Annotated in this window: 89 protein-coding genes and 1 CRISPR repeat array; of the genes, 12 read left to right on the top strand and 77 right to left on the bottom strand. The window is 40.6% G+C overall.

Features of this window, described 5'->3' with window-relative positions:
* The first annotated feature begins 124 nt into the window (after positions 1 to 124).
* The gene (locus tag HMPREF2758_RS05400) at positions 125 to 1081 is read left to right on the top strand and encodes a DUF697 domain-containing protein (RefSeq protein ID WP_070609524.1); all 957 of its coding nucleotides are present in this window, start codon (positions 125 to 127) and stop codon (positions 1079 to 1081) included.
* Positions 1082 to 1172: 91 nt separating this feature from the next.
* Complete coding sequence (sdaAA, locus tag HMPREF2758_RS05395) at positions 1173 to 2789, top strand: L-serine ammonia-lyase, iron-sulfur-dependent, subunit alpha (protein ID WP_070609523.1); 1617 nt, start codon at positions 1173 to 1175, stop codon at positions 2787 to 2789.
* A 159-nt stretch (positions 2790 to 2948) separates the two neighbouring features.
* Here sdaAA and HMPREF2758_RS05390 read toward each other — a convergent pair whose 3' ends face one another.
* From HMPREF2758_RS05390 to HMPREF2758_RS05335, 12 genes are all read right to left on the bottom strand, one after another.
* Positions 2949 to 3443, bottom strand: a complete 495-nt coding sequence (locus HMPREF2758_RS05390) for a GNAT family N-acetyltransferase (RefSeq protein WP_070609522.1) — start codon at positions 3441 to 3443, stop codon at positions 2949 to 2951.
* Entirely contained in the window at positions 3440 to 3970 is a 531-nt protein-coding gene (locus HMPREF2758_RS05385) for a hypothetical protein (protein ID WP_070609521.1), read from the bottom strand. The genes HMPREF2758_RS05390 and HMPREF2758_RS05385 overlap by 4 nt, the downstream gene beginning before the upstream one ends.
* Positions 3967 to 4800: an NAD(P)H-hydrate dehydratase gene (locus HMPREF2758_RS05380; RefSeq protein ID WP_070609520.1), complete on the bottom strand. Its 834-nt coding sequence runs from the start codon at positions 4798 to 4800 to the stop codon at positions 3967 to 3969. The genes HMPREF2758_RS05385 and HMPREF2758_RS05380 overlap by 4 nt, the downstream gene beginning before the upstream one ends.
* A 141-nt stretch (positions 4801 to 4941) precedes the next feature.
* A complete protein-coding gene (locus HMPREF2758_RS05375; RefSeq protein WP_070609519.1) occupies positions 4942 to 5793 on the bottom strand; it encodes a DegV family protein in 852 nt (283 codons plus the stop codon).
* Complete coding sequence (locus HMPREF2758_RS05370) at positions 5786 to 6316, bottom strand: DUF1836 domain-containing protein (protein WP_070609518.1); 531 nt, start codon at positions 6314 to 6316, stop codon at positions 5786 to 5788. The genes HMPREF2758_RS05375 and HMPREF2758_RS05370 overlap by 8 nt, the downstream gene beginning before the upstream one ends.
* Positions 6317 to 6424: 108 nt before the next feature.
* Positions 6425 to 7342 (bottom strand): AEC family transporter, encoded by a 918-nt coding sequence (locus HMPREF2758_RS05365; protein ID WP_070609517.1) that lies wholly within the window; start codon positions 7340 to 7342, stop codon positions 6425 to 6427.
* 11 nt (positions 7343 to 7353) lie between these two features.
* Positions 7354 to 9531 (bottom strand): CocE/NonD family hydrolase, encoded by a 2178-nt coding sequence (locus HMPREF2758_RS05360; RefSeq protein WP_070609516.1) that lies wholly within the window; start codon positions 9529 to 9531, stop codon positions 7354 to 7356.
* 945 nt (positions 9532 to 10476) lie between these two features.
* Positions 10477 to 18045 carry an InlB B-repeat-containing protein gene (locus tag HMPREF2758_RS05355; protein WP_148128884.1) on the bottom strand — a complete coding sequence of 2523 codons (7569 nt, stop codon included), beginning with the start codon at positions 18043 to 18045 and terminating at the stop codon, positions 10477 to 10479.
* Positions 18046 to 18466: 421 nt separating this feature from the next.
* Entirely contained in the window at positions 18467 to 19177 is a 711-nt protein-coding gene (locus HMPREF2758_RS05350; RefSeq protein ID WP_070609515.1) for a B3/B4 domain-containing protein, read from the bottom strand.
* Between the two features lie 54 nt (positions 19178 to 19231).
* On the bottom strand, positions 19232 to 20059 hold the full coding sequence (locus HMPREF2758_RS05345; protein ID WP_070609514.1) for an exodeoxyribonuclease III: 828 nt from the start codon (positions 20057 to 20059) through the stop codon (positions 19232 to 19234).
* Positions 20060 to 20089: 30 nt separating this feature from the next.
* Positions 20090 to 21457 carry an MATE family efflux transporter gene (locus HMPREF2758_RS05340; protein WP_070609513.1) on the bottom strand — a complete coding sequence of 456 codons (1368 nt, stop codon included), beginning with the start codon at positions 21455 to 21457 and terminating at the stop codon, positions 20090 to 20092.
* Positions 21458 to 21580: 123 nt separating this feature from the next.
* Entirely contained in the window at positions 21581 to 23044 is a 1464-nt protein-coding gene (locus tag HMPREF2758_RS05335; protein ID WP_070609512.1) for an NCS2 family permease, read from the bottom strand.
* Positions 23045 to 23575: 531 nt separating this feature from the next.
* On the opposite strand from HMPREF2758_RS05335, the gene HMPREF2758_RS05330 reads away from it, so the two are divergent.
* The gene (locus HMPREF2758_RS05330) at positions 23576 to 23770 is read left to right on the top strand and encodes a helix-turn-helix domain-containing protein (protein ID WP_070609511.1); all 195 of its coding nucleotides are present in this window, start codon (positions 23576 to 23578) and stop codon (positions 23768 to 23770) included.
* Between the two features lie 219 nt (positions 23771 to 23989).
* Here HMPREF2758_RS05330 and gloB read toward each other — a convergent pair whose 3' ends face one another.
* The 3 genes from gloB to HMPREF2758_RS05315 are packed head-to-tail and all read right to left on the bottom strand — an operon-like array spanning position 23990 to position 28314.
* Positions 23990 to 24694 carry a hydroxyacylglutathione hydrolase gene (gene gloB / locus HMPREF2758_RS05325; protein ID WP_070609510.1) on the bottom strand — a complete coding sequence of 235 codons (705 nt, stop codon included), beginning with the start codon at positions 24692 to 24694 and terminating at the stop codon, positions 23990 to 23992.
* A 3-nt stretch (positions 24695 to 24697) separates the two neighbouring features.
* Complete coding sequence (locus tag HMPREF2758_RS05320; RefSeq protein ID WP_070609509.1) at positions 24698 to 27781, bottom strand: DEAD/DEAH box helicase; 3084 nt, start codon at positions 27779 to 27781, stop codon at positions 24698 to 24700.
* A complete protein-coding gene (locus HMPREF2758_RS05315; RefSeq protein WP_070609508.1) occupies positions 27778 to 28314 on the bottom strand; it encodes a methylated-DNA--[protein]-cysteine S-methyltransferase in 537 nt (178 codons plus the stop codon). Before HMPREF2758_RS05315 ends, HMPREF2758_RS05320 begins: the two co-directional genes overlap by 4 nt.
* Positions 28315 to 28527: 213 nt before the next feature.
* On the opposite strand from HMPREF2758_RS05315, the gene brnQ reads away from it, so the two are divergent.
* Positions 28528 to 29835, top strand: coding sequence for a branched-chain amino acid transport system II carrier protein (gene brnQ / locus HMPREF2758_RS05310; RefSeq protein WP_070609507.1), 1308 nt, complete (start codon positions 28528 to 28530; stop codon positions 29833 to 29835).
* Between the two features lie 141 nt (positions 29836 to 29976).
* Here the strand turns inward: brnQ and HMPREF2758_RS05305 are convergent, their stop codons facing one another.
* From HMPREF2758_RS05305 to pdxS, 15 genes are all read right to left on the bottom strand, one after another.
* Positions 29977 to 30240, bottom strand: coding sequence for a hypothetical protein (locus HMPREF2758_RS05305; protein ID WP_070609506.1), 264 nt, complete (start codon positions 30238 to 30240; stop codon positions 29977 to 29979).
* Between the two features lie 149 nt (positions 30241 to 30389).
* Positions 30390 to 30608 carry a hypothetical protein gene (locus HMPREF2758_RS05300; RefSeq protein ID WP_070609505.1) on the bottom strand — a complete coding sequence of 73 codons (219 nt, stop codon included), beginning with the start codon at positions 30606 to 30608 and terminating at the stop codon, positions 30390 to 30392.
* A complete protein-coding gene (locus HMPREF2758_RS05295; protein ID WP_246823260.1) occupies positions 30592 to 31536 on the bottom strand; it encodes a phage minor capsid protein in 945 nt (314 codons plus the stop codon). The genes HMPREF2758_RS05300 and HMPREF2758_RS05295 overlap by 17 nt, the downstream gene beginning before the upstream one ends.
* A 33-nt stretch (positions 31537 to 31569) precedes the next feature.
* A CRISPR array of direct repeats spans positions 31570 to 32573; the repeat unit is 28 nt; unit sequence GGATCACCCCCGCTTGCGCGGGAAGAAC.
* A gap of 20 nt (positions 32574 to 32593) precedes the next feature.
* A complete protein-coding gene (cas2e, locus tag HMPREF2758_RS05290; RefSeq protein ID WP_070609503.1) occupies positions 32594 to 33499 on the bottom strand; it encodes a type I-E CRISPR-associated endoribonuclease Cas2e in 906 nt (301 codons plus the stop codon).
* Positions 33490 to 34443 (bottom strand): type I-E CRISPR-associated endonuclease Cas1e, encoded by a 954-nt coding sequence (gene cas1e / locus HMPREF2758_RS05285; protein ID WP_070609502.1) that lies wholly within the window; start codon positions 34441 to 34443, stop codon positions 33490 to 33492. Before cas1e ends, cas2e begins: the two co-directional genes overlap by 10 nt.
* Before the next feature lie 15 nt (positions 34444 to 34458).
* Positions 34459 to 35097, bottom strand: coding sequence for a type I-E CRISPR-associated protein Cas6/Cse3/CasE (gene cas6e / locus HMPREF2758_RS05280; RefSeq protein WP_070609501.1), 639 nt, complete (start codon positions 35095 to 35097; stop codon positions 34459 to 34461).
* The gene (cas5e, locus tag HMPREF2758_RS05275) at positions 35084 to 35800 is read right to left on the bottom strand and encodes a type I-E CRISPR-associated protein Cas5/CasD (protein ID WP_070609500.1); all 717 of its coding nucleotides are present in this window, start codon (positions 35798 to 35800) and stop codon (positions 35084 to 35086) included. Before cas5e ends, cas6e begins: the two co-directional genes overlap by 14 nt.
* Positions 35801 to 35802: 2 nt before the next feature.
* Positions 35803 to 36885, bottom strand: coding sequence for a type I-E CRISPR-associated protein Cas7/Cse4/CasC (cas7e, locus tag HMPREF2758_RS05270; RefSeq protein ID WP_210384434.1), 1083 nt, complete (start codon positions 36883 to 36885; stop codon positions 35803 to 35805).
* A complete protein-coding gene (gene casB, locus HMPREF2758_RS05265) occupies positions 36872 to 37474 on the bottom strand; it encodes a type I-E CRISPR-associated protein Cse2/CasB (RefSeq protein ID WP_070609499.1) in 603 nt (200 codons plus the stop codon). The genes cas7e and casB overlap by 14 nt, the downstream gene beginning before the upstream one ends.
* Positions 37471 to 39174 carry a type I-E CRISPR-associated protein Cse1/CasA gene (locus HMPREF2758_RS05260; RefSeq protein WP_070609498.1) on the bottom strand — a complete coding sequence of 568 codons (1704 nt, stop codon included), beginning with the start codon at positions 39172 to 39174 and terminating at the stop codon, positions 37471 to 37473. Before HMPREF2758_RS05260 ends, casB begins: the two co-directional genes overlap by 4 nt.
* A complete protein-coding gene (locus HMPREF2758_RS05255) occupies positions 39167 to 41953 on the bottom strand; it encodes a CRISPR-associated helicase/endonuclease Cas3 (RefSeq protein WP_070609497.1) in 2787 nt (928 codons plus the stop codon). Before HMPREF2758_RS05255 ends, HMPREF2758_RS05260 begins: the two co-directional genes overlap by 8 nt.
* 133 nt (positions 41954 to 42086) lie before the next feature.
* Positions 42087 to 42287, bottom strand: coding sequence for a helix-turn-helix transcriptional regulator (locus HMPREF2758_RS05250; RefSeq protein WP_070609496.1), 201 nt, complete (start codon positions 42285 to 42287; stop codon positions 42087 to 42089).
* Between the two features lie 238 nt (positions 42288 to 42525).
* Positions 42526 to 43170 (bottom strand): HAD family hydrolase, encoded by a 645-nt coding sequence (locus HMPREF2758_RS05245; protein WP_070609495.1) that lies wholly within the window; start codon positions 43168 to 43170, stop codon positions 42526 to 42528.
* 132 nt (positions 43171 to 43302) lie between these two features.
* On the bottom strand, positions 43303 to 43896 hold the full coding sequence (gene pdxT / locus HMPREF2758_RS05240) for a pyridoxal 5'-phosphate synthase glutaminase subunit PdxT (protein WP_070609494.1): 594 nt from the start codon (positions 43894 to 43896) through the stop codon (positions 43303 to 43305).
* A gap of 1 nt (position 43897) precedes the next feature.
* Positions 43898 to 44773 (bottom strand): pyridoxal 5'-phosphate synthase lyase subunit PdxS, encoded by an 876-nt coding sequence (gene pdxS / locus HMPREF2758_RS05235; protein WP_006908901.1) that lies wholly within the window; start codon positions 44771 to 44773, stop codon positions 43898 to 43900.
* Positions 44774 to 44886: 113 nt separating this feature from the next.
* Between pdxS and HMPREF2758_RS05230 the strand changes: the two genes are divergently transcribed.
* Positions 44887 to 46293 (top strand): MocR-like pyridoxine biosynthesis transcription factor PdxR, encoded by a 1407-nt coding sequence (locus HMPREF2758_RS05230; protein ID WP_070609493.1) that lies wholly within the window; start codon positions 44887 to 44889, stop codon positions 46291 to 46293.
* An 86-nt stretch (positions 46294 to 46379) separates the two neighbouring features.
* Here HMPREF2758_RS05230 and HMPREF2758_RS05225 read toward each other — a convergent pair whose 3' ends face one another.
* The 7 genes from HMPREF2758_RS05225 to HMPREF2758_RS05195 all read right to left on the bottom strand — a co-directional run bounded on the left by HMPREF2758_RS05225 (position 46380) and on the right by HMPREF2758_RS05195 (position 52004).
* A complete protein-coding gene (locus tag HMPREF2758_RS05225; protein WP_070609492.1) occupies positions 46380 to 46982 on the bottom strand; it encodes a nucleotidyltransferase domain-containing protein in 603 nt (200 codons plus the stop codon).
* 36 nt (positions 46983 to 47018) lie between these two features.
* Positions 47019 to 47906, bottom strand: coding sequence for a hypothetical protein (locus tag HMPREF2758_RS05220; protein ID WP_070609491.1), 888 nt, complete (start codon positions 47904 to 47906; stop codon positions 47019 to 47021).
* Positions 47907 to 47973: 67 nt separating this feature from the next.
* Positions 47974 to 49185 (bottom strand): amidohydrolase, encoded by a 1212-nt coding sequence (locus HMPREF2758_RS05215; protein ID WP_070609490.1) that lies wholly within the window; start codon positions 49183 to 49185, stop codon positions 47974 to 47976.
* 164 nt (positions 49186 to 49349) lie between these two features.
* Positions 49350 to 49817, bottom strand: coding sequence for a GNAT family N-acetyltransferase (locus HMPREF2758_RS05210; protein ID WP_070609489.1), 468 nt, complete (start codon positions 49815 to 49817; stop codon positions 49350 to 49352).
* 80 nt (positions 49818 to 49897) lie between these two features.
* Positions 49898 to 50623, bottom strand: coding sequence for a MerR family transcriptional regulator (locus tag HMPREF2758_RS05205; RefSeq protein ID WP_070609488.1), 726 nt, complete (start codon positions 50621 to 50623; stop codon positions 49898 to 49900).
* 132 nt (positions 50624 to 50755) lie between these two features.
* Positions 50756 to 51199 (bottom strand): organic hydroperoxide resistance protein, encoded by a 444-nt coding sequence (locus tag HMPREF2758_RS05200; protein ID WP_070609487.1) that lies wholly within the window; start codon positions 51197 to 51199, stop codon positions 50756 to 50758.
* Between the two features lie 133 nt (positions 51200 to 51332).
* On the bottom strand, positions 51333 to 52004 hold the full coding sequence (locus tag HMPREF2758_RS05195; protein WP_070609486.1) for an alpha/beta fold hydrolase: 672 nt from the start codon (positions 52002 to 52004) through the stop codon (positions 51333 to 51335).
* Between the two features lie 273 nt (positions 52005 to 52277).
* Between HMPREF2758_RS05195 and HMPREF2758_RS05190 the strand changes: the two genes are divergently transcribed.
* Positions 52278 to 52829: an isochorismatase family protein gene (locus HMPREF2758_RS05190; RefSeq protein ID WP_070609485.1), complete on the top strand. Its 552-nt coding sequence runs from the start codon at positions 52278 to 52280 to the stop codon at positions 52827 to 52829.
* 144 nt (positions 52830 to 52973) lie between these two features.
* Here HMPREF2758_RS05190 and HMPREF2758_RS05185 read toward each other — a convergent pair whose 3' ends face one another.
* From HMPREF2758_RS05185 to HMPREF2758_RS05095, 19 genes are all read right to left on the bottom strand, one after another.
* Complete coding sequence (locus tag HMPREF2758_RS05185; RefSeq protein ID WP_070609484.1) at positions 52974 to 53420, bottom strand: GNAT family N-acetyltransferase; 447 nt, start codon at positions 53418 to 53420, stop codon at positions 52974 to 52976.
* A 212-nt stretch (positions 53421 to 53632) separates the two neighbouring features.
* The gene (locus HMPREF2758_RS05180) at positions 53633 to 57175 is read right to left on the bottom strand and encodes a phosphoribosylformylglycinamidine synthase subunit PurQ (RefSeq protein ID WP_070609483.1); all 3543 of its coding nucleotides are present in this window, start codon (positions 57173 to 57175) and stop codon (positions 53633 to 53635) included.
* A 13-nt stretch (positions 57176 to 57188) separates the two neighbouring features.
* The gene (locus HMPREF2758_RS05175; RefSeq protein WP_070609482.1) at positions 57189 to 57875 is read right to left on the bottom strand and encodes a phosphoribosylaminoimidazolesuccinocarboxamide synthase; all 687 of its coding nucleotides are present in this window, start codon (positions 57873 to 57875) and stop codon (positions 57189 to 57191) included.
* A 12-nt stretch (positions 57876 to 57887) separates the two neighbouring features.
* Entirely contained in the window at positions 57888 to 59051 is a 1164-nt protein-coding gene (gene purK, locus HMPREF2758_RS05170) for a 5-(carboxyamino)imidazole ribonucleotide synthase (RefSeq protein WP_246823259.1), read from the bottom strand.
* Complete coding sequence (gene purE / locus HMPREF2758_RS05165) at positions 59035 to 59529, bottom strand: 5-(carboxyamino)imidazole ribonucleotide mutase (RefSeq protein ID WP_070609480.1); 495 nt, start codon at positions 59527 to 59529, stop codon at positions 59035 to 59037. The genes purK and purE overlap by 17 nt, the downstream gene beginning before the upstream one ends.
* Before the next feature lie 3 nt (positions 59530 to 59532).
* Positions 59533 to 60792: a phosphoribosylamine--glycine ligase gene (gene purD / locus HMPREF2758_RS05160; RefSeq protein ID WP_070609479.1), complete on the bottom strand. Its 1260-nt coding sequence runs from the start codon at positions 60790 to 60792 to the stop codon at positions 59533 to 59535.
* An 18-nt stretch (positions 60793 to 60810) separates the two neighbouring features.
* Positions 60811 to 62400, bottom strand: a complete 1590-nt coding sequence (gene purH, locus HMPREF2758_RS05155; RefSeq protein ID WP_006908885.1) for a bifunctional phosphoribosylaminoimidazolecarboxamide formyltransferase/IMP cyclohydrolase — start codon at positions 62398 to 62400, stop codon at positions 60811 to 60813.
* A gap of 15 nt (positions 62401 to 62415) precedes the next feature.
* A complete protein-coding gene (purN, locus tag HMPREF2758_RS05150) occupies positions 62416 to 63003 on the bottom strand; it encodes a phosphoribosylglycinamide formyltransferase (RefSeq protein ID WP_070609478.1) in 588 nt (195 codons plus the stop codon).
* Positions 62996 to 64033 carry a phosphoribosylformylglycinamidine cyclo-ligase gene (gene purM / locus HMPREF2758_RS05145; RefSeq protein ID WP_070609477.1) on the bottom strand — a complete coding sequence of 346 codons (1038 nt, stop codon included), beginning with the start codon at positions 64031 to 64033 and terminating at the stop codon, positions 62996 to 62998. Before purM ends, purN begins: the two co-directional genes overlap by 8 nt.
* Positions 64020 to 65534, bottom strand: coding sequence for an amidophosphoribosyltransferase (gene purF / locus HMPREF2758_RS05140; protein WP_070609476.1), 1515 nt, complete (start codon positions 65532 to 65534; stop codon positions 64020 to 64022). The genes purM and purF overlap by 14 nt, the downstream gene beginning before the upstream one ends.
* Positions 65535 to 65966: 432 nt before the next feature.
* Positions 65967 to 66317: a hypothetical protein gene (locus tag HMPREF2758_RS05135; RefSeq protein WP_070609475.1), complete on the bottom strand. Its 351-nt coding sequence runs from the start codon at positions 66315 to 66317 to the stop codon at positions 65967 to 65969.
* A gap of 235 nt (positions 66318 to 66552) precedes the next feature.
* Entirely contained in the window at positions 66553 to 67788 is a 1236-nt protein-coding gene (gene codA / locus HMPREF2758_RS05130; protein ID WP_070609474.1) for a cytosine deaminase, read from the bottom strand.
* Between the two features lie 6 nt (positions 67789 to 67794).
* Positions 67795 to 69072, bottom strand: coding sequence for a cytosine permease (gene codB, locus HMPREF2758_RS05125; RefSeq protein WP_070609473.1), 1278 nt, complete (start codon positions 69070 to 69072; stop codon positions 67795 to 67797).
* Between the two features lie 296 nt (positions 69073 to 69368).
* Positions 69369 to 69719, bottom strand: a complete 351-nt coding sequence (locus tag HMPREF2758_RS05120) for a DUF2200 domain-containing protein (protein ID WP_070609472.1) — start codon at positions 69717 to 69719, stop codon at positions 69369 to 69371.
* Between the two features lie 115 nt (positions 69720 to 69834).
* The gene (locus HMPREF2758_RS05115; protein WP_006908877.1) at positions 69835 to 70872 is read right to left on the bottom strand and encodes a dienelactone hydrolase family protein; all 1038 of its coding nucleotides are present in this window, start codon (positions 70870 to 70872) and stop codon (positions 69835 to 69837) included.
* A 281-nt stretch (positions 70873 to 71153) separates the two neighbouring features.
* Positions 71154 to 71801: a DUF2812 domain-containing protein gene (locus tag HMPREF2758_RS05110; protein ID WP_070609471.1), complete on the bottom strand. Its 648-nt coding sequence runs from the start codon at positions 71799 to 71801 to the stop codon at positions 71154 to 71156.
* 2 nt (positions 71802 to 71803) lie between these two features.
* Entirely contained in the window at positions 71804 to 72139 is a 336-nt protein-coding gene (locus HMPREF2758_RS05105; RefSeq protein ID WP_006908875.1) for a PadR family transcriptional regulator, read from the bottom strand.
* A 254-nt stretch (positions 72140 to 72393) separates the two neighbouring features.
* Positions 72394 to 73695 (bottom strand): sensor histidine kinase, encoded by a 1302-nt coding sequence (locus HMPREF2758_RS05100; RefSeq protein ID WP_006908874.1) that lies wholly within the window; start codon positions 73693 to 73695, stop codon positions 72394 to 72396.
* Positions 73695 to 74393, bottom strand: coding sequence for a response regulator transcription factor (locus tag HMPREF2758_RS05095; RefSeq protein WP_006908873.1), 699 nt, complete (start codon positions 74391 to 74393; stop codon positions 73695 to 73697). Before HMPREF2758_RS05095 ends, HMPREF2758_RS05100 begins: the two co-directional genes overlap by 1 nt.
* A gap of 128 nt (positions 74394 to 74521) precedes the next feature.
* On the opposite strand from HMPREF2758_RS05095, the gene HMPREF2758_RS05090 reads away from it, so the two are divergent.
* From HMPREF2758_RS05090 to HMPREF2758_RS05080, 3 genes are read left to right on the top strand one after another with little or no spacing between them, the layout of a single operon-like run.
* Positions 74522 to 75415, top strand: coding sequence for an ATP-binding cassette domain-containing protein (locus tag HMPREF2758_RS05090; protein WP_006908872.1), 894 nt, complete (start codon positions 74522 to 74524; stop codon positions 75413 to 75415).
* Position 75416: 1 nt separating this feature from the next.
* Positions 75417 to 76169, top strand: coding sequence for an ABC transporter permease (locus HMPREF2758_RS05085; RefSeq protein WP_006908871.1), 753 nt, complete (start codon positions 75417 to 75419; stop codon positions 76167 to 76169).
* An 8-nt stretch (positions 76170 to 76177) separates the two neighbouring features.
* Positions 76178 to 76882 (top strand): ABC transporter permease, encoded by a 705-nt coding sequence (locus HMPREF2758_RS05080; protein ID WP_006908870.1) that lies wholly within the window; start codon positions 76178 to 76180, stop codon positions 76880 to 76882.
* 173 nt (positions 76883 to 77055) lie between these two features.
* Here the strand turns inward: HMPREF2758_RS05080 and HMPREF2758_RS05075 are convergent, their stop codons facing one another.
* The 6 genes from HMPREF2758_RS05075 to HMPREF2758_RS05050 all read right to left on the bottom strand — a co-directional run bounded on the left by HMPREF2758_RS05075 (position 77056) and on the right by HMPREF2758_RS05050 (position 83228).
* Complete coding sequence (locus HMPREF2758_RS05075) at positions 77056 to 77517, bottom strand: hypothetical protein (RefSeq protein ID WP_006908869.1); 462 nt, start codon at positions 77515 to 77517, stop codon at positions 77056 to 77058.
* A gap of 183 nt (positions 77518 to 77700) precedes the next feature.
* On the bottom strand, positions 77701 to 78471 hold the full coding sequence (locus tag HMPREF2758_RS05070) for a nucleotidyltransferase domain-containing protein (RefSeq protein ID WP_006908868.1): 771 nt from the start codon (positions 78469 to 78471) through the stop codon (positions 77701 to 77703).
* A 107-nt stretch (positions 78472 to 78578) separates the two neighbouring features.
* Entirely contained in the window at positions 78579 to 79916 is a 1338-nt protein-coding gene (locus tag HMPREF2758_RS05065; RefSeq protein WP_006908867.1) for a sodium-dependent transporter, read from the bottom strand.
* A 255-nt stretch (positions 79917 to 80171) separates the two neighbouring features.
* A complete protein-coding gene (locus HMPREF2758_RS05060) occupies positions 80172 to 81581 on the bottom strand; it encodes an aldehyde dehydrogenase family protein (protein WP_070609531.1) in 1410 nt (469 codons plus the stop codon).
* A gap of 345 nt (positions 81582 to 81926) precedes the next feature.
* Positions 81927 to 82676, bottom strand: coding sequence for a nucleoside phosphorylase (locus tag HMPREF2758_RS05055; protein ID WP_070609470.1), 750 nt, complete (start codon positions 82674 to 82676; stop codon positions 81927 to 81929).
* Positions 82677 to 82700: 24 nt separating this feature from the next.
* Positions 82701 to 83228, bottom strand: a complete 528-nt coding sequence (locus HMPREF2758_RS05050; RefSeq protein WP_070609469.1) for a GNAT family N-acetyltransferase — start codon at positions 83226 to 83228, stop codon at positions 82701 to 82703.
* Between the two features lie 342 nt (positions 83229 to 83570).
* On the opposite strand from HMPREF2758_RS05050, the gene HMPREF2758_RS05045 reads away from it, so the two are divergent.
* Positions 83571 to 83837 (top strand): type II toxin-antitoxin system Phd/YefM family antitoxin, encoded by a 267-nt coding sequence (locus HMPREF2758_RS05045; protein WP_070609468.1) that lies wholly within the window; start codon positions 83571 to 83573, stop codon positions 83835 to 83837.
* On the top strand, positions 83830 to 84144 hold the full coding sequence (locus HMPREF2758_RS05040) for a type II toxin-antitoxin system RelE/ParE family toxin (protein ID WP_006908862.1): 315 nt from the start codon (positions 83830 to 83832) through the stop codon (positions 84142 to 84144). Before HMPREF2758_RS05045 ends, HMPREF2758_RS05040 begins: the two co-directional genes overlap by 8 nt.
* A gap of 151 nt (positions 84145 to 84295) precedes the next feature.
* Here the strand turns inward: HMPREF2758_RS05040 and HMPREF2758_RS05035 are convergent, their stop codons facing one another.
* The 11 genes from HMPREF2758_RS05035 to xerA form a co-directional block, all read right to left on the bottom strand.
* Positions 84296 to 84502 carry a helix-turn-helix transcriptional regulator gene (locus tag HMPREF2758_RS05035; protein ID WP_006908861.1) on the bottom strand — a complete coding sequence of 69 codons (207 nt, stop codon included), beginning with the start codon at positions 84500 to 84502 and terminating at the stop codon, positions 84296 to 84298.
* Between the two features lie 9 nt (positions 84503 to 84511).
* Entirely contained in the window at positions 84512 to 84829 is a 318-nt protein-coding gene (locus HMPREF2758_RS05030) for a DUF6442 family protein (RefSeq protein WP_006908860.1), read from the bottom strand.
* A 330-nt stretch (positions 84830 to 85159) separates the two neighbouring features.
* Complete coding sequence (locus tag HMPREF2758_RS05025; RefSeq protein WP_070609467.1) at positions 85160 to 87160, bottom strand: ABC transporter permease; 2001 nt, start codon at positions 87158 to 87160, stop codon at positions 85160 to 85162.
* The gene (locus tag HMPREF2758_RS05020) at positions 87160 to 87912 is read right to left on the bottom strand and encodes an ABC transporter ATP-binding protein (RefSeq protein WP_070609466.1); all 753 of its coding nucleotides are present in this window, start codon (positions 87910 to 87912) and stop codon (positions 87160 to 87162) included. The genes HMPREF2758_RS05025 and HMPREF2758_RS05020 overlap by 1 nt, the downstream gene beginning before the upstream one ends.
* 86 nt (positions 87913 to 87998) lie before the next feature.
* Positions 87999 to 88901, bottom strand: a complete 903-nt coding sequence (locus HMPREF2758_RS05015; protein ID WP_070609465.1) for a sensor histidine kinase — start codon at positions 88899 to 88901, stop codon at positions 87999 to 88001.
* Complete coding sequence (locus HMPREF2758_RS05010; RefSeq protein ID WP_070609464.1) at positions 88885 to 89583, bottom strand: response regulator transcription factor; 699 nt, start codon at positions 89581 to 89583, stop codon at positions 88885 to 88887. Before HMPREF2758_RS05010 ends, HMPREF2758_RS05015 begins: the two co-directional genes overlap by 17 nt.
* Before the next feature lie 196 nt (positions 89584 to 89779).
* Positions 89780 to 90388, bottom strand: coding sequence for a hypothetical protein (locus HMPREF2758_RS05005; RefSeq protein WP_070609463.1), 609 nt, complete (start codon positions 90386 to 90388; stop codon positions 89780 to 89782).
* Positions 90389 to 90430: 42 nt separating this feature from the next.
* Entirely contained in the window at positions 90431 to 90901 is a 471-nt protein-coding gene (locus HMPREF2758_RS05000; protein WP_070609462.1) for a GNAT family N-acetyltransferase, read from the bottom strand.
* A gap of 193 nt (positions 90902 to 91094) precedes the next feature.
* Positions 91095 to 94232, bottom strand: coding sequence for a type I restriction endonuclease subunit R (locus HMPREF2758_RS04995; protein ID WP_070609461.1), 3138 nt, complete (start codon positions 94230 to 94232; stop codon positions 91095 to 91097).
* Positions 94233 to 94303: 71 nt separating this feature from the next.
* The gene (locus tag HMPREF2758_RS04990) at positions 94304 to 95470 is read right to left on the bottom strand and encodes a restriction endonuclease subunit S (RefSeq protein ID WP_070609460.1); all 1167 of its coding nucleotides are present in this window, start codon (positions 95468 to 95470) and stop codon (positions 94304 to 94306) included.
* Positions 95471 to 95481: 11 nt separating this feature from the next.
* The gene (gene xerA / locus HMPREF2758_RS04985; protein ID WP_070609459.1) at positions 95482 to 96465 is read right to left on the bottom strand and encodes a site-specific tyrosine recombinase/integron integrase; all 984 of its coding nucleotides are present in this window, start codon (positions 96463 to 96465) and stop codon (positions 95482 to 95484) included.
* 117 nt (positions 96466 to 96582) lie between these two features.
* On the opposite strand from xerA, the gene HMPREF2758_RS04980 reads away from it, so the two are divergent.
* Positions 96583 to 97164: a restriction endonuclease subunit S gene (locus tag HMPREF2758_RS04980; protein WP_070609458.1), complete on the top strand. Its 582-nt coding sequence runs from the start codon at positions 96583 to 96585 to the stop codon at positions 97162 to 97164.
* Here HMPREF2758_RS04980 and HMPREF2758_RS04975 read toward each other — a convergent pair.
* From HMPREF2758_RS04975 to HMPREF2758_RS04965, 4 genes are all read right to left on the bottom strand, one after another.
* Complete coding sequence (locus tag HMPREF2758_RS04975; RefSeq protein WP_070609457.1) at positions 97161 to 97697, bottom strand: restriction endonuclease subunit S; 537 nt, start codon at positions 97695 to 97697, stop codon at positions 97161 to 97163. The two genes, HMPREF2758_RS04980 and HMPREF2758_RS04975, sit on opposite strands and share 4 nt — an antisense overlap.
* Positions 97687 to 99195 (bottom strand): type I restriction-modification system subunit M, encoded by a 1509-nt coding sequence (locus tag HMPREF2758_RS04970; RefSeq protein ID WP_070609456.1) that lies wholly within the window; start codon positions 99193 to 99195, stop codon positions 97687 to 97689. Before HMPREF2758_RS04970 ends, HMPREF2758_RS04975 begins: the two co-directional genes overlap by 11 nt.
* Positions 99196 to 99268: 73 nt before the next feature.
* Complete coding sequence (locus HMPREF2758_RS08925) at positions 99269 to 99409, bottom strand: hypothetical protein (RefSeq protein ID WP_168163134.1); 141 nt, start codon at positions 99407 to 99409, stop codon at positions 99269 to 99271.
* Between the two features lie 1026 nt (positions 99410 to 100435).
* Complete coding sequence (locus tag HMPREF2758_RS04965; RefSeq protein WP_070609455.1) at positions 100436 to 101197, bottom strand: GNAT family N-acetyltransferase; 762 nt, start codon at positions 101195 to 101197, stop codon at positions 100436 to 100438.
* Positions 101198 to 101706: the final 509 nt, after the last annotated feature.

Here is a 101706-nt window from a genome sequence, read left to right as displayed (position 1 = left end):
CGGTTTTTTGGTGGACTTATGTCACAGCCTCTCCTAAATTAGTAAAATCCGACTTTAGTCGCTTTCGATTTCTTAAATTTTTTGGTAAATTACCATAAATTCAATAAAAAGGAGTAACTAGACTTTGAAAATACCCCTCTTAAAAATTATAACCGGCCTCATTAGTCTGATGGCCCTGATCTTTGTCTTTAATCAGTTTTCCTTGTTATATCGTAACCTATACTTGATTCATCCCTTATTAGCATTGCTTGTTTTAATTGCTTGTCTCTTGGTCTTTATTGTTTTCATATTATGGATGGTCAAAGAAATTATGGCCCTGCCTAAGGCTTTGATCTTAGACCCCCAGGCTAGCTTGGAAGAAAGAGAGGCCTTTATTCAATCCTCCATCAAAAAACTGCAACAAAACCCCCGACTCCAACAAATGAATTTTAGCTGGCAGGATTTGACGCTCGATAACCAGATTGAAAAGATCGACCAAGCCAATCAAGTCCTTAAGAATGCCAGTATGGAAGACATTAAAAAGCAAGCTCAAACCGTTTTTTTAACCACTGCTATCTCGCAAAATGGCACTCTAGATGCGTTCACAGTCCTATATGTTCTTATTCAATTAGTATGGCGACTGATCAAGACCTATGACACTCGACCCAGCCTTAAAAAAATCATCCATATCTATAAGAATGTCTTTTTGACGGTCTTAATGACCCGAAGTTTAGAAGATTTAGATTTGATTGAAGCTCAATTGGAACCCCTCATTGCCTCGCTCTTTGGTAGCAGTCTGATCTCCATGATCCCTGGCTCCGTCTCCATGACCAACCTGGTGGTCAACTCCCTATTCCAAGGTGCTATCAATGCTCTTTTGACTTTGAGGGTAGGTATTATTACGATCGACCACCTGTCAAGCCTTAACGCCCTTAATCCTCAGCAGGAAAAACGGTCTGCCAGCTTAGAAGCTAGCAAACTCTTGGGCGTAATTATCAAGGACGGCAGCCTACAAATTATCCAAATTCTTGGTCGGTCGATCAAGCAAGCCGGTCGAAAATTAAACCCACTTGCTGACTTAAAAGGGAAACGATTTTTTTAAGGATCTTTTCTTGATTTTATGTGGGTAAAGCATTAAAGTTAAAGCCGTGTAATCAATAATTTTAAGAGGAAAAACGAAAGGAAGTGGGAAAATGTCTTTTACAAGTATCAAAGGGCTTATAGATCTCGCCAATGAAGAGAATAAAACAATATCAGAGGTGATGATTGATAATGAAATCGAACTTCAAGGGATCACCCGCGAAGAGATGATGGACCAAATGCGTGACCAATTCCATGTAATGGTGGATGCCGTTCGTAAGGGAACCGAACAATTGACCATGTCAAAAACTGGAATCGCTGGAGGCGATGGTTACCGGGTCTTTCAATATAGTCAACAAAAAGATTCCCTGATCGATCCTTTCACGCTTCGAGTCGTTGCCAATGCGATGGCAGTGAATGAAGTGAATGCCTCAATGGGGCGTATTGTAGCTACCCCTACTGCTGGTTCTGCCGGCATCTTACCTGCCGTTCTCGTCCATATGTATGATACCGGTAACTACGAAGTCGACCAGCTTGTTCAAGTTATGTTTACCGCTTCTGCATTGGGCTTAGTCATTGCCAACCGGGCATCAATCTCGGGCGCTCAAGGCGGTTGCCAGGCAGAAATCGGGTCTGCGACAGCCATGGCAGCTGGTTCTTTAGTTGAACTAAAAGGCGGACGTCCTGAACAAGTCGGCCATGCCGTTGGACTTGCTTTAAAGAACTCCCTAGGGTTGGTATGTGACCCGGTAGCAGGTCTGGTTGAAATCCCATGCATCACTCGGAATGGTCTTCATGCACTCACAGCAATGGCGGCTGCAGATATGGCAATGGCCGGTGTGGTCTCCATTATTCCAACCGACGAAGTCATTGATGCTATGGACTCCATTGGCAATGAACTACCCGAATCCTTAAGAGAAACAGGTATCGGAGGGGTTGCTGGAACACCGACCGGACGACGGATTAAAGACCAAGTCTTTGGTAATAGTGATGAGTTAGTTAAGGATGTCGAAGTCGAATTATCCGGTACCGGTGAGAAAGTGGTTGACGATGGTGTCACCGCCAAGTATCAATCTGGTTTCGAAATTATCGGCCCAGTGATGATCGGTCCTTCTTCTTCCCATACTGCCGGTGCTGTTCGTATCGGTAATGTGGCTCGTCAACTTTTAGGCGAGGAACCAGAAGAAGTCGTCTTCACCTTGATGGACTCCTTTGCCAAAACCTATCGTGGTCATGGAACCGACTTGGCTTTGATTGCTGGTGTTCTAGGCTTTAAGACCAGTGATAAAGAAATTGCCCGTGCACGTGAAATTGCTGAAGAACGTCATCTTAAAGTAAACTTCTTGGAGCGGAATCTGGGTAATTATCATCCCAATACCGCCCGGGTTCACTTATTCGGTGCCAACCGCCATGTGACCATCATTGGTTCGTCCATTGGTGGTGGAAAAATTGAAATCCAAAAATTAGATGAATACAATATCCACTTCTCTGGCGAACGCCCTACCATTATCGTACGTCATACGGACCAAAAAGGAACCATCGGTAGCATCGCTAACTTCTTAGTTGAGCATGACATTAATATTTCCTACATGGCCCATGAACGAGTGAAAATTCATGGCCCAGCCATCTCAATCTTTGAGACAGACCAAGCCCTATCTGATGAAGATATTCAAGTGCTTAAGAATAAATTCACTTTCATTGATGAATTATTAAGTGTCTATGTAAAATAAACCCAATAAAATAAAGCTCTTCCACTAACTACGGTGGAAGAGCTTCTTTTTATGGATTGATATTCCAAAACACAGGTCTAGGATTTACTGTCGCCAATTACCATGATCCTCTTCTTGAGTCTCTAGGGTTCAGCCAACGACTCAAAATCACAGTCCTAATTAGTCAAATTCAATATACATATCGTACCAGTCAAGACCACCTAATTTAGACCCAGATAATTGGCCTAGACTAAAACCTAAGCGTTCATAGTAAGGCACCAAATGTTCTAGGCAAGTCAATGATAGCCCCCGTTGTTGGCGATCCTTAACAACTTGAATCATGGCCTTCATCAATTGCTTACCGTAGCCCTTACTTTGATAATCTGGCAAGATAGCTAAGGTTAACAGCTTCTCCCATTCGCCCTCTGGATCAAACTGGTCAGACCCTTCAAACATATAATCTTCAACCCACTTACCAGCATTCGCAAAACCTTCAATAAAGCCAACCACTTGTCCTTGGTTTTCCATCACCAAGTAATGATCTGGTTGGTTTTTTAACTTATCCTCATAAGATTCAGGCTTTGTTGCTACGCCTTCTGGAAAATTACAAGATTCAATTTCAATAATTGCTGCTAAATCATCATAAGTAGCAGGACGTATTTGTGTTTTCATCATATTTTACCTTCTCTTTCTAATAATTGGGTATAGTAAGTAATCATTCGATCTTTTTCTTTAATGAGTTGTGTCAAACAAGCGTTTGCGGCTTCAGAAGTATCCATATCATCCACCATTTGACTTTGATAGTCCAAGTTTTCCTGAATCAAAGGGTGGTCCGCAGTTTGTCCGATTTCAGCCAAAATTTGACGGATTTGATATTTAATCCGTTGAAGACGTTGACCCTCAAAATCCTTGATCGCCGGTAGTAAGCTAAGTACTTGCGACATCGCTAGATAGCGTTGCATCTTCCCTTGATGAATCAGACAATACTCCTTATTAAAGGGAGTAATTCCAGCACAGACCCCATGAATCTGATAGACGCCATCATAGAGCAAATACTTGCCCTTCTCATAAGCCGGCAAAAATAGACGTTTCAGTCGAAAAGTCGGATCTTCATCAACGATTTCAGCTAACCACAGCTTATCATCTTCTTGTTCAGTCAAAGTCAAATAATGACTGGGTCCGAGTTCTTGGCAATCGGTCACGAGGCAGCCTCCTTCTTAGAAAATAGACGTTTCATCGCATGGGGAACTTGGTCAATCAAGCGAGAAGGCAAAACAATATACTGGTCTTGATAGAGACTATTAGCCACTGCGGTATGAAGATAACAAGAAAGCACAACCGCTTCAAAAGGATCTGAAACTTGACCCAAAAAACCAAGCATCATCCCAGCTAAGCAATCCCCCATACCTCCAATAGCCATTCCAGGATTCCCTGCAATATTTTGATAGGCCTTTCCTTGACGGTCGATCATGACCGTGGGTGCCCCCTTAAGTACTAAATGAATCCCAAATTCCTTAGCCCAAGTTCTTGGGTCTTGAATGTCAAAGGCTCGCTTCAAACGTTGCCATTCACCGAAATGGGGCGTTAAGATTAATTGTGCTTTAGTCGTTACCTGTGGATTTTGGCACCAGAGATTCAGACCATCCGCATCCAAAATAAGTACCTGATCCGCTCTTGCCTGCTCCATCAAATGGATAAATAATGACCGACTCTCGGTATCTTGTCCCATGCCTGGACCAATCAACCAATGTTGCGTCTTTTGTAATAAGTCTTCATGGGTGTTAACAGCTTTCCAACTATCAATCATGGCTTCCGGAAGGGCTTGATGGATGATGGACACATTCGCTGGATGAGTCAACAAACTGGTTAAACCCGATCCTACATAGACACAAGCACGGCTAGCAATCAGTGCCGCCCCAGCCATTGCTTGATTACCTGCAATCAACAAATTATGGCCAAATTGATTCTTGTAGGCTGTTTTGGGCCGTTCTTTTAACAAGGTCGAAACCCATTCTTCAGTCACTTCTTCCATCTGAATCCACCTCCATTACTCGATCCTATAAGATCAAGCTACCACACTTACATCGAAAAATCCATGACTTATAAGCGTTTTTAAACAAAAACGCAGCAAAAAAGACCGCACCCTCAAGGTACCGTCTTCTTAACATCATCATTAATCTAAAGGAAGTATCGCCACTCCCACCGCTTCAGGACCCGAATGAACCCCCAATACTGGTGTCAATTCGGTCTCCAGGTAAAGTTCCGCCTGGCCTATCTCTTTCTGTAAAGCAGTCTTCAATTGAGCCACTTCCCTTGGGTTGTTAGCTCCAAATATTGTTAAATAATAATTTTCATGATTGGCCGCCACATTTTGAATCTGTTGGACCAAAGCCTTAAAGGACTTGTTACGTCCACGCGTACGACTAATCATGGAGACTTCTCCCTCCTTAACAGTTAGCAAGGGATGAATATTCAAGAAGCTACCAATCATTCCGACATACTTATTGAACCGCCCCCCTTTAATTAAATACTTCAAGGTTCGAAAGACCGCATAAATCTTCAATTGCTGGCTAGCTTGATCTAAGGCTTGCATAATTTCAAGAACAGACTTACCTTGATCACGCAACTTAGCTGCATAGAGCGTCAATAATCCAGCCCCCGAGGCAATCGATTGCGTATCGAATAGAGTCAGCTTCAACTTATCAAAGTCCCCTTGCACCACACCATATAACTGGCTCATGCCGGTTAGCTTGGCTGAAGAGGTTAAAGCAATTGCCTGCTCATAACCCGCCTCCTCCAACTGCTTCAAGCGATCGATCACCCACTGCAAGGACGGCGTCCCTGTCGATAAACGGTCGCACTGGCCAATGCGTTGATAGAAAGTTCTAGAATCTAAATCCACTTGATCTAAATAATGTTGATCGTCTAATTGAACCTGATAAGGGATCACTTCAATGTCATATTTTTTCCCCAGTTCAAAGGTAAAGTCCTGTGAAGTATCCGCAATAATCGCAATTTTAGTCATGATTTTCTCCTAACTCTTGATAGCCCCCACTGTTAATAATCAGCGTGGCTAGTAATTTGAAAGCATAGGCTCGCGAGACTAGCTCCACCCCTTCAGTATTCTTTGAAAAAGCCATAGCCTCGATCGAAAGGCCAGCTGGATTACCAACCTGCTTAAAACAATCTTGAATGGCACTATTCAAGGATCTGGCAAAGACATTATAAGCGGATTGGATCGCCATCTTATTCAGCTGCAAGTCCATTCCTTGCTTGACTTGATCCATCCGAAGGACCTGCTTATAAATACTTAAGATAAGCAATACCGCCAGTTGGTCTCGTCGGTATTTGCGGCCCCTTAGTTTAGGAATCAAGTGCCATTTGGAATAATTCTGAATCATGGTCGAAGTTATAATCGGTTCCTCAATCCGTATCGGTTCTAGTACCGACTGAATATAGGCCACCACCTCTTGATTAAAGAGCCCTTGGTCCGGAATGGCTTCCCATAAAGGACAAGAAAAATGACGGATCTTTCCTACTTTGTCCATCCAAGCCACCTCCTTTATCTAGTTATAATAACTATATAATACCTAAAAATCGCGCCCTGTCAAGTACAAAAAGAGCTTGTGGTGATGAACCACAAGCTCTTTGCTAATCTATATAAAGGCCAATACCAAAGGAACTGTAAAAATCGACAAGACGATCGATAAAAAAGTTAGCTTGGCGGCAAAGGCTACATCCAACTGATACTGAGCCGCTAGCACTGTCGTAGGGGTACCAATCGGCATTCCAGTCAAGATGGTCACCACACCGGTCAACTGAGGATCAAGCCCCAAGCCTTTCATTGTGAACATCACAATAAAAGGAATCGCAATCAATCGAATGAAGCAATAATATAGGACTGGCTTTTCAAAAAGCGTGGCTAAATTCACTTGCGAGATAATGCAACCGATCATAATCATTGCTAGTGGTGCTACTAAGCCAGAAATGCCGCCCAGAGCACGGTCCACAAAGCTAGGTAGACTAAGTTCTAATAGACCCCTTAATAGGCCTAGAAAAACAGCGACTATCGACGGATTGGTCAACAACCGCCATAAAGTCTTCTTATCAAAGTGAGAGACTGGCTTTCCTTCTAAGATGGCTAAGCCCACTGTCCACATAAAGAGTCGGTGCGGAGCTAGATAGACCGAGGCCATCACAGCACCTGCTGACCCATATATGGCCTCCGCAATCGGTAGACCCGCAAAGCCCGCATTATTCACTAAGGTGCCATAGCCCATCACTCGCCCTTTTTGCGCAGGAAAGGACCGATACAAACGATAAGCCAACACACTCGTTATCGTATAAATGACACAAGCAGCCAGCATGGCCTGAAAGCTCAAGGCTAGCAACTTAGCATTCACTGACTTAAAGGAATTAAAAACCATCAAAGGCAAAAAGACATAGATCAGTAATTTCATTAAACTTTTTTGTCCCTGGTCTGAGATCAGCTGTTTTTTCCCTACCCAAAAACCTAACAAAATATAGACTAACAAGGTCAACTGTAAATCCAACAATTTCAAAAAAGCTTGCATATCTAACTCCTCTACTCAAATTCGTTAATTAGATCAAGCTGCAAATTCAAGGAAGGTAAATAGATCTCGTACGTCTGACTTTGTTTTGGATGTAAGGTATAAAGATAATCATTGCCAAAAATCACCAAGCCCAGGCGATGTCCCTTCGCTAGCGTATAGTCCATACCAATCATATCAATTTGATAGTGGGCATAACCTTGGTCATTAGCAGTATCTTCAGGCGTCTCAAGATTCATCCAACCACGGGTAATCACATGGACATCCTGAGCTTGAGGCTCTAAGCTAAAGCTGGTTTGAGGTAAGCGACTGGTTAGACCAATCGCTAATTGCTTATCAGTGACCGAATAGACCCGTTCATCAACTATCTGGCTCTTACCTAAATCTACTAGCATACAAGACAGAGCCCCTTTGGGCCGGTCCGACTTGGCTTTTACGGTCAAGACCATGTCCCCATGCAGATGAAGCGGTGATTCAAGTACCGGACTGTCAAAACGCAGCGCCAATGGAGAATCTGTTTGAAGGAGTTGTTCCTGCCAATCCTTGGCCGAAGAAAAGTCTAAGGCCGTCTTAAAAGTATGTTGCTCCTTGCCAGTCACATCTGAAGCTTCCCCTTTAACCAAAACTCCCTCTTGTAGACAATAGCTCTCTGTCTGACGTTGGTCATAATCGACCAACTGCCAATCATTCGGATCTAAATTCGATTGCACATAGCCTTGACCATTCTTAAGGGGTACTTGTCCCAATCCTAATAAATAGTGATCTAACCAGGCATCCATCAGTGGCAAAAATGGAAAATTCGTCATGGAATGAATACAGATATGCTTACCACGATGAATCAGAAAATTGCGGCAAGACTTACTTTGGCTGGAAGCATTCAATAATTTGAATAGATGCGAAATCTTAACATTCCAGTCATTGGTTCCATGAATAATTAACATAGGGATCCGGATCTGATCTGCTTGATTCAGGTAATTCCGTTCATCCCAAAAAGCATTATAATGTCCTGACTCACGGTCCATATCGTGTCGCATTTGATCAAATAATTCCATAAAACGTTCTCGGCGGTCTGAACTCGAATTAGTGGGGTTCATCAAGAAGGACTCACAATACCAGGATAGACTATCGATATCCTCGCCAGGATAACCTTGAGGTGCTACCACTAAATTATTATAACGGTAATAATCATACCAAGAAGAGATCCCCGCTTCCGGTAAAATCGTCTTCAAGCACTTGGATCTGCTATAGGTAGCTGTTCCAATGGCTAACGTTCCTAAATAAGACTTACCAGTCATAGCAACCGATCCATTAAACCAATCTGCCACCACAGGCTGGGTCGCTTGTAAATCATAGTAGGCAGCTGCTTGACCATCCAACCATCTTAGTGTGGCATCCACCGCATCCAATTCCTCTACAGATCCAGTTAGGTTAAATCCCTGGGAATAATAAGCCCCGCGTCCTGCATAATGAATCACCGCATAACCTTTAGCCAGGTAGCGTTTCATGGCTGGATTCATCTGACTCATGGCAGGCTCTTGAACTTCTTGTAGGGGACTGGATTCCGTTATAGGTTTATCAGATCTTGGTCCAACCTTTTTGGACCAATCTTTAAGTACCATGTCTTTAACAGGTGCTTGATCTTCTTCCTCAATGCCATGTAAGTTATCAGCCTTAAATGCCTCTTCGTTCGTTCCCATTAAATACGGATTCGCAATATAAAGAGCCGGTGCTTGTTTGCCCCCCACTTGATATTCTCTTGGCCGTTCGACATAGATCTCCACCAAATCAGCTTGATCCAAGCCCGTCGTTGAATAGCCCGTCTCTACAAAGATCCGTTCCTTAATCATCTGTTGTTCATCATAAGCCATCAGAGTCTGCCCTTGAAAGACCAAGGGACCTTGTGGGCAATACTTAGCCTGAAAATGCCGCAAATAGCCCTTAGCTAATAACCCTTCTAAGACCGTACGCTGATCTGGCAAGTCAAGCGCCAATAGATCCTCTAATAAAGCGATAGAATCGCGATGAACCTCTAAGGTTAAGGCATCAATGTAATGTAGCAGGTCCTGCCCTTTAGGGTCTAATTCTTGGACAAGTCGATTAAAATATCGCTGCAAGTCTTCCTTCGACACACTATCCTTGGCTAATAGTTCATCCATTATTTCTTGTAAGTGTTGTTGATTAATAATTAACATAGGTCGCATCCTTTTCTATCTAATTTCCTTCGATCAATACTCCTATTATAGAGGATAGCCTTCTAATGAAACAAGGCTTGTTAATCATCGGCATATAAAAAAGCCCTCAACTTGACCAAAGTTGAGGGCTAGGCACCGTCATTCACAATAATTTAATATGGTAGGAAAAATTAAATTTATAGGAGATTGTGAATGAGGAATCACTAAATTTGTGTCCACTTTCTTGGCCTCTATGACCCAATCAGAAAGTGAACAAGCTGCTGAGACGTCTTTGTCTCAAGTGTGAAAGCGAGTTAGTAGCCAAAATTTCGAAATGTGCTTCTAACTCACGATTGCATTATAACATAAAATCTTAGGATTCACCGTCCTATTTATTGAATGATATTTCGAAAAGTGGACACCGATTATTTTACTACCTTGAAATTAATCAAATTCAAAAAAATGCTTCCATTGATTACCAATAATAGCTTCATAATAATCATTGAACTTAGCTTATTTCCATCTCATTACCCAAAGAATCTATTATCCAAGTTAACAACATAAAAAACCTTAGATATTGGGGGTATCCAAGGTTTTAGGATCATTCACTTAATTTAAAAAAATGGTAGGATTTAAATTTATAGGAGTAGTGAATGATATGTTTGTTTCGAATCGTCGTTTTTTCTTATATAAAATGACGCTGCTTCTCTTGAGTTGTAGTGCTAATCTTTCCTCAACTCGTATCTTATTTTATCATGGTCAGTCTTACTTTACCGACCTATTTATTAACGCTTCATTTAAATTTTTGGACATTTTCCTTTATCTCAGTTACCAACTTAACAAGCTAAAAAAGGACCAAGCAATGTGCTTGGTCCCTTCTATAGAGCCATCCTCTTTATTTGATACAACTGTATGTGTATCTTTACTAAGTTTATAAGTTCCTAAACGATCGTTTCTTGTAACCCATTAATCCCGTTCTTTTTTTCGAACATTGATCAAACCGATACCCGCTAAAATTGACGAAGCCGCAAGGCTAAGCAACAAGGTTGAATCTTCTTCACCCGTTTGAGGCAATACTGAACCTTGATCCACTTGAGAACCATTATTAGGCAATGGTTGTGGCCTTGACTCTGGTGTCTTTTCTGGTTCTGGCATTGGTTGGTCTGGCTCTGGATTAGGAGTTGGTTTTTCCGGCTCTGGATTAGGTTTTGGTTGTTCTGGTTCTGGCTCAGGAGTTGGTTGATCCGGCTCTGGATTAGGACACGGTTGGTCCGGCTCTGGTTCTGGAGTCGGTTGGTCTGGCTCTGGATTAGGAGTCGGTTTTTCCGGTTCTGGATTAGGTTTTGGTTTTTCCGGTTCTGGTTCCGGAGTCGGTTGGTCTGGCTCTGGTGTTATTCCCGTTCCAATCTCAACGATTTGATCAATAGCAGGGTAATCATCGGCAGAATAATTTAGCTTTTCAGATTTAATCACTTTTCCTTTTTGATCTTTAGTCACCACAAAGAATTCGCGATGTAGCCCATTTTTACCTACTTGAATAATCCTTCTTGTTCCTGCCGGTAGGTCTGGATTTTCTCGGATAATCTCTTTGAATGGAATTTCATTGTCTTCATGAATCAATTCTTGAACATACTCAATCGGTGGTTCTCCCATAGTTGCCCACTGAGCATAAAGAATCATATCAGCTTGTTTAGACTCAAACAGCTCTTGATTTCCTTCCATCTCAAGCAAGTCATCGTCCTGATATAATTTTGTAGGATTCTTTTGTTCTAAGCTCCATCCTAAGAATTGATAGCCTTTGCGATCTAAAGGACCTTGAACTTTCGCTTCATCGTGATAAGCATATTTATTTTCATCAGTTGGTGCTGTGACGGATGTATCATCTGTGTTTGTATCGTATTTTAGAACTAAAGGACGAACACCAATCTCAATAATTTGATCAATTTCAGAATAATCATCGGCAGAATAATCGAGCTTTTCACGGTTAATTTCTTTGCCTTTTTGATCATAAGTCACTTTAAAGAATTCGCGTTGGAATCCTTTTTTACCTTCCTGAACAATCTTTCTAGTGCCTACAGGTAGGTTTGGATTTTCTCGGATAATCTCTTTGAATGGAATTTCATTGTCCTTATGAATCAATTCCGGAACATACTCAATCGGTGGTTCTCCTACGCTCGCCCACTGAGCATAAAGAGTCCTATTTTGAGTCATCTCTAACTGATCACTTGGTATGTAATATTTACCGTTACCATCTTTTTGAGTATTCCAACCCATAAAACGATAAGCAGAATGTGAAGGAGCTTGAGCAACTGTTGCTTTATCACCATTTTTATATACTTGATTATCTTGTGGAACATTAGTCACTCCAAGCGCATTACCATCATAAGTAAGATGTAGGTACTTACTCCATTGGGCGTAAAGTGTTAGATCCTTCGTCATTGGTAACTGGGAACCGACCGTGTAGCTATCACCCTGACCATCTGCTTGAGTATTCCAACCTGTGAAGTAGTAACCCTCACGTGTCATACCGGAATCTGACTTAATCGTAGCTTCGTCATTCACCTTATAATCGGTGCTGTCACTTGGTACGTTGGTTACATTGTCACCATTACCAACATAAGTAAGATGTAGATACTCACTCCATTGAGCGTAAAGCGTTAGATTATCCGTCATTGGTAACTGGGAGCCGACCGTATATCTATCACCCTTACCATCCGCTTGAGTATTCCAACCTGTGAAGTAGTAGCCTTCACGTGTCATACCGGAGTCTGATTTAATCGTGGCTTCTTGATTCAACTCATAATTAGCCTCATCACTCGGTACGCTGGTTACGCCATCACCATTACCATCATAAGTAAGATGTAGATACTGACTCCATTGAGCGTAGAGCGTTAAATCTTTCGTCATCGGTAGCTTAGAGTCGATCGCATAACTTTGACCCTGACCATCGGCTTGGGTGTTCCAACCTGTGAAGTAGTATCCTTCACGTGTCATTCCTGCATCCGATTTAATTGTGGCTTCTTCGTTCACCTTATAATCAGCGCTATCACTTGGTACGTTTTGAGCCTCTGGCGCATTACCATAGTAAGTAAGATGGAGGTACTTACTCCATTGAGCGTAAAGCGTTAGATTCTTCGTCATCGTTGTCGATGAATTAATCTCATATGCCTGACCACTACCATCTTTTTCAGTGTTCCAACCTGTGAAGTAGTGACCTTTGAGGGTCATGCCCGCATCCGATTTAATCGTCGCTTTATCATTCAGCTTATAATCAGTATCATCACTTGGCGCATTTTGAGCGTTTGCGTCATTACCATCGTATTTCAAATGTAGGTACTCAGCCCATTGAGCGTAAAGCGTCAGATCCTCTTTCATTGGTAACTTAGAATCTACCGCATAGTCCTTACCGTCTTCATCTTTCCATCCTGTGAAGTAGTGACCTTCACGCGTCATACCGGAACCTGACTGAATTGTGGCTTCTTGATCCAACTCATAATTAGTTGTATCAGTTGGAACATTAGTTACTCCAGTCGCATTACCAATGTAAGTCAATTTAAAGGTTTGTGCCCACTGAGCGTAAAGAATCATATCAGCTTGTTTAGACTCAAACAGCTCTTGATTCCCTTCCATCTTAAGCAAGTCATCAGTCTGATATAGATTTTCACGATCATTTTGTTTCAAGCTCCATCCTAGGAACTTATACCCTTCGCGAATTAACGGACCTTTAACCTGTGCTTTTTCTTCATAAGCATAGGCCTTATTATCTACTGGTGCTGTGACTGATTCATCGTCAGTATTTGTATCGTATTTTAGAACTAAACGACGAACACCAATCTCAATAATTTCATCCACCGCATCCACCCAAGGAGAATCTTTACGTTCTACCTTCTCTTGAGCTTCACCATTTATATAAGAACGAATCAGTTGATGTCGATTTATCCCTTCACGTCCTTCTTGAACCACTTTCATGTATCCATCTGGAAGGTCTTTATTCTCTCGTATGATTGTATTGATCCATTCTTTAGTAAATACTTCATTAGGATCTGATTCCACTCGTTCCCATTTCTCATAAAGTGCTAGATTTCGGTCAGGCATTGTCAGTGCGCCATATGCTACTTTACTATCCTCTGTATAGCGTGGATCTGTATAAAGCCCACGGAAGACATAGCTACGTTGGATTTCTTTTCCTGATGAATCCTTGACAATTTCAGTTCGTGTATCCCCTTCGACCCAATACTGATTCTCACCGTATATCGACTCACCATTTAAGATTTGTCCATATTTAAGGGTTGGGGTATTGCTTGGCGTCATATAATCAATATTGTATTTTGTTTGAGCAAAAACTGGAACTTTACGTAAAGCACCATAGACTTTTACCTGATGTTGATTGCGGGTCATCTTATAGATGATTGTCCGTTCTTTTTCAGGATTCAAAGACCAGTTATTGGCATATTTTCTCTGGAAGTTCTCGTAAAATTCTTTAGAAGTTATTCCATAAGGCAACTGTGCGTTTTGACTTTCTTTAGGAAGTTCGCCACCAATATAAATATCCGCTAAATTAATATCGAACTTAGAATTACTTGCTTCATCATAACGTTGCGTATAGAAGTCAATATTATCGATACGACGATAGGCCGGTGTGACCCCTTCGCGTTTGTCCGTATGAATTCCCTTGTTTTTTAACAGAACTTTTCCGTCTTTCTCAAGTACGACGCCCTTATCACCTAGATCCGTCGTATGACTAAATCCTTCAATCTCCCGTCCAGTAAATTGATTCATTGCATACCAGGCATAATAGGACTGATCTAAATAATCCTTTGAACGATAGAATTTTTGAGCATCTTCTAAACTCTCAAAACGATATTTGACATTCAACTTGCCATGAAGTCCTCCGTAGGTCCAATTCCATACGCCAATACCGCCTCCATCAATCCCATCTTTAGCGCCACGCTCCGCACGATTAATCGTTAACAGGACACGGCGGTCTAATTTTTCAATATCTTCTGGGAAGTTTTCACCATTACCTGGATAACCTTTCGGGAAGCTTGTCTTCATATCCGGACGAGCTTCACCGTCATTATAACCACCTGGTTTATTGTAAATCAGCTCCGCATGACGTTGACTAAATTTATAAAACGGCTCAAAGCGTCCAGCAGTATCCAATGTCTTAAATGCGGCTGCTTTTTTTGCTTCTAATCGACGTAATCCTTCTTGAAGCTCAAAGTCTTGATCTTTATATTTCAGAAAATGGGCATATCTTTTAGCGCTTTGTTCTTCATTAAAAGTCTTGAATCGCTGATTAATTTCCTCTTGAGTCAATTTACCAGCTTGTTGAGCCATTTCTTGTTCAAAAGCTTGGTAAGCCGCCTTTAATTCTTCTTCAAAAGGCTTGTGAACGGTATTATATTGTTCATCAATTTTTGCTTTCGTATCTTTAATATCTTGTAATAGTTTTTCATAGTCTTCAGTAGTCATGTTCAGTTGACGAACACCCTCTGAGATACCGCCACCTAACGTTTCATAGATTAGCTTTTCATCAGGATGCGCTTTTTCGTATTCAAAAATCGCATTCATGAGGAAACTCAAATCTTCACCATAATAAACAGGCAAGTTTACATATTTTTCGCCATTTTGATGGGTTAGATCCAAGGTATAGTTCTCTTGAAGGGTAACATTTCCTTCTGAATCTCTAACTGGCACATTTTTAAGTTCTAACTTTGTTCCGCCATATAAATAGCTTTTGTTACTTCCCAAAACGAGATTGTACCAAACGCGATCTAGGTAATATTGATGAACTGGCAGTTCGTTATCTGCTCCCATCATCGTCTTAGTTAATCCATCATTTTGTTTAAATAATAAAGGATTAAATTTAAGGAAGGGGTCTGATTTCTTTTCACGTTCGATTGCGGATGCTAAAGATTCTAACTGACCATTTTCCTGTTGACGCTGATAGACTTTATGGTTAAGGATTTCATATTGATCTAATCCTGTAAATTTATAAAAGTCTTCTTTCTGTTGATAGACTTGAACAAGATAATAAGATTCTTTAAAAGCAGCCGATTTATCTTCTGGCGCTTTGCTATCGACTTCAGTCTCTTTAACTATATCCTTTTCCTTAACTTCACCAGGATCATGCGAGCCCGTTCCCACTTCAATAATTTGCTTTACGGAAGCAATCGTTTTTTCTTCAATGGTTGGTGTTCCGTCAGGCTGACCATTTAAAGTCGGCTGAGTTTTAACCGTTAATATATGACCGTTTTTACCTTCTTGAGTAACCTTTGACCATCCATAAGGTTGATCTTTTTTCTCAACAACTTCCGTTTCAAAAGGGATAAGCTCTTTGACGGTCTCCGTCACTTGCTTACCAACAACACCTGTTCCAATATATTTAGTTTTTGGAGTAGGTGCTTGAATCACTCGATAAACCCAAATAGGATCACCATAGTTTTCTCGCTCACCGGAAGGTAAGATCAATTGAGGTTGAATCTTAATACGTTGGCGCTTGCCTGCTATCGCTTCGACAATTTTTTCTTCGCCTTCTGGTAGTGAGGGATCTTCAACCACTTGGATTTCAGTTAATCGTTTTAAGAAATTCGGATCTTCTTCTAGCACTTTAGGGTCACGAAGCATCTCTTTTAAGTTTTCTTCGGTTAACTCATATTCTTCAGTGGCTCCCTTTTCAAGTACTTCTTCAACTAAACTACTAACCCCATAGCGAACTTTTCTTTTTTCCGAATCTTTTATTTCTTCTTTGATAAGTTGAAGTTTTCCGGTATTTTGACCATCCTCATAAATATATTTGTAATACCTTATCGTTTCGCCATCTTTTCCTGCTTGATCTACTATAGTAATCCCTTTTGGTAGATTTTCATCTGGTGTATTCTCGATCTCAAAATGATTAACAAATGTATCAACCTTAGAGCCTCTTAAATCTAACTCCGTCCATTTAAGATACAGTGTCATATCTCCTACACCCATTGTAACTTTGGAAGTAAGGCGTGGGTTCTTGTCATCTGGAGCAATTCGTTGAATGTACTCCGGATCCAAGTAAAGACCATCAAATAAATACTCCCGATATGGATTTTCATCATTTGGAACTTTAACACGTGTTTTTCCCGTCTCCAATGCCTTTCCTTGAACACGCAAATCGCTCAGCAATTTAGCACCGTCAATCGTTTCACCATATTTTAGGTTGATTGATTTCGTCTCGTTATTTAAAGCTTCTGAACGTTCTTCTGATATATGAGAAGAAACCACCGGCCCATGGAAATTCAGTTGATAAGTATTGCGATCTAGCTTATACTCCACAACACCTTTATTTTCGTCAACGATTTGTTCTTGCGGCGTTTCAGCATGATAGCTAAAGCCTGGAATCTCACTCCCAACAAGTTTACGATCACTTTTTTGGACAAAACGATCCTCATCTTTTGATTCATCGTGTACATACTGAGTTGGATCTTCTAAGCTTTGGAGCAAATACCTTGTTTTAACATCAAAGGTCCCCTCTTCTTGCGCCCATTTCTTAAATGAAATATTCCAAGTCAATACCCGTGGTATCGTTTGATTAGATACTTGTGTCCAATCCTTTTTGTCTTCAAAAAGATTGATCACCGAGTCATCGAACTTACCTAAACCTTGAGATAATTTGCCTTTATCCCCTTGAATCTCTTGAGTCAAATCTCCATTTCGTGCCGCTGATTTTAACCCATCTTGAATAACGGTCGCATTATCTAAATAACCCAAAGTAAATTTGAAAGGCAGATAGGCTCCTGTCTCATCTTTTTGGTTTAAATCAATTTCTCGTTCTTTACCAAAAGAATCTTTTAATTTAAAAGTAGGAATATCATCTCCACCTTGTCGTTGCATTACAACTTGATACGTACGTCGATTGTAGTAGTTGGTGCGATAAGGATTTTCATAATTAAGATATTGCATCTTTCTATTAAATTCATATTTACGTGAATCGTCAGATTGTAGAAAGTCTATAGCATCTTGATCATACTCTATAAAATTACGCAATTTAGTGTATCGTTTATCTTTAATATCTTCCGGTTCATCGTCTGGATCGACTTCATCTAATTGGACCTCAAACATTTTCGATTCCTTGATTTGATAGTCCATTCTAACATCAAATGATTTTTTATTTTCAAATGAAACACGGTCTTTTTCTGTTTCATAACTTTTTCTTAAGTTCAGATTAACGATATTCTCTGAAGTTTGATCTGCAGCTTGAGCCTCCGGTATATTTTCCTCACTGACTTCCAACAGGTCTTGAGTTTCCGGAGACTCTTCCGCTACTTTATCTTCAGTTTCAAGCTCCACATTTGATTCTGAGGTTATTGATTCTGCCTCTACAACGTCTGTCGTATCCGTATTTATTTCTTGTGCGTTTACTGAAGCAACATTACCAGCCATTAATAGGCTTGTTGCCACAATAACTGACCCCACCCCAACTGTTAACCGCTTAATAGCATATCTCACAATTCGATCTGAAGATTGCTCTTGATATAAGCGCTTATTATTCTTCCCCAACATCTTACCCACTCCTCACCATTTATTATTAAGAACTATTTTAATATATCGCATTTTAATTAAAACAAAATTAGACCAACTGTCTAAAGTTAGTATACCTCAAAAATCAAACTATTTCATTAATTTATAATAATTATTTTATTATCAAACAGATCCTTGAATAAAACGTTTTCTCTACCTTCGACTAACTCCGATTATGAATAACAACAATTTCATCAATCTTGATGATACTTTGATTAGCCACTTTTTTATTCCAGAAAAATAAATTATCAAAAAAAATTAATGAATTCGCTTCATTTACTTATTTACAAGCATTCTAACTGACTCTATCCTATTTGAAAGAACTTTTAATCCATCATTCTAGTGAAGCTGTAACATCTAAACATACAAAAAAGCCCTTTTTACAAAGGACTTTTCTAAGTATTTATTCTTCTAATAGAGCTTCTCTTTGGTCACGATTTAAGCGGTGCAGTATTACGTCAATGCCAAAGAAGTCTTCCAATAATGGCTTGAGTTCAGTCATAGCCTCTTGACAGCGAGCTGCTTGTTCTTGGTTGATCGTTTCATAACAAAGAAGTGCATTTTTCGTTGCTTCTGTCAACATGGTTCGTTGAGCTTCTCGCCAGTTAAAATTCCGACAAACCGCTCCTTGTTGATCGTAATAGATCACTTCCCCTTCTAATGCAGGGTCGGATTCTTCAGCCCCTAAAGGCAAGAATTCTTCGCCACCCTTAGCCAAGCCCAAATGCAGGTCTCCAGCTAAGTGGTCAATATCTTCACCACCTCCGGGAATCCCATAAGCTAATGCGATGGCATTATAGATATCCACCAAAGGACTGATGGGTGAGAAGGTCTTGTCAGCATTAACCCGCTTAAGCATGGCTTCAATGGTGCAACGAGCCCCTTTTTTGGTCTTGAATTGACTGAAGGCTTCCCTCCACTGGGCCACTACCGGGTTCAAACGGAAGGTCTCCTCAGTTAGGAATTGTTTCGCTCTTTGAGTCCCCTGATCCAGTAAATCTTGCCGTTGTTGATGATTACGGTCCGTATTATCGATACCCCTTAACACCAAAATATTAAATTCAGCATCCGGAAATAAGTCAAAGATTCCATCATCTATAATGAACTTTTTCATCGTGATCCTACTTTCTATCGATTCTTTCTATTACATATTCTCATTATACCTTAATTAAAATGTCATTTCCAATAGGATCGGTGTATGGTCCTGACGAGCGCCTGAATCAATCATGGCAGAGTTTTTAATATGGTCGCGCAAACGATCAGAAACAATAAAGTAGTCAATCCGCCAGCCTGAATTATTAATCTTCGACGTCTTCACCCGTTGCGCCCACCAAGTGTATTGGCCTTCTACCGGTCCATGAAGATGACGGAAACTATCGGTAAAGCCTCGCTCCAGTAAGCGCGAGAAGCCTTGCCGTTCTTCATCGGTAAAGCCGGCTGAGAAATGATTACTTGCCGGGTTGGCTAGGTCGATTTCTTCATGGGCTACATTAAAGTCCCCCATGGCGATGACTGGTTTTTGTTGGTCCAATTCAACCAGATAATCCGCATATTTTTGATCCCAAATTTGACGGTCAGCTAGCCGCTTCAATTCACTGCCCGCATTAGGCGTATAGACATTAGTCAAGAAGAGGTCCTCTAATTCCAAGGTCAAGATTCGCCCTTCACAGTCCATGGGTGCAGGCCCTCCGATCTCTGGGTAAGTAACCTGTGCATCGATTCCTTTTTTATAAAGGAACATGACTCCTGCATAGCCTTTTCGTGCTGGCTCGCAGGATGACCGCCAAGCCAATTGATACTCTGGAAATTGTTCCTTTAAGATCTCCAAATGTTTCTTCGTCGGACCCTTGGCACTGAGCTTGGTCTCTTGAATCGCAAGAACATCTGGGCTTAAATTAACAAGATCACGCAAAACGGCCTGGCTCATCAAGGCTCGATTCGATTCACTGGTCAAGGCCGCATTTAACGAGTCAATATTCCAAGAAATTAATTTCATTGTATGGCTCCTTTACTAGATAACTTACTCTTATTCTACCATAGACGCTTGGTTTTGGGTGGCATTCATGATGGCTTTGAGCTTTTTCTGATGCATCAAAAAAGCAGGAATCAAGAAGGCAACAGATCCAATCCAAGCCATGGGATTAGCCAAGACTGCTCCGGCAAAGCCCATCCGAGGTGTCAGGAAGAAAGCGGCTAAGACCCGCATGACCAATTCGCCAATACCTGCCAAAGTTGGAAAGAGCGAATCGTTCATTCCCTGTAAACTATACCGTAAGACAAATAAGATGGCTAAAAGCCAGAAGCTAGGCCCCATAATATGAAAGAAGGTGCTTCCGTACTCATAGAGAGTATTCGACACTGCTTGATCCCCAAAGATGGCCGTCAGTTGCCCACCTACAAAAAAGACAATCAGACCCGCTACCCAGGAAATCAGAATATTTAAGCTAACTAACTTCTTAACCCCTGTTAAAAGGCGGTCATATTTTTTAGCACCAAAGTTCTGGGCAACAAAGGTTGCCGCTGCTAGTCCAAGCGAAGCCATAATCTGTTCGACTAAAAGATCAATTTTAATGGCAGCAGAATAACCTGCGACTGCATTGGGTCCAAGTGTATTTAAGGCCATAGAAACAGAGACCGAACCGATCGCTATAATCGACATCTGGAAGCCCATGGGAAAGCCGAGTTTACAGTGAAGTGCTAGCTCATCTCCAACTAACTTAAAATCTTGCTTCTCCACTTGCAAGACATAGATTCCCTTATAAATCACATACAAACAGATCATAATGGCAACAGCCTGAGCGATCACCGTCGCATAAGCCGCCCCCTTAACACCCATCTTAAAATAAATAATTAAAACATAATCCAAAATAATATTCACCACTGTCGTCACAATCAAAGCCACCACGGGTGTCCGACTATCCCCAATGGCTCTTAATATATTGGACAACATATTGAATAGAATCGTCACGATCATTCCGGCAAAAATAATAAAAATATAATCATAGGCATAGTTAAATATTTCTTCTGGAGTTCGAATCAATCGCAAGATATCCCCTAAGAAATAAGTCGAGGCTATAGTCAAGACCCCGGTCACGGCACAAGCCAGCATGATATTAATCGCAACTGACCGCTTGACCTTGCGATAATCTCCCGCTCCAAAAGCTTGTGCTAAAGGAATTGCCGTTCCTGAAGTAAAACCTTGAGCAAAACCTAAAATAAAAAAGGTCAAAGATCCTGACACCCCGACACCAGCTAGCGCCTCCAGCCCTAGAGTTCGTCCGACGATAAACGTATCGACCATATTATAAAATAATTGAAAAAGATTGCCGATAATGAGTGGCAAAGAAAATAGGACCGTTTTTTTGATAATAGGTCCTTCCGTCATATTATTCATTGACCTACCTCCTTATTTTGCTTAACTTTCAAAGTATAGAGAAAAGCAGTCGGTATTGCAAGAAAGTTTGCCCACAAAAAAAGAAGCTAGCTCGCATGAGCCAGCTTCTTTATAGATTTCCGATTATAGGAAGGCCATCACTAAATAATTCAGAATGAAGAGCAACATGGACACCCATAGAATAGGGTGGATTTCCTTGGCTTTCCCAGTAAATATCTTAACAATCCCATAGAAGATAAAACCAGCGGCAATCCCATTCGAGATGGAATAAGACAAGCCCATGAAGACAGAAGCAAAGAAGGCTGGCACAGCCATTTCAAAATTAGCCCAGTCGATATCACTCAAGGATGACACCATCAAAATTCCGACAATAATTAAAGCAGGCGCTGTCGCTTGTGCCGGAACTAAACTAATCACTGGCGATAAGAAGGCGGCTAAAACAAAGCAGATGGCCGTCACGACCGAGGTAAAGCCGGTCCGTCCTCCAGCCCCAATTCCAGCTGATGATTCCACGAAGGTTGTGGTATTGGAAGTTCCTAAAATAGCCCCAAAAATCGTACCGACAGAGTCTCCAAATAAGGCACGGTCCATTTTGGAATTAAAGCCAGAACTCGATTCAAGGGCTCGTTCGTCTTCTTCTGAGAAGATACCAGAACGGCGACCAGTTCCAATAAAGGTCCCTACCGTGTCAAAGACATCCGATAAAGAAAAGGCAAAGATAGTCATCAAGACCACTGGTAATTTAGAAAGATCCGAGAATAAGGATGGGATACCCGCTGAAGTGAAGATAACCCCAAAAGTTTGACCCAATTGTTGGAAAGAATCCGACAGACTATTGGATGAGAAGTTCAAATGCGAGAAGTCTACCATTCCTGTCACAAAGGCTAGAATAGTGGTGAAGATGATCCCAATCAAGATGGCTCCATTAGACTTGCGCAACATAAGGACGATGGTCACCACTAGGCCGGCTAAAGCGACAAATACCGGAATATTATTGAAATTCACAAGCGCCGGTAAGATACCCCCTGAGGTGACAACACTGGTCACAGGTTCCGTCAAGCTTGCTGCTGGATCGCCCCCATTAATGGATAGAATATTGCTGGCATCCGAGGTGAATTGTAAGAGTCCCGCATTCTTAATCCCTAGATAACCGATAAAAATCCCAATCCCAGCCGAAATCGCATGCTGTAAAAAAGAAGGGATCGAGGTGATCAATAGTTTACGGATCTTAGTGATCGTGATCAACACATTTAACAAACCACAAATAAAGACCATGGATAAGGCTTCTTGCCAGCTAAAACCTAAGGCAAAGACAACCGTATAAGTAAAGAAGGCATTCAAGCCCATCCCCGGTGCTAAAGCGTACGGAACATTGGCATAGAGTCCGATAAAGGCCGTCGAGATGGCGGAAGCGAAGATCGTTGCCAAAAAGACACCTTGGGCCGGCATACCTGTTTGTGATAGCATAGCCGGGTTAACAAAGATAATATAGGACATAGCCAAGAAAGTTGTAACTCCTGCTTGGATCTCCCGTCCCAGGGTCGTCTGATTGTCCTCAAATTTGAAATACTGTGCGATGGCGTTCATAGAATTCCTCCTTAACTTGATAGATCCTATTATAAAAGAGCAATCCTTTGAAGACGACCTTTTATCGAATTAACTTAAACACATTTATTTAAATGTTCGGAAATTCTCTTGTTTTCCTCGGCTACTCTCACAGGCCTCCATGAACATTCAAAAACACCCCTTTGAATAGGAGGCAATGGCCTTCTACTGGTTATTAAAACAGATAAAAGGGATTGATTTTATATCGGTGTACCGTTACGATATAGATAATTAGATACCAAAGCATATCTATCAATAGAACCAAAATAAGTTAATAGACTGTCAAGAAAATTAATATATGCAGTACTAAAAACTTGTCTGGCTGCTCACAAGCTTAAAAACATCCATCCAGATAGCATTTAGAGGAAGACTGTTCTTCCCTTTATCTTAAATTTAAATCAAATTCAGGAGGAAATCACATGAAAAAAGAGACCAAGAAAAGCATTGCTTGGACAATCACTCTTTCCATATTACTCATTTTAAATATAATCTATTTTATTTTGGGGTAATAGAATGAGAAAAGATGTTGAAAAATTACTTCACTCCGATCTATCTGCTTATCGTATTGCTAAAGAGGGTGGCATACCCTATATGACCGTAAATGACCTCATGAACGGAAAATCCACTATTGATAATGCAAAGTTTTCTACCATTGAGAAGCTATATAACTACGCTATCTCTGTGAATAAAGCTAACCCCATCGATTAAATTAGAGTTTATTTTGATCGTTAAATTTATAGATAAGCTAGCGCCTTGGCACAGGTGATAAAAATAAAACCCAATCCGACAGCTGTGGGATTGGGTTTTATATTTTTAAATCAATGCTTTCTTATAAACAATAATAACTTAACGAAGATGCTAAGTGGTTTTTCTTCAAAGCAAGAGCCCTTTAGAATAAATTCCTAAGTTCACAGGCTAAATCAAATCTTAAGAAAAGTCATCCCTCAGATCACGGAACCTTCTAAATTCAGTCAGGCTCTTAGCCATCAAGAAGGGATTGATCAGGCGTTCTTGGCCGATTGTCGTAGGCAAACTAGCCTTACCAACCTTTAAGCGTGAATTACAGGCTTCCAAAGCCGCTTGCAAGACGCTTGAATGTGGATCCAAACTCAAGGCAAAGCGCAAATTAGTCTGAGTGTATTCATGCCCAGCATATACCTTAACCGCATCATCCAAGGAACGAAAATACTGCATGGACTCATAGGCTGCCTGATAGTCTTTAGTAAAGACCCGACCACAGCCTGCCGAAAATAAGGCGTCCCCACAAAATAGGCAATCCGCCACTAAAAAAGAGAGGTGGCCCGGCGTATGCCCTGGTGTCTGGTGGACGGTCACAGGGACCTGCCATAAGTCAAATTGATCCTGATCCTTAAGAACATAGTTCGCCCAGTCTGCCACTTCTTGAGGGCCATAGACGGGACAAGATGGATAGTTAGCTTTAATGGCTTGAACCCCATCGGTATGGTCCGCATGATTATGGGTCAACCAGATCGCCTTTAGTTCTAAGGAATGGGCCTGAAGATAATCCAAGACCGGTTGGCTCTCTCCTGGATCGACCACAACCACTTCTTCACCTTCAACTAATAACCAAATATAATTATCTGCAAGGGCTTTAACATAAGTCACATTCATTGATTAATCCGCTCCTTCTAAAAATAAGTGTCGTAATTCCTCTGCGCTAAGATGGTGGACGGATCCAGTAGACCCCTCCACAAAGCGGTCAAAGAGGGCTGATTTTTCCTGCTTTAATGCTTCCATCTTTTCTTCCAAGGTCCCTTTAGCAATCAATTTATAAACGGTCACATTATTCTCCTGACCAATCCGATAAGCACGGTCGGTGGCTTGATTTTGTGCACTCTCATTCCACCAAGGATCTAAATGAATCACAATCGAGGCCTGAGTCAAATTCAGTCCTGTCCCTCCAGCTTTAAGTGAGATTAAAAAGACCTGACCAGGACTGGCTTGAAATTGTTCCACCGATCGTTGGCGGGCTTGTTTAGGCGTTTGACCCGTTAAGACCAGGCAAGGAATTGCCCTATCAGTCAAAGAATCCCGTAAAAGATCTAACGCTGAGGTAAAGTTAGAAAAAACCAGGACGGATTGACCATTCGCCAAGGCTTGTTGAATTAATTCGATGGCTGTCTTCATCTTGGATGAAGCTTGCTGAATATTATCATAAATCAAACGGGGATCCAGGGCTAACTGGCGCAAGCGCGTCAAGAGAGCTAAGACTTGAATGGCTTGTGAGCCTTCCCCAGCTTCTTGAGCTAATTTTTGCTTGGCCTCCATTAAGCTAGCTTGATAGAGCTTTTCTTCACTTTTTTCCAGGGAAATATAGTAATTCTCCTCTAACTTATCCGGCAAATCTTGCATGACTTCCTTTTTCATCCGACGAAGAATAAAAGGGCCTATCATTTGCTTCAACTTTGTAGAAGCTTCAACCGCATCTTCCTTGACAATATCGTGCTCGAAACGCTTTTTGAATTGGGGATAACTGTATAAATAACCCGGCAACAAAAAGTCAAAGAGCGACCACAGTTCAGCCAGATTATTCTCCATCGGAGTCCCCGTTAGGGCAAAACGATAGTCCGCTTTCAAAGTCTTTACCGCTCGTGCAATCTGACTCTGAGCATTCTTGATATATTGCCCTTCATCCAGAACCAGAGTATCAAAAGTCAAATCCTGATAATAGGCCAAGTCGCGGCGTAAGTAATCATAAGAAGTAATCAAAATCCCTGGCAAGTTCCCATAGGCTTCAATGCTGGCCCGTCTTTGAGCCGCTTGTCCGGTGATTAAGTGAGACGGGACTGGAATGGGGAATTTTTGCAGTTCCTTTTGCCAATTATAGATTAATGAGGCTGGTACCACGATCAAAATGGGCTTAGTCAGTTCTGAGACCACTGAAGCCATATAGGCGATCAATTGTAGACTCTTTCCTAGTCCCATATCATCCGCCAAAATTCCACCCAAGCGCATGGCACGTAGCTTCAAAAGCCACTCGACCCCTTGCACTTGATAAGGATAGAGGATTGAGCGAATACTTGGATCGATCGGTAACGAAGGCCTCTGCAAGCAGTCTTCGATCGCCCGGTCAAATTCCAAGTCTAGCGACTCCCGATCAAAAGCTTTTAATTGATAATAACGATACAGGGGAACTTGTTCATGCTGATTGAGCTTTTTTAAGGCCAAGTCTTGCAGCAAGCTCTCCACTGCCGATAATTGCTCTGGATCAATCAGAACCCGTTCCTGCTTCGATAATTGGTAGAAATGCTTCTTTTTATGGTAGGACTTAAGAATCTGATTCACTTGTTTAAGATCCAAATCCTCCGACTGCAAATCCAAGGAAATTTGCCCCTTATTCATCCCCAACTTGAGCTTAAGGGGTAAGCGCCGAGGCTTAGTTAGGCTCTTAAGGGCTTGACTAATATAGACTTTTCCAAAATCCTTCAAATGAGGTAGGGTCTGTTGAATAAATTGATCCAACTTCGTTTCCTGGCTAATCTTCAATTGCCAAGGGCCCATTGCTTGAGCTTGATAGCTTGTTTTAAGTCTTTCTAGAATTAGCCTAGCCTGGGGTGAATCAGGGGTCAAACTTTCCAATGTGAGGGTCAATTCCAATTGATCCGTTAGATCCACAAAGAAAGCTAGGTCATCCGTTGAATCTGGCCAATCTCCCCTAAGTTGCAACAAGGGTGCCTGGCTAAGGACCGCTCGCTTAATTGAAGGCAATTGGGACTCAGGAACCCATTGAAAGGACTCATAATCATGCACTGTCTTCACCCAAAAGGCCTCTACTTGATTAGAAAAATAATAATAGGCTTGATGGGCAAGGTCACGAAATAACAAGCAATCCCCCGCCTCTGCCACCAGATCATACCCCTTCAGGTCTAGCTGGACTTGATAAGTATGAGGAATTGGTTGACTCAAGCTCAAATCAAAGTGTTCCTTTAAGGGTTGCCAGTCAAAATCCACTTGATCCTTAAAGGTCTGGATATAATCCTTTAAGCTGTTAGCATCCACTAAGATAGCTCCCTTTTGATAGATACTGGCAAGATGACGACGAATAAAGTCCAGGCTTCGCTTGGCCAATTCATCAAAGCGAGCTTCATCCAATAAGAAGCAAGCTTGTTTGCCTAATCTAACTACCTGATGATTGGCTAAAGGCGTCAGTAATTGATCATCCAAAGATTTAATGGCATAGAGCTTATCTTGCCCCATGCGAAAGCGAATCTTATAAGTCCCTTGTTGGTCGTCCCACTGGGTATAGGGTTCGAGTCGAATGAGCGTGACTTGGTCGGTAAAAATGGGTGCCAGCTGGTCTTGATAGACTTGTAACCAACCGCTGAGAAAACGGGTTTGCGCAACACAAAAGGCCAGGTCCTCCTTTAATTCTTCAATCTGAAAAATCATCGTATCTTTAGCCGTCATCTGATAAGGAAGTTCCGGATGACGTTCCCTCAAGTAACTAATGACCGTCCAACAAGACCAGCAGAATTGTTGGCCAAAGTAATGACGATTCTCACAGTAATAGCCTTCAATCCGACCTTGAGGGTCAAGCTTTAATTTGACCGATTGTCCATTGACCTTAGCCGCTACCCTAAAATAATCTTGGCTAAAGTCAATCTTTAAGTTGGATAGCACAAAATGAGTCTGTTGAAAATAATCAAAAACCGCACCCAAACGAACATTCTCAGTCAGATCAATCCCTGGAAACTTCATTCGCTTTTCTTCCTTTCTAACACTCGGTCTCCTGCAATCGAGATCCCTTCATGCGTCAACAAGCGTTTCTTCAAGGGGATCCCACCCGCATAGCCGGTTAGCTGTCCCTTGGATCCGACAACTCGGTGGCAGGGAATAATTAAAGGAATGGGGTTGGCACCGACTGCCTGACCGATTGCCTGCGCCATATGCTTGGAAGAAGGAGCCACGCGCCTTCCCAATTCTCCATAGCTAATCAACTGCCCAAAAGGCAGGCTTAATAACTCCTGCCAGACTTTCAAGCGAAAAGGGGTTGAATGAAGGGGGGCTAAACGACTGGGATCTAATAAAGGAGGATCCCCCTCAAAATAAGCCTGAAGATAATTCGTAAAGTAGACGAAGTCTGCCCCATTCGAGGCGGCTTCGACCGCGATGGGACCTGAATTGTCAGATAACTTGCCTTCTTCTAGGACTAAGGAGACCAGTTGGCCAATCTCATTCATGGTTAAACGAATCGGCCCTAAGGGACTGGGATAAGTCCAGACTTGATACATGCAATCCCTCCTAACAAAATGATAAACAAGGTTTGATTCTTGCCTAAGGTCTAGTCTTTATTTCATTAATTATAACATGAAGTGTCAGCTACTGGCAGAATACCCTTAAATACCCTTTCATTAATTCTTTAAAAATTCAAATTATTCTCTCATTTTTCGCTCATTTGTGCTATGATTTAACCATAAAATTTACTAGATAGGCGGATATACACTATGAAAATAAAAACGAGCGATATTTTAATTACCGGACTGGCCCTTTTTGCCATCTTCTTTGGGGCTGGTAATCTCATCTTCCCACCCTACTTAGGGGTTGTCAGTGGACAGGCTTGGTGGCAGGCCATCGGTGGCTTTTTAACATCAGACCCACTTTTTCCAATTTTAGGAGTACTCGTCACCATTCAATTAGGCGGGCAAGCAGACGACCTGGGCAAGCGTGTCCATCCAAAGTTTGGACTCATTCTAGCTGGTATTGCCATTCTCTTGATTGGTCCCTTGTTCTCAGTACCTAGAACGGGTGCCACCACCCACGAGATCTTCGTTCAAAATCTCTTTCCCATGGTTCCCATCTGGGTCACCTCGCTCATCTTTTTTGGCTTAACTGCCTATCTGGCTTTAAATCCTAACAAAGTTGTCGATCATATCGGAAAATACTTAACCCCCTCCATCCTAATCATTATTGCGATTCTCGTGATTTCAACCTGGATCCATCCTGCTAAAGAGATCGCAGCTAATCGATTGGAACAGCCCTTTGCTACTGGCTTTAGAGAAGGTTATCAAACCATGGATGCCTTAGGCGCTTCCTTAATGGCTAGTATTGTCATGACCGAATTAAAAAACCGAGGCTATCAAGCTGGTAAACATCAGATCAAAGCCGGTAGCTTGGTTGGATTAGTTGCCTTTATCTTATTGGCCTTAGTTTATGTGGCTCTTGCTTATGTTGGCTCTCAGATTTCTGCCTTTTATGGACCAGATAATGGTCGAACGGAAGTCTTTAATGGCATGATTACTCTAACGCTCGGCCATTGGGGGCAATTGCTCATGGGGATCTGTGTGGCTTTAGCCTGCCTCACAACAGCCATTGGTCTCACTTCAGCCTGTAGTAATTTCTTCCATCAAGCTTCAGGTGGTCGTTGGTCTTATCAACAAGTCTGTCTAGTCTGTGTCAGTGTTGAATTTCTTATCTCTCTGATTGGGACGCAACAAATCATTGGCATTGCGTCTTCCGTCTTATCTATCATCTATCCGATGTTTATGATCCTGATTATTCTTTCCTTCTTCGATCGCAAGATCAAATACAATCAGACTTATACGGGAGGAGTCATCGCTGCTGGCCTAATCGGGACTGTACAAGCCTTGGCAGCTCAGGAAAACACGATCCTTTATAAGCTCTTTCATAACTTGGCGACGTGGACTTACAGCTTACCACTCACCAAGTTCGGCTTAGAATGGCTACTTCCCGCTCTAATTACGGCATTGATCTTCACCCTTGGTGCGGCCATTAAAGACCGGCTCGCTTCCTAAAAATAATGAACCACCCTCAACCCCATGGATAGTATCATGGGGATGGGGGTGGTTTTTATTTGGGATTTTTGTGCCGTCCCGGTTGAATGGGAAGGACAAAGATCTTGTCCGATATTTCGCACGATTAATCACGATTACTTCTCATTTTTCGATTAATTTTTTCGATTTATTTCTATATTCTTCTAACCAACTTCTATTGTCTTCAAGTTCGTAACTATCAAGTTCTTCAAGCTTGTCAGGTAAAAAATCATTCAATAGATCAAATAGCTTTTCATTCTCTTTTTCTAGCTCATCACCGTTTTCGTACGCCAACCATTCACCAAAATCAAAAGAAAAGTCCCATAATGATATTTGTTTTGATAACACTCTATCAAACCATTGAACCGCTTCTTCACTTTTTGTCATATGGTATCACTCCGTTTTTTAGTTTATTCTGAGTCATCAGTGTAGCGATTCTGTCCGTTGCAGGTCCGTTATAATTTTTACCTTATTATAATACCTATCTTCTCACTACTCAACGCATAAAAAATAGCACCTAACAGAACTGTTAAGTGCTAATCTTCAAATTCTACTCTCTCGACGTCTTTTTCAAGGACTAGACGGCCAATTGTTCTATCCCCATTTACAGCTAAGATAAAACCATCACCTTCGTCATTATCATCATAATAATCTATTCCTAAAAATATATCCTTTTCGACTTTCCCGTTTTTCATCGTTAAAGATATATTTTTACCAAAATAGCTCAGAATATTATAATCATCCGCTTTGACCACTGTTATCCTCTCCTCTGTAATTTGGAACACCATGTATGCCTTGTTTACCATGTTTGATGTTCACTTGATTAATCTTACTTATTTTACCAGTACTGTCTATATAAGCACCGTCGATGTTTTTGATATCAATATATTGATATTGATTAAAAATCTTTCTCATATTTATTTCTTTCAAAATTATATTATGAATAGATTTGCTAGATATATTTTTAAAATAACTAGGAGGTGTTTTCCCCTTATTTAAATCTCTTTTGACACGTTCTTTGTAGTCATCGGTTCCATAGATATGTTGTTTTTGTTTTCTCTCTTTCAATTGCAATCTTCTTGCTAATTCTTCATGTTCAGACATAACCTTATTAATCCGCTTCAAATCATGACTTATTATATCACGATACTGCTCCTTAGAGAGTTTTTGATTAAGCTTCTCGTTAAACTTATTATACTCTTTTTCAATCACTTTCTCCATGTTCTGCTTAGCTTTATTGTATGATTCTAGATTATTATAATAACGCTCTCGCTCTTTCTTACGAATTAGGAAATCATTGTCTTTAACCAACTTCATAAGTCCTGACTCTAACGCCTTGATCTTGAGTTGTGACTTTTGAATTCGATCAACATCTTTCAATTCCTTAGCCACTGCTAAACGTTCTTTTTCTTTGCGAATATTTCGCTCATAAGCACGCTGCACTTGTTGTGTTCGGGCATTTTCTTCTGCCTGTTCAGGAGTTAGATTCTTCAGATAATCTGGCAATTCGGGCTTGTAATTAGCGCCAATGATGAAAGGTGTCATCATATGACCACAGTTAATTCCTAGACAGCCCCCAGGAGAGCCATAACCATAATCGTTGAGCGAATAGACCTGTGTGCCATCTTCAGCCATGAACGCCTCGCCTTTAGTCACAATCTGATGTTGCAAAGGGGCACACATCTCGCGACCAGCTGATTTCATCGAATAATAAAAGGTATCACCCCGCTTGTGCGGGAAGAACCTCTAAGGGCACGTTATATTTGCCCATCAAAAAGGATCACTCCCGCTTGTGCGGGAAGAACGAAATAGTAACCGCTCCTGTTTGATGTGGATAAGGATCACTCCCGCTTGTGCGGGAAGAACCTAACTTCGCAAAGGCTTCATCCTTCACAATCAGGATCACTCCCGCTTGTGCGGGAAGAACTTAAAAGAAGGTTACATCCAAGGTGTGATTGCGGGATCACTCCCGCTTGTGCGGGAAGAACCAACAAACCGCTTATTGTCGCTGTTTGAATGAGGGATCACCCCCGCTTGTGCGGGAAGAACACTGTGATACTTTCCATCTCAGGAATAATACCGGGATCACCCCCGCTTGTGCGGGAAGAACGCTTCTTTGCTGCTTTTAGCCTCGTATGCCCGGGGATCACCCCCGCTTGCGCGGGAAGAACTAAGACGGTCGTAGATATACCCGAACGGTACTAGGATCACCCCCGCTTGCGCGGGAAGAACAAGCGTACTTAGACAAAATTAAGCCTGGGGCTAGGATCACCCCCGCTTGCGCGGGAAGAACTATCAACTAATTCATCACTTGCTTCAAATCGAAGGATCACCCCCGCTTGCGCGGGAAGAACTTATAAGCGGCTAGTGATAAAGCCCCCAAGGCGGGATCACCCCCGCTTGCGCGGGAAGAACGCCGGTGAAGCTTTTGATTATGTCATTCAGAAAGGATCACCCCCGCTTGCGCGGGAAGAACTCAATTCTTGATATTTGGGGTGGCGAATATGAGGGATCACCCCCGCTTGCGCGGGAAGAACTTTATGCTTTAGGGATTTGGCAAAACATGACTAGGATCACCCCCGCTTGCGCGGGAAGAACCATGCTAAAAATGTCAACTCTAGTCACAAAACGGGATCACCCCCGCTTGCGCGGGAAGAACTTTAAGTCCAGCTTTTCAAAAGCAAATTTCCAAGGATCACCCCCGCTTGCGCGGGAAGAACAGTAAAAGATCCCTTTAAAATCAAGCTTTCTCTTCGACCATCTTCAAAAATAAATTCACTTTAGTGGATAACTCATAAATAAGTTTAGAATCCTCTAAAGCCCGATGAGGTACTTTTTTATCGATCCCATATGCGTTAAGAACTGTTTCCAATTTATAATTTGCTAGAAACATGTTTTCTTTTTTTACAAGTCTCTTTAAATCAACGATCTGATTGCTTATAGCTGATTTACCCATTTTTTCTAATGCTTTGTTTAAAAACTCTATATCAAACGCAACCCCATAGCCAACAACTAGCTGGTCTCCCAGGAAGTCCAAAAACTCAAGTAACACCTCTTCAATGGGTTTGCCATTCTCTATCAAGCACTGATTAGTAATCCCTGTTAAATCTATAATCTCTTCATTTAAGGATCTACCTGTATTTATCAAAGAGGAGAACATGGTTAATTTATCCGCTTCAACCAACACAGCTGCTATCTCAATAATGGCATGTTTCTTTGAATCCAACCCCTCTGTTTCAATATCAATAACCATATATGGCCTGTGTAACCTATAATTCAGATTACTAGCCATTTTCTTATGTTTAACTCGGTGAAATTTCGAAGCGTTGCTAAATCCTAACTTAATTCCATTTTGATCCGCCACATTAGACACTGGTAAATTAACCAAAGGAAGTCCATCAAAATACACTACTTCTCGATCAGTATTATGCGTCTTAAAATCATAGCCGATTTCATTTCGACAAGCATAACTGAGCGTTGCTTCACCCTTTCCTACATTCTGTATGACACGCTGCCACAATTGTTCCCGAATCCTTGCATTAAAATTTCCAATATAGACACCTGTTGCGATCTCTTGCATCCATTTTGATAAGTCTCCTCTTAAAGAGGGGGTCGACTTTTTTAAAGTGATGACTGTTACAGGCATGTCCCATCATCCTCACTATAATTGACCCCATGCCTAACCAGTTGGTCCTTATCGTCCCACAGTTCCAGGGTATCAATTTCAATCTGCTCTTCAATCGGTATATCAAAAAGATACTGAATATCTTTAACAAGTCGTTTCATTAACTTTCCATCAACAAAAGAGTCTCTCATTCGCTGCCTAGAAAGACTTCCAATATCATCTTCTCGACCATACTTCGATGCAATCTCAAATGATAAAGGAATCGTATATTCTGTCTTATACAGGTCTGCAATGTCATAGACAAAGGACTTATCATGACCCGTATGAACAAAGCCAAGGCCTGGAGATAATCCCAAAGCGGCAATAACACTGTGTACCACTCCGTAAAGACTCACATTACAGGATGATAACGCCTGATTAACAACGTCACTTTTCTCAAAATCATCCGGATCGTAATCCCTTACTGACCATTCCACCTTGTATAACTTTGAAAACTCCCGATAGACTCTTCTTACTCGAGCCCCTTCACGACCTCTCAATTGTTGCATCGTTAATTTAGACACATCTTCATTGGGAAAACGCATCGAATACATTTTTCTCGCAACATCTAATCTCAACCGCTTATTAGATACGAGCATCGCTTGTCTTTCTAATAGCCGCGTCGAATGGGCTAAGGGGCGTCCTTGAGCATAGTATCTAACCCCTCGTTCTCCCACCCAAATAACACTTGTCCCTGTATCCCCAATTAACTCCATGGCTTGATGACTGATCTCAATACCTGGCCCCAACATAAGAACACCTACCATGGCTGCCGGTATTTTTACCAATCCTTGCTGATTCCTTACGGTAATAGAACTATCCTGACGATGGATTTTAGCACGTTCTAAATAAATAAAACTGACTCGATCCTCAATCCGAGGCAACTCATGCAAGCTGGTCTTTTTAGCTCCAAATTTCCGTTCCATCATTGACCTCTAATATTAACTTCTAGGGATAATCGTCATCAACCCAAAACCATAGGCTTTTTTCTTCCCAAAGCCTTTCGTCAAAGTTTGGATGAATTTTTCTTTATCCTCTACCCTTAATACACCTTGATAAGTGACTTTTACCAATCGAACTGTCCGTTGATTTGCTTTCTTGAAAAGAGCATAGCCGCGATCTACAATTTGAAATTGATCTGGCTCTACTGAAAATCCATTTTTTAAACTTCGATCCAATAAGAACTTCTCTTGAAATTGGTAACTAACATGAGGCATTACTCTTCCGCGTTTACCATGATTTCCTTCCTTAATCGCAATCGAAGGGTTCAATGTAATCCGAAATTGGGACTCCATGCCTTCATAGATACTATTTAAAAAATGATCATAATTTTTACTGGATGCTGTTCCTGCTACACCATATCTTTCTAACAAAGTTAAATCTGGTTGAGTAGAACTCACGACCAACAAGTAGTCTTTATTATGGAGCTGATCAATACGCCAGAGTTTTCTCGTACGAACCTTTTGCTCAAACTCTTCTGGAAAAGACTGCTCCACCCAATTATGATAGGCTCCTACATGCGATAAGTCTCTGATTTTTTGTCGATTGTTACTATCAATCTCTACCCTAGATAGATACAAACTCTTCACCTCCTAATGCAGAAAAAGCATCATGCTCCCCATATTCGCTGTCTAATTGAACATCCAGACTAGCTTCATACCTAACGTTAAAGCGTCGACCCGCTTGGTCAAAAGACTCTGGACGATCCTTGCGCATCATCCTAGGTGATTCATTTAATAAGTGCGCATCAAGATAAATAGTTACTTGGTTAGAATGCAACTTCTTATACCATTTACCTGCCTGCCAGGGGTACTTTTTCAACAAGGAAACAATCGTTTCCTCATGCACTCCTTGGAAAAAATCAACTGTCAAAGGTAAGGCGCGTCTTCCCAGAAAAGGTTGAAAATAGGGATTCATTAGAGCTTCCGCTATCTTTTCAATAAAATCTGAGTCATCATGGCTTAGAGCAACTAAAAAGACCGCATCTTCAACATAATAGCGATTAGTAACATAAGTTCTCTCAAAAACTCCATTTTTTTTATACTTTTTAGCAGTATGGTAATCCTTCAATAACTTACCTACTTGGTCTACTCGAACTGCAAAATCTAACGTATTTAATAATTGCAGCTTATCTTTTTCGTGTCGTCGGTACCCCAAACAAGCAGCCACCATCCCTAGAACGGCACTTTTTGACGGATATAAATCCGTGTGCCGGGTCTCAAAGTGTGAACTCGTTCCGTAAGATTGCAGGGGACCAGCAAACTTTAATAAAATGGTTGCCATGGTTATTCACTCATTTCTGGCAATAATTCTTCCAATTCTTGACTAATCAACGACTTCAATCCATCCATACTATCTACTTCTTGTCCCACAATCGATTCCAGATCACACTTATCTAACAAGAGGACATAACTAGACAATGGTTTATTAGCAATTTTAGCTACTTTGATACTCTCCTCAAATAGTTCTTGAATTGATTGATCGACATAACCTTCTGAAGAACGAATTGGCTTTTCAAAGGCAGTGACAAGATTGACCGGACGATCGGATCTCAATTGGACGAGAACCGCCTGTGGTAATGTTTGGTTAGCAAAAGTATTTAGCTTGCCTGTTGGTAACGCCTTGATAAAAGCTTCAATAAATAGTTGGGTTGCTTTAATCGTCGCTTCTTTGCTTTGAATTTGTTGTTCAAATTCATGCAAGGCAATATTCGCATAACGGTATAATGTCGATGAATTAAATTCCACAGTACCCAACATACCTGCTCCAGCATTGTCCTCTGGGGCTTGGTCATCGACAGCCGTATAGAAATCAAACTCCGTCTCAACAGCATGAGTTGATATAGCGTGAGCCACTTGGCAGGAAGCATCTTCATTCAAGGAAGGATCATCCGCAACCATCCTACCAAATAAAGCAATATCGATGGATGGATTATCTTTTAAAATCGCTTGCAAGACCTTTTTATCATCCACTTGATCAATCGCAGCTTGAGCTAATCGCTTGGCTTGAATATCTCCTAGGAAAAAGAGCGCCTTAGCTTTAAAGTCTTTGGTCTTGATACTCGCTTTATTCAAGACATCATCTGCCATTTTTTGCGCCGTTTCAAAATCAATCTCTGCATCAATTTCTTGGATTTTATTCGCTATAAACTTAACAATCTCCAAAGTACGAACACCGACATTCGCTTGATCGCCATTTTCTTTGAAATAATCGCGAATAGCTTTTTTCCAAGATTGAGAACTTACTCTCGCCCGACGAACCCCACCATATTGAGCAGTCTTAGGACTCCCAGTATCATCACGATTGATGTTCGAAGGGGGTAATGTTTGAATAACGTGAATATCTAAAAATAATCTATTGTTCATCATTTAACGCTTCTCCTTTAGTTATAGTTCGATAATAGTCACGAGACCAATTTAATTTAATATTTTCTTGATAGCCTCTTATATACCAGTAAAGGTCTTGGCTTAATTTAGCATAATTGACTTTACCTGAATCTTTAGCTTTTGATCTTAATAATTTAATCAGTTGTCGTAAGTGGTGCACCAATTCTTCATAGCTTGCTGAGGTGATTAAGGTGTTAAATCGTTGATCTAATGCATTTTTGCTTTCTTCTTTGCGAATAAGTCGGAGTGATTTTCCTAAATTATAATACCCATCCTCTAAATATAAGATATCTGCTGATAAACCCTGCTGATGAATCGCATATAACTGCAAACTTGTTAGAATAGCTTGTTCCTGAGCGGTTAGTGTCTCTTTCCTTCCTAAATAGGACTCGGGCAGATTTTCAAATAGAATCGGCCATACCTCAGAAGTCCCATTCAATGACCGTCCTAAGGAATTTCTTAATTTTGCTAGCGTTGCTTTACCAGCAGGAGTTTCTCGTTGATTAGCTATTTTTTTCAATATTTTATAGGTTACTTGATAAACACTGACTTCTTTGTCTTGTGTCGTCATTCACTGACACCCCCTTGATTCTTTCCAAGTTCTTTACATAAAAAGTAATAAAATTTGTTATAAGCTGAAATGATATTAAAGCTTTCTCCTTGATCACCTTCCTTCACTCCGATAAAATCTCGTCGACTCGCATGTAGCACATGCCATTCAGCTTGGTTTTTTACAATTTGAAACAATTGATCATACCATTGCACTATTTTTTTATCTTTTGAATCAGAAATTTCGATCGACCTCAACCATTCTCTAAACGGTTGATCAATTTGCTTAAATAAAGTTTCAACTAGCTGGTGCATTTCGCCCGTATCTTTCTTATTTCGAATTTTTAATAAGTCTGAAAGATAATTACGATAAGTAAACCCAACGACCTTCTTGGTTTGCTCTACTGCTTCATTAATACGAGGTACCCAATGATTTTCTTCCAGATCGGTTAAAATAAAGTCTTTCAAGCTCAATGAATCACAAATTTCATCCACCGGCAACCATGAAGTCGCATTCCCATCATCCAACATGCTCACAGCCTGAAGTGTCATCAATTTATCGGGAATCAACTCTTCTTCAACCAATTTGTTCAACCAATCAATCACGCCAGGTCGACGTTGTTCGTCAGAATAAGAACTAGGCAGGGCAACTAAACCAAATGACTGCCAGACCGCTTGGTTGGCCGGATGTTTCCTTGGCGTATTATAGCCTTCTTTCTTGTTAAATCGCCAGAGGGTCATAGGCTCAAGAAATTGATCTTCATGTTCTAAGTCCGGTAATTTAACAATTTGAAAGAAAAATGGATTCAAGAGATCGAATTGTGGATCGATATAGACCGCACGACTCCAAATCGTGTAAAGTTCTGCCAAATTGTCGATCGGCTTTGCTGAAAAATACTGGTTTATCTTTTCTTCCCCCGTAAATTCCCAACAAGGTTTTTGAATCGTATAACTATATTGGCTTTCCGGATGACTCAACAGGCAATTTAACATCAGCGTTTCAAACAGATTATCGCCCTCTAAATAGATACCCCCAATATCAAATAGCCAACCCTTGGACGATTTATATTTTTCTTTACCAAAAATCACTTTATCAGCTAATCCTGTATAGCCTTGATAGGTAATTAACCATCGAGCAATCTCTGCTTCATTAAGACGGCTTTTATTATTATCATAATCCGATTTGGGTGAGAACAAAGCCACTTTATTACCGCTTTCTGAGATAAGACGATTCATATTCTTCCCAGCAACCGATGAGGCTTCCTTTTTACTAATCTTTTCACTCGCAATATCTGTTGCTAGCACCTGAAAAAAGGGATATTTATCATCAAACAGATAAAAATGGTCCCGCCACTTTTCCAAGTAGTTTTGAATACTCTCAGTAAATTTGCCCAATGCCCATAAATTAACCCAGGTCTCTATTAAAGCTGCTTCATAATCTTCTTGATCTGCTAGATCAATATCTGCATGCGGAACACAACGGTCATCTAAAGTAAGTTGATCATAAACAGCTCCTGAATCATCAATCCGACTATATACAGTATGAAGCACTGCCAGTAAAACCCGTAATAAGGCAAAATTTTGTGTTCTAGTCTCTCCAGCTAAACACCGATATTGATGAGCATTCTTAAATAGGTCCTTTAAAGAGACCTCTCTTGTTGTCCCTCGATCATCCACCACCACCGGAATCCAAGCTTCCTCCAATAAATTAAATCTACTCACTGGTGTTCACCCTTTCATAAGTAAGCCCTTTATCGGTATTGTACCTTAGTTTATAACCATTTAAAACCGTTTCATTGTTTGAATTAAGAATCAGACCAAGGCTTCCTTTTAACCAGGGTTGTTTTTGCCAATCTTTCAGCCTTCTTAAATTATTTACTTCTAATTCTTTTATCGTATCATTAATCAAGTAAGGTTTACTTAAAACCCGAGGTAAGGTAATGGTCTCTTGGGCTAAGCGCTTGGCAACTGCCGAATCATGAATACATATCGAAATATCTTCATAGCCATTTATGTAGCTATAGCCCTCCTTAAAGTCTTTAAGCAAAATAACCTCAATCGTTTCTTGTGTATCCCTTACTTGAGCATATGCATAGCTTTCACTTTGATCGGGATGCAAATTCTTCAAGAATCCAATTAAAGAAATTTTCTTATGTCTTGGACCGGATCGAAGCGGATTTTCAATCCGAAATTTTTTAGCTCTTGAGGCTTTATCATCAATTCGATCATCATAGTCTTTCTTCATCGACAGGAAGCACTCCTCAGTGTCTTCCTGATAAACTTGTTGAACCAAGGGAGAAATATCCTCTGGTAAAAACATACTATCCGGTAAATAATACTGAGTTTTAGCTAATAAGTATTCCCCATAAATCGCTGCAGATCCTGAATCAAATTCCTGAGTTGAGCTAGTTCCTAAGACATACATAACTGGTTCCTTAAATTCTTCAGGTCGAACGATGTCATGGCGATGAAGGCGCCCTGCCCTTTGGATCAATAGATCCATTGGTGCCAACTCACTCACTAGGCAATCAAAATCAATATCTAATGATTGTTCAATGACTTGCGTTCCAATGTAGAGCTTGCTTTCAGGGCGTTTACCTTTTTTGCCAATTTCATCCATCAAGCTTTTTTCTTTGACTAGTCGATGAGTTGCCACAAAGTTCGAATGAAGAAGGGACACCTTATCTTTACCGAATAAGTCAATACACTGATCCGCCAATTCTTGCGCCCGCCTAACCGTATTGACAACCACTCCAATAATTCCTTTTTTAGCCATCAGGAGTCTCAATTGATTCACTAATTCTGTTTCCTCAATTTTTTTAATCGTAACGGTTAAGGTTCGTTCGCTCTTATCGAATTGATTAAATACCTTAACAGACTGACCCTCAGAATAAGTAATCAAAGGGTAGTCACTTGAATCTATTCCTTCCGGCAACTGCAAGCCCTTCTTGTTAACCCCTTTCCCCGTCATATAAGCTTGGACGAAATCCTGACGCTTTTTGACAGGTAGAGTCGCTGAGAGAATGATGACCGGCACTTGATAAGCTCCCATCCATACTAAAGCCTCCGTCAAATACTGATCCATATAGGCATCATAAGCATGAACTTCATCAATGATGACAACCTTTCTTGAGAAACCTAAATGTCTTAAAGCTAAATGTTTTTGTTTAAGGGCAGTCATCAGGAACTGATCCACTGTCCCCACCACGAAGTCATCTAACACGGCCGTCTTCTTGCCAGTAAACCACTGATTAACCATGACCGTTTCTTCCATGGATCCATTTCCATCGATATTAATATTTTCAGCATCGACTTCATCGTTATGATTATAGGCAGCCTGACCATGCTTTAATCGATCAAAATCTTGATTTAGGGCTGCCTTCCCATGAACCAATTGAACCGAAACCTTATCATTGGACCTCGTCATCCATCGATTGAGCCAATGTAAAATTCTTGGAAAAATCCCATTTGAAGTTGCTTGAGTCGGCAAGCCAAAGAAAATACCAGTACGCCCTGATTTTTGCATCAATTGTTCGGCTGCAATCAAAGCAGCCTCTGTTTTTCCCTCTCCCATAGGTGCTTCTAAAATAATCAATCCTGGCTCTTGAATTCCATCGATCAAGTTAGCCATTTTCTCCTGGAGCCCTCTAGGTTTAAACTCAAATCTAGCATTATACATTTCTTGGACAGATAGATGGTTCAAGCTTTCAATAGGCATGGTCTTAAACCAAGCTCCCCAACCACTTTGGATGCGACTATCTTGGTTTTCACAAGATAGTTGATCTAACGGCAATAAAGGAAAATAGTGTTCATTACTTGCTAGCCAATCTGCCATAATGAGTAAGCCAGATATTAAAAACTGCCCTTCCTGCGACACTTGGGGCAAATCCTCTACAGAATCAAATCCGTTAATTTTCAATGCCCAGTCAAATATTTTTTTCTGTTCAGCTTGCCACAGACCGTAGAGTGAATGATTGACATCCTCAACTTGATAATAATTACTGAGATAACTCACTTGTTTCTTAATCAAACTTCGCTCATCAATTGGCCGACCATGATGCCCCCCAATAATAGAGGCCAAGCCTTCTTCCAGACCATACTCACTCAAAATATATTGTCCAGCTAAGGCGTGAGGTGAATTTCTAGCAAAGCGTGTATCAAGTTGTTGAATCCCTTGAAAACCAAAAGCTTCTAACCGTTCCAATAAAGTTTTATCTAAATCAGGCGAATTTTGAAAACCTGTCTTAGTTTGAAAGGCAGGTGTTGCTTTACCAATATCATGAACCGCAGCCAAAAATTGTATCAGTGATTTAGCCAGGTCTTCATCTCCAAAGGACATGGACTGAAGTAAAAAATCCTTTTGTCCCTTTGTTAACCAATGTTCCCATAATAATCCCATCACACATCTAGTATCTTCTAAATGTTGCTCAAGAGGCAGCCATTTCAGCTGTCCCTGATCTTCTGTTTTCTTAGCCCAAAAGCACTGCTTTGTCGTATAGATAAAATCCCTTCTTTCCTTTCTTATAAACAGTTACTACAAACCCCCGCGTTGGCGGGAAAAACGATCCTTTTGTAATAAGCATCTTATTTATCTAAGGATCACCCCCGCATAGGCGGGAATTAACTCTATTATCCTAATTCCATTGTTTAATATCTATCTTATTTCCAAACTTTTTACGAATTGAATGCCAATTCTTATAAGTTGGATGGTTACAGCCCCGCTCCCAATTACTCACAATTTGCCGACTGACTCCGATCTGCTCTGCAAACTCTTCCTGCGTCATTTCTAACTGACTCCTCAAGTCATGAATACATGCACCGAACTCTATAATCATACAAACCCTCCTCAAATAAAAAACAAGAATTAAGATAAATTCATTTTATTTATCTAATTATCATATTTCCTATACTATATCATGAATTTTGGATAATGCTATCAAATACTTTTGACATTAAGAGAATTTTAAAAATAATTCTAATTTCCACATTTATAGCTGACTTCAATAACCACAAATCCCCCAAAAAATCCACGCATGCTACCTCGAATTCTTTGGGGGATGCTATCAAACCACTCTAACCCTGCCAGTTCAACAAATCTTCAGGCTGGCTGACCAAATAATCTGCCCCCGCTGCTTGGAGTTCTTGCTTGGATCCATAGCCATAGAGTACGCCGATAGTGGTCAAGCCGATTTCTTTACCTGCTAAAATATCGAACTTGCGGTCACCAATCATCACCGCTTGATTGACATCTGGGTTATCTAAATGCTGTAAGCTATATTGAATAACGTCTGATTTTTTAGAGCGGGCTTCATCCAGGGTCGCCCCACCCACAAAATCAAAATACTGGGCCAGATCATAATGGTCTAGGATTTTCTGGGCAAAATATTCTGGCTTAGATGTAGCGAGGGCCAGTGTCTTTCCTTGAGCTTTAAGACTAGCTAGCACCCTTGGAATCGCTGGATAGACTGTATTCTCATACATGCCCTGGTCTTGATAATAATCACGATAAAAGCGGATCGCCTGCTCGGCTTCTGATGGACTCAAGCCCATAAATTCTTGAAAAGAGTCCAATAAAGGTGGACCAATAAAGGGATAGAGCTGACTACGTTCAGCTACCTCAATTCCAAAATGCCTGAGTGCATGGCGTACCCCTTCGGTAATCCCAATCCCCGGATCCAAAAGCGTCCCATCCAAATCAAATAAATAATAGGTCTTCATAGCTTCCTCCTTAGCCTTCCTCTCAATCAACAGGTTCTCAATGTCCTCATTCTATCGAATTATCCAGCTAACGTCATCTCTCCCACAAAAAAAGCAGGGTCGAGTCACAAATCTCAAACCTGCTAAAGGGGATTATTGATTAACTATTGAATCCTTAGACGAATAGCTAGCTACCTTCGCTAAAAAAGCTTGGTGGATGCGATCATCGGAGGAGAGTTCCGGGTGAAAGGCTAGGCCAATTTGATTCTGATAAGCCACGGCAACAATCTTATCTTCGACTCGAGCCAGGACTTGTACTCCTAGGCCCATTTGGGTGATATAGGGAGCCCGGATAAAGACTGCCGGAAAATTAGCCAGGTCACCGACTTGAATCGGCGCTTGAAAGCTAGCGGACTGACGGCCAAAAGCATTGCGCTTGACCGTAACCGGTAGGGTCGCTAGGTGCTGTGTCGAATCTTGATCCAGTTTTTGGGCCAATAAGATCAAACCCGCACAGGTTGCTAATACGGGAAGTCCGTCATGAATTTTTTTCTGCAAAGGATCAAAGAGCCCCAATTCATGAAGCAACTTGCCTTGAACGGTACTCTCCCCTCCCGGTAGAACTAAGCCCTTAATCGCATCTAAGTCCTTGACTTGACGCACTTCACGGACCTTTGCCCCTAGCTTTTCTAAGGTCGCTCTGTGTTCTTGAAAGGCCCCTTGCAGGGCTAAGACACCAATCTCCATTTTATTGTCCTCGTTCTTCCATAATGACCTTGATCTCATTAGGGTTTAAACCAACCATCGCTTCGCCGAGATCTTCTGATAATTCAGCAATCAAGGCCGCATCCCGATAATTCGTCACCGCTTGAACAATCGCTGCTGCTCGACGAGCAGGATCTCCGGACTTAAAGATTCCCGAGCCCACAAAGACACCTTCGGCTCCTAACTGCATCATTAAGGCCGCATCGGCTGGGGTTGCGACGCCACCGGCTGAGAAGTTAACGACCGGTAATTTGCCATTTTCATGGACATAGCGAATTAAGTCATAAGGAACTTGTAATTGCTTGGCTTCTTCATAGAGTTCATCCGGCGACATGCCTTGAACGCGACGAATAGCAGCATTAATCTTTCTTAAATGACGAACCGCTTGTACTACATCGCCAGTTCCTGGCTCTCCCTTGGTCCGGATCATCGAAGCGCCTTCTTCAATCCGACGTAAGGCTTCTCCCAGATCCCTTGCCCCACAAACAAAAGGCACCTTAAAAGCCCGTTTATCAATATGGTAGACATCATCCGCCGGTGAAAGAACCTCTGATTCATCAATATAGTCAATATCAATGGCTTGTAGAATCTGCGCCTCCACAAAATGTCCAATCCGAACCTTGGCCATAACTGGAATGCTGACGGCTTCTTGAATGCCCTTGATCATCTTGGGATCACTCATCCGAGAGACCCCTCCGGCTGCTCGAATATCAGCTGGAATCCGTTCCAAAGCCATCACCGCACAAGCACCTGCTTCTTGAGCAATCCGCGCTTGTTCTGGGGTCGTCACATCCATAATGACGCCCCCTTTTAACATTTGAGCCAAGCCTTTATTTAAGTCATATTGTGTCTTTTCCATGCGAATCCTCCTTGATTTGCTTCAATGATCTTGCTATATTAAGCTTAAACAAAGCTTGACCTTACCAAAAGGCTCAATTCGCTTATTTTTTACAGGCCAGATTGGAGAAAATCATGTTAACCTATGCCCTCAAAGAAAATGACCAGCCCTTCTATCAACAAGTCTATTCCGCCATCAAAAAGGACATTCTAGCCGGTCGATTGACCGCCCATACCAAGCTCCCTTCCAAACGGGCCTTCGCCAAACACCTAGGCCTTAGTACCATAACCATTGAAAACGCTTATGACCAGTTGATTGCTGAAGGCTATCTTTACACCCAAGCTCGTAAGGGCTATTTTGTTGCCAAACTACAGAATCTTGGCCGCTATCAATCCCTAGCAAAACCGAGTCCCATTCGCTTACAAATGAAGGAAGAACCCGACCTAACCTTCGACTTCTCCAGCAGTCAATTAGACAGTAAGCATTTTCCCTTTTCCATCATGGCAAAAATGATGCGGCAAAGCATGACGGATCACAAGGAGGAATTATTGGAGCGATCTCCCTCTGCCGGCATCCTAAAGCTCCGCCAAGCGATTGCCGATCACCTGGCCTCTTTTCGAGGGATGCAAGTCGATCCCCAACAAATCGTCATCGGTGCCGGTACTGAATACCTCTATGGCATACTGGTTCAGCTCTTAGGACCGGATAAGATCTACTGCATTGAAAACCCCGGCTATAAAAAATTAAAACAAATCTATGAAGCCCACCGAGTCACTTGCCAGCTGGCCGCCATCGATCAAGAGGGTGTTAAGGTCTCTGACCTTAGACAAGTGGCTGCTGATATTGCCCACATCAATCCCACCCATCATTTCCCAACGGGAATCTCCATGCCCATCAACCGACGGTATGAGCTTTTGGCCTGGGTTAATGAAGAAGCTGGACGCTATATTATTGAAGATGACTATGATAGTGAATTTCGTTTTACAGGCAAGCCCCTACCGAGCTTACAGAGTATCGATGCAAGCGAAAAAGTCATTTATCTCAATACCTTCTCCAAGTCCCTCACTTCCACCATTCGGATCTCCTATATGGTCTTACCTCTCCCACTGGCCAAGCAATATCATGATGACCTCGCTTTTTATTCCTGCACAGTCTCTTGCTTTGAACAATATTGGTTGGCCAACTTTATCAGTCAGGGTTACTTCGAGAAGCATATTAATCGTATGCGACTCTATTACGGCCGCAAAAGAAATCAAGTCATGGATTGCATTCATAAACAATTACAAGGGCAAGCTTACCGAATTATTGAGAACCAGTCCGGCCTACATTTCCTACTAGAAGTTGAAACACCCTTGAGTGACCAAGCAGTCAAGCAAGCCCTGTTAGACCAAGGGATCGGAATTCATAGTGTCTCGGATTATGACATGAGTATTGCCAGTCCAGACAGTCACTGCTTCTTAATCCAATACGCCGGCTTTGATATCCCCCGCTTCAAAGAAGCCCTCAACACTTTCCAGAATATTGTCTTCCCCAAGCAATAACCCCACAAAAAGGCTAGGACTCAGTGTGAGCCCCTAGCCTCTTTGCATGATTCTTATTTAATATGACCTCACCCATCGGTCGTAGCTTAGATCCCCATCACATGGTCGATCCAAGACCGAATGGCCCCATCAGACCGTAAGGACATCGCTTGGTGAAAAAGCGCATAGCCTTGGGGATCGATGGTCTTCAATTGTTTGATCGCCTTCTTCGATCCAAAATAAAACTGGTCTCTTAGGGTAAAATAATCTTCCAAACTTTCAGCCAGCAACATTACCGCCCGATAATGGGCCTCATCGTCGCCCTTTTCCATCCGCCTCAAGACCTTCTTCATCCATGATTTAAGGAAATCTTTATCAGCGGGATCGGTCATTTGATGGGCTAGAACATAGTCACGAACCTCCTGCTTGAGCTTAGCACCACTCCCATTATCCTCAAGCAAAATAGCATCGTACAAGGTCAAAAAATCCTCAATCGGTCGCTGGGCGAGTTCGGCTTCACTATAAATAAAACAGTCTAACAAGATGCCCTCAATCATCGAATCATCGTGGCTTATTGTTTTATCCTTGACAATCACCAGGCAGTCAAAGTCACTTTGGGCATCAAAAGTCCCTTCGGCATAAGATCCATAAACCGCAATAGTTAAGGGCTGATAACGAGTTCGTAAATAATTAATAATGGCTTGATTCATCTTCCGCCTCCATAAAAATCGATGCAGATAAATCCCCTAACAAGTCCGCTCAGGATCTAGCACCGCGAGAAAATAATCTTCCTTCCAACAAAAGCCCAGGCTTTCTAACCGAGCAATTCTAGCAGCGTTCTCATCCCTGTCACCTTCTAAAAAGTAATATAGGCACTCCATCTTGGGCGATTGATGGCTGACAAAAGCCAAAAAGGTTCGCAATAAGCGGTCTTCTATCGCTAGAGCTGATACTGAAGGATCGATATATATACCAAAAATTTCAGGGTTTGAACTCTTATATATCCCAAATAGACTTGCTAGGATCTTACATTCTCTCCTCAAGCAAAATATAACGAAACGATCCAAAGCCTTTGCGAGTCGTTCACTGGTCCAATAAATCCCTTCTTCAAGGGCAAAACGATCATGGAAAGGAGCGTATTCTTCAAAATTAATCTCCGTCACACGCTCAATTCCGTGCTGATCCGGATAAGGATAAGCTTCTGAGTGCTTCCACTGCATCACTGTATTATATTCCAAAGACTGAAGATCCGACCGCTTCACAAAATAGCTATGGGCCGATTGATTATCCAAAGGAAAACCTAAGTAGAGGGTATAAGTTGCAAAACGATCCTTCAAAAAGTTGACCATAGAATCCGCCACGAGTCGATAATCCACCCCTTCTGACACTAGAAAAAGTGTCGTCTGAAGATAGCGGTCTGCTTCGATCCAGAAATATGCACATAAACCTTGAAGATGCCCCTCCTCTTCCAAAACGATCATTTCCGCCGTATCTTTTAAGGATAGCTTTTCGAAGACCGCTTCCACTGCCTCATAAGAAGCCAAGCGTGGATAACTGGCGGTCTCAGCCCTTTGACTTAACCGCCAAGCAAATTCAATATCGGCAGCATTCATTTTATTAATAGGAATAATCATTCCAAGCCCCCTAGCTATTCATCTTCGACTCATCAAAGCCCATCAGCCTGCTTTGACTTTGATCTTCTTAATCATCAGCTGTCAATTCATGATAGGCAAAGCTGGTCATCAAAGCGACGCCGTATTTTAATGCGGCTTCATCCAGATCGAAATATTCATTATGATGTTCGGCGCCCGATCCAAGTTCCTTATTTCGAATACCGACAAAGCTAAAGACGGAAGGAGCCACCAAAGAATAGTGGGCAAAGGTCTCAGAAGCGTACCACTTCAGGTCATGAACCAGATGTCCTGGGAAGAGTGCCTCTGCTTGAGATTGAACTTTCAAGGCTAGGTCCTCATCATTCACCACTGGCAAAGTATCAAAGCCAGCCACTTCCCCTTCTTCAATCCGGCAACCATGAACCGGCGCCACCCGTCTAGCGGTATCCATCAAAAGATCATAGGCTCTACGTCCTTCCGCTTCATCAAAGAAGCGCAGCGTTCCTGCAATATGGGCCCGATCTGGAAAGACATTGTCCTGGCTCCCTGCATTAAATTGAGTGATCCCCAGAGTGACCGTCTTTTCAATATCGATTTGATTGTTCCAAACCACTGAGATAGAGTTCAGAATATCCACTCCAGCATAGATCGGATTGCGAGCCAGGTCCGGTCTGGACCCATGACCCCCTTGACCCACCACATCAAAGTTAATCATATCAATCCCTGTCATAATCTGGCCGGGATCACAAGCGATTAAGCCCGTATCCAAAAAGGCTGCCAGGTGATTACCGTAGATAGCATCAATCCCTCGACCCTGTAAGAAATCAACCATGGCATGAATACTGTTGGCCGTTTCTTCCGCTTCTTCAAAAATAAAAATGATCTTACCGCTTAATTGATCCTTCAAATCATGCAAAATCTGCATGGTGGTTAAGAGAATGGCCATATGGCCATCATGCCCACAGGCATGCATGACCCCATCCGTCTGCGATATCACCGTTCGTTTTTGAGCTAAATTACAAGCATTTTCTTGAACCGGCAAGGCATCAATATCCGTCCTCAAAGCGATGGTCTTCCCAGGCCGACCAGTATCTAGGGTCGCAATGAATCCCGTCCCCTTGGACCGCTGATCCACTGGCACGTCTTCAACCGTCAAACCAAGAGCATGGCATTTTTCTTTAATAAAGGCGCCGGTTTGAATCTCCTTCGAGGATAATTCCGGATGCTGATGAAAATAACGCCTTAATTCTCGCGTTTTTTCTTCATAGTATTCGACAAGCTCTAAAATCCCTTGAGTCATATAAACCCCTCCTCATTCATTGAATCATTCAACAACAATCCTACGTCAATTATGGTGACGCTTTCTTCATTCATTATAGCAGTCTCTCCGCCTTGAAACTAGTCATAAATCACTAACAAAAAAGGACAAGCATGCCCTAGATAGGCCCCTTGTCCTTTTAGAAATTAGATCAGTTGTTTTTTAACCATAATGACTGCTTCGTTGCGGAAGAGCTCGACAAATCCCTGCTTTAAAAATAGGGAGACCGAAGGATTATCAATGGCAATATTATCATAGAGAGCCTCAATTCCATGCGACTTGGCCCGTTCACAAAGTAAGGCCAAACCAGCCCTTCCATAGCCCCTTCTTCGATAAGGCGCATAGATCTTTAGATTGGAAAGATAAATGGCTTGATCCTCATCATAATGATAGGCAATTTCTCCTACAAAATCACCCGATTCGGTTTGAAGATAGCGATAGTAACGCTTATCTTGTGGATCTTCAATCCAACGACGATACCAATCTGGCCACTTATCCTCGGAAAAATCAATCGTCCCCCCATAAGCATGATTAAAAGCCATAGTCTCAGGATCTGCCAACAGCTGCTTCATAAACCATAAATCTTCTAACTTAGGTCGATAAGTCTGAAGCATAATCTCATCCCCTCTCAGAGTATTGAAGCACCTGGATATAGCTTTTAACCGAAAGCGCTTCTTATACCCTTAGAATAGTCCTATCGGCAATAATAGTCAATGGCCTGGTCGACAAACACAGCTGTTCCCGCTCCAGCAAACTCATCGATATTTTGGGTGAATTCTCCACCCGCTGCGTACATCTTACCAAGACCAGCTAATATTTCATTGCTACATTGGTAGTAATGTTGACTAATAAAATCTTGCAATTTTTTAACCAGAGCTTGTGCTTCTTGTCCATCAAAGGGACCGGCTTTAATCTTACCAAATTCGGCAAAGATCAACATTAATTGTTGATTAATCAATTGACTTTCTTCCCCACTTCTTTTTTGATCCTTGGCTTCAAATTCTTTATATTCGGCCGTCTCTCCCCACTTTTCTTTGGCTTGTTGGCGGTAGTCGTCTAACTTCTTAGTATCAAATGCTGAAAAATCCATTTCATGACCTCCTAGAGTTTTTAATTTTTGGGCGAACTCAATTAAATTCGCTAAGCGTTCTTTCTTGAGTATTAAACATTGAATTTGTTGATCGAGTGCTAATTGCTGATCAAATCCGGGGCTCGTCATCATCGACTTGATTTCTTTTAAGGGGAATTCCAATTCTCGAAATAGTAGAATGGTCTGCAAAGTTCTCAAATCGGCTGCGCTGTATAAACGATAGCCCGCATCGGAATAATCGCTGGGCTTTAAGAGTCCGATCTTGTCATAGTATTGCAGGGTACGCACGGTTACTCCGGCTATTTGACTGACTTCTTTAACGGTTTTCACGGTAAACCTCCTTTCCATGACTTAAGCATAAACTATGACCTAAGGTAAGGGTCAAGGGTTAACGATAAAAAAATAAAACCAGCTTTTCCATCACGGGTCAAGCTGGTGAATGTGGAAATTCCACGAATTATTTTATTTTACTTCGGGGTCATAATCGATGGCTTCGATCTTCACGTCAATATTTCCTTGAGTAGCCTTGGAATAAGGACAAACGGTATGGGCTTCTTCGGCCAATTTTTGAACTTGGTCTAAGTCTAAGCCTTCAATAGCAACTTGAATCACTGTTCCCAAACGGAAGTCGGCTGCATCCGATTTCTTATAAAGATCGATTTCTTGCTTCACTTGCGAAGCACCCTTCACTTGATGTTGGCCTTTAACCACTTCAAGGGCACTGTGGAAGCAAGCAGAATAACCTAAAGCGAAGAGCTCTTCCGGATTGGTTCCTTCATCACTACCTCCCAAAGCCTTAGGTGTCGCAATTTTAAGACTTTGACTGCCATCTGTTAGATAACTACGACCATCTCGACCGCCGGTATTCCATGCCGTGGTTGAATAGACTTTTTCATAATTTGACATCTTATCACAAGCCTTTCTTATAGGATAATTCCATTATAGTCCTTTTTTCACAAGCTGTCGCAAAATATGCTCAAAATGCGTCTTGACGGGATTCATTGACTCGAAAAACTGATGGCTTCTTGTAAAAGGTTTGCTAGACGTCACTACTTAGAAAATCATGGATAGCCTTTGCGATCTCTTTCGGTCGTTCCGTATGAAAATCATGACTGGTATTGGCGATAAAATGCGATTTTATCATCGTTTGATGGCGGTGGCACTCCACTTTTGCTCGCTTATAATCTAATAAAGCTTCAGGTGAATCTGCAAGTAAAAGAAGCGTCGGTACTTGAAGGGCTCGATCAAAAAGATCGCAATCCGCATTGAACTTTATCTGCAACAGGGTTGAAATGGTGTCACTGTCCATATCTAGCTGGTTGGCTCTAATATATTGTCTAGTAAATGCCAATTCCTCTTCAATACTCGTATTCATAAAGTCCTGAGTGATAATAGCACCATCTAGAATAATCATTCGATCTGGACTTAAACGATCGACATGGTCAAGTAATAAATCCGCCCCCAATGAATAGCCCATAATCATTGAGCGAGGAGGAATTTGACTTTCTAACCACTGCCCAAGGGCGGCTTTATCTTGTATTTTTATATCCCGATGATCAAACTGACCCGGCAAGTTCAGATACTTAATCTGATAATTAGCGAGAGCGGTCAATGCCTTTTCTAAGGCTTCTATATTGGACCGATCACAACCTAAACCCGACAGCATATATATAATCTTAGGGTCATCCTGATTGTTTCCTTGATTATTCATCTTTAATCCTCCCCTTCTTTTGAGTGATAGAATAAGCTTAATCCATATCTTCGCTCCTTTAAGATAGTTGATTTTGGTTCTCATAACAAGTCCTAGTAGGCTTTTTAAGGAGATTATGCTAAGGAATAATATCTCAATTGAAAATCTTCGATCCTAATAAATTTCAAAAATCTTACGGTCTATTTGGTCATTCGTCCTCTGATCTTTCCCATTGAATCCCTATCCTGACTTGATATAATAAAGAAAATTGGATTCATCGAAAGGAGTCTCGCTATGATCCCTATGACTTGTGATAATACCCTGCTGATCGTCATTGATATCCAGGAAAAATTAGTCGCCACCATGCCAGAAGCCGACCGCTATCTAGCAAACACTCAATTCTTACTTAAAGCCTTAAGCTATCTACCTGTTAAGACCGTCGTCACCGAACAATACCCCAAAGGATTAGGTCCCACACATGCAGACTTGATCCCCTACTTAAAAGCCGCCCCCTGCTATGCGAAGACCCAGTTCAACGCTTGCCTCCCTCAAGTATTAGACCAGATCGATGACGCCATCCAACATATTGTCCTGATCGGCATGGAGACTTCCATCTGCGTCGAACAGACGGCCCACCAATTATTAGATGGCTACCCTCAATTAGAAATTCACCTGATCCGAGATGCCGTCACAGCACGGTCATTGCAAGAACATGAATGGGCCTTACAACAACTTAGACATGACGGAGCTTCTATAATCTCTAGCGAAAGCTTTATCTATCGCTTGTTAGCGGATGCCAAGCACCCCCACTTTAAGGAAATCGTCAAGCTCGTAAAAGAGCGGTAGGACGGTAAACGTAAAAGCCAAGCCATCTGGAGTTAAAAGTCCAAAGGCTTGGCTATTTTGTATTGAAAAATTATTATATTAAGATAATAGTTTTTACTCACCCACTTTTTCAATACTTGATTTAATCTAAAAAACCTACCCTCTTTAAGCCGGTAGGTCTAATTGATACCATTCTTCAGCGATTTTAATAAATCCCAGACTTTCAAATAAGTGCCGGCTGTGCTGATTAAAGATATAAATCCTAGCTTTAACCGCTGACAAGCCTTGCTCAGTGGCTAATTGGATCATCGCTTGAATACAGCGCCGTCCAATGCCTTGATTTTGATAGTCCTTGCATATAACAATCGCCACTTCCCCATCCTCACACAAGGACACGTCTCCTACCAAGCTTCCTTGATACTCAATGTAATAACAATGACCATTGGAACAGAGATAATCATACATACGGTGTAATTGATCGAGGTCATAAGGCTCATCCTGATTGTCCACTTGCCGACAGATCTCAATATCTTGATACCAAGCCAGTGAAACAGCGTCATTCCGATAATAGGGGATCAAGCGGATCGCTTCGTCTACTTGACGGATATTCACGGATCCGTTCTCCTTTCATCCATTCTTGCTCCTTTATAGAATACGCCCTTCGACTCAGCCAAGCAATCACTCACCAGCCTTTTTACAGCATCTCTAACAGGCTGCTATCATCCAATGATTTTTAAAGAAAAAGAGACTGCGATTGACGGATCACAGTCTCTTGTTATTATCCTGTTAATTCAGGGGAATTTTATTAAGAGAGTACCCTCTTGCTACTTTCTTTCGCCTTCAATCGCTTGAACTAATCCCTGAATAAATGGTGCTTGATGAACGGTTTGATTGACTAGGCCTTTATGACTGAAGCGTTCAAAGTTTCCAATACTTCCAAAGACATGGCCGGTTGAATCCATCATCGCATCAATGGCGGAATGTCCTGCTAAGAAACGGTTAAAGCGACTAATAACCTGCGATTCTAAGGAATCATCACAGTCAATCGCTAGCCATTTTGAGGCGAGAGCCGTATGGTATTGCCCCACACCGGCATAGATCGACGGACGAATCACTGTCGCTGGAACAATCTCATTAATGGTCTTATCATAAGGGTTCTTTTGGATGCGAATCTGAGTGCCTACTTGAAGACGGCTAAATTCAATCAAGCCACTGCGGATCAAGCCGGCAAAAGAAGCACCAATGCCTAAAACATAATGATCCTTGATAAATCGTTCCAATTCTTCCCCTAAATCTTGTAATAACAATTCGACACTCTTACCAAATTCAGTCTGGTTTCCCTGAATCATTCCATCCGGCAGTGCCAAAATATCATAGTCGGCTAATTTAGCTTTAAGTTCCTTGATAGATTGGGCATAATCGATCGATTCTTTAATCACATAAAAATCAACCTGGTCGGTGTATTCCTTAAAGCTTTGATATAAGTCATACTCACCATTCGTTCCCGTCATCACTGGAATAAGTACTTTTAATGAACTTTGAATCGGTTCTAGCGATGAGAAAGGCGCCACTTGATCCAAGTCAAGCGGTTGATCCATCAATTCAATCTCAGTAAAGACATCCGCTAACGGTTGAGTATAGAGTCTTTCTAATTCTGCTAAAGAATAGCGTTGATCGGCAACGAAGTCTTGGTTGGCTTGAGTAGAACCGATCAAGTGGCCTCCAGGAATTGTCGTTGATGAATCGGTCTCAACGATAAAGGCTAATGGATATTTTTGACCCAGGTAGGCCGGATCTAAGCTTACTCCGATCTGATTACCCAAGGCCATTTCCACAAGATTATGTTCCACAGTCTGATCATCCAGCGTTGAAATAGCACGGGCTTGACCGGATTGAACCAATTGGCTTACGGATTCCAAAAGTTCTCTTACTACTTCTTCTTTATAAACATCCCCCTCATCTAAGTCTGGAGTTAACAACCAGAGCTTGGAGTCGGTTTGTTTTAATTCTCTGGATACAATATGATCACAATGGCTAATTCCAACGGCAATACTAATCACACTTGGTGGAACATTTAAGCCCTCATAAGTGCCACTCATACTATCTTTACCACCTAAGGCGGCAGACTGAGTCTGTTTCATCGCTTTATAGGCTCCTAATAAGGCCCCAGTCGGCTTGCCCCAACGAATCGGGTCTGCTTCAAGGCGTTCAAAATACTCTTGCATGGTGAGATAGACGTCCGATGGATTGACCCCTAATGCAACCACTCGAGCAATAGCGTTCAATACGGCAAAATAACCTGCATGGAAAGGAGATTGTTTAGCCATTTTTGGATAATAAGCAGGTGCCATCACCGAAGCGGTGGTCGTATGACCTTCTAGGACTGGCATTAAAGCCGCCATTCCTAATTGAGGTGTCAATTGATATCTACCACCTAAAGGTGCCAATAGCGTTCCTTTTCCAATCGTGCTATCAAAGTTCTGAATGAGGGCTTTTTGAGAAGCTCCATGAATACTTTGCAGTTGATCCGGCAATGATTTGCCTTCTTCTAATACCGATTGGATACTTGAAGCGGCAATTTTGACCTTAGCATGTTTTGGACTTCCATTCGTATTCAAAAAGTCACGGCTGAGTCGTAAGACTTCTTCTCCATTATAGTCCATCACCATATAGCGATCTTCGGTAACTTCTGCCACCACGACCGCATCAAGATCTTCTGCATTAGCCAATTGTATAAAGGCTTCTACGTCTTTCTCGCGAACAACGACTGCCATCCGCTCTTGAGATTCAGATAGCGCTATTTCACTTGGGTCAAGACCTAGGTATTTGACCGGAACTTGATTTAAATCAATCCGTAAACCATCCGCTAGTTCTCCAATGGCTACCGATACACCCCCTGCTCCAAAGTCATTACACTTAATAATTAAGCGGGTTGCTTCCGGTTGACGGAAGAGGCGAATGATCTTACGTTCAATAAAAGGATTACCTTTTTGGACCTCCGCTCCTTGGGCTTGCAAGGAGTCTTCTGTTTGCACTTTAGAACTTCCCACAGCGGCACCAACGCCATCACGTCCAGTTTCACCGCCAAGAAGGATAATCCGATCTCCCGGCATTGGTTTTTCACGAACGACCGAATCTACCGGTGCAGCAGCCACTAAAGCCCCTAATTCCATGCGTTTAGCCACAAAGCCATCATCGTAATATTCCCGAAGATAGCCTGCTGTTTGACCGATATCATTCCCATAATCACTATATCCTTGGGCTGCTTTTTGAGTGATCACACATTGAGGCAACTTATTCTCAAGGGTATCGTCATAGTCGGTTAAAGGATTGCCAGCCCCGGTAATCCGCAATGCCTGATGAACGTAACTACGACCAGAAAGCGGGTCCCGAATGCCTCCACCGATGCAAGTCGCTGCTCCTCCATAAGGTTCAATCTCAGTGGGATGGTTATGGGTTTCATTTTTAAAGTAGAGGAGATAGTCTTCTGCTTCGCCATCAACATCTACATCAACCCGAACAGCACAGGCATTGACTTCATCCGATTCATCCTGGTTGGTAAGCCAACCTTTACGCTTAGCTAACTTAGCATTAATGGTTGCTAGACTCATTAAGGTCATCGGACGTCCGTCGCTATATAAGCTTTGACGATTGGCTTGATAATCCGCTAAAGTAGCTTGGATTTCTGCTTGATAATCCCCGTCTAAAACCTCCACCTCATCTAACTCAGTGAAGAATGTCGTATGGCGACAATGATCTGACCAGTAGGTATCGATGACCTGAATTTGGAAGTAAGTTGGATCAACCCCTTCTTCGATGAAGTACTCTTGAACCATACGAAGATCTTCTAAGTCCATGGCCAAGTCTGCTAATAATTCCTCCAACTGAGAATCTGTGAAGGCTCTAAATCCTTCGATCTTGGCTAAATTCTTGAAATCAGACCGTCCCATATCCCAAGATACAGGGCCAAAAGGCAATAATTCATATTCTATCTCATTGATAAAGTATTCTTTAATCGTTTGTAATTCAAGCTCATTGACCCCTTTTGCCACGATTATCGTGGAATGTTTTAAGTCTCCTTGAAGGGCAAACTGATGATGAATGATCGATAAGGTACTATCTAACGTTTGATTAAATTGTCCTAGGACAAGACGGTATCTAAAAGATTGACTTGGGTCAAATTGATCCAACTGATCACTGATTTGATAGTGATCAAAAAGCTGTGACGCATGATCAACGATTGCTTGAGCTTCTGTCTCAAAAACATCCCATCTTCTAACTTCTTTTGCAGAATGAATCTTCAAGAAGTTTTTTATTTCTTTTGCCAAAAATTGATCTTGACCGCGATCGACGATAATATATGTCAAAATAAGCTCCCCCTTATTGTGTGATTAATCCAACCAATTCCATCGGTTCCACATATTCTGAAGTGGCTGAGCGATAAACCCGCATATTCCCTCCAGAAATCTCGTCAATTAATAAAATCTCCCCTTGGCTATCCAAGCCAAACTCTAACTTCAGATCATAAAGTTCCAAGTCATGGTCTAATAATTCCTTACGGATTACATCGGCAATTTGGCGATTCAAAGCGATGATCTCATCATACTGTGCTTGAGTTAATAACTTTAAGGCGATTAAGGCTTGTTCATTGATCAAAGGATCTTGACGCTGGTCATCCTTCAGGGTAATTTCAATCAATTGGTCAAGAGGAGCCCCTTCCTCTATGTACTTGCCGTAACGTCGATAGAAAGACCCTACCGCCCGATAACGCGTGATCACTTCTAAGCCATCCCCAAAAGCTTTTACCGGTGTAACATCCATTGTGTTTTTGCTTAAATCAGCGGTCAAATAATGCGTTGGAAGCTGCATTGCCTTCAATTTTTCGAAAAAGAATACCGACATTTCCAAGTTTTTACGACCTATTCCATCCATAGTGAGTCCCACTTCATTCGCTCCCGGATCAAAGACCCCATCTCGACCAGTGACGTCATCTTTGAACTGGAGACGGTAGGTGGATGCATCAAGCTCATATACATCTTTTGTTTTGCCCTGATAGATTCGTTTCATTGCTTGCTCCTTCTATATTTTTTCTTTCCAATCGGCTAAAAAATGACTTGTCTGAATCAATTGAAATAGCTCCTGACTGCTTTTTGCCCCCAATGTGAAGTGACCCATCTTACGTTGAACCTTAGCTGGCGACTTACCATATAAGTGAAAGATCGCCTGCGGGAAGGCTGCCAGCGCCTTGGATAAGTCTTCCATGTGCTGGCCTAGAATATTAATCATTATGCTTGGCTGTAATAAGCGAACCGTAATCAAGTCCCGTCCAGTAATGGCTAATATGTGTTGATCATATTGTGAAACATTACAAGCCTCAATACTATAATGACCCGAATTATGCGGCCGGGGTGCCAGTTCATTCACCAACACTTCTTGATCCTTAGTCACAAAGAATTCAATCCCCAAGACCCCTACCAGTTGTGCTTGTTCTGCGATCCGTTGAGCAAATCCCTTAATTTTATCCTCAACCGATGCGGGCACTTGATTAGTCACTAAACTCGCATATAAAATACCATGTCGGTGTTGATTGATACTAACTGGAAAAGCTTCAATCTGTCCTTTAGGGTTGCGACTAATCATGATGGATGCTTCATAATCAAAGTCGCAATAAGCCTCGGCAATGCATGTTTGATCTTCCAAGAGAGATTGCAAGTCCGCCTGATTATCCCTTAGACTAGACGCATCTTTTAGAACAATCTGCCCCTTACCATCGTAGCCAAACCGATTGGTCTTGATGATCAAAGGGTAACCCAGTTGATCGATAGCTTTTTCGATATCCGCTATACTTTTAACAGACCGATATCCAACGGTTGTAATCTGGCAATCATTTAGCCAGTCTTTTTCTTTCAACCGATTTTGTGTAATGCTTAAAAATTGACTCCCCTGAGGAAAATAGCTTTGCTGGTCCAATTCTTGCAAAAGCTGACTATTAACATTTTCAAATTCATAGGTTAACACATCGACCGATTGTGCAAAACGCACTAGTTGATCACGATCAGAAAAGGAGCCGACCATCGACTGATGAGCCACATTAAAAGCACAGGCTGCTTCGCTTGGATCATAAACATGAACACGGTAGCCCATCTTTTGAGCGGATTGGGCCATCATCTTGCCCAATTGACCGCCTCCGATAATCCCTATTGTCTGACCGGGTAAGATGACGCGATTATTCAAGTCGGTCACTTCCTTTTAAGGCCTTTTGATGTTGCTCTTCCATATAGGCGGTTAGATTTTCTAAAATCGCCTTCTCCTGTAACCCCACTATTCGAGCCGCTGTCAAGGCAGCATTCTTACTTCCAGCCACGCCAATTGCCATGGTGGCAACAGGAACCCCTGCAGGCATTTGTACAATGGACAACAAGGAATCCATGCCATTTAACGTGGAGGTCTTAATCGGCACACCAATTACGGGTAAAAGGGTCTGTGAAGCAAGCATCCCCGGAAGATGGGCGGCTCCACCGGCACCTGCGATAATAACTTGATAGCCTTTTTGTTGGGCCGTTTTAGCATGCTGCATCATCTCATCCGGCATCCGATGAGCAGAGACGACCGCTTTATCATAGGGAATTCCTAATTGATCTAAGAGCTGACAACAGGGTTTCATTTGTTCCCAATCTGAATCACTTCCCATTACAACAGAGACAAGTGCTTTATCTTTCATTCTTTAGTACTCCCTTCTTTCTCGATTTAATCCAATGTCCTTACGGTATTTCAATTGAGGATTCGATCGTTGATCGATATAGTTATAGATTCGATCTCGTAAAAGCTCACTATTTTCTGCCATACTTTGAACCAGTAGAATCCGTCCACCAGCACTCAATAGGCGTTCTCCTTCTTGACCAACTCCTGCATAATAAACTTGCATCAAATCACTTGACTTAAAATCACTGACATCCAGTCCTTTAGCTGATTCATAGGGGTAGTTCTTGGCAGCGATGACCACTCCTAATGACATTCTGGCGTCAAATTCAACCTCAATAGGCTCTTGATGGAGATGGGCCATACAAAGATCATAAAAATCAGTCTGAATACGTGGAAGAATCACCTGCGTTTCTGGATCACCAAATCGAGCATTAAATTCAATCACTTTAATGCCTTCGCGAGTGACCATTCCTCCGACATATAAAACGCCCGTATAGGGGATTCCTTGGCGACACATCTCTTCAGCTAAAGGAGCAACAATGTCTTCAAGAATGACGGTCTCCATCTTTGAATCTACCCAATTGACTGGGGAGAAAGCACCCATACCCCCTGTATTAACCCCTTGGTCCTCATCTTGGTCTCGCTTATAATCACAAGCACTAGTTAATGGAATGACCTGTTGATGATTGACTAAGGCGAAATAAGAAAACTCATTCCCTTCTAGGAATTCTTCCAGCAAAATTTTCCCTTTAGCCAGTGAGCTAGGAATCACTTCTTGGGCGGTCTGATAGTCCGACACAATCTGAACACCCTTGCCAGCAGCTAAGCCGTCTTCTTTGATCACAATCGGATAGTCTAGCTTCTTTGCATAGCTGATCGCCCGATCCAACTGGTCTTGTTCAAAGACTTGATACTTAGCCGTTGGAATGCCTGCTGCCTCCATAATTTTTTTAGCAAACTCTTTAGAAGTCTCCAATTGACTGGCTTGGCGGCTAGGCCCCACAATCTGTAACCCCTCCGCCCTGAACAAATCAACCACCCCAGCCGCAAGGGCTGCTTCTGGCCCCACAAAACTTAAGTCGACCGCCTCTTCTTGGGCAAATTGACATAAAGACGCTATCTCATTCACTGGAATATCAACACAGTGAATTTTGGGATGACTGAGTGGCATTCCTGGATTCCCAGGTGCCACAAAGACTTTGTTAACCTGCTGACTTAAAGCAAATTGATAAGCTAACGCATGCTCACGTCCACCAGAACCGATGACTAGTACATTTGCCATTGAATCCCTCCTCTTTCATTAATGTCTAAAGTGACGAATCCCTGTCTTAACCATTGGAAGTTGATATTTATTACAATAATCGACCGAGTCCTGATCGCGAATTGAACCGCCAGGCTGCACAATCGCTTGAACCCCGAATTGATGAGCCACACGGACAGTGTCATCCATGGGCAGGAAGGCATCACTGGCTAGAACGAATAGATGACGCAATTCTTCCGGATGATCTTGGGCTTGGTTTAGTGCAATCTGAGCGGATTGAACACGATTCATCTGACCGGCTCCGATCCCTAAGGTCATATAATCATTCGTTACCACAATGGCATTACTCTTGACATGCTTGACAACCTTCATGGCAAAATTTAAAGCTCGAAGCTGGTCTGGTGAGGCTTGGATATCGGTCATCATTTCCCAACCCGGAGGCAGCTGTTCAGGTGCCTCAAGCGGCAATTCTTGACTCATATCCGGGCTTTGAACGAGTAAACCACCCACCACCGAGGTATATTCATCTTCTTGCGGTTGCACTTGATCCATCTTAATTTGTAATAAGCGACGATTTTTCTTTTTATTTAACAAACTTAACGCCTCTAAATCATAAGCAGGCGCAATAATAATATCTAAAAATAGATCTGCTAGTCGTTCGGCCAAGGTTTGAGTGACTGGTCGATTCAATAATAAAATGCCCCCAAAAATAGAGACCGAATCTGCTTGATAACACCGGTCAAAGGCTTCTTCAATCGTTTGGCCGATCGCCACACCACAAGGGTTCATATGCTTTACAGCCACCGCACAGGCTTCCTTAAATTCAGCCAGAATTTTCAACCCGGCATCGGCATCTCGAATATTATTGTAGGAGAGCGCTGCTCCATGTAATTGTTCCGCCTTGGCTAGGGAATAATCGGGTGCCTGACTAGACCGATAAAAGGTCGCCGATTGATGACTGTTCTCCCCATAACGAAGAGCCTGTCCTTGATCATAGCTTAAAGTTAAGTGGTCCCAAGCTTGAGTGAGCGGTTCTCCCTCATTAAATTCTTTGTCCAAGTATGCCGCAATGGTCGCATCATAATGGGCTGTATATTGAAAGACCTTCTTGGCCAGCTCTCTTCTTAAGTCGAGATCCGTATGTTGTTGTGCCTTTAATTGCTCAATGACAACTGAATAATCAGACACATCTGTTACAACGGTCACATCCTGATGGTTCTTAGCAGCAGCCCGCAACAGTGAAGGCCCACCAATATCGATTTGTTCGATGGCTTCCTTAAGCTGTGTGTCAGCCTTTTGAATCGTTTGTTGAAAGGGATAGAGATTGACGACAACATAATTAATGACCGGCATGTCAAACTGATCAAAGACCGCTTGGTGAGCTGGATTTTGACGCATACCCAAGATTCCCCCAAAGATTAAGGGGTGCAAGGTCTTGACCCGTCCATCCATAACTTCAGGAAAATCAGTAATCGCTTCAATCGAAATGACTGGAATATGATTTTTCTTTAAGTAGTCATAGGTCCCTCCCGTTGAAATGATTTGAACGCCTTGATCGACCAAGGCTTGAGCGATTTCTTCCACTTTTCTTTTATCTGAAACACTGATTAAGGCATATTCTTTTGCCACGTTATCGACTCCTTCCTAGATAAGTTTTTCTTGGATTAATTTCTCAATAGTTGCTGGATACAGCTGATGTTCGATCTGATGAATATGAGACTCCAATTGTGCCAGATCCCAATTCGGATCAATCTTAAGACTTTCTTGAGCGATAATGGGTCCCGTATCTATACCGTCATCCACATAATGAATCGTTACCCCCGTTATCTTCACCCCATAGTCGTAGGCATCCTTGATCCCTTGCCTACCAGGAAAAGCTGGCAACAAGCTGGGATGGATATTAACGACTTGTTGAGGATAATGCCGAAGAAAGTCTGCACTTAAGATTCGCATAAAACCAGCTAATAGAATGAGATCACTCGAGCGTGCTTGACAGAAGTCTAGGATCGATTGTTCCCATTCCTTGCGCGATATATAGTCCTTTGGCTGGCTGATAAAGGAATCAATTCCAGCTGCTTGGGCTTTTTGGATAACGGGCGCTTGGGGCTGGTCACTAATCACGCCCACAATCTCGGCCTGGATTTGACCGTGATTAACAGCATCAATCAAGGCTTGAACGTTACTTCCTGTCCCGGAAGCCATTAACATGAGATGGCATTTTGAATTATTCATGGATACCTCGCCATACAATCTTATCCGCTGTTGGTGCCGTTACCCGGCCAATAATACGAGCATCTTCGATCTGTTGGACAACTTGATCCGCCTTATCTGGGGCGACCGCTAAGACCATGCCAATTCCCATATTGAATACGGCCAGCATTTGAGGGGTGGATAGCTTGGCTAAGTCCTGCATTTCTTGAAAAATAGGGAAAGTTGGAAACTTAGCATAATCCACTTCAAAGCCTAAGTCCGCTTCTGAAATCCGAGGCAAATTCTCATAGAATCCGCCCCCTGTGATATGAGCCATGCCTTTTACTAAGTTCTTCTTAACTAAAGGGAGGACCTCTTTAACGTAGATACGCGTTGGTTCCAACAGGCAATCAATCAGAGAACTGCCATCTGATAATTGATGATCAAAAGCATAATGATGATCCTTAAAGAAGATCTTACGTACTAATGAGTAGCCATTGGAATGAATCCCACTACTAGGAATACCAACTAGAATGTCACCTTCTTTTATTTGACTGCCATCAATCATTTGGTCTTCTTCCACTGCACCCACACAAAATCCTGCTAAATCAAATTCTTCTTTACTATAAAGATCAGGCATTTCAGCTGTCTCACCACCAATCAGAGCCGCTCCCGCTTGAACACAACCTTCAGCAATTCCAGCTACAAGCTCTTCACTGACTTGAGGATCATTGTAGCCCATTGCCAAATAATCTAAGAAAAAGAGGGGCTCTGCGCCAAGTGCCAACACATCATTGACACACATGGCGACACAATCAATACCAATCGTATCTCGTTTTTCTGCTTGCTGGGCCAAAATAATTTTTGTTCCGACACCATCCGTACCACTCACCAATACAGGATTCTTGTACTGAGCAAAATTGGGTTTAAATAAACCGCCAAATCCACCTAAGCCTCCCATCACTCCTAATCGATGCGTTCGAGCAATATGCGACCTAATCCGCCGAACCGATTCATAACCCCGTTCCACATCGACCCCTGCTGCTTGATAAGCTTTATTATTCACATCCATGCCCTTCATTCCTTTCCTTAAAATACTGTATTTGTCTGTCGGTTAGTGCTGCTTCAAAAGCAGCTTGATAATCACTTAAAGGCGTTGGATAGACCCCGTCAAAGGAATTTAAGTTTAAGCCCGTTCCTTGCCCTTCTTGACCGAGTCCAATGCTTTCCACCAAACCCTCTAACGATAAAAAATTCAAGCTATCACAGACTAAGATTTGTCGCATGGCTTCAATTGAGTAGTTAGCTGCCATCAATTCCTTATTATCATTCGTATTGACCCCATAATAATTGGGAAATAGAATCGGTGGACAAGCAATCCGCACATGCACTTCACGCGCACCTGCTTCCTTAAGCAACTTAACGATATAAATCATGGTCGTCCCACGAACAAGGGAATCATCGATAAGGACCACCGATTGATCTTGAACAATCCCCTTAACGGCTGATAGCTTCGTCCTGACCTTGCTTTCACGTTCATCTTGAGTAGGAGCAATAAAGGTGCGACCAATATATTGATTCTTGATTAAGCCCATCTCATAAGGTAAGCCACTCGCTTCAGCGTAACCCATTGCGGCAGACAAGGAAGAATTAGGAATTCCTACTACAATTGAATCCTTAGGTGCTGGACATTCATGGGCTAATCGAATTCCCATATTTTTGCGAGCACGATGGACATTAATGCCATGAATCTGGGAATCTGGCCGAGAATAATAGATAAACTCAAAGGATTCGATCGCCAGTGAGTCGCTGGCTTGATAAGCAACTTGCCGTGCTCCCTCTCGGTCAATGATCCAATAATGTCCTGGTAAGGTATCCGCTTGGAAGTCTGCCCCAATCACATCTAAAGCACAGGTCTCACTGGCAATCACATAGCCTGCTTCAGCTAGCTTTCCTACTACCAAGGGATGAATACTGTGTTGATCCACCGCCGCAAATAACTGCTCGTTGGTCATAAGGATCACGTTAAAAGCCCCGGTAAACTGCTTTAAAGCAGCCTTAAACTGACCCTCGATCGAAGCTTGCCCACTATGACGCATCAAATGAAATAATAACTCCCCATCTGAATTGGAATGAAAGACTGCCCCTTGCCTTTCAAGGCCTCGTCTTAAACTTTGGGCATTAGTAATGTTACCGCTATGAATTAAGCTGATGTTTTGATCCTCATGTTGAAAGATCAAGGGTTGTAACCCACGAAGCGTTCTAAGCTCAACAGGATCCAATGAGGACACACAGCCCATACCCGAATCTCCCAGGAGACACTCAACTTTATTCCGATCATCAAAGACTTCATTCAATAGGCCGACTCCTCGATATCCCAATAATTCATCCTGATTAACCGTTGTAATCCCACAACTATCTTGCCCTCGATGCTGTAAGGCGTAGAGCATGGTATGAATGATTTGACTCGCATTTTGAACATTCCAGACCCCAACCATACCACCGACGTGATTCTGATCGTTGGTAACACTGATCTGAGAATTTTGAGTAGAAATAGAAAAGCGTCTCGTCATACACAATATCCTTTCTTTAATTAGTACACCCCCACTCTACCTGCAAGAAGCAAGGCTCTCCACCGTTTTATTAATTTTTGTTAGATGATAATTTCAAACGTTCGGATTTTTGCTTGTTTTTGGTCTTTTCACGAACATTCCCAACAATCTATCCAATAAATGAATAAAAAGCTCGAATAAGTCTCTGTTAAATGTTATCCTTAATGAATCCCTCTATTTAACGATTCGGTTAGGGGTGATTAATTATAGTAAGACACATTTTCTTCCCGCTCATTCGACAACCGGTCAAAGAATTCTTGGAATGGATAAATAAAAAAACGAACAAAAGCTTGGTCAATTGTCCTCCACCTGTCCGCAAAAAAGTCCTCATTGAAATCTCAATGAGGACTTTTTTATTTTTATGATAAGAGTCAACCATCTTAATATTGCCTTTTAAGTCAAATGGAAGATTTTTGCGAATAGATAAACAGCGATGGTCGGCAGGACATTCACAAAAATTACCAGCATTAGAAGAATCTCGCTACGATCAAAGCCGGAATTTTTATTATATAGGTAAGTGGCATAAAGATATATAAGATATATTAATGTGAAAAAGACATGCGATTGGGTTGTAAACTCATAACTGCTAAAAACATAAAAGGAAGCATACATCAATATATATACCCCAACCAGAGCCCGAATCGACTTATTGCTAACATCCTGACTTTTCTTGACTGCTTTCATGGATTGTTCAAAAATAAATAAGGTTAATAAAGCTGTTAGGACTAGATCAAGTGCTTTCATAATAAATCTTCCTTTCTCTATTCAATAATAGCTTACTTTCTGCTCGGTGAACACCCAAAATCAGGTCAAGAATAACCTGCTATAAAAGGATTATCCCATAAAACAAATCGGGTTGTGGTGAGATTTCTCCCTACCATCAACCCGATCTGTTGGTATTCAGTATTCCATCCTTCAGCAAGAATCAAGCTTCAATAGAAAATCGCTTGTAGCACTAAGAAAGACTATAAACTTTCCATTAGAACAAGACTTCTTTGACTTTAGGTTGGGTCTTAGCAATCACTTTTCCTTCATGAATATTGTAGAGGACTTCGCTTCGCTCATTCAAGACATGGTAGAAGTTGCTTTGGTTCATAATGATTAAATTAGCTGGTTTTCCAACTTCAATACCGTAACGGTCACTAATATTTAGGCAGCGAGCGGCATTATGGGTAACAAAGCGGTAGGAATCCATGATTTCTTGGTAACCCATCATGTGACCAATATGAAGTCCCATATGAATGACCTCTAACATATTGCCATCCCCCAGTGGATACCATGGATCAAATAAATCATCATGGCCAAATGCCACATTGTTGCCATTGGCGAGTAGTTCCTTGACCCGTGTCATGCCACGACGTTTTGGATAATTATCAACACGTCCCTGCAAGTGAGTATTGACTAAGGGGTTGGCAATAAAGTTGATCTCTGAAAGTCGTAATAAACGCATCAATTTGGCGACATAGGCATTGTTATAAGAATGCATGGCGGTGGTATGGGAAGCCGTTACCCGGCCTTTCATCCCCGTCTCTAAGGCAAGCGTGGCTAAGACTTCTAAGCCGCGTGAGGCTTCATCATCAATCTCGTCACAATGAACATCCACTAAAACTTGATATTTTTGAGCCAGTTCCATCATCATCTCGAGGGAAGTCACACTATATTCACGGGTAAACTCATAATGAGGAATGGCCCCCACCACGTCAGCCCCTAGTTTTAAGGCTTCTTCTAGGAGTTCATAGCCATTCTTGAAGCTTAAGATTCCTTCTTGTGGGAAGGCAACAAGTTGAATCTCCATAAAATCTTTCACTTCTTCACGCAAGTCAATTAAGGCCCTCAAAGCCGTTAACTTTGGATCAGTGGTATCCACGTGAGTACGAACAAATTGAATCCCATTAGCCGCTTGCTTACGAATAGCCCGGCCAGCCCGATCTTTAACATCTTCATAAGTAAGGCTTTGTTTGCGCAGAGACCAAGTCTCAATCCCTTCAAATAAGGTACCGGACTCATTCCATTTAGGTTGACCCGCTGTTAATACCGAATCCAAATGAACATGTGGCTCGATAAAAGGCGGTAGAGCAAGTTTGCCAGTGGCATCGATCACTTCTTCTTGGTCAGTCGCTTCAATATGATCAGCTATCTGTGTAATTACACCATCGAGAATACGAATATCACTCGGTTTTTCTTGGTTTTCGATAAAGACATTTTTAATTAACATGATTCACTACCCCTTTACTTTTGATAAGACAATATAGACCACACCTGCAACTAACAAACTATTAATTGGTACAATACCCACACGGACGATCAGACCAGTTATTATCCCTAAGACAACCGCTACTATGGCCTGCCAATTCCACGCCTGACTTGTTTCAACTTCTTGATATTGCCCCTTATTCATCCAGTAATCGATAATAAGCACTGCTCCAACCGGTGGAATCATAGAACCTAGAAGACTTAAGTAGGATACAAAATGATCGTATAAGTAGATCGCCAACAAGGTCGAAATTCCCCCTGCCACTAAGGTCACCCACTTCATAGGTAGCTTAGTCACATTAGAAATCGACAGCCCGGATGTATACAAGGCATTATTATTGGTTGACCAAATATTAAAGCCTAAGGATAAAATTGCCGGAATTGTTAAGCCCTGGAGGATTAACACGTCGAAGATGTCCGGCATGTTAAACGCTGCTGCCCCAGTCGCTCCAAAGCTAAACATCAGAATATTGCCAACAAAAAAGGCAATCACGGTTGAGACGATGGCCGCCTTTCGACTTTTGGCGAAGCGGGTAAAATTAGGGGTTGAGGTTCCCCCACTAATAAAATTCCCAATCACGATACTTAAAGCTGCCGTTAAGCTCAGCGGTTGTGCTGGTGATTCTGAAAACAAGTTCCCTAAACCACCCACATCACTAATAGAACGATACATGGAATAAATACCTAGTAAGGTAATTAAAGGAACTGCTACGGAACCAAATATCGATAAAGCTTTTATGCCTTTAACCGAAGTCAGGGTCATTAAGGCACCTAAGACTAAAACCAATAGATAGCTGTTGACGCCATATAGCTTAGCCACAGGAATCGCAAACATCGCCACCCCAACACCAAACCATCCCATCTGAGTTAACCCCACTAATAGGGAGGGCAATTTTGAACCGCTAGACCCAAAAGCTTTTTTGGATAATAAGTCAAAGTTCATCCGTGTCGTTTGTCCGATATGGGCGAGTACCCCCGTGTAGACAGCTAAAAACATGTTTCCTAATATAATCGCCAGAACAAAATTGCTAAAATTAAGTCCAATCCCTAGCTGGCCCCCCGCCATCATGGACGGTGAAAAATAGGTAAAGCCCACCATAACCACAAGCATCTGCCAGAAAGTCTTATAATTACCACTTACCTTAGAAAAAGCATATTCCTCATCCTGGATATTCCCTGCGGGTAGGTCGACACTCACAGGTCTTGCCAGTGTCGCAATCCGCTCCTTATTAGCAATATTTTCCATAACAAAAAGCCTCCTATCAAAATAATTAAATCTCTGGATAGAGATCGCATCATTTCTTAGCAGGCTAAAAACGGTATTCTCTATCTTTCCAATCTCTCGGATTGGTTTAAAGATTTATTGTCCCCTATTATAACAAAGCTTTTTAAATTGTAAAGGGTAATTTGTGATGCTCATCATCAAAATCTTTACTGACTTGGCTTAAAATTCCCGATCATAAGTCGAAATCGGCTGCGCCCCCTTTGATAACTCAAAGATAGCGATCTTCTTGAGTAGCTACTAAAACACTCCAAGCCGCCTTATTGACGCAAGATTTTCTCCATGGCCTTGCCTTTAGCCAGTTCGTCCACTAATTTGTCCAGGTAGCGGATTTCTTGCATTAGGGGTTCTTGGATATCTTCCACTCTTACCCCACATACCACGCCTTTAATCAGATTGCGATTAGGATTCAAGGAAGGAGCTTGCACGAAGAAATCACCGTAACTGATGGGACTCTGCATCATTTCTTGAATCTGGTCTACACGATAACCGGTTAACCAGGATGTGACTTCGAGCACCTCCTCTTGGCTGCGTCCTTTTTTCTCTGCTTTGGCAATCAACATTGGATAGACCTTAGCAAAGGACATGGCATAAACTTTAGCCTTAGTCATTGTATCTCTCCTTTATTTTTATTAGATAAAAAACTAAGGGTGGCATTAGACCACCCTTCAATTTGTTACTTTCAATTTATTGTTAGGCTATATTCTCAGACGGCTGGTCACTGTGTTACGGAGCGTGGTGAATTCGCAAGAAGTCATCTATGACTTTTTCAGATTCCTCATAGGCATTTTGATTGCCGGTTGTAGAACCACCGGTTGCGATTCTCATTGAGGGGGTTGTTAAGATCCCATTACCGGAAAATAGATGACCCGCCTCTTTATAGAGATGAATTTGAGCATCCGGTTTTTGGTCTTTAATTTCACGAGCCATCTTGGCACTGTCCCATAGTTCATCCGCTTCTCCCGCAATCAACAAGAGATTGGCCTGGATATTCTTCATCGGAATCATTTTCTCTTGATGAGTAGCATCTGCTTCAATCGCACTCGTGTAAGTTTCCTTATAACTGACGGGGCTTTTCACCACTAAGGGATAGATCATATTGCCAATAAAGGCGGTAAAGGATCCTTTTTTGATATCAATATAGGGCAGCTCTTGGCCTTGATAGGTCCAAGAAGATCCATAATCTTGAAAATCCAAGCCAGCAAAGTTATAGCTCGAAGGAGACATCAAGATAAGATTAGAGATCTCAGGATATTTATCGGCCAGATTAAGAGCATATTCCGCTCCTTTGGAAGCGCCGATCACACTGATGGGACCACCATCGGTAATATTCTTATTCAGATAATCAAGGACAACCTCAAACTGCTCTAGGGGAATTCGGGCTAAGGTCTTTGGCTGATGGTCTCTACCAAACATAAATAAGGCGAGCGTTTCATAACCTTCCTGGGCTAGTCTTTGAGCCGTCTCAAAGTTAGGACTTCCCTCAGACCCACCAAAACAGACCACTACACCTGGGTACAGCTTCTTACTCGGAGTCATTCGAAAGCCTTGCAAGCTTCTTTCATCAAGATAGGCCAATTCGACACCTTCAATATCCTTTGGGTACAAGCTGATATCCGTGACATCTTGGTAATACGCCGGCGACGATGAATCACTGGAGTCTTTATAACGATAGTCATTATAGATTCTCATGGCAAAGATAGCGATAGCGACAACCGCCACGATCACAAACGTTCTTATAAAGATTTTCTTCAACCCTTTCATCTCATAACCTCCTCTTCTTAATTGGCTAGTCGGGGCAGAGCAAGGGATTCATATCCAGTCATCCCTATTTTCACCCCCCGATAGGTCGAACCACCGTGATTGGTTCTTAGCCTTATTTTACCAAAAATCAGCAAGAATCTCTCCTAAAAAGCAAACAACGACCTTCTTAAAAAGCCAAAAGACTTCAAGAAGATCGCTGATATTTTTGGGGGATGATAGATCTAGTTTTCTTTCTCGTTAACTGATACAAAGTCTATCACATCTGTGTCTTTGCATGTTCTTCATCTATCCAAGTGATTCATTAAAGAACGGATTTTGGCGATACACCAAATCGCGTATACAAAAAACATACTTCCTAGTCCAAGCCATGGCCAAGCTGTATGTTCAAAGGGACGATAGCTCCAAATAGCCCAAGACCAACCTGGTTGAGAGATATCAAAGTGCTGGAAGATTCCAATCAAAAGCATCAATAGTGAGACTAACAGTAGATAAATTGCAGGCCTTAATCGACGTTTCAAATCAGCCTTCTTATCTGCTTTGTCACTGAAGGCGGGAATTTCTTTAGAACTAGGTGTTTCAATAATCAGGATTTCCTGATTGATCATTCCCGGATTCGTCGCTATCATTGCTCTTCCTTGATTGTAAGGACGTAGACGGATATTTCCAAAACTGGCCTTCCCAATATTTAGCGGCGCAAAATAGGTTTGATAACCCATTCCCTGTAAAAAATTACAATAGCTATGCCGCTCACGATCCGTCATATGTCCAATATACTGAACCGTATAATGTCGTTTTGAATCCACCTTCTTTTGGAATCTTTGCAATATACTACCACTTTTAACCAGCTGATAACCTTGAGCAGCCATATCATTGAGATATTTTTCTCGGCCCTCAATTGGATTTAAAAAAAACTTAAATTTTGTTGCCATGATTATTCTCCTTTCTCTAAATAATTTTGACTGGCTGCAATTAATCGACTCATTCGATCTAATTCCAGATCAAGTAACTTTCGACCAATAGGTGTTGTTTGATAAATTTTTCGTCGATTGAACGAATCCTGTTCAACCATTTCAATCCACCCCTTTTTGCTGAGGTTATTAATGGCCCCATAAAGTGTCCCAGGGCCAAAAACAATGCGCCCTTGTGTCATTGCCTCCACTTCCTGCATCACGTTATAACCATGATTCGGTTGAACCATCGTTAACATCACCAAAAAATGCGTTTCCGTCAAAGGAAGTTCTTTTTCTAAATGATCATCCGCCATCATTCCCTCGCCTCCATTCAACTAATTTATCCAAATTATATCGCTATGCGTAGTACGTGTCAAGTAGTAGGTATAGCGTATTAATTTGAATTTTTCCTTCAATCCAACAACTCGTTCATTGTAAAGAAAAAATCACCCCTATTTCTGACTCCAAACAAAAAGCCTTGATATCCACACCCAACTTCCCAGTAAAAGTGTTGTATCAAGGCTTTTGCTTAATTATATTAGTTCGTTGATCGCTTATGGATACAAAGCCATCAACGTTCATCTAGAAGGTCAAAGATAAATAGCACCTCCAGACCAGGGCTCTTGTTGTTTAGTATAAAGCGACCGTCATGCAATTCGGCGATTTGTTTAGAAATAAAAATTCCCAAACCATGCCTGGTAATATTCGTTAAATCTTCCTGATTCACTTTTTTTATCAACGATTCAGATAGACCCTCCCCTTCATCGGATAGGCTTATTCGCAGCTGACCCTTTGCATCTGAAACACTCACTCTGATTTGGCCCTTGGTATAAATCAATGCATTCTCCAAAATATTCTCTAACATTCTATAGAATAAGTCCGGATTCATTTTAAGCTGGAGGTTTTGATTTTGGACCAGATTCTCAAACACTATCTCTCGATCCGAATTATCATTGAGCTTATCGACAATCAGTTTTCGGATGACCTTTATAGGACTTTCTGATCCAAAACTATCTTTATCAATATTAGAAAGCGATAAGGTGAGATTCAGTCCCTCTAAGATCCTTGATATTTTTAAGACTTGGTCTTGTATCTTGTCAATATCAAGCGTGTCTTGACCCTCTTTACTCAATTCCCAGGAAATATTAGCTAAAGGGGTCCTCACATCATGACTCACGCCCCGGATCCACTTGCCTTGAGCGGCTTTTAATTGGTAGTATTTTTCATTAGCCCTATTGATACTCACAGCGAGATCTTTTAATTCGCCAAATTCATCGAGCTTTTCATAGTCTTCTTCATAGAGATTATCAATCGCTCTTTGGAAGGGCAAAATATTTTTAAAGATCGTATTAATATCAATCCGGTAAATCAAATAGACAAAGAACAAAAATAAGACCAAGCATAAGAGAACCAGCTCAAGGTTAAAAATCAGATTTTTAAGATTATAGTAATTAGAAGGCAGCTTATCCAAGGACCCTTTCGGATAGGCAAATACGAGCAATCCATCGCCAACCACATAGGTAAATACGGGATAATCCGCTAGATAAAAACGAGTGAATCTTGCCACATCCGTTAGATCAAAAGTGTTTTTAACTTCTGGCGGCTTATGAAAACTTTCGGTAAGCTTACCCTCCTTATCCAGTCTTATGGCCCAAATATCCTTTTCCTGTAAGAAGGCTTTGTTTTTTTCATTGAGATAGCTTGTGCTTTTATTATTTTCGACATAGGTAAAAACCTCATTCGGATTGGGGTATTGATGGTTTAAGCGAAAATTAAGATAAAGAAAGACCATCAATAACACGATCAAGAAAAATATTAAGAGTAATATTCGAATGACGATTTTTTTGAATCTTTTTAAAATATAATTAAACATCATTTTTCCTCTTTAACCAACTTATAACCCAGTCCCTTTATCGTGATTAATATTTGGGGATCTCGTGGATTATCTTCAAGCTTCTCACGTAACCGATAGATATGAGTGATCAAGGTATTCTCATAACCAAAAGAATCTTTCCAGATATGCTCTAACATCCGATCAATCGATACGATCCGATTGATATTGTCAGATAGGTAGTCGAGAATCTTAAATTGGGTGGCCGTTAAGGGGATCTCTTTACCGTTTTTTTCAAGGATGCCCTTGGACTTATCAAAAATCACATTCCCTAAATCAATCTTTTCTTGCGATTTAAGATGCTTACTTCTTCGCAAGACGGCCTCAATACGCCAAAGCAGTTCGTCTGGAAAGAAGGGCTTGACGAGATAGTCATCCGCCTGATTTTCAAAGCCTTCTCTGCGGTCATCTAAGCCATCTAGCGCCGATAGAATAATGACTGCTATATTGGAAGTCTGTCTCACTTCCTTTAATAAATCAAAACCACTCCCATCCGGTAACATTAAGTCTAAGACAATGAGGTCAATGGGATGGTTGGCTAATTTAAAGCGTGATTCCTGCAAATTTTTAGCGGTATAGACCTTGTTATAGCCCTTATTCTTTAGGAAATGATAGAGATTCTCTAATAGCGTTTTTTCATCATCCACCACTAAGATACTCACATTTTTGCTCAAGTCCATCTAAGCCACCCCCTTTTTCCCTATTATACACTAGCATATCTCGATATAGCCCTTTGTGAGGTAAAAGTGATCTTGCTTAAATATTATTTTTATCCAGGCTTGATATGCTGTTTCTAGGAGGAATGATTATGCAAAAACTACTCGAAATAAATCATTTAAAAAAATCTTATAACCATAAACCGGTCTTGGATATTGACCATTTAGTCATTGAAGAAGGAGCTATCTATGGTCTAATCGGCAAGAATGGTGCTGGCAAGACCACTCTTATGAAGCTGATATTGGGACTGGTCAAAAAAGATGACGGGCAGATCCGCATTTTTGGAAAAGAAGTAAACGCCAACCAGCAAAAACAATTCAACCAGCACCTGGGTGCACTCATTGAGAGCCCTTCTTTTTATGATCACCTAACCGGCTATGAAAATCTGGAAATCATTTGCCAGCTAAAAGGGATCAAGAAAGAGGAAATCTCAAAAATCTTAGACCTTGTCGGACTTAAACACGTCGATAAAAAGAAGGCCAGAGATTATTCATTAGGAATGAAGCAACGTCTTGGTATCGCCATGGCATTAATCGGCCAGCCCAGACTATTGATTCTCGATGAACCTATCAATGGCCTAGATCCTCAAGGGATCGAAGAGATGAGGCATTTATTTAGGGATATTGTCAAAAATACCTCGACCAGTATCTTAATCTCTTCCCATATTCTTGATGAAATTGAAAAAATCGCCAGTCATATTGGCATCCTTAAAGAAGGAAAATTAGCCTACAATGGCAGTCTGGAAAACTATCGAAGACTCCATCCGCCCTATCTATCCCTGCAAACCTCTGATAACCAAAAGGCACTCAGTCTGTTAGATCTTTCAGAAGATCGACTCCAAGGGAAAAAGATCATTTTAGGGAAGCTTTCTAACCAAGATATTGCGACGATAGTCAATTTTTTAAGTGGCAAAGTTGATATCTATCGGATCGAAGAAGAAAAAGAAAGCCTGGAAAAGCTTTTTATTGAAGAAAGCAGGCGCTAATATGAAGCATTTAGAAAGGAAAAAATATAAAAGACTCGGTATCCATTTTTTAATCCTTATCGTATTTATCGCTCAAACAATCATGGTAACAGGGGTTAGCCATTCCCCGTCTTTTTCAAAAAGCCAGTATCCACTCGCCTACGTTCTAGACACCTATTTATTTATCGCCCTAATCTCCAATCCCATACTCATCTCCTCTCTGGTCAAAAAAGTCATTGAAATTGAAGAAAAAAATAAGATGTGGCAGATGCAAATGATCCTTGGAGAAAAAGTCAATACTATTTTGCTGGATAAATTTAAGTATTTATCAATGCGCCTAGTCTTATTGCAAGTGATCGAAGCCCTTGTCTTCCTAATGTTAGCCAGCAGGTCCGATCACTTTACAATGAATCAGCCAATGATCTTAAGATTTTGTGTCGTAAACCTATCTGCTCTACTGATCAATTTGTTTTTCTTAGGACTCTTTATGATCATCGAGATGAAGAGCAAAAAAGTTTATAGCTTATCCTTTATTGCCATCATCGGAGGACTGACAGGCGTCATCACCATGCTCACATCAAGAGTTCTTGCCTTTATCAATCCCTTTGCTTGGGCGTCCAGCCTGCTGACTATTTCTTATAGCAGAAAGGGCGATGAATTTATTCAAGTTCTTAACCCCATCAATTACTATACAGGGATCATTGCCCTGACCCTCTTGATCCTTTCGATTGTTTATTTAAAGAATATGAAATCTTATCACTTATGGAAAGACTAGGAGAAATTATGTTAAAAATAGAATTTAAAAAGATAAAGTTTTTCAATATTTTACTCGTAAGTCTGATTATTCCCCTCTTAGCGAATGCCTTTGGGCTTATTAACTACCTGGGTAATAAAGAAACACTCAGTCATCAATGGCAGAGTCTGTGGACACAAGTGAGTTTATTTTACTTTTCTTTCTTCTACATCCCGCTCATTGCTATCGTCATCGCAAGTCTGTGGGCTGTCGAACATAAAGCCGGACTGAAATTTATCCGCTTAAGTCCTAGAAAGAATATAGCCTTTATCTTAGCCAAGCTGGTTTTAGCTTTTATCATCATAAGTCTTTGTCAATTTTATTTTTTGGGCTTATTTTATCTCGCTGGAAGATTTATCGCTGGTTTTTCACCGACTAATTTCAGTCTGTTCATTTACTATATATTCCTTAGCATTCTTTTAGCACTTCCAATTATCGGGATTTTCGAGGCTCTTGCGATTAAGACAAAGTCCTTTGGGATAATCGTCCTTCTATCTAGCCTATTTACCATTCTAGGATTCGCAACCGCCTATAAATCACTCAAGATCATTGGAATTAGTTTTTTGGCCATTGAATCGAATAACTTCCGATTTATCAATGTCCAAGATCTGGGACTCTTAGCTTTTTTTGCTATCGGCGAAGTGGCCCTATCCTTATACCTCTCTAACAAATTCTTAAACTACGAAAGTCACTAAGCGAAATACACTAAGCAAAAATAGCTTGTTGTCTTTACCCTATCAGGAAGACAGCAAGCTATTTTTAACAATTCCATCAAAAGATAATGCAACTTTTACGATAAGACGACCTTACCTAAAAAGACTGAGGCTAATCGAAAAATTTCTCTTTCTAATAATCCGATTCCCTATTATTAATCGATTTTTCTTAAGCCATCATATAGTTCATTGAACGACTTGATCTTTTTCATTCTGCCAAAGGATAATTCTTTGTTCTCGCCAAACTCATATAAAAAGCACTTGGCGAGCTCTTCGACGGTCACTTCTAAGGCCGTAAAAAATTCCTGATAGGCGAAGCTCTGTTCTTTGCTATCTTCTTCAAACAGATTGATAATCAAGCTCTCACAAACTTGGTCCAGTGGGTACATCTTGATATGCATCAGTTCGTGAACGATTGTTTCTTCGATATTTTCATCTTTGGGATTGGCCGCATTCAGCATAAGGATAGCCTTTTTATCGGTCGGATCTATTTTGAAATCACCGGTCTTATGCCAATCTGGGTCTTCAATAAATTCCAGTCTAATGTCCCATTCGGGTACAATGCGAAGCTTTTGGGTGTATTGATCAAATAATTGTTTGACTTTTTCTCTATCCATAATTTATCTCCTACCCTTATTTTTTATCTATTTTACCAAACTTCGTTCCCATAAAGAATATTTTTATAACGTTTCAATTGTATTAAATTGCTTTTCACAAGAAAGGGTCTTTGAATAATTATTCATTTTCCATATCACAACTTATACATCTATAAAATCATTTCTTTGAGATCAACAACAGACTTACATAACTTCATTGATAAAAAAAGTATTTAACAAATTCCAATCTAAATCGTTTGTAAACTCTGATATCGATAGGTATCGTTCTACTTCCTTAATTTTCCCCTCTAAAAATGAATCAACAACCTTTATATGATTGATGGCATAGGATTCATCTTTAGTTCTCTTAATCATCAGGAGTTTGTTGATTGACGGCAACAATTCACTGGGTAAAACAGAGTCACATAATGTCTTAAATAATACCGGTGGGGTTTGATGATTATCCATAATCCATAAACAGGCTAATATTGGTCTAATTGCATAAAAATATTTCTTGGCAAGGACTTTTTCAGATTGAAAATATTTTTTTATGGTTGATTTACACATGTTTAAATAGTGATATAACAACCTATCTTCTTGATAATAACTAGCAACGAGCTCTTTAATCCGATAATCGAAGTCAGATTCTAAGTATATTATTGGAGAATTTAGCCACTCTAACAAAGAAGGATTCGATCGATACAGTAATTTCAACACCTTATCCAGATCCCAACCCACAATATCCAAAGTATCATCGATTTGAATTTCTAAAACGTCTCTCGTCTGCTCCAACTTCAAATAATCATACATCTTTCTTTTATATATAAATCGAACATCATAGTCACTATCCTTGGACTCAAATCCCCAAGCTCGACTCCCAGATTCTACCGCCCATAAGACCGTTATATCATAGTCCTTCTCAATTTCCTTTAATTTATTTAAAATCAATAAATTCATATCATCTTGGATCATCATTTGTCCCCCCCTAAGCCTTTTCTTTATTTTACCAAATTCTAGCTCTTTTCTCTCCTAAAATAAAAAGGAGTTCTCCAGAAGTTGCTGCATCTAGAGAACTCAAGCGATTAAAAGGCAATTTTATAATAGAGTGCGACAAAGCATAGGATAGCCGCCATCGGTACATAGATGTATTTCCCAAGATAGTACCAGGTCTTGGTATATTTTATCTTGCTGCCTGTGTTGATTTCATCTAATAAGGCATTTTTATCCATGATCCAGAACCAGGTGAAGGCTCCAAGGGTAGCTCCCATTGGTATGATATAAATAGAAACTAAATCCATCCAAGGACCCCATCCGCCAAGAATAGCCCCCTCAACACCACCGATCGGCTCCATAAAAATCCCGGGTATAAATGCCATCATGCCGATAAAGACTAAGACCGTTTTTCGATTTAACTGTTTAAAGTTATGAAGAATCGATTCGCAGACAACCTCGAACATATTTTGTAAGGAAGAAATTCCGCCAAATAGGACAGCAAGATACAAGGCAATGGCAAATACCCTTCCACCCCACATATTTTGTAGGATTTTAGGCAGGGTGACGAATAGCAGTCCTGGCCCTCCTTCTGGGTTTGCACTATATGAGAAAAGTGCCGGTATCATCACCAAGGCCGCAACCAGGGCTGCAATGGTATCAAATAATGCCGTTTGTTTGGCGCCTGCTACGATATCTTCATCTTTGTGTAAGTAGGCTCCACAAACAATCATTCCACTTCCTGTAATAGATAGAGAGAAAAAGGCCTGCCCCATAGCTCCCACTAAAACCTTTGGATCCGCCAGCATTTTCCAATCGGGCTTAAACATAAATTGGTAACCTTCTAAGGCATTGGGTAGAAAAGCGACACGAGCTGCCAGGATCACAAATAGAACAAAGAATAGCGGCATCATTAATTTATTAGCCTTTTCGATCGAGCTAGCCCCTTTTACACAGGTTAATAGGGTGATGACAATGACAATCAAGTGAAAGGGTACAACACTGAAGTTTGCCCCTGAAAATGATTGAAACCAAGCTTCTGGTTCAACAGTCATCAAACTTCCTGTCAAACTTTGGAAAAGTGATTTTAAAACGTAGGAAATAATCACTGCATAGCCTATGGCAATACACATTGACCCTAAAAGCGGTAATATTCCAATGACTTTACCAAATTTTGAAAGCTTAACATGAGACCAGGCCTTTTCATAAGAACCGAGGGTCCCCGTTCCTGAATATCTTCCTACGGCATACTCAGCAGATAAGCCAAAAAAGGCAAATACAACGATAAAGAATAAATAAGCCAATAGGAAAGCTCCCCCACCGTTGGCCGTAAGCTTGTATGGAAAGCCCCATACATTGGCCATGCCAACTGCGGACCCCACCGTTGTCAGTATAAACCCCCAGGTCGATGTAAACTTGTTATGTTTCATTCAAATCTCCTCATTTAATTTTAATGTTTTAGGCAATAAATTTACATCTTATCATAAGCTTTATCATAAATATTTTCAAGCTTTTTCTAATTTTTCATCATTTATTCTCATCAATATGCCATATAAATAAAGAATATGAGCTGAGCTGATCGATGATAATGCATCTGTGACATAAAATAAAAAGGAACTAAGTTGCCTAAGGCCACTTAATTCCTAAGAAATATTCATTGATTCTATTAACAAAGAGTCTCTATTCTACGCTCTCACATTAATGGTCTTGGTTTCTAAGTATTCTTCTAGCCCTTCAATGCCACCTTCTCGACCATAACCACTCAGCTTGTAGCCACCAAAAGGTGTCCCGATTTCGCCAGGTCCATCATTTACTGTGATGGTTCCGGTACGAACCAACTTCGCTACTTCGAGGGCTTCTTCTTGATTGCCAAATACAGCACCGGATAAACCATAGTCTGTATCATTGGCAACCTCGATTGCTTCTTTTTTATCTTTCACATAGATGACACAAAGGACCGGTCCAAATATTTCATCTCTAGCAATAACCGCATCATTCTTCACATCATTAAAGACAATCGGATTGACATAGTAACCTTTTTCTGGGAAGTCATAATTCCCTTCGATTAAAACATCCGCAATCTCTTTACCCTTTTCAATATAATCGGTGACCTTATCATATTGTTTTTTAGAGGCTAAAGGTCCAGCTATGCTATTGAGGTTATTTGGGTCGCCAACTTTAAAGTCGGGGAATTGTCTTTTAATTTCCGCTTCAAATTCTTCACGTACCGATTCTAAAACAATGGCACGCGACCAAGCCGAGCAAGTTTGTCCCGTATTTTCGATGACGATCGCTAGCAGTTGTTTTACGCCAAGTTCTAGATTTTCCTTATCCAAAAAGATAGCTGGCGATTTACCCCCTAGTTCTAGCGTCGTTCTTTTAACCGTTTCTTGGGCAAGTTTGGATACTTCACTGCCACCTTTAGTCGATCCCGTAAAGGAAATGACGTCAATATGTTTACTGGTGGCGATCGCATTACCAACTTCACCACCTACTCCGGTTACTAGGTTCAAGACACCCTTTGGAAGGCCTGCTTTTTCAAGCCCATCTACAACGTAATAGGCAATGAGCGGTGTCTGTTGACTTGGCTTCAATACAATGGTATTACCCGCTAAAATCGCAAATACAATTTTTTGAATGATTTGTCCCAGCGGATAATTCCAAGGCGTTAAACAACCAACGACTCCGGCCGGTTCTTTAACAATAAGGGCTCCGCCATCCCTTCTTGAAAACTCATAATCTTTTACGATGTTGATATATTTTTCAACCCGGTTTATTTGAGATTGTACATGTGTCTCTTTAGAAAACTCAATGGGAGATCCTAATTCCTTGGTAATTAATTCAGCCATTTCATCCAAATTTTCTTTTAGATAGGCTGCGAATTTCTTCATAATTTCAATACGTTCATCAAGACGGGTTAAGCTAAACGTTTTAAAGGCTTCTTTGGCAGCGAGAGCAGCTTTTTCAACATCTTCTGCATTTCCTCGAGGAACTCTTCCGATAATTTCATTGGTGGCTGGGTTTTCTACTTCGATAAATTCTCCAGAAGTAGAATCTACATACTCACCATTGATATATAATTTTTCGAATTTCATAATACCTCCATTTTTTGGCTTATCCACATTCAACATCTTTAGATCCTCCATTAGATTAGCGCCCCATTCCCCCTTTTTTGATAGTAATTCGATCTACTCATTAATAGTTTACAAGGGTTTTCATTCAATGTCTAATAACTCGATCGAATGCGGTCAACATCTAAACTTTTAAGACCACCTTTAACAGTCATATAGCCCCTTTTAGATGCTTCTAAATCAAAAATTTTACGAACTCTATCCTTATTAAATATTACTTTTTTAATGCCTAACTTATTCCCTAAGAAATTAGAATAAGGATACTATTCTTATTACCCCTATTTTTAATCATCTCTTTACTTGTCTAGCTTATATTTCTTTTAATAGTTTTAAAGCCAGATACAACTTTCCAAGATCATGGTTGGCACTATGAAGTCCCTCAACTTCATAAGAAGCCTCATTCAATACATCGCCCGCCTCAAGAAAGTTATACAGCTCCAATCCATAAAAATCACAAGCTGCTTGCACACCCGCCAATTCCATTTCGACGGCGATACAGCCCTCCGACTTCCTCTTAGAGACAAGCCCACGCGTCTCACGAAGCATCACATCTGTCGTCCAAACCTTTCCCTTAGTATGGGGCACATTTTCTCTAATAAAAAAACTTTCCAGCTTATCATGGTTTTTGATAGCCAGATAATCTGAAGGGGGTGCATAATAATAAGACGCCCCTTCACCTCGATAGGCCTCTGTCGGTATAATATACTTACCAAAGGTCTGTTCCTTATCGAGACTCCCACAAGATCCAAACATAATAAATTTGTTGGCACCTGTAAGCCAATTAACTTCGACACAATCTGTTGAGGCAAGGGCTGAACCCATCATCGTAAGATAAAAGGCAAATTCTTGACCTTCAAAGCTGCTTTTATAGACTGGCCTTGATCCACTTGCAGATCCGATATGAGCAATTTCTTGGCAGTCAAAGTGATCCAATAAGTGATCCAATATATTTTTTGATAATATAATCAAGCATTTTTCTATCAAATATTTCTTTTCACCGTAAAAATCTTTTAAGCTTATAACTGGCTCTGTATCTTTATCGTAACTATCAATTATCATCTTTTCACCTGTTATTCTTTTACTTTATTGATTATCGATCCAATACCTTTGAACAGTCTTACCCTCGGAATTGACAAACTCATTTTCAAGGACGCCACCATTCTTAATAATCGACTTAGCGGATCCGATATTATCCTTGTCGCATACCATGAGTACTCTTTCAATTCCTAGCTTTTTACACTCGATCAATGCCAGTCGAACCATTTCAGTGGCATAGCCTTTTCTTCGTTCACTCGGTCTTATCCCGTCCCCAATATGCCCGGCTTCTTTCAAAAGCCAGTCATTCAGAGAGTGTCGAATATTGACTGCTCCCAATAGCCTGTCTCTTTCTTCATCTAGCAGAAAGAACACTGAATCGGGAACGCGATCTTCTGTTTTGTTTTTTATTTCTAAGTGGTTTAAGTAATAATCAAAATCATGGTAATCATTTTTAAAGATTGACCATGGAGAAGTGTTGGCATCATTCATTTCATGGTCAAGCTTCCATTCATCAATCATCTCACCCAGTTTTGTTTCATACTCTTTAGTTAACTTAATTAATTTGACTTTCATCGATTGTACTTGTCTCCCTCCATAGCGTTGAGCCTATCCGTTGGTTTAGTTGCCTCTTAGGGGGCTCTAAGCTCTTTTATCTCGATATACACCAAGCATCTTCCCTCTGAACAAAAAATCCTTGATATACCCCATTTTTAAGCAACTTGTTTCACTGTAAGATCGATAAATTGTCCTTATTTTACCATTTTATCGGAATAATATAAAAGCTATAAGAATAGGATATTTTCACATAAGATCATCAACTTATCTCGTTTTAAAGATTTGTTAAAATATGCTCAATGTCATTTATTGTTAATCTAAAGAAATAATGGTATTATATCTTTAGAAGAGGTGATATTAATGCCAAGAATTCAATCAAGTACCGATTTAAGAAATAACTACAATGACATTTCTAACTTTTGTAACGAAACCCATTCTCCTGTTTTTATTACCAAAAATGGTCGTGGAGATTTGGCCGTGATGAGTATCCAAGCATACGAACGCTTGGTTGGAAAGCACGAACTTTATGCTTTATTAGAGGCCAGTGAACAAGATGTTACTTCAGGACGAACCAAGTCCCTCAAAGACGTCATGAATGATTTAAGAAAAGAGCTAGGTCATGAATGATTATCAGATTGAAATCACTGACTCTGCGCAAACTGACTTAAAAGCGATTGTTCAATACATTCATACCGATCTAACCTCTCCTTCTACCGCATCCAAATTTCTAAATGGGATCCAAAAGGCGATGGAACAGTTAGCTTTTATGCCAGAAAAATTTCAACTTGTCAGAGATGACTACCTAGCTAATAAAGGCTATCGTTACCTAGGCTACAAAAAATACCTCATCTTCTACACCATCAACGATCGAAAACATATCGTGTTCATTCATCGAATTATCCATTCATCCAGACAATGGGAATATTTAATCTAAGGACACTCTCAGCCGAGGGTGTTTTTCGTGTCTTTTATTATCTCTTTTCAAAGTTCCTATTAGAGTCTAAACAAAGCGATTAACGAATAAATCTCCCTTCAAGACACCATAGTGTCTGATGAAGGGAGATTTTCAATTTAAGGATATGTTTCTAAAAATAGAAAAGATCTTCAAATTTCTTTTCTAATGCAATGCAAAGTATCAAAGCTAACTTAGCAGTTGGACTAAATTGTCCAGTTTCAATTGAACTAATCGTGTTTCTTGAAACACCCACTTCATCAGCTAGTTGTTGTTGGGAATAGCCTTTTTCTTTTCTGGCTTCTTTCAAATAATTTTTGAGAACTAATTTATCATCCATCATTTATCACTATTTTAACGAGATAAGATGAGCCACAAATAAAGCGATCCCTAAGATTGCCATCAGCGTTCCCATCATCAATTGTTTTCTTTCTTTTAAGTTGACATACTTTACCAATTCTCTCGTTGCCTCGATACTAAAATAAATACTCAATATCCCATAATTAAATGAATTGAAGAAAAAAGCTTCAATTCCAAATAAAACTGCAACCACAATCAAGCCAATTTGGCTCGATGATTCACCTGCCTTTTTTAAGGTATCAACCATCATTTCATCTTGATATTTATACTCTTGACGACTTCTTGCTAGAATTTCATCTCGTTCCATATTCATTCTCCTTTTTTGGTTTGCCAAGTTTACTTGGTATCCAAATTATATCAATGCCAAGTTTTATTGTCAATGGGTCAGGACGAATATTGTAATTATTGGATGATGACTCCTTTAATATCTATCAAGAACATTTTTACTCTCGTTTATTTCTGATCTAAATAGTCATTTGTATTTAGTTTGAACAAAAGTACGACGCTCTCCACATGTGTTGGATTTATTGGATCTTTACAACCAGCAATGAGCATAAATAACCCAGCGATTCATGGAAAATCCATTTAATTATTATGGTAAGAATGATAGTTAGATACTCTCAACATTAAGGAGCCTTTATTTATTATTCGGTGAATTATCCTGGTTGACTAAGCGATAATAAACTCCTGAACTCATCAAATAAAAGACTAAGTAAACCAGTATAAAAGCTAAAACAATGATTAAAATAGAGGAAATAATTAATACTTGATCGTTCACTAGTAAGATTGTCTGCAAAGTACCAAAAACTAAACGCCAAGCTGCCAGAGTATGCACCATGGCGGCGATCAAAGGTAAGATAAAGATCCATAAAATTTGCGAACGAATCGTCTGCTTGATCATTCCTTCGTCTAAGCCCACCCTTTTCATAATGTTATAATTAATCTGGTCACTTAATCCTTCAGATAATTGCTTATAGTAAAGCAATAGACCGATCCCCATCATCAAAATCACAGATACTAAGACCCCTAGATATAGTAATCCCCCATTAACCGAATAGAGTTCTCGTTTCATTTGTTGTCGAGAATACAAAACTAATCCCTTTTGAAGCAAGTCATCACTTACTAGGTTTAAGTCTTGCAAGTCGCCTTGCGCATCAAAGAAATAACGATAATTGATTGGGTTCTCACTTAAGTGATCTGCACCTAGATCGGCCATTCGATAACTAGCTTGGACTTGTTTTAAATCTGACCCTTCAGGTACAACAATGGCCAAGCTGTCGACTGCCATGTTCCATGAAGCCATCTTTTTGGCTGGAGCTTTCACTTTGTAATGCTGATTTGCAAGCTCAATTTCTTGCGGCAATTCTAAATCTGGTCGATTTGAAGCTAAGAGAATTTCGTTGGCTGCCAGTTCAACATGCTCATTGGTCCGTGCTTGATAGGAAGCCAAATCTTCCACTAGAAGATAAAAACCTTGCACGTCAGACTTACCTTGAGCATTAAGTGGTACTTCATGCAAGACCCCATCCTGGAGGTAGGCGATTGTCTGCAATGATTGGTGGAAGAATCCATTTGAAATCATCACCCGCTCTGTAACCTGCTGAATTCCCTGGTCCAGTAGTTCTTTCGCCGCTTCAGAAGGAATATCTAGATTAGCTTCTTCCAAAAGATATTCTCGTTCTAGCACCTGATCTCCTGCCTGATTCATATTGCGATAGAGCGATAAGGTTAATCCTAGTGTTAAAATAACCCCAGTCGATAAAATCGCAATGGAAGCAAGACTCACCGCATTGGCTTTCATCCGATACAACATCCCCGATAGAGAAAGAAAGTGTGCTTTTTTATAATAAAAGTTGGGTCTCCTTTTAAGTGCCTTTAAACCCCAGATACTTAAAGAAGTAAAGATCAAATAAGTGCCCGCGATAACCAATAAAGTTGCTAGGAAAAAAATCGGAATGGAATTGAAAATATTGCCCAATTGATTGGCTTTTACATAGCCCAAAATTAAAAGTCCTAAGCCTAAGATTCCTAACATCAGATTACCATTCGGTTCCTTCTCACCTCTACGACTGGCTAGCAACCAGTCAACAGGTTTTAAGTGGTGTAATTGCCAAAGTGTTTGCAGCCTTAGTAACACTTGCAAACCAAGATGGAGAGACACAACCGTCCCCGCAGCTATTAGAGAAAAAGGATACTCCATTAAAGGCACGCCGGTTTCATTCATCATGCGATTTAATAATAAAAACATTAAGCTACCGATAAGATAACCCTCCAGCACAGCGATTGGAACCACCAAAGCGGTTTTGATTAATCGTTCTTTGGCTAACATACGACGGATGTGTTTATTTTCTAAACCTAAAATTGTGTAGAGCCCCATTTCAGCTTTCCGTTGCTTTTGCGAAAAATTCTCGGCATAAAGAATAAAGATGACTGATAAAATACCTCCAATTAAACAACCTAACTTCATAATTGTTGGAAGAACTTGATGGCGTGTCTGGACATAATGGTTCTCAATCAGGGACACCATCACAAATTCTAAGGCTAACATCAAAGCAATCGCAAAAACATAGGGTAAATTGAGACGGCGATGAGCTTTAAAATTGCGCCAAGCAAGCGTCCAGGAAATACGATGACTCATTAGGCTTGCTCCTTTCGATTTAATAAAGCAAGACTATTCGCAATCTGTTCTTGGAAAGTCAGATTGGTCATATGTCCTCGATAAATTTCATGGAAGACAATCCCATCTTGGATAAAGAGGACCCGATTAGCCGCAGAGGCTGTTTTAATGGAATGGGTGACCATAAGAATGGTGTGGCCTGCTTGGTTAATTTTTTGAAAGAGGGCCATCATCTGATCAGCGGTCTTAGAATCCAAAGCACCCGTTGGTTCATCGGCTAAAATCAAGGTCGGCTGAGTGATGAGGGCTCTTGCGATGGCAATACGTTGCTTTTGACCACCAGAAAGTTCGTAAGGGAATTTATTTAACAAAGACTCTATGCCAATTTGCTGAGCGACTTGTGCTAACCTTTCTTTCATAGCTTGTGGTTGATAATCAGATAGGACTAAAGGCAATAGGATATTATCAGCATTATTAAAGATGTCTAAAAGGTTAAAATCTTGGAATACAAAGCCAAGTTCTTCCCGGCGGAACTTAGCAGAGTCTTGCTGAGAAATGCTGGCTAAATTCCTACCATTTAATATCACTTGCCCTGCACTAGCCTGATCTAAGCTAGCGAGGATATTGAGTAATGTTGTCTTACCAGAGCCAGACTCTCCCATAATTGCAATAAATTCCCCTTGATCTACCTCAAAATTTATATCTTTCAAAGCTTGCGTTCGATTGTTCATGTGTCCATAGATCTTCTGTAAATGTTCAACTTTCAATAACATAGAATCCATCCTTTCTTTTATACTCCTACTATAAAGAATCACAAAAAAGCCTGCCTTTATCTAAGTTTACAAAGCAGGCTTTAATCTTACAATTTTGTAAGTTGATTATTAAAAGTGATCGTAAAGCAGGTCCCTTGCCCTGGTTCGGATCTAACGGTTACCTTTTGATGTAGGCGTTGACTAATTTGATCCACGAGGTATAAACCTAATCCAGAGGATTCGCAATGAAGCTGACCATTAAAACCTGAGTAACCCTTATCAAAAATTTTTTTTAAGTCACTGTCTGGGATTCCTACTCCTTGATCACTAATTAGGAGGATCTGATCTTGGGAGTTGTATCTGATGGTGATTAAGGTCCCTTTGCTATATTTGAGCGCATTATTAAGGATCTGTTCAATCATCAATTGAGTCCAATTTCCGTCAGTAATGACCTGATCTTTAATAGGATGATATTCTAGCCGAGTATGGTTATGTATAAAAGACCAACGGTAGCGTTGTAAAAGAGGCGCGATCAAATCATCTAGAACGATAGGCTGAATCATTAGATCGGTTGCTGGATTTTGAATTTTTAAATAAGCTAAAGCTGTGCGAGTGTAATTATCAATGGCCAGCATTTGCTGTTCAAGATCATTTTTACTAAGCTCGACTTGACTGTCTAACATTAATCGAATGGCCGCAATGGGTGTTTTTATCTGATGAATCCAATGGATAAAATAATCGTCCAAGTCTTTTTGCTGACGAAGCATTTGTGACTTCAAGTCATAGAGTTCTTGATCTCGTTTAGCCAGTTGGGCTTTGAGCTGAACTTGGTAATTAAAAAGCCAAAAGCGAATAATCAGATAGCATCCATCAATAAATAACAGCCAAATCAGGCACAACCGACCATAAGCTGGTTCAAGAGGACTCAGGTAGAAAATAAATCCTACGACCAACAATGTGATAACCATAAGGCAAAGTTCTGCTAGACAAGTTTTAAAGAATGCTTTCATCTTCACCCTCCACGCTTGCTAAGCCATAGCCCATGCCTTTTTTAGTTTGAATCAGTCCATCCAGTCCTAACTGAGCTAATTTTTTTCGTAAACGATGGATATTCACCGCTAAGGTATTATCATCGATATAGTCTTGGCCCAACCAACAAGCTTCAATCAGTTGTTCGCGACTAACCCAGTCGCCTTGAGCTTTGATCAGGGTTTGTATGATTTGAAGCTCGGTCTTAGTCAAGTTAAGGCTTTGATCTTGGTAGGTCAACTGCGAGCGTGTGGCTTTGAGCTCCAAACCTTGATAAGTTAGCAAAGGAGAGGATAACTTAAAATCATAAGATCGTCTAAGCAAAGCTTGAATTTTGGCTAATAAGACAGGCAACTCGATCGGCTTCGTGATAAAATCATCGCCACCCATCTGCATTGCTAACACTTTATCTATTGCTTCATCGCGTGAAGAGATAAAAATAATCGGCAATTGAGATAACTGGCGAATTTCTTGACACCAATAATAACCATTATAATGGGGTAGATTAACATCTAAGAGTATAAGATGAGGCTCAAAAGCTTGGAAATTATCAAGAATCCTATCAAAATCAGTGATAATTTCGACCTCATAATGCCACTGGATTAAGTAATCTTTTAAGAGTCGTGCAATAACCTGATCATCTTCTATGATTAAAATACGCAATTTGCTTCTCTCCTCTTTGTCCTATTTATTCTGTGACTTTGATTTGATCGTCACTGTTTGATCCGTTTCACTAAGCCTACCACCCCACTAGGTGGTTCTTCACAAGCAGTGTTACTAAAGATATTTTTCTAATCAGTACAACACAAAGACTAGCAGAAGGCTATGTCTCATATCCCTAAGCAAATCACCCACTTACTCACTCTCTCGACATATAATACTCATCGCAAAACTTATCCCACTTATCTACATATTCCTCATGATCGAGCAAAATCAAGTCTTTTGCCGTATATATATTTCTTTGTCTTGCTTCATCAAAGAAGTAGTCGAAGCCATCGAAGTCTTTGCTAATATAAGCGTAGACGTGTTTAAAGCCAAGGCTATATGCAAGGTAGAGGCGTGTATGTCCATCTAGGGATACGTATATATTATCGCACTTCGCAACGGGTATGATTACATTTTCTTGGCTACGAACAAAGCTTTTTACTGCTTCTAATTTATCTCTATCAACGAAGAACTGTATTGGCTGGATTTTATCTATATCAAGCTTAAAAAGCCCCACGTCTTTGAATTGCTTAATAAGCTTACCGCTTTCATTATAAAATTTTGTGATATGCTCTGCATTAAAGCGAAACTCTTCAATTACCTCGTCAAAGTAAGCTTTATCGCCTTTTATAAGTGCCTCGCTCTGTGAGATGATGATAATCTCTATAGGCACATCGCCATCTGCTATGTAACAACCGTGCTGATTGAGTGCTTCTTGACTGAAGCGCTGATCATCATAGGTATTAATTCTAATTATGCTCATTGCTTCTCCTTAAAATTCACAGGTAGTTATGATTCGATAGTTTCACTCACCCAAATACTTCACATATATTTGACAAGGGTTCCACTTATCCCATAAACCGGGGAAAACTTCCAACTCCTTATACCCCATTGCCTTATAAAAGTTATTGGTGATGTCATACTCTTCGTAATGGCCGGACTGAACAGTCTTTACTTGAGTGTAAGTGTAGCCTAAGTTTCTGGCTAACTGTTCGTAGGCTTGGTTTAGTTGTCTTGCTGCACCTTGGCGGTGGAATTTCTTCTTTACGCCCATGACAAAAATTTCTGCGCAGTCGGGGCTGCTCGCGTTAAGCACGACAAAGCCCACTAGCTCCTTATTATAAAAGCTTGCCAAGAAGGGTTTCTCTTGTGAGTCCTTAATGTATTCTTCGGTGCTCTCGGGCAAGCCGAACCACTCTGGTAAGTCCTTAAGTACGGCACTTGCGATTCTTTCTTTTTCTTTTTTATCGATGATTTCTCTTACAATAAATTCCATGCTATAGCTAATCCATTAATCCCTTTCTTCGGTAATGATATGACGAACGCCGATAGGGTCAGATTGAAGGTATTCTTTCAAATTGGCACTGTGCTAGATCCCAACTATAATAGCGTTGATATACCGGAATCAAAAATTGTTTATTACCATTTAAAATAGCATAAATATTTCCTTTGGTTGCGTCCATTTTTCCCTATTTCTTATCCCCATAATTGCTAGGTTCTTCTGCAACCATCAAGTGTGTATCTTGATTAAGTAAATTGTTTATCTTATTATTTGATTCCGTATTCTCTTCCATATCAGAATTATCTGTCCAAAGCTCACACTGAGTCATTACAGTTTCTACAGCATCATCCATTCCATCAGGTGGATATCTATGGCTTCTAAGAAGTTTCTTGATCATCATACGCATTCTAGCTCTTGCAGAATCACGTTTTTGCCAATCAATAGTACGATTCTTTCTAAGTGTATCTGCTAGTTCCTTAGTAATAGCAATTAATTCTTCATTTTCATAGAAGTCCTTGATGGCCTGTGGCTTTGTAAGTGCATCATAGAATGCAAGCTCATCTGCAGTAAGACCAAGCTGTTCGCCTTCTTCATGCGCTTGTGCAATCTGTTTAGCAAGGTTAAGAAGTTCTTCAATTACCTGCTCATTTGTAAGCATTCCATTAAGGTATGCATTCATTGCCTGTTGAATGATCTCACTGAATTTTTGAGACTTTACAACGTTCGTATGCTTGTATATCTTTACCTGTTCAGAGATCAACTTCTTAAGTACTTCCACTGCGAGGTTCTTTTCTTTCATCTTAGAAATTTCATCTAAGAATTTAGGATCAAACAAATTAAACTCGCCAGACACATCAGAGAACAGGTTAATAACGCCTTCACTCTTTATACTGGCTTTAAGCAGCTCATTGATACGTGCATTAATCACAGGAAGCGGTATTTTCTTTCCTTCTCCATCATTCATAATTCTTGTAACGAGAACTCTAACCGACTCAAAGAATGCAGCTTCAATACGAAGTTCTCTTTCTACAAGTGATGCACACAATGACAAAGCCTGCTTCAAAAGAAGTGATTCTTTTAAGTAGTCCTCGCGCTCTTTTTTTCTAATTGGTGCAACAATAAAGTTAACTGCACCGCTAATAGCTCTAGATCTTTCAAGATCAGTTCCTTCCATGAACTTAGAATAATCGTATCCATGGAACAAATCTCTACAGATTGAAATCTTCTCTAAAAACTTAGGATATGCCACCTTAGCAACATCAGTATCTCTGTAGTTCTTCTTATCACGCGCAGTATAATCATTCATGGCCTGTTTCAATGCAGATGCAATACCTACATAATCTACAACTAAACCACCTTCTTTATCTTTAAACACACGATTCACTCTAGCAATAGCCTGCATCAAGTTATATCCATGCATTGGCTTATAGACATACATTGTTGCAAGAGAAGGAACATCAAATCCTGTAAGCCACATATCTACGACAATCGCGATTTTTAATGGACTTTCATTATCTTTAAAAGACATTGCAAGCTCGTCTTTGTGACTCTTGTTTCCGATAATTTGGCTCCATTCTTCCGGATCTTTATTGCTACTGGTCATTACCACAGCAACCTTATCAGTCCAACCTGGACGAAGTTCAAGAATTCTCTTGTAAATCTTCATCGCAATTGGACGCGAATATGCAACAATCATGGCTTTACCGGTAAGCAAGTTTTCTCTGTAATTCTCATAATGATCAAGTATATCACCAACAAGAGAATCTATCGTCTTGTCATTGCCAAGGATAGCTTCCATTTGTCCAAGCTCTTTTTTACTTTTTTCAATAACATAAGCATCTGCATTTTCAGCCATAATATCATATTCCTGATCAATCAAACGCAATGTCTGCTCATCAAGCTTCAACTTCATAACACGACTCTCATAATAAACAGGTCTTGTAGCACCATCCTCTACTGCCTGAGTCATGTCATAGATATCAATATAATCTCCGAATACTTCTCTTGTATTTCTGTCTTTCATAGATACCGGAGTACCGGTAAATCCAATATAGGTTGCATTCGGTAAGGCATTACGAATAATACGAGCAGAACCGATTTTAATTTCACCAGTCTTCTCATCTACTCTCTCTTTTAATCCATACTGACCCCTGTGCGCCTCATCTGCCATAACAATAATATTTCTACGTTCAGACAGACATTCGAAGGATTCCTCAAACTTCTGCATAGTCGTAAAGATGATTCCATTAACTTGTCTACCTTCAAGAAGTTCTTTCAAGTTTGCCCTACTTGAAGCATGCATTGGTTCTTGTCTAAGGAAATCTTTACACTTCATAAACTGACCATAGAGCTGATCATCAAGATCGTTACGGTCTGTAATGACAACGATAGTTGGGCTATTCAATGCAGTCTGTAATAAATGTGCATAAAATACCATAGATAAAGATTTACCGCTGCCCTGTGTATGCCAGAAAACACCGCCCTTACCGTCAGTTTTGCAAGCGTGCTTTGAAGATTCAATAGCTTTGTTTACCGCAAAATACTGATGGTATCCTGCCAAAATTTTGAAACGTTTTATGCCTTCATTCGAGAAACAAATGAAGTTTTTTATAATATCAAGCAAGCGTGCTCTCTCAAACATTCCTTCAAAGAAAGTATCAAATTGAGCATACTGCGTATTTTCATAATTTCCATCTTTCGTCTTCCACTCCATAAAGCGGTCTTCTCCAGATGTAATAGTTCCAGCTTTTGAAGTCAAATGATCACTCATAACGCAGATACAGTTATAGATAAACATAGATGGAATCTCATGCATATAATTTCTAATCTGCAAATATGCTTCAGAAGCAGCCGTTTCTTCTCTTGATGGAGATTTTAACTCAACAAGAACGACAGGAAGTCCGTTCAAAAACAAAAGTATATCTGGACGCTTAATGCTATTTTCAACGAAAGTCCACTGATTAGCGACTACATAGGAGTTATTGTCAGGATTATTGTAATCAACCAAATATACGAGACCAGAACGTTCCTCACCTTTTACAAAATAGCGCACTTCAATACCATGCTGAATATAATCCATAAAGACAGCATTCTTCTGTACTAATTCACCATTCTCGAAGTTATGCAATTTATAGAGAGCATCTCTTATCGCATCATCCGGCATATCCGGGTTCAGACGATACAATGCCTCCTCTAATTCTTCTTCATATAATGGGCTGTGTAAATCGTGCTCTAGACTAGGCGCATATACATAGCGATATCCCATTTCTTGAAACAGCTCTATTACTGATTTTTCATAGTCTGCTTCGGTATAAAATCCTGACATATATTTCAACTCCTTTGTTTATTTTTAGATTAATCTCTTATCATTCGAGTGGTAAATAAGAATTTAGCGGCTTAAATATCGATATTAGAGACATCGATTTCGCCGGACATCAGTTTTGGCAAAAGCGCATCTCTTATTGCCGATAATCGTTGGTTTTCTGCACAAAGATTTCTAATCTCTGAAAATAGCGGCTGAATAATTGCATCAATTTCTCGCAGATTTGCTTGTGTTGGAATTACGACACTTAAATTTCGGAGATTTGCTTGGCTGATTTTTAACTGAACAGCTCCGGTAATGATGGATTTAACATTTGTAAGCTTGAAAAGTAAATAAAGCAGCTCAACTGTATATCCATTTTTACCAGTAAGAATATGAGCATGGTTATTCACCCAAAACTTACCTTCAACATATTGAAGAATTGGATAACCTCTATCATCCATAACAGTACCATCTTCAGCTAAAAGGAGATATATGCCATCAAACAGATACTTATCGACATAATCCATGATGGAAGTTGCACCATAGTATGGGTAGATTTTGTCTAAATCTGAACGTTCGCGGTTTGATAACGGAATTCGTTTTGAATCATGTATTTCAATGATTTCAGATACAGTTCCCTGTCTCCATGATGACGGCATTTTCCCATCATACGGTACAAAATCAATAAAATTAGCTTTGTACAAAGCTATAGCTTGCTCTTCTAAATTCTTATTTATCTTCACATTCTCTTCAATCTTGTCATCAATGGTTCCAAGTATTTCTGCTATCTTGTGCTGTTCTTCAATCGTTTCAGGAACCTTGACAACAATTTCTCTCATGGTTTTCCCAGAAACTTCTTTGAATGTAGTTCCACTACCCATATTCTCAATATTTTCTTTGTTATATTTCAGCAGATAATACAAAAACAAGAAGTCCGTATTCTCATTTGGAACCACGCTCTTAAAGCCCTGGTTTGTGCACACCTCATTTTCAGCGATTGCGACATATCCGATTGGTGCTCTGGAAGTAAACAGAACTGAATTTTTCGGCATCAACTGTGCTGAACAACTTTTTAATCCTGTTTCCGTAATATTTCTTTCACCACGAGAAATATATCTTCCAGAGAAATTAGATAAGTCCTTTGGCGTTATCCACGCAATTGTGCCGTTCTCATAGTTATCTATTTTCTTTGTGGATGGTGTTGCTCCACCAACTACTGTACCAATATCTCCGATGATACATTCTTTCCATTTGCCCATGTGCGCGCCTCCTAACCAATATATTTTCGATGAGCAATTTTAACATTACTCTGTTTTACCATTGCATACTGCAACGTCGTATCTATTCGTTTGTGCCCCAGAAGCTGCTGTAGCTGCTCTATTGGCATCCCCTTATCAATAGCCATCGTAGCAAGAGTTCGTCTGAATTTATGCGGATGAACTTTTTCTATTCCAAGGTTTCTTCCTATTCCTCTAAGCCTTGCTTCAATTCCACCTATTTTCATTCTATTATATGGAGACTTTAAAGACACGAATAGTGCAGGATTATCGTCCGTTCTGCTGTTCAAATACTCTTGCAAATGAATCTTGGTTCTTGCATCAAAGTATACCATTCTTTCTTTGCTACCTTTACCAAATACCACACACTCTCGTTCTTCAAAGTTAATGTCCTTTCGGTTTAAAAGCACCAATTCTCCAATTCTCATTCCGGTCGAAGCCAGAATATCAATCAAAGCAAGATCTCTTAATTCAGTGCAGCTATCTCTCATTGTTTCAAGGTTCTCATCAGAGTACGTCTCCTTTATAGTCGTAGCTGACTTTACTCGATGTATCCTTCTAACCGGGCTTTTAATGATATAATCCTCATCCTCCAACCACGAGAAAAAACTTGAAAGAATACGTCGGATATTATCTATTGTAACCTTGCTTGAATTCTTTTCTTTCTGATATCCTGTGAGATACTCTCTCAAATCATCCGTTTCAATTTCTCTGACAGGTTTTTCAACTTTATCACGCATTGCTTGAATTGTATTTCTATAATACACAAGTGACTTTTCAGAACAACCTTCAATCCTTTTTGCAGATAAAAAGTTTTCGAGTAAATCTTCACTTGTATCTTCCTGCACATTATAACTTTCAACAATTTCTTTATCGAAAAGTGCATGTTCTAATGTTTGTTGTAGTTTTTGAAGCTGTGCATTATTGATGTATCCAAGCATTCCTTGCACGACTTCATTGATTAGTATTTGTTTCATAGTCTGTTCTCCTTTATTACTAGAGAATGACTACGGAGTGGCAGTCTCTTATATTAGCGTCTGCCACTCACAGAAGTTATTAGTATAAATAAGAATTTAGAAGAGCAAGCTGATGTTTTGTACCAAGCTTTCTTTTCCCCAAAGTTAGGGATACAGGGTGAAATAGTAACGCTCGATAAATACTGTGTAATATTTACTGGAAAAAAGAATGCTAATGCTTCAATTGATGGCGGAAAATATAAATTTTTCACTTGCTCTCCTGAAGCTCTACAAATTGACAGCTTCATTTATGATGGTAATGCAATAATTGTATCTGGCAATGGTGCCTATACAGGACGAACACGATTTTATAGTGGTAAATTTGACCTTTATCAGAGAACATATGCTTGCACCTTGCTTGATACTGTAGAACCAGATTATATTTTTCCACTATACTGGTTCGTTAAATTAGAACTAAGCAAAAAAATAATGGGTGGAACTCGTGGCTCTGCAATTCCTTATATTGTAATGAATGATTTAGCAAAGTTTGAATTCGTATATAATGCCGAAGTTTTTCAAAAATATATGCCAGTTTTCAAAAGCTTGACAGAAGCAATTCAAGCTAACGAATTTGAAATCGAAAAACTTTCGCAAGTCCGCGATTCACTTCTACCAATGCTAGTGTCCGGTGAACTTGACGTCTCTGATATTGACATTTAAGCCACTAAATTCTTATTTATTTCAGTATTAAGTTTTATTTTATCGTCTAAATCCTTGAGCAATTTACCTATCTTAATTTGTTCTTCATATGGAGAAACAGGAATTTCTAGTCCTTTTACAACATCTGTCTGAACCCTTTGTCTCCCTGAAGATCCCACCATAGATTTAATGGCAGGTTCTCTTACCGTTGGGCTACAAACTAGATAATAAAGATAATCCTCATCAGTCACTTCCTTGGGCCTAAACACAATATATTCTGTTGATCCAAAGCCAACCTCATCCTCGTTTAAAATAGACACTTTAGCTGTTTTACCATTTTCTAAACAAGGTGTTATTCGAGCCATAATCGTATCGCCGTTTCTAAACTTTGTTCCACCCTTGAATTCTGTTACCTCAAAAGAAGGAACATCTCTGGTGAATGGTTGTAATACATCCATTGCTATTTTTTTGGCGACAGATCCTTTTTTTATTGTTTCTCTTGGATTGAACTCAGCAATCTCGTCCAACCTTTTTACATCCCAATTAGATCTCATATCCAATCGCCCCCAGCTTTCTTCTGATTTCATCTTCGAGTTCATGAGATTTTTCGAACATATCTGAAAGCTCTGATGTCAATCTTGCCATTTTTTCTTCAAATGGTTCGCCATCATCTTCTTGTTCTTCAATTCCCACATAGCGTCCAGGGGTAAGGATATAATCCTGTTTTGCAATATCCTCAAGTGATGCCACGGCACAGAAACCTTTGACATCTTCAAGTGTTCCATTTTGGAAAGCTGTGAAAGTATCTGCTAACTTTTGGATATCTTCTTCAACAAAATCTCTATGTTTACGGTCAACCATGTGCCCCATCTTACGTGCGTCAATGAAGAGGGTCTTTCCTTTTTGCTTCTTATTCTTTGAAATGAACCACAGAGTAACTGGAATTGTTACGCTATAGAACAGTTGGGTAGGCATCGCTACGATACCTTCAATTAAGTCATCCTCTATAATTTTCTTTCTAATTACACCTTCACCACTTGTCTGAGTTGATAAAGCACCATTAGCAAGCACTAGACCAATCTTTCCATTTGGTGCAAGGTGATGAATCATATGTTGAATCCATGCGTAGTTTGCATTACTTGCAGGTGGCAAGCCATACTTCCAACGTTTATCTTCCTGTAAAGCTTGTTGTCCCCAAGGATGATAATTGAACGGTGGATTTGCAAGGATGAAATCCGCCTTTAAAGTTGGATGCAAATCATTTGAAAATGTATCCGCATTATAAGGGCCAAAGTCTGCATCAATACCACGAATAGCCATGTTCATCTTGGCCATCTTCCAAGTATCCGGATTTGCTTCCTGACCATATACAGAGATAGCCCCTCTCTTAGCTCCATGTGCTTCAAGGAACTTCTCACTCTGTACAAACATACCACCTGAACCACAACAACAATCGTATACTCGACAATTTTCAAAAGGTTTTAAGATAGATACAAGTGTTTTAACAACGCTTGACGGCGTATAGAATTCTCCACCACCCACACCTTCTTTTTCTGCAAACTGTGCAATGCAATATTCATATGTACGGCCAAGTAAATCTTCGCTTGCTTCTGTATCTGACATATCAATGTTATTGGTAAAGATATCAACAACATCTCCTAATACTTTTTTATCAAGATCAGGACTTCCATAATTTTTAGGAAGAACATTTTTAAGATTTTTGTTTTCAGCTTCGATTGCTCTCATAGCAGTATCGATAACTGTTCCAATCTCAGGGCTATGAGCTGCAGCTGCAATTGTGCTCCATCTTGCTTCTTCTGGAACGAAGAATATATTCTCCATTGTATAAGCATCGCGATCATTTTCAAATCCATCGCCTTCTTCTACAAGCTCTTTATATCTGTGCTCAAAAGCAGTAGAAATGTATCTTAGAAAGATAAGACCAATAATTACCTTTCTATATTCTGCTGCCGGAATATGTCCCCAAAGGACGCACGCTGCATCCCAGATTTGTTTTTCAAAGCCAATGTTGGCATTTGTTTTATCTGCCATTTTTTCTCCTCCGATCAGTTATTCTTTCAGTATTATTATTTTCATTATTAACCAGCACGTGCTGTAAAGTATCTTATTTTAATGCTTCATATATACGTATACGAAGCAAAATATCAGTTGTAACATTTTCACATCTTCTCATAATAGACGGTGTAATATAATGAAGTTTAATATCTTCTTCAGTCATTTGTTTTTTGTTTAATATTTTACCCATTTCATCACCACCATTAATCTTTGATTTGTACAATTTTTGTTAAATGTATACTTATATTATATAGCATACCTACTTGAATAAGATAGGCCTTGTAAAATAATTCAAAAACTAAGAGGGTTTAATTGAGGTGCGGCCCAAAGTTAGACTTTTTTAATCCTAAATACTTTCTTGTCTATGATTTGCCAGATAGTGTCTGTTAAATTACAACTCTTTGAGCCTATTTGATAAAATTTTCACGACAACAACTTATCAGAAGTAAGATAGTCAATGTACTTATTTCACTGATATATACTTACCACAAGGATCTTAGATATGGATATTATTTTATTTCCTCGATTATTTCCTTATAGTTTTTTTAATTGTAAAGATGTATAAGTCGTAAAAGCCTATCATTTTTATAATGTTACTTATATAAATCCGACTGTGAGCCAGTTCTTACTTGAGATAATATTAAACCTCTTCTATTTTTTCATAGATCAACAAAAAATCGGGCTCTGTTGACAATTCTTTCAAAATCTTTGAAAGTCTTATAATTTCCATTTCTCAATGATTCTTATAGGAGATTTTTCCGAGCAAAAATTGGGTACACAAAAAGGACAGGGCCTCTAAGTAACTGTCTGCGTACACACTAAGCCTTTTAAAAAGGCAGCCTGCTCAGATGTTAGTTAGAAATGACCCTGTCCTTTAGCTCGACTTTCTTATAGCAAGGGAATCATTCGATGCGAACCTCCTAGTGTCGAGAAAGGTTCTTCGTATTTTATGTTAAGTTATATCATTAATTTAAGGTATCTTACTTCCTCTTGCACATCATTAGACTTTCTATTATTTTTCTTTGATATGAATGGTGAATGAACAATCCCTTGCTATTCTGAGAGGTACTCTCCACTAATTTTTCGATAACTTTCAAAGGGATGCTATTGACAGAAGTGGTCCTGATTGGCTTTAGAAAACGCTCTGCCACATTTTTAACGAGGTTAGCTGATAGACTTTCCCCTTTTAAGTTTTTGGATGAATCAGAAAATTTTATTATTTCCACTCAAATGCCTGATAGTCGAAGGCGACCGAATAGCCAAACTTTTTGGAAAAGTCTCGTGAGATAGCTGTATGGGCATCCCAGGACGGGTACCATTCACGATCTAAACAGGCATTGATTAAATAACTCACCCCTATACTGGCTAATCCCTGCCCCTGGTAGCGAGGATGCGTGTCTACTTCAATCTCGATGCCATTTGCTAAGGGCAAGAAAGTACTGGCCCCAGAAATGATTTTTCCTTGATTAAGTATAACAAATCCCAACGCCTGCTGACAGAAATCCGAATAATTATCAAAATTACTGACTAAATCTTTAGACCAGGTCTCTTCTAAACATTGATTAAACAGCTGTTGATTGATGACAGAAATCGAATAGGAATCCGCTAAAGATTGCTTCATTTGATTAATTCTCTGCCCATTAAATTTTTGCGGTGCTTCCATAGCATAACGAATAAATGGTCTGACTTCGTGTTGCTTGATCGTCATTAAATAATTAGACCAGGCGGAACTTTGTGGCACCATGATCAAGTCGCCTTTCGGGAGATGCATCCATAAGTCCTCATTCACCTGTCCCCCCAAAAAAGCAAAGGGAGCCCCCTTTCCGACAATAGCAAGCGCCGATTGGGGTGAGGTCAACCGGTCTACCAAAACTCTACCTTGAAAACCACTTAAAACCGAATCTAAAATATGATTCCAAGGGGGATTAAATAAATTCTTGCACGCTTCATTTATGTCACTGAATTCCTGATAAATCATCTTTCCACCTCCTCAATAATTAATCATTTCCTTACAAACTTATTCCATCAATTACGTATTCGCTAAAGGCTTTCCTTCTACATCAAATCCATATATTTTAGTTGGGCTGAATCAGTGCATTTTTTCTTGTAACACATTCTTTAGTAGCATCTCTTGCTAAGATATATGTTCCCACTTACTGCTATTTTCTCTCAAATAATAAGGCTTACTCTAAGCTAACAATAAATTTTAACGATGGCCTATAAATAAGCCTTTATTATCTACATTTTATTTACTTCGTGGGTGCAACTCTTGTCATCAACACCACACGCTCAACATGTGTCGTGGATAAAGAATGGATTAATTTTGGTATAGTGGGTAGGGAGAATGGTTGTTTAATCATAAAGCGGATCTGCCCCAAACCACGTTTCTACATCTCTGTCTTCTCCATCAATAATCGGGTCATAAGCACCAACGTCGTCAATCCAAGCAACCGCAAATAAATATTCTGAAGTCTTAGTATCAGGAAA

Source organism: Facklamia sp. HMSC062C11, assembly GCF_001810675.1.
Lineage (GTDB): Bacteria > Bacillota > Bacilli > Lactobacillales > Aerococcaceae > Facklamia > Facklamia hominis.
Note: the sequence above shows the minus strand (reverse complement) of the source record. Positions and strands in the feature narration are given on the sequence as shown.

What these genes read in the sequence shown, in the direction of transcription:
- HMPREF2758_RS05295 (WP_246823260.1), bottom strand. Translation starts at nt 31,536, where the DNA reads ATGTGTGCCCCTTTGCAACATCAGATTGTGACTAAAGGCGAGGCGTTC.
- HMPREF2758_RS05080 (WP_006908870.1), top strand. Translation starts at nt 76,178, where the DNA reads ATGTTAAAAATAGAATTTAAAAAGATAAAGTTTTTCAATATTTTACTC.
- HMPREF2758_RS05040 (WP_006908862.1), top strand. Translation starts at nt 83,830, where the DNA reads ATGAATGATTATCAGATTGAAATCACTGACTCTGCGCAAACTGACTTA.
- HMPREF2758_RS05135 (WP_070609475.1), bottom strand. Translation starts at nt 66,317, where the DNA reads ATGAAAGCACTTGATCTAGTCCTAACAGCTTTATTAACCTTATTTATT.
- HMPREF2758_RS04970 (WP_070609456.1), bottom strand. Translation starts at nt 99,195, where the DNA reads ATGGCAGATAAAACAAATGCCAACATTGGCTTTGAAAAACAAATCTGG.
- HMPREF2758_RS05365 (WP_070609517.1), bottom strand. Translation starts at nt 7,342, where the DNA reads ATGCAAGCTTTTTTGAAATTGTTGGATTTACAGTTGACCTTGTTAGTC.
- HMPREF2758_RS05370 (WP_070609518.1), bottom strand. Translation starts at nt 6,316, where the DNA reads ATGGACAAAGTAGGAAAGATCCGTCATTTTTCTTGTCCTTTATGGGAA.
- purD (WP_070609479.1), bottom strand. Translation starts at nt 60,792, where the DNA reads ATGGCAAATGTACTAGTCATCGGTTCTGGTGGACGTGAGCATGCGTTA.
- sdaAA (WP_070609523.1), top strand. Translation starts at nt 1,173, where the DNA reads ATGTCTTTTACAAGTATCAAAGGGCTTATAGATCTCGCCAATGAAGAG.
- HMPREF2758_RS05320 (WP_070609509.1), bottom strand. Translation starts at nt 27,781, where the DNA reads ATGAAGTTTCCAGGGATTGATCTGACTGAGAATGTTCGTTTGGGTGCG.
- HMPREF2758_RS05085 (WP_006908871.1), top strand. Translation starts at nt 75,417, where the DNA reads ATGAAGCATTTAGAAAGGAAAAAATATAAAAGACTCGGTATCCATTTT.
- HMPREF2758_RS05305 (WP_070609506.1), bottom strand. Translation starts at nt 30,240, where the DNA reads ATGACAAAAAGTGAAGAAGCGGTTCAATGGTTTGATAGAGTGTTATCA.
- HMPREF2758_RS05175 (WP_070609482.1), bottom strand. Translation starts at nt 57,875, where the DNA reads ATGAAACGAATCTATCAGGGCAAAACAAAAGATGTATATGAGCTTGAT.
- HMPREF2758_RS05105 (WP_006908875.1), bottom strand. Translation starts at nt 72,139, where the DNA reads ATGATGGCGGATGATCATTTAGAAAAAGAACTTCCTTTGACGGAAACG.
- HMPREF2758_RS05200 (WP_070609487.1), bottom strand. Translation starts at nt 51,199, where the DNA reads ATGTCAAATTATGAAAAAGTCTATTCAACCACGGCATGGAATACCGGC.
- purN (WP_070609478.1), bottom strand. Translation starts at nt 63,003, where the DNA reads ATGAATAATTCAAAATGCCATCTCATGTTAATGGCTTCCGGGACAGGA.
- HMPREF2758_RS04990 (WP_070609460.1), bottom strand. Translation starts at nt 95,470, where the DNA reads ATGGGCAAATGGAAAGAATGTATCATCGGAGATATTGGTACAGTAGTT.
- HMPREF2758_RS05075 (WP_006908869.1), bottom strand. Translation starts at nt 77,517, where the DNA reads ATGGATAGAGAAAAAGTCAAACAATTATTTGATCAATACACCCAAAAG.
- HMPREF2758_RS05120 (WP_070609472.1), bottom strand. Translation starts at nt 69,719, where the DNA reads ATGACTAAGGCTAAAGTTTATGCCATGTCCTTTGCTAAGGTCTATCCA.
- gloB (WP_070609510.1), bottom strand. Translation starts at nt 24,694, where the DNA reads ATGAATGTGACTTATGTTAAAGCCCTTGCAGATAATTATATTTGGTTA.
- HMPREF2758_RS05050 (WP_070609469.1), bottom strand. Translation starts at nt 83,228, where the DNA reads ATGAAAGTCAAATTAATTAAGTTAACTAAAGAGTATGAAACAAAACTG.
- HMPREF2758_RS05355 (WP_148128884.1), bottom strand. Translation starts at nt 18,045, where the DNA reads ATGTTGGGGAAGAATAATAAGCGCTTATATCAAGAGCAATCTTCAGAT.
- HMPREF2758_RS05030 (WP_006908860.1), bottom strand. Translation starts at nt 84,829, where the DNA reads ATGGAACGAGATGAAATTCTAGCAAGAAGTCGTCAAGAGTATAAATAT.
- HMPREF2758_RS05335 (WP_070609512.1), bottom strand. Translation starts at nt 23,044, where the DNA reads ATGAACGCCATCGCACAGTATTTCAAATTTGAGGACAATCAGACGACC.
- HMPREF2758_RS05000 (WP_070609462.1), bottom strand. Translation starts at nt 90,901, where the DNA reads ATGGAATTTATTGTAAGAGAAATCATCGATAAAAAAGAAAAAGAAAGA.
- HMPREF2758_RS08925 (WP_168163134.1), bottom strand. Translation starts at nt 99,409, where the DNA reads ATGGGTAAAATATTAAACAAAAAACAAATGACTGAAGAAGATATTAAA.
- xerA (WP_070609459.1), bottom strand. Translation starts at nt 96,465, where the DNA reads ATGAAACAAATACTAATCAATGAAGTCGTGCAAGGAATGCTTGGATAC.
- HMPREF2758_RS05090 (WP_006908872.1), top strand. Translation starts at nt 74,522, where the DNA reads ATGCAAAAACTACTCGAAATAAATCATTTAAAAAAATCTTATAACCAT.
- HMPREF2758_RS05215 (WP_070609490.1), bottom strand. Translation starts at nt 49,185, where the DNA reads ATGACTCAAGGGATTTTAGAGCTTGTCGAATACTATGAAGAAAAAACG.
- HMPREF2758_RS05115 (WP_006908877.1), bottom strand. Translation starts at nt 70,872, where the DNA reads ATGAAAGGGTTGAAGAAAATCTTTATAAGAACGTTTGTGATCGTGGCG.
- cas7e (WP_210384434.1), bottom strand. Translation starts at nt 36,885, where the DNA reads ATGATGAACAATAGATTATTTTTAGATATTCACGTTATTCAAACATTA.
- HMPREF2758_RS05055 (WP_070609470.1), bottom strand. Translation starts at nt 82,676, where the DNA reads ATGATAATTGATAGTTACGATAAAGATACAGAGCCAGTTATAAGCTTA.
- HMPREF2758_RS05225 (WP_070609492.1), bottom strand. Translation starts at nt 46,982, where the DNA reads ATGAATCAAGCCATTATTAATTATTTACGAACTCGTTATCAGCCCTTA.
- HMPREF2758_RS05220 (WP_070609491.1), bottom strand. Translation starts at nt 47,906, where the DNA reads ATGATTATTCCTATTAATAAAATGAATGCTGCCGATATTGAATTTGCT.
- pdxT (WP_070609494.1), bottom strand. Translation starts at nt 43,896, where the DNA reads ATGGAGATTGGTGTCTTAGCCCTGCAAGGGGCCTTTCAAGAACACAGA.
- pdxS (WP_006908901.1), bottom strand. Translation starts at nt 44,773, where the DNA reads ATGGAAAAGACACAATATGACTTAAATAAAGGCTTGGCTCAAATGTTA.
- HMPREF2758_RS05380 (WP_070609520.1), bottom strand. Translation starts at nt 4,800, where the DNA reads ATGGAAGAAGTGACTGAAGAATGGGTTTCGACCTTGTTAAAAGAACGG.
- HMPREF2758_RS05330 (WP_070609511.1), top strand. Translation starts at nt 23,576, where the DNA reads ATGAGAAAAGATGTTGAAAAATTACTTCACTCCGATCTATCTGCTTAT.
- HMPREF2758_RS05195 (WP_070609486.1), bottom strand. Translation starts at nt 52,004, where the DNA reads ATGAATAATCAAGGAAACAATCAGGATGACCCTAAGATTATATATATG.
- codA (WP_070609474.1), bottom strand. Translation starts at nt 67,788, where the DNA reads ATGTTAATTAAAAATGTCTTTATCGAAAACCAAGAAAAACCGAGTGAT.
- HMPREF2758_RS05035 (WP_006908861.1), bottom strand. Translation starts at nt 84,502, where the DNA reads ATGGATGATAAATTAGTTCTCAAAAATTATTTGAAAGAAGCCAGAAAA.
- HMPREF2758_RS05340 (WP_070609513.1), bottom strand. Translation starts at nt 21,457, where the DNA reads ATGAATAATATGACGGAAGGACCTATTATCAAAAAAACGGTCCTATTT.
- HMPREF2758_RS05230 (WP_070609493.1), top strand. Translation starts at nt 44,887, where the DNA reads ATGTTAACCTATGCCCTCAAAGAAAATGACCAGCCCTTCTATCAACAA.
- HMPREF2758_RS05315 (WP_070609508.1), bottom strand. Translation starts at nt 28,314, where the DNA reads ATGTATCAAGTCTGGACTTATCCCAGTCCCTTAGGGCCGATTCGTTTA.
- HMPREF2758_RS05015 (WP_070609465.1), bottom strand. Translation starts at nt 88,901, where the DNA reads ATGAAAGCATTCTTTAAAACTTGTCTAGCAGAACTTTGCCTTATGGTT.
- cas5e (WP_070609500.1), bottom strand. Translation starts at nt 35,800, where the DNA reads ATGGCAACCATTTTATTAAAGTTTGCTGGTCCCCTGCAATCTTACGGA.
- purF (WP_070609476.1), bottom strand. Translation starts at nt 65,534, where the DNA reads ATGACGAGACGCTTTTCTATTTCTACTCAAAATTCTCAGATCAGTGTT.
- cas1e (WP_070609502.1), bottom strand. Translation starts at nt 34,443, where the DNA reads ATGGAACGGAAATTTGGAGCTAAAAAGACCAGCTTGCATGAGTTGCCT.
- HMPREF2758_RS05345 (WP_070609514.1), bottom strand. Translation starts at nt 20,059, where the DNA reads ATGAAATTAATTTCTTGGAATATTGACTCGTTAAATGCGGCCTTGACC.
- HMPREF2758_RS05070 (WP_006908868.1), bottom strand. Translation starts at nt 78,471, where the DNA reads ATGATGATCCAAGATGATATGAATTTATTGATTTTAAATAAATTAAAG.
- HMPREF2758_RS04975 (WP_070609457.1), bottom strand. Translation starts at nt 97,697, where the DNA reads ATGAGATCTAATTGGGATGTAAAAAGGTTGGACGAGATTGCTGAGTTC.
- HMPREF2758_RS05110 (WP_070609471.1), bottom strand. Translation starts at nt 71,801, where the DNA reads ATGGCAACAAAATTTAAGTTTTTTTTAAATCCAATTGAGGGCCGAGAA.
- HMPREF2758_RS05065 (WP_006908867.1), bottom strand. Translation starts at nt 79,916, where the DNA reads ATGAAACATAACAAGTTTACATCGACCTGGGGGTTTATACTGACAACG.
- HMPREF2758_RS05095 (WP_006908873.1), bottom strand. Translation starts at nt 74,393, where the DNA reads ATGGACTTGAGCAAAAATGTGAGTATCTTAGTGGTGGATGATGAAAAA.
- HMPREF2758_RS05250 (WP_070609496.1), bottom strand. Translation starts at nt 42,287, where the DNA reads ATGATTATAGAGTTCGGTGCATGTATTCATGACTTGAGGAGTCAGTTA.
- HMPREF2758_RS05360 (WP_070609516.1), bottom strand. Translation starts at nt 9,531, where the DNA reads ATGTTAATTATTAATCAACAACACTTACAAGAAATAATGGATGAACTA.
- HMPREF2758_RS04965 (WP_070609455.1), bottom strand. Translation starts at nt 101,197, where the DNA reads ATGATTTATCAGGAATTCAGTGACATAAATGAAGCGTGCAAGAATTTA.
- HMPREF2758_RS05390 (WP_070609522.1), bottom strand. Translation starts at nt 3,443, where the DNA reads ATGATGAAAACACAAATACGTCCTGCTACTTATGATGATTTAGCAGCA.
- HMPREF2758_RS05245 (WP_070609495.1), bottom strand. Translation starts at nt 43,170, where the DNA reads ATGAAGACCTATTATTTATTTGATTTGGATGGGACGCTTTTGGATCCG.
- HMPREF2758_RS05005 (WP_070609463.1), bottom strand. Translation starts at nt 90,388, where the DNA reads ATGAGCATAATTAGAATTAATACCTATGATGATCAGCGCTTCAGTCAA.
- HMPREF2758_RS05210 (WP_070609489.1), bottom strand. Translation starts at nt 49,817, where the DNA reads ATGCTTCAGACTTATCGACCTAAGTTAGAAGATTTATGGTTTATGAAG.
- HMPREF2758_RS05025 (WP_070609467.1), bottom strand. Translation starts at nt 87,160, where the DNA reads ATGAGTCATCGTATTTCCTGGACGCTTGCTTGGCGCAATTTTAAAGCT.
- HMPREF2758_RS05100 (WP_006908874.1), bottom strand. Translation starts at nt 73,695, where the DNA reads ATGTTTAATTATATTTTAAAAAGATTCAAAAAAATCGTCATTCGAATA.
- casB (WP_070609499.1), bottom strand. Translation starts at nt 37,474, where the DNA reads ATGACGACACAAGACAAAGAAGTCAGTGTTTATCAAGTAACCTATAAA.
- HMPREF2758_RS04995 (WP_070609461.1), bottom strand. Translation starts at nt 94,232, where the DNA reads ATGTCAGGATTTTATACCGAAGCAGACTATGAAAAATCAGTAATAGAG.
- HMPREF2758_RS05020 (WP_070609466.1), bottom strand. Translation starts at nt 87,912, where the DNA reads ATGTTATTGAAAGTTGAACATTTACAGAAGATCTATGGACACATGAAC.
- HMPREF2758_RS05045 (WP_070609468.1), top strand. Translation starts at nt 83,571, where the DNA reads ATGCCAAGAATTCAATCAAGTACCGATTTAAGAAATAACTACAATGAC.
- HMPREF2758_RS05060 (WP_070609531.1), bottom strand. Translation starts at nt 81,581, where the DNA reads ATGAAATTCGAAAAATTATATATCAATGGTGAGTATGTAGATTCTACT.
- HMPREF2758_RS05350 (WP_070609515.1), bottom strand. Translation starts at nt 19,177, where the DNA reads ATGAAAAAGTTCATTATAGATGATGGAATCTTTGACTTATTTCCGGAT.
- codB (WP_070609473.1), bottom strand. Translation starts at nt 69,072, where the DNA reads ATGGAAAATATTGCTAATAAGGAGCGGATTGCGACACTGGCAAGACCT.
- cas2e (WP_070609503.1), bottom strand. Translation starts at nt 33,499, where the DNA reads ATGCCTGTAACAGTCATCACTTTAAAAAAGTCGACCCCCTCTTTAAGA.
- HMPREF2758_RS05190 (WP_070609485.1), top strand. Translation starts at nt 52,278, where the DNA reads ATGATCCCTATGACTTGTGATAATACCCTGCTGATCGTCATTGATATC.
- brnQ (WP_070609507.1), top strand. Translation starts at nt 28,528, where the DNA reads ATGAAAATAAAAACGAGCGATATTTTAATTACCGGACTGGCCCTTTTT.
- purE (WP_070609480.1), bottom strand. Translation starts at nt 59,529, where the DNA reads ATGAAAGATAAAGCACTTGTCTCTGTTGTAATGGGAAGTGATTCAGAT.
- HMPREF2758_RS05375 (WP_070609519.1), bottom strand. Translation starts at nt 5,793, where the DNA reads ATGACTAAAATTGCGATTATTGCGGATACTTCACAGGACTTTACCTTT.
- purM (WP_070609477.1), bottom strand. Translation starts at nt 64,033, where the DNA reads ATGGATGTGAATAATAAAGCTTATCAAGCAGCAGGGGTCGATGTGGAA.